The organism is Streptomyces sp. ISL-1 (assembly GCF_018614585.1).
Lineage (GTDB): Bacteria > Actinomycetota > Actinomycetes > Streptomycetales > Streptomycetaceae > Streptomyces > Streptomyces maoxianensis.
In genome coordinates this window covers 1-86,689 of sequence record NZ_JAGGOI010000037.1, presented here as the reverse complement: position 1 = coordinate 86,689, position 86,689 = coordinate 1, and the positions used below count along the sequence as shown (strand labels likewise).

Sequence of the window (86,689 nt, the reverse complement as noted above, 5' to 3'; positions counted from 1 at the left end):
ACCCCGGCGTCCTCGGGTGCGGCCGCCGGCCGCGGTGCCGGACTGGGCGCCGCCGCGGCCACCCTGCGCGGGGACCTGCGCTCGGCGGCGCTGCGGGCGCTGCTGGACGACCGGCACCGGCACCTCGATCGTGACCGCGACCCCCGACGGCTCGCGCGCCCCGGTGAGACGGCTGAGCTCGTCGTCGCTCGACTTGACCCTCGCCGTGCGCGGCTCGATGCCCGCGTCCACCATCAGCCGGGTCATCTCACGCCGCTGCTCGGGAAGCACCAGCGTCACTACGCTGCCGGACTCGCCCGCCCGCGCGGTACGCCCACCGCGGTGCAGATAGTCCTTGTGGTCGACCGGCGGATCCACGTTCACGACCAGGTCGAGATCGTCGACATGGATGCCACGGGCCGCCACATTCGTCGCGACCAGCGCGGTGACCTGCCCGTTCTTGAACTGGTCGAGCGTGCGGTTGCGCTGCGGCTGCGAGCGGCCGCCGTGCAGGGCCGCCGCCCGTACGCCACTGGCGAGCAGCCGCTTGGTGAACCGGTCGGCCCCGCGCTTGGTGTCCACGAAGAGGAGCACCCGGCCGTCGCGGGCCGCGATACGCGTCGCCACGGCCTTCTTGTCCGTCTCGTCCGCCACGTGCAGCACATGGTGTTCCATCGTGGTGACCGCGCCCGCGGACGGGTCGACGGAGTGCACCACGGGATCGGTGAGAAACATCCGTACGAGCCGGTCGATGTTCTTGTCCAGCGTCGCCGAGAACAGCATCCGCTGACCGTCGGCCTCGACCTGCTTGAGCAGCGCCGTGACCTGCGGCATGAAGCCCATGTCGGCCATCTGGTCGGCCTCGTCGAGGACGGTGATCGCCACCTGGTCGAGCACGCAGTCGCCCCGCTCGATCAGGTCCTTGAGCCGCCCGGGCGTGGCCACGAGCACCTCGGCGCCGCGCCGCAGCGCGCCCGACTGCTTGCTGATCGACAGCCCGCCGACAACCGTCGTCAGCCGCAGCTGCACGGAAGTCGCGTACGGCGAGAGGGCGTCGGTGACCTGCTGTGCGAGCTCACGCGTCGGTACGAGGACGAGCGCGAGCGGCGCCCGCGGCTCGGCGCGCCGGCCCGCGATGCGGGCGAGCAGCGCGAGCCCGAAGGCGAGGGTCTTGCCGGATCCGGTGCGCCCTCGGCCGAGAATGTCGCGGCCGGCGAGGGAGTTCGGCAGGGTCGCGCCCTGGATGGGGAACGGCTCGGTCACGCCCTGCGCCACGAGGGTCTTCAGCAGGGCGGCCGGCATGTCCAGCTCGGCGAACGCCTCGACGGCGGGCAGCGCGGGTGTGATGGTTTCCGGCAGCGTGAATTCCTGCGGGGGCGCCGCCTTGCGGGCGGGAGCCTTACCGGAACCCTTCACAGGGCCCTTGGCGCGGGAATTGACCGGGCGCTTTCGGGTCGGGCGGGCCGGGCGTTCGGAGCGAGTCATGCGGATATTGCCCTCCTGGGCATCTGAGACAGCACAAGCCGGGGCCCGCACCTTCACGGTGCGGGCCCCGGCTGCGAGGTTCGCGTCCGGCTGTTAGGCCGGGACGATGTTCTCCGCCTGCGGGCCCTTCTGGCCCTGCGTGACGTCGAAGGAAACCTTCTGGCCCTCCTGGAGCTCGCGGAAGCCCGAGGTGGCGATGTTCGAGTAGTGGGCAAAGACGTCGGCGCCGCCGCCGTCCTGCTCAATGAAGCCGAAGCCCTTTTCCGAGTTGAACCACTTCACGGTTCCAGTAGCCATGTCATTCTCCTAAAACAGGGGCAAGCCGGAAACTCACACTTCGTGAGTTCCCCGTCGCGATATTGAGCCCCATCCGGAGAATCCGGAAACAGTAATGTGCGCCTGAGGAAGCGTTCTCGTCAGGCGCACACAAAGTTCATGGGTACCAAAACTGCAACGCCCTCACCGTAGCACGGCCGCGCCGAAAAGGCTCGTGTTCACAGTCGTTCGATGATCGTGACGTTGGCCTGACCTCCCCCTTCACACATCGTTTGCAATCCGTACCGGCCTCCCGTCCGCTCCAGTTCATGCAGCAGCGTCGTCATCAGCTTCACGCCCGTGGCGCCCAGGGGATGGCCCAGCGCGATCGCGCCGCCGTTCACATTGACCCTGTCCGGGTCCGCGCCGGTCTCCTTCAGCCAGGCGAGCACCACGGGCGCGAAGGCCTCGTTGATCTCGACCAGGTCGATGTCGTCGATCGACATGCCGGTCTTGTTCAGCGCGTACGCCGTCGCCGGGATCGGGGCCGACAGCATCCGGATCGGGTCCTCGCCCCGTACCGAGAGATGGTGGATCCGGGCCCGCGGGGTGAGGCCGTGCTCGGTCACGGCCCGCTCGCTCGCGATCAGCATCGCCGCCGCGCCGTCCGAGACCTGCGAGGAACAGGCGGCCGTAATGGTGCCGCCCTCCAGGACCGGCTTCAGGGCCGCCATCTTCTCCAGTGTCGTGTCGCGCCGCGGACCCTCGTCGGCCGTGACGGCGCCGTACGCCACGGTCTCCCGCTCGAAGCGGCCCTCGTCGATCGCGCGGACCGCACGCCGGTGGGAGGTGAGTGCGAAGGCCTCCATGTCGCGCCGCGAGATCCCCCACTTCTCCGCGATCAGCTGCGCGCCGTGGAACTGGTTGACCGGCTGGTCGCCGTACCTGGCCCGCCAGCCCTCGCTGCCCGCGAACGGGCCTTCGGCCAGCCCGAGCGGCTCGGCGGCCTGCCGGGAGGCGAACGCGATCGGGATCTGCGTCATGTTCTGGGTGCCGCCCGCGACGACCAGTCCCTGGGTGCCCGACAGCACGCCCTGCGCCGCGAAGTGCACGGCCTGCTGCGAAGACCCGCACTGGCGGTCGATCGTCACGCCCGGGACCTCTTCGGGCAGTCCCGCCGCCAGCCATGCCGTACGGGCGATGTCGCCGGCCTGCGGACCCACCGTGTCCAGGCAGCCGAAGACGACGTCCTCGACGGCGGACGGATCGACACCGGAGCGTGCGACCAAGGCTTTCAGTACATGCGCGCCCAGGTCCGCCGGGTGGACCGCGGACAGTCCGCCCTTGCGCCTGCCCACCGGGGTGCGTACCGCTTCGACTATGTAGGCCTCGGCCATGACGACTCCTCGATCGGTTATGTACGTACGGCGATCCCGTCCAGCACCATCGACAGGTACTGCCGGGCGATCTCCTCGGGGCTGTGCTGCCCGCCCGGCCGGTACCAGGAGGCGGCCACCCACACGGTGTCGCGCACGAACCGGTAGGTGAGCCGGATGTCCAGGTCGGCGCGGAAGACCCGTTCCGCGACGCCGCGCTCAAGCGTCCCGAGCCACGCCTTCTCGAACTTCTGCTGCGAGTCGGTCAGGTAGTGGAAGCGGGGCTGCGCGGCCAGCTGCCTGGACTCCTTCTGGTAGATCGCGACGGCCGCGCGGTGCCGGTCGATCTCCCGGAAGGACTCGGTGACCAGGGCCTCGATGGTCTCCCTCGGGCCGAGCCCGGCGGCGAGTACGGCGTCGTACCCCTGCCAGAGCTCGTCGAGGAAGGTGGAGAGGATCTCGTCGAGCATCGATTCCTTGGAATCGAAGTGGTAGTAGAGGCTGCCGGCGAGCATCCCCGCCTCGTCCGCGATCTTGCGGACGGTGGTGGCGTTGTACCCCTGGGCTGCGAACACCTCGGCGGCGATGTCGAGGAGCTCGCGGCGGCGCTCGGGCGAGGCGGTCACCTGGGTCTTCTTCTTGCTTTTGGTCGGCACCCGACCATTCTCGTCCTACGCATGCTGGCTGCTGACGGAGACGACCTCGCCGGTCAGGTACGAGGAGTAGCCGCCGGCGAGGAAGACGATGACATTCGCGATCTCCCACGGTTCGGCGTACCGCCCGAAGGCTTCCTTGGCGGTCAGCTCCTGAAGCAGTTCGGCCGATGTGACCTTCACCAGGTGCGGGTGCATGGCGAGGCTGGGGGCAACGGCATTGACGCGGACGCCGTACTCCGCGCCCTCGATCGCCGCGCAGCGGGTGAGGGCCATGACTCCGGCCTTGGCGGCGGCGTAGTGGGCCTGGCCGGCCTGGGCGCGCCAGCCGACGACGGAGGAGTTGTTGACGATCACCCCGCCGCGGCCGGTGGCCCGGAAGGAGCGCAGGGCGGCCCTGGTGCAGCGGAAGGTGCCATTCAGGGTGACGTCGAGGACCTTGTCCCACTGCTCGTCACTCATGTCGACGAGTGCTGCGGTACCGCCGAGACCCGCGTTGTTGACCACGATGTCGAGGCCGCCGTGGTCCCGTACGGCCTTCTCGAACAGCGCCTGGACCTGGGCCTCGTCGGTGACGTCGCAGGGCAGTGAGGCCACGGCGGCCGGGCCGAACTCCTCGGTGAGCGCGGCCTCGGTCTCCTTGAGGCGGCGTGCGTGGGCGTCGCCGATGAGGATGCGCGCGCCTTCCTCGAGGAATCTCCGGGCGGTCGCGCCGCCGATCCCGGCGCCGGCCGCCGCGGTGATCACGGCGGTGCGGCCTTTCAGGAGGTCGTGACCCGGTACGTACTGCGCCCTGTTGTCCGTCACGGCCGCAGGTTAACCTACCAAACACTTGTTAGGGAAGGATGCGCGAATGGACCTCCACCACTCCGCCGACGAGGAGGCCTTCCGGGCCGAGGCCCGCGCCTGGCTCGCCGCGCATGTGCCCGCTGAGCCCCTTCCGTCGCTGGAGACTCGGGAGGGCTTCGCGGCGCACCGCGCGTGGGAGGCCCGGCTCCACGCGGACCGCTGGTCGGTCGTCTCCTGGCCGCGGGAGTACGGCGGCCGGGGCGTCGACATCTTCCAGTGGCTGATCTTCGAGGAGGAGTACTACGCGGCGGGCGCCCCGGGGCGGGTCTCGCAGAACGGCATCAGTCTCCTCGCCCCCACGCTCTTCGACCACGCCACGCGGGAGCAGCGGGCGCGCGTGCTGCCCGCGATGGCGAGCGGCGAGGTGATCTGGGCGCAGGCATGGTCGGAGCCCGAGGCGGGCTCCGACCTCGCGTCGCTGAGGTCCCGCGCGGTGCGGACGGACGGGGGCTGGCTGCTGAGCGGGCAGAAGACCTGGTCCTCACGGGCGGCCTTCGCGGACCGGGCGTTCGGCATCTTCCGCACCGACCCCGATGCGCCGATGCCGCATCACGGCCTCACCTACCTGATGTTCGACCTGTCGGCGCCGGGAGTGACGGTCCGTCCCATCAGCCGTCTGGACGGCAAGCCGGCCTTCGCCGAGATCTTCCTCGACGAGGTCTTCGTTCCCGACGAGGACGTGATCGGCGAGCCCGGTCGGGGCTGGCGGATCGCGATGTCCACGACGGGCAGCGAGCGGGGGCTGACGCTTCGCTCCCCCGGCCGTTTCCTCGCCGCGGCGGCCCGTCTCGTAGAGCAGTGGCGGGCGGGCGGCGATCCGGCCGACACGGCGCTGCGCGACCGGGTCGCGGACGCGGTGATCGGCGCGCGTGCGTATCAGCTGTTCACCTACGCGAATGCCTCGCGCTTCGCCGCGGGGGCGAGTATCGGCGCGGAGTCCAGCCTGAACAAGGTCTTCTGGTCGCAGTACGACATCGCCCTGCACGAGACCGCGCTCGATCTGCTGGGCGCTGAAGGGGAGTTGGCGGAAGGCGAGTGGGTTCAGGGGTACGTCTTCTCGCTCGCCGGTCCCATCTACGCCGGTACGAACGAGATCCAGCGCGACATCATCGCCGAGCGTCTGCTCGGACTTCCGAAGGGCCGTCGCTAATGCGCTTTCTGCTTGACGACGAACAGGCTGCGTTCGCGCGCTCGCTGGACGCGCTGCTCACGGCGTCGGACACACCGTCGACCGCCCGTGCCTGGTCCACCGGGAACCACGCCCCGGGCCTGGCGCTGTGGTCACGCCTGGCCGAGGCGGGGGTCTTCGGCCTCGCGATCCCGGAGCCGTACGAGGGAGTGGGCCCGCTCCCGGTCGAACTTATGGTGGCCTTCGTGGAGTTGGGCCGCCATGCGGTCCCGGGCCCGCTGGTGGAGACGGTGGCCGCGGCGGCGCTGCTGACACGTCTGGCCGAACAGGGCGACGCGTCCCCGGCGAAGCGCATGCTGCCGCCCCTGGCATCGGGCGACGCGGTGGCGACAATGGCGGCGGGCGCGGGGGGCCTGCTCGCGCTGGACGCGGACGCGGCGACGGTGATGCTGGTGGTGGAGGGGGCCGGCGCGGACGCTCCCTCGACCCGCGACGCGGGCGCGCGCGAGGTGGAAGCGGACGCAACGTACGCCCCCGTCGGAGATATCGGGACCGGCACGGACGGGCACACCGCGCAGGGAGACGTCACGCCCGGCACGAACGTCGGCACCAGGACCGGCGCGGACGCTCCCTCGACCCGCGACGCGGGCGCGCGCGAGGTGGAAGCGGACGCAACGTACGCCCCTGTCGGAGATATCGGGACCGGCACGGACGGGCGCACCGCGCACGGGGGCGTCACGCCCGGCGGGGGGAGACGCGTGGGCGCGCGCGCCGGTAGCGCCGGCGCGAGCCCGAACGCTCCCCGCGCGGTCCTTCGCCTCGCTCCCGGGCACGGGCCCGTGCGTTCGTCCCTCGATCCCGTCCGGCGGTTGGCCGAGCCCGCAGGCGGGGGTGAGGTCCTCGCCGAAGGCGCGCACGTCGCCGACGCCTTTGCGTACGCCGCGGACGTCGCCGCCCTCGTCACGGCCGCCCAAGCCCTCGGAGTCGGGCTCGCTCTCCTCGACCGGACCGTTGCGTACGTCAAACAGCGCACCCAGTTCGGGACCGCCATCGGGTCCTTCCCGGCGGTCAAGCACCGGCTGGCGGACACCCTCATCGGGCTCGAGTTCGCCCGGCCGCTGCTCTACGGAGCCGCCCTGTCGATGGCCCCCGCCGATATCGCGGCGGCCAAGGTGACCGCGGGCGAGGCCGCGTACGCCGCGGCCCGCACCGCACTCCAGCTCCATGGAGCGGTCGGCTACACCGACGAGCTCGACCTCTCGCTCTGGCTGCGCAAGGCGCGGCCGCTGCGGGATGCCTGGGGCACCCCCGCCCAGTGCCGGGCGCGGGTATTGGGCGCTTGAGCACCCGGACCAGGCCCTTACGACCGGTTCCGCGCCCTCGACGTACGTCCGCATCACCTCGACCAGCTCCACCCGGCCACCCGGCCACTCGGCCACCCGGAAGCGATGGAACGGAACCGGCGGCTTGAACTCCGCCGTGGTACCCGCGCCGTAGACCCGCTCACTCGCTCGACAGTGTGACCACCACCGCGAACCCCTGCGTCCGGAGCACACCCGGCGACTCGCCCGTCGCCAACACCGCGTCGTAGCGGTCAAGTTCGATGCCCGTCCCATCGAGCACAGCGCCGTCCTCGAGCGCTACGGCCAGGACCGCCCCGCCCTCGGGCACCATGAGCCGGACGGTGCCGCGCACGACTGCGGTCTCCGCTTCCGTACGCCCCCTGCGGTACATCACGTTGAAGTTCACGACGGGCCCCTCGAGGAGACGGCCATCCGTCTCCAAGTCCCCGGGGAAGTCGTGCGGCCAGTACTGCTCGTCGACGATGTGGTGCTCGCCGCCCACCATGAGGTCCATCCCGGCGCCCTCGACCACGGTCAGCGTCCGGTCGATCCCCGAGAACGCGGAGAAGGGTCCGTCCGCGCCGACATCCGCGAGGCTGATCCGCCAGTCGAAGGCGTCCGTCCCGGCGCCCTTTGGCGAGACGGCGATCTCGCGGGTGACGCCGCCGCCGTTCTTCCACGGCACGGCCGTCCGGTCGGCTGCCCTCAGCACCCGTACCGTCATCGCACGATGCCCTGCGTACGCGCGGCGGCCAGCCAGCTCGGGAACTCGGCGACCAGCCGGTCGTACAGCTCGGCGTCCGGGACCTGCCGCGGATCGAGTCCGGCGTGGAAGAAGCCCGCGTTGTCGACGGCGCGCTTGGCGGGGACGGCGAGTTCGTCGAGCTTGTGCAGGAAGTCGAACTGCGAGCTGCGCTTGTTGCCGAAGCCGATGAACTGCCAGAAAAGCGGCAGCTTCGCCGCCTTGCACAGATAGCGTTCCGCGGCGTGCTTGCTGATCGGGCCGCCGTCCGTCTGGAAGACGACGAGTGCGGGCGCGGTCGAGCCGCTGTCGATGTAGTGGTCGATGACCGCGTCCATGGCCAGGTGGTAGCTGGTTTTGCCCATGTGCCCGAGGCCCGCCACGATCTCGTCGACCCGGCCGCGGTGGTTCTCCAGGGCGATGTCGGTGACCGCGTCGATGTCGGTGGAGAAGAAGACGACGGGCACGGATCCGTCGTCGTCGAGGTGGGCCGACAGACCGAGCACCCGGTCGGCGAGGGCCTGGACGCTGCCGTCCTTGTAGTAGTCCTTCATCGAGCCGGAGTAGTCGAGCACCAGATAGACCGCCGCCCGCTCCCCGCTCAGCCGGTTCTTCTCCAGACAGACGCCGGCGCTCTTGTAGAGGCTGACCAGCGCGGGCGCGGTCTCCTCGATCTTGCGGAGACTGATGGCCGCCATGCGGGCTCCGTTCGTTCCATATGACGGGAGACACGTGAGAGACGAGACTACGTCCGGCGGGATTGGGTCCGGAACGCACCGCGGCGCCTGCCCTTTGTCCGGTCGGGGACAGAGCAGGCGCCGCGTTACGAGATCCGGGGGTGTCCCCCGGTTTCAACCAGCCCGTACACCGTTGTACGGGACGTCCAGTGGAGGTGGAACTCAGACCGTCAGCGCACGGTCCGTCGGGCGGATCGGAGCCGGCAGCTGGCTCGCCCCCGTCAGGTAGCGGTCCACACCGCGCGCCGCGGAGCGGCCCTCGGCGATCGCCCACACGATCAGCGACTGCCCACGGCCCGCGTCACCCGCGACGTACACGCCCTTCACGTTCGTCGCGAAGTCCGCGTCCCGGGCGATGTTGCCGCGCTCGTCCAACTCCAGGCCGAACTGCCGGACCAGGCCGTTCTCCCGGTCCGTGCCGGTGAAGCCCATGGCCAGCGTGACCAGCTGCGCGGGGAGCTTGCGCTCCGTGCCCGGCTTCTGGGTGAGCTTGCCGTCGACGAACTCCACCTCGATGAGATGCAGGGACTGAACGTTCCCCTCGTCGTCGCCCTCGAAGTGCGTCGTCGAGACGGAGTAGACCCGCTCGCCGCCCTCCTCGTGCGCCGAGCTGACCTTGTACAGCATGGGGAACGTCGGCCACGGCTGGCCCGACGGCCGCTCCTCGCCGGGACGCGGCATGATCTCCAGCTGCGTGACGGAGGCCGCGCCCTGCCGGTGCGCCGTGCCGACGCAGTCCGCGCCGGTGTCGCCGCCGCCGATGACGACCACGTGCTTGCCCTCCGCCGTGATCGGCGGAGCCACGAAGTCGCCCTCCTGGACCTTGTTGGAGAGCGGCAGGTAGTCCATGGCGAAGTGGATGCCGTTCAGCTCACGGCCCGCGACGGGCAGGTCGCGCGATACGGTCGCGCCGGCCGCGACGACCACCGCGTCGTACCGCTTGCGCAGCTTCGCCGCGTCGATGTCGCGGCCGATCTCGATCTCCGTGCGGAACTTGGTGCCCTCCGCGCGCATCTGCTCGATGCGGCGGTTGATGTGCACCTTCTCCATCTTGAACTCGGGGATGCCGTACCGCAGCAGCCCGCCGATGCGGTCGGCCCGCTCGTACACCGCGACCGTGTGACCGGCCCGGGTCAGCTGCTGCGCCGCGGCCAGACCAGCCGGACCCGAGCCGATGACCGCGACCGTCTTGCCCGAGAGCCGCTCCGGCGGCTGGGGGGTGACGTCGCCGCTGTCCCACGCCTTGTCGATGATCGACACTTCGACGTTCTTGATGGTGACGGCCGGCTGGTTGATGGCAAGGACACACGCCGACTCGCAGGGAGCCGGGCACAGACGGCCGGTGAACTCCGGGAAGTTGTTGGTCGCGTGCAGCCGCTCGCTCGCGGCCGCCCAGTCCTCGCGGTAGGCGTAGTCGTTCCACTCGGGGATGAGGTTCCCCAGCGGACAGCCGTTGTGGCAGAACGGAATACCGCAGTCCATGCAGCGCCCGGCCTGCTTGCTGATGATCGGCAGCAGCGAGCCGGGAACGTAGACCTCGTTCCAGTCCTTCACGCGCTCCGCGACGGGGCGGGTCGTTGCGACCTCGCGCCCGGTGGTCAGGAAGCCCTTGGGATCAGCCATTGGTCGCCGCCTCCATCATCTTCTCGGTGGTCTCCTGCTCGGAGAGACCGGCGAGCTCAGCGGCGTCCTTGGCGGCGAGCACTGCCTTGTACGTGGTCGGGATGATCTTGCTGAACCGGTCCACCGCGAGGGACCACTCGGCCAGCAGCTTCGACGCGACGGTCGAGCCGGTCTCCTCCTCGTGGCGGCGCACGACATCGTGCAGCCACTGCTTGTCGGAGTCCGAGAGGGCCTCGATGGCACCGACATTGCCGACGTTGACGTTGTCGGGGTCGAGGTCGATGACGTACGCGACACCGCCGGACATGCCGGCCGCGAAGTTACGTCCGGTCTCACCGAGCACCACCGCGTGGCCGCCGGTCATGTACTCGCAGCCGTGGTCGCCCACGCCCTCCGAGACGACCGTGGCGCCGGAGTTGCGGACGCAGAACCGCTCGCCGGTGCGGCCTCGCAGGAACAGCTCGCCGCCGGTCGCGCCGTAGGCGATGGTGTTGCCCGCGATGGTGGAGTACTCGGCGAGGTGGTCGGCGCCCCGGTCCGGGCGGACGATGATGCGGCCGCCGGAGAGACCCTTGCCGACGTAGTCGTTGGCGTCGCCCTCCAGGCGCAGCGTGATGCCCCGCGGGACGAACGCGCCGAAGGACTGGCCGGCCGAGCCGGTGAAGGTGATGTCGATGGTGTCGTCGGGCAGACCCGCGCCGCCGAACTTCTTCGTCACCTCGTAACCGAGCATCGTGCCGACGGTCCGGTTGATGTTGCGGATCGCGACCTGCGCGCGGACCGGCTGGGCCTCCTCGGCCGTGGCGGCGTTCAGCGCTTCGGCGGCGAGCTGGATCAGCTCCTTGTCGAGCGCCTTCTCCAGGCCGTGGTCCTGCTCGATCAGCGCATGGCGCACCGCGCCGTCCGGCAGCTCAGGAACATAGAAGAGCGGAGCCAGGTCGAGGCCCTGCGCCTTCCAGTGGTTCACGGCTCGCTCGGTCTGGAGCAGTTCCGCGTGGCCGACGGCCTCTTCGAGCGAACGGAAGCCCAGCTCGGCGAGGAGCTCACGGACCTCCTCGGCGATGAACTCGAAGAAGTTGACGACATATTCGGCCTTGCCGGCGAACCGCTCGCGCAGCACCGGGTTCTGTGTGGCGATGCCGACCGGGCAGGTGTCCAGGTGGCAGACGCGCATCATGATGCAGCCGGAGACGACGAGCGGCGCGGTCGCGAAACCGAACTCCTCGGCGCCGAGCAACGCGGCGATGACGACGTCACGGCCGGTCTTGAGCTGGCCGTCGGTCTGGACGACGATGCGGTCGCGCAGGCCGTTGAGCAGCAAGGTCTGCTGGGTCTCGGCGAGACCGAGCTCCCAGGGGCCGCCCGCGTGCTTCAGCGAAGTGAGCGGAGAGGCGCCGGTGCCGCCGTCGTGGCCGGAGATCAGCACGACGTCCGCGTGCGCCTTGGAGACACCCGCGGCGACCGTGCCGACGCCGACCTCGGAGACCAGCTTCACATGGATGCGGGCGGCCGGGTTGGCGTTCTTGAGGTCATGGATCAGCTGAGCCAGGTCCTCGATGGAGTAGATGTCGTGGTGCGGCGGCGGGGAGATCAGACCGACGCCCGGGGTCGAGTGCCGGGTCTTGGCGACCCAGGGGTAGACCTTGTGGCCGGGCAGCTGGCCGCCCTCGCCGGGCTTCGCGCCCTGCGCCATCTTGATCTGGATGTCGTCCGCGTTGACCAGGTACTCAGAGGTCACACCGAAGCGGCCGGAAGCGACCTGCTTGATGGACGAGCGGCGCTCCGGGTCGTACAGACGGTCCGCGTCCTCGCCGCCCTCGCCGGTGTTGGACTTGCCGCCCAGCCGGTTCATGGCAATGGCGAGGGTCTCGTGCGCCTCGCGGGAGATCGAGCCGTACGACATGGCGCCGGTGGAGAAGCGCTTGACGATCTCGGAGGCCGGCTCGACCTCTTCGAGCGGGATGGGCCCGCGGTCGCTCTTGAAGTCGAACAGGCCACGGAGCGTCATCAGCCGCTCGGACTGCTCGTTCACCCGGTCGGTGTACTTCTTGAAGATGTCGTAGCTGCGCGAGCGCGTGGCGTGCTGCAGCCGGAAGACCGTCTCCGGGTCGAAGAGGTGCGGCTCGCCCTCACGCCGCCACTGGTACTCGCCGCCGATCTCCAGCGCACGGTGCGAGGCCGCGATGCCGGAAGCCGGGTAGGCCTTGGCGTGCCGGGCTGCGACCTCCTTGGCGACGACGTCGAGTCCGGCTCCGCCGATCTTCGTGGCGGTGCCGTTGAAGTACTTCTCCACGAAGGTCTCGTCGAGGCCGACGGCCTCGAAGACCTGCGCGCCGCGGTAGGAGGCCACGGTCGAGATGCCCATCTTGGACATGACCTTCAGGACGCCCTTGCCCAGCGCGTAGATCAGGTTGCGGATGGCCTTCTCGGGCTCCAGGCCCTCGATGAAGGTGCCGGCGCGGACCAGGTCCTCGACCGTCTCCATCGCCAGGTACGGGTTGACCGCGGCCGCGCCGTAGCCGATGAGAAGCGCGACATGGTGCACCTCGCGTACATCGCCGGCCTCGACGAGCAGACCCACCTGGGCGCGCTGCTTGGTGCGGATGAGGTGGTGGTGCACGGCGGAGGTGAGCAGCAGTGACGGGATCGGCGCGTGCTCGGCGTCCGAGTGCCGGTCCGAGAGGACGATCAGGCGGGCGCCGTCCTCTATGGCGGCGTCGGCCTCGGCGCAGATCTCCTCGATACGGGCCGCGAGGGCGTCGCTGCCCCCGCTCACGCGGTAGAGACCGGAGAGGGTCGCGGCGGTCATGCCCGGCATGTCGCCGTCGGCGTTGATGTGGATGAGCTTGGCCAGCTCGTCGTTGTCGATCACCGGGAAGGGCAGCGTGACGGACCGGCAGGAGGCCGCGGTCGGCTCCAGCAGGTTGCCCTGCGGGCCGAGCGAGGAGTACAGCGAGGTGACGAGCTCCTCGCGGATGGCGTCCAGCGGCGGGTTGGTGACCTGCGCGAACAGCTGGGTGAAGTAGTCGAAGAGCAGCCGGGGCCGCTCGGACAGGGCCGCGATCGGGGAGTCCGTGCCCATGGAGCCGAGCGGCTCACCGCTGGTCCTGGCCATGGGCGCGAGGATGATGCGCAGCTCCTCCTCGGTGTACCCGAAGGTCTGCTGGCGGCGGGTGACCGAGGCGTGAGTGTGGACGATGTGCTCACGCTCGGGCAGGTCCTCGAGCTCGATCTCGCCGGCCTCGAGCCACTCCTGGTACGGAAGCTCGGCGGCGAGCGCGGACTTGATCTCGTCGTCCTCGATGATGCGGCCCTCGGCGGTGTCGACGAGGAACATCCTGCCGGGCTGGAGGCGGCCCTTGCGGACGACCTTGGCCGGGTCGATGTCGAGGACGCCGACCTCGGAGGAGAGGACGACGAGTCCGTCGTCGGTGACCCAGTAACGTCCGGGGCGCAGACCGTTACGGTCGAGGACCGCGCCGACCTGGGTGCCGTCGGTGAAGGTGACGCAGGCCGGGCCGTCCCAGGGCTCCATCATCGTGGAGTGGTACTGGTAGAAGGCGCGCCGGGCCGGGTCCATGGAGTCGTGGTTCTCCCACGCCTCGGGGACCATCATCAGCACGGAGTGCGGCAGCGAGCGGCCGCCGAGGTGCAGGAGCTCAAGGACCTCGTCGAAGGACGCGGAGTCGGAGGCGTCCGGCGTACACACCGGGAAGATCCGCTCCAGCTTGTCCGCGCCGAAGAGCTCGGAGGCGAGCTGCGACTCACGGGCACGCATCCAGTTGCGGTTGCCCTTGACCGTGTTGATCTCGCCGTTGTGCGCGACGAAGCGGTACGGGTGGGCGAGCGGCCAGCTCGGGAAGGTGTTGGTCGAGAACCGCGAGTGCACGAGCGCGACGGCGGTCGCCAGGCGGCGGTCGGAGAGGTCCGGGAAGAAGGGCTCCAGCTGGCCGGTGGTCAGCATGCCCTTGTAAACGATGGTGCGGGCGGAGAGCGAGGGGAAGTAGACGCCGGCCTCGCGCTCGGCGCGCTTGCGCAGCACGAACGCCTTGCGGTCCAGCGCGATGCCCTTGCTGCCGTCGGGTCCGTCCGACACGAAGAGCTGGGAGAAGGCCGGCATGGTGGCGCGCGCGCCGTTGCCGAGCAGATCCGGGGAGGCCGGGACCTCGCGCCAGCCGAGGACCGTCAGGCCCTCTTCGGCGGCGATCGTCTCGATACGTGAGACGGCGCCGGCGGTCTCGTCGGCCGGCAGGAAGGCGATGCCGACGGCGTACGAACCGGCCTCGGGAAGCTCGAAGCCGGTGACCTCACGCAAAAATGCGTCCGGGACCTGAAGCAGGATGCCGGCGCCGTCACCAGAGTCGGGCTCGGAGCCGGTGGCACCGCGGTGCTCGAGATTACGCAGTACGGTCAGCGCCTGCTCGACCAGCTCATGGCTGGCAACACCGGTAAGGGTGGCCACGAACCCGACGCCGCAGGCGTCGTGCTCGTTACGGGGGTCGTACATCCCCTGGGGGGTGGGGCGACCGTCCATGGGCGACCAGGCGTCGGAACGCATCGGCACTCCCGTCGTCGTCGTGGCATATGCAACTACCGAGGGACGACGTTGGCCCTCCGCGAAATTTCGTGCAGGTTACATGATGGAGTGCTTCTCGGAAAGCGGATAGGTCATTCCAACATGCGGACACCGCGCGGTAGCGGTGAAGGGGGACACAGTCGGACAGATCGATGTCCCTGGGTCCGTCTCAGAGCAGGCTTCATTGCCGGCAGCGCCTACGGCTCATGCCCGGTGGTTAAGGGGTCGAAACCGCGGAGTAACGGCTGCATATGTAGCGCCATCCACAGTGTCTCACCTGATGGGGGTATTCGGAGGGGGGAGGTACGTCACAAACCTTCGGGGCGGCGGCCGGGGCGCACACGGAGGCACCGGCCCCTGGTGGGAGCCGGCGGGCTGCTCAGTGGTTTCGCCGGGCCCGGGGGCGCGGATCAGACGGCCACGGGTCAGGGGGCGCGGACGCCGGGACCCGGGGTGCGCGGGCCGCTTCCGGGGGGCGCGGGTCAGTGAGCCACGGGTGCGCGGGTGCGCACGGCGCGGCTGCGCGCAGGGCGCGGATCAGAGGGCCACGGGGCCGCGTGTGCGCGCGCCGCGGGTCAGAGAGCCAGGCCGAGCAGCGCCCCGAGCCCGTAGGTGACGGCCGCCGCCGCGCCGCCGAGGACCAGCTGGCGCAGTCCGCTGTACCACCAGCTGCGCGCGGTCACCCGGGCGACGAGTGCGCCGCAGGCGAAGAGCCCCACCAGCGCGAGCAGCACCGCGGGCCACAGGGAGCTCGCGCCGAGGAGATACGGCAGCACGGGCAGCAGCGCGCCCAGCGCGAACGAGCCGAAGGACGAGACGGCGGCGACGGTCGGCGACGGCAGGTCGTCCGGGTCGATGCCGAGCTCCTCGCGGGCGTGGATCTCCAGCGCCTGCTCGGGGTCCCTGGAGAGCTGCATCGCCACTTCGCGGGCAAGCGCGGGCTCCACGCCGCGAGCCACGTACAGCGCGGCGAGCTCTTCCATCTCGTCGACCGGGTGCTTGCGCAACTCCCGCCGCTCCACGTCCAGTTCGGCCTGGACGAGCTCCCGCTGGGAGGCCACCGAGGTGTATTCGCCGGCCGCCATCGAGAAGGCGCCCGCGGCGAGTCCGGCGAGCCCTGTGATGACGATGGTCTGCTGGGACACGGCGCCGCCCGCGACACCGGTCATCAGGGCGAGGTTGGAGACCAGTCCGTCCATCGCGCCGAAAACCGCGGGGCGCAACCAGCCGCCGCTGACATCACGGTGGGTGTGGTTGTCGCGGTGCGCTGCGTGGAGCGTCGCCCCGGTTTCGATGATGGACACAGTTCTCCCCTTCTCCGGCAGCGGGCCCGATGGTCCGCTCCCCCCTCAACACCCTCGAAAATACGCACGATGTAAGGGCCGCGCCAGCAAGGCAGGCCGTACTTACCTGTAGTCAGGCGGGTGACAGACACGTTTCTCAGACTCGTCGCGTATCGCGTGTGGCACAGATGCAGGAACAGGCTCGGTGCGCGCGAAAGGGGCCCGCCCCATGGAGTTGATTGCATGCAATCCCGCTGATCCCGCCGACCGCGCCCCCACCGCCCCTGTGACGACCGCCGCCGTACTCCGCGACCGGGCCTGCGGCGCACTGCTCGGCCTCGCGGTGGGCGATGCGCTCGGCGCTCCCGCCGAGAACATGCGGCCGTCCGAGATCCGCCGCCGGTGGGGCCGTATCGAAGGCTTCGTGAGCGAGGACCCGGCGGGTACCGACGACACGGAGTACGCGATCTTCTCCGGCCTGTTGCTGGCTCGGCACGGCTCGGCGCTGACCGTCGCGCATGTCGAGACGGCGTGGCACCTGTGGATCGCGGATCTGGACGAAGGCCCGTTCCGCGGGGCGGGGTTCAGCGAACGCGGCACCCTGGAGAATCTGCGGCGCGGGCTCGCCGCCCCCATCTCGGCCCAGCACCGGCACGCGTGGAGCGACGGGCTGGCGATGCGCGCGGCGCCCTTCGGCGTCTTCGCGGCGGGACACCCGGCGGAGGCGGCGCGGCTGGTCGCGATCGACGGCACCGTCAGCCACGACGGGGAGGGCATCTACGGCGGGCAGGCCGTGGCGGCGGGCGTCGCCGCGGCGATGACGGGCGCGGGCCCGGCCGGGGTGATCGGCGCGGCGCTCTCGGTGGTCCCGATGGACTCCTGGACGGCCCGCTCCCTGCGCCGCGCGGTGGTCGCGGCGCAGCGTACACATGCGCACACCCTGGCGATGGAACGGGCGGTCCGCTCGGCGGTGGTGATCGGCGGCTACCCATGGACGGACCTGGCCCCGGAGGCGGTCGGCCTGGCGTTCGGCGCGTTCGCGGCGGCTCGCGGAGACTTCCGTACGTCGGTCCTGACCGCGGTCAACATGGGCCGCGACGCGGACACCACGGCGGCGGTCGCGGGCGCGCTGGCCGGGGCGATGTCCGGGGCCGGGGCGATCCCCCCGGAATGGTCCTCGGCCATCGGCCCGGTCCGCGGCAGCTGCCTCCCCTCGATGACGGGCTACCACGTCCTGGACATCGCGGAACTGCTCACTCCGGACGACGACCCGCAGGCGGCGTGATGACAAGCGAGAACGCGGGACTCGACGGCCCAGCCCCGGCGAGCTCGCCGAGCCCCGAGGCGGACGGGCCGCCGCGCCCGGGCGCGGGCGGGGGCCGCGGCAGCACCGCGGAGAGGCGGCCCGCGACACGCGAAGCGACGAGCACCGCGGCTGGCCGGGCACCGGCTCCGGGCGGGCCGCTGGGCGTGGGCGCGGCGTCCGGTCGCACGCAGGCGTCGGGATCCCACCCTCGCGGGGCACGCGAGTCGCGCGAGGCGCCTAGCGCTTCCGGGGGGACCGGCCCTTATTCCGTGGGCCTCGGTCGCACCCCGTCCCGGCCCATCGAAGGGCTGCTCCTCGGGCTCGCCGCGGGGGACGCCGCCGGATGGCCCGCCGCGCGGCATCGGGCCGCGCGGATGCCCGAGTGGACCCGGCGGCTCACCCGTGAGCTCGACAACTTCGCCGAGCAGAACGCGACCACCACGCTCCCCGTCCCCATCGCCCTCAACCAGCCCCCCGAACCCCTCCGCCTCGGCCCCTCCGACGACGCCGAGTGGGCCGCCTTCGCTGCCGAGACCGTGCTCACGGCCGCCGGTGACCTGTTCGCCGGGCTCGCCCCCGGCCGCCGGATGCGCGCCGCCGTCGACCTCGCCTGGAACTCCCTCGCCAGCGAGGTCGCCGCCGCCGCCGACCGGGCCCCCGAGGTCGAGTCCGCCGTACTCCCCCTCCGCGCCCGGATCTCCGTACGCGCCGGGCTCGGCAATCTGGCCACCGGCCTGCGCCCGCCCGCCACCGGCCACGACAACCCGCACTTCTTCGATGACGCCGCCTGCGTACGCGCCGTCGTCCTGGCCGTCGTCCACCCCGGCGACCCGGCCGCCGCCGCCGCGCTCGCCGAGTTCGACGCGCGTTACAGCCAGGACGGCGACGGGGTGCACGGCGCCCGCGCCATGGCCGCCGCCGTGGCCGCGGCGCTCGGCGGGGCGAGTGTCGACGACGCCGTCGACGCCGCCCTCGCCCAACTCCCCGACGCCACCGAAATCGGCCGCAACGCCCAGCACGCCGTCAAGCTCGCCCGCGACGCCCACGGCGCCTTCGAACTCGTACCGCTCCTGGAGCACCAGATCGTCGACCATGTCTACAGCTACGGCATCGCCGCCGCCGAGACCGTCCCCGTCGCCCTCGCCCTCGCCACCGCCGCCCGCGGCCGGGTTGCCGAAGCCGTGCCCGCGGCCGCCTGCCTGTCCCGTGTCGCCGACTCCGCGCCCGCCCTCGCCGGCGCCCTGACCGGCGCGCTCGGCGGCGGCGATGCCGTGCCGGTCACCTGGCGCGACGCCTGCCGCACCCTGGCCGGCTGCGCGCTCCCCCGGCTCGCCGGCACGGATCTCGTAGAACTCGCCGGGCTGCTCGCGCACACGGAACTGACCGCCCCGGGTGGACAATTCCGGCATGACGACGACACTCGCGACGCTCACACTCGATGACCGGATCACCGGCAGCCTGATCGGCGCGGCGGTCGGTGACGCGCTCGGCGGCCCGGTCGAGGGCTACACCCCGGAGCAGATCGTGGAGCGGCACGGCGGCCGTGTCCACGGCATCGTCGGCCCGTGGCACGGCGACGACTGGCGCACCGCCCGCCCCATCGCCCCGTACCACAAGGGCGACGGGCACGTCACAGACGACACCCTGATGACGCACGCGCTGATCCGCGTGTACACCACCGTCCGCGACCACCTCGACGCATACGCCGTCGCCGACCATCTGGTTCCGGACCTGATGTCGAACCCCCGCTGGATTCCGGAGCTCGAGACGGAGGCGCTCCCCTTGCAGCGCGTCTTCCTCGCCGAGAAGTGGATGGTGGCCCGCCTGCACTACGGGCACAACGACCCGCGCGAGGCGGGCGTCGGCAACATCGTCAACTGCGGCGCGGCGATGTACATGGCCCCGGTGGGCCTGGTGAACGCGGCGCATCCGGCGGCCGCCTACGCCGAGGCCATCGACATCGCGGGCGCGCACCAGTCCTCGTACGGACGTGAGGCGGCGGGCGTCTTCGCTGCGGCGGTCGCCGCGGCGTTCCTGCCCGGCGCGACGCCCACGACGGTCGTGGACGCGGCACTCTCGCTGGCCAAGGACGGCACGGGCGCGGCGATCGAGGCGGTGGCCGAAGTCGCCCCGCACCACGCGGACTTCGAGTCGGCACTGGCCCCGCTGCGAGCGGCCGTCGCCCCCTTCGACACGGTCGGCCCGGACTACCGCGCCCCGTCGCTGGCCGCCCGCCGGCCCTCCCGGCTGCACGCCATCGAGGAACTCCCGATCGCCCTGGGCATGCTTCTGGTGGGCGGCGGCGACTACCGCCGTACGGTCCTCGGGTCCGTCAACTACGGCCGTGACTGCGACTCGATCGCCACGATGGCAGGGGCGATCGCGGGCGCGCTCCACGGCGAGGCCGCGGTGCCGAGTGACTGGGCGAAGTCGGTCGCCGAGGCCAGCCGCCTCGACCTGCACGCCCCGGCGACGGCGCTGACCGCGGTCAGCCGCGAGATCTTCGACCGCGACACGACCCGCCGCCGCGCCCATGAATCGGCGTTCGCCCATCTGACGGATCCGCGATGACCGGCCTGCGGCTCACCTGGGTCCAGCCCGAGGACCTGGTGGTCCACGAACTGCGCCAGGCGGACGAGGACGGCCGCGACGCGCGGGAGATCCGCGCCCGCTGGGCACGCGCGGGTGGCTCCCCGGCCCCGCCGCGGGACGGAGCGTCCGCGTCACCAGCGCCCCCGGAGCTCCGGGTGCTGGCGCACGAGCTGCTGGACGAACTGGCCCTGCTGCCGTCCCCGTTGGCGGAGCGGGAGCCGACGCCTCTCGCACTGATCAAGGCAGCCTGCCCGGCCTGGCCCGCCACGCCGCCCCCGGCTGACGCCCGCGGGCGGCAACCTGTTTCCTTCCGCGAGCAGCGGCCCGCAGGCGACGCCCAGTCCGTGGACCGACCGCCGGAAGCATCTTGGCCCGGGGCGTCGGGCTCCCGCGCAGCGCAGAGCACCACCCCTTTCTCACGCGCGGCGCCGAGGAGCCTGGGGGCCGGGGGCCTGCCCCCAGGTTCGGGATGGGGATACTCCCCCGGGCTGCGGCGGGGGCACCCCCACCCGGGCGAAGCTCCGGGGGAGGGCCGGTCAGGGGAAAGGCGGCCCCGCCCCGACGCCCTGCACGCCTCCTGGCTCGGCCGCGCCATCGGCTGCCTCCTGGGCAAGCCCGTCGAAAAGCTCCCCCTCCACGCCATCCGCGGCATCGCCCGCGCCACCGGCAACTGGCCCCTCCACACATGGTTCACGGCCAAGGGCCTCCCCCCGGACCTCGCCGCCGCACACCCGTGGAATCGCCGGTCCGCCGATACCTCACTGGCCGAGAACATCGACGGGATGCCCGAGGACGACGATCTCAACTACCCCCTCCTGAACCTGCTTCTCCTCCAGCGCCACGGAAAGGCGTTCACCACCGCTCAGCTCGGCCGGCTCTGGCTCGACGAGCTTCCGGCGGGCCGTACCTTCACCGCCGAACGCGTCGCCTACCGCAATCTCCTCTCCGGCGTCGAACCCCCGCTCACCGCCGCCCACCGCAACCCCTTCAGGGAGTGGATCGGCGCCGCCATCCGCGCCGACATGCACGGCTGGACGCACCCCGGCGACCCCGCGGCGGCCGCCACGCAGGCCCATCGCGACGCGTCGCTCACCCACACCGCGAACGGCATCTACGGCGCGATGTTCATCGCGGCCACCATCGCCGCCGGGGCCGGCGGCCGGAGCGACGTCCACCAGTGTCTGCGGACCGGCCTCACCGTCATCCCCCCGCGCTCCCGGCTCGCCAAGGCCATCCGCCTCGGCATCGACGCCGCCCGCGCCGAACCCGGCTTCGACATCGTCGTGGACCGCCTCCACACCGCCCTCGGCCACCACCACTGGGTCCACGTCATCCCCAACGCCGCCCTCCTCGCCGCCGCCCTCACCCACGCCGACGGCGACTTCACCGGCTCCATCTGCCGTGCCGTCTCCGGGGGCTGGGACACCGACTCCAACGGCGCGACCGCCGGCTCCATCGCGGGTCTGCTCGCCGGCCACCCCGCCGCGATTCCCGACCGCTGGACCATCCCCCTCAAGAATCGTCTCGCCACCTCCGTCGCCGGATTCGACGGCGTCGGCTTCGACACCCTCGCCCACCTCACTCGCCAGGAGGCAGTCCGCCCATGACCGGCATCGTGGTGCTAGGCAGCACCAACATGGACCTCGTCGCGTACGTCCCGCACGCGCCGAAACGCGGAGAGACCGTCACCGGAAGGGAGTTCCGCACGATCCCCGGCGGCAAGGGCGCCAACCAGGCCGTCGCCGCCGCCCGCGCCGGCGGCGACGTCGCGATGATCGGCGCGGTCGGCTCGGACGAATTCGGCGAGCTGCTGAGGCACACACTCGAAGCGTCCGGCGTCGACACCGACCTGCTGCGCACCGCGGAAGGCCCCTCCGGCACCGCGCACATCGTCGTCGACGACGAAGGCGGCAACTCGATCGTCGTGATTCCCGGAGCGAACGGCGCCGTCACCGCCCTCGGCCCCGGCGACGAGGCCCTCATCGCCACCTCCGACGCACTGCTCCTCCAGCTCGAACTGCCCCTCAGCGCCGTGCTCGACGGCGCCGAAGCCGCGCGCCGGCACGGAGTACGGACCATCCTCACCCCTGCACCCGCCCAGCCCCTTCCTCCCGAACTCCTCGCCGTCACCGACCTGTTGGTGCCCAATGAGCACGAGGCGGCCACCCTGGCCGGGGTTGCCGACCCGCACATGGCCGCCGAGGCGCTGCTGCGTCAGGTCCCCGAGGTCGTGATCACGCTCGGGTCGGCGGGCAGCTTGTACGCGGCCCGGGGCTCGGCTCCCGTCACCGTGCCCGCGCCTCGTGTACGGGCCGTCGACACGACCGGCGCCGGTGACACCTTCGTCGGCGCACTCGCCGTCGCGCTCGTCGAGGGCAGGCCCGTACAGCAGGCCCTCAGCTGGGCCTCGGCCGCCGCCGCCCTGTGCGTCCAGCGCCCCGGCGCCTCCACTTCCATGCCGTACCGCTCAGAGATCGACGACGCCTCATGACCCACACTCCCCCGCCGCCCGCTCCCCTCACCGGCCTGCGCGTCCTCGACCTGGCCACGCTCTTCGCGGGGCCGCTGGCCGCCACCATGCTCGGCGACTTCGGCGCGGAGGTCATCAAGGTCGAGCACCCCACCCGGCCCGATCCCTCCCGGGGCCACGGCCCCGACAAGGACGGCGTGGGCCTGTGGTGGAAGCTGCTCGGCCGCAACAAGCGCACCGTCACCCTCGACCTGTCCACCTCCGGCGGGCGCGAGACCCTCCTGCGTCTCGCGACGACCGCCGACGTGATCATCGAGAACTTCCGCCCCGGCACCCTCGAAAAATGGCAGCTCGGCTGGGAGGAGCTGAGCACGGCCAACCCCCGCCTCGTCCTGACCCGGGTCACCGGCTTCGGGCAGTTCGGCCCGTACTCCCACCGCCCCGGCTTCGGCACCCTCGCCGAGGCGATGAGCGGCTTCGCCTCCATCACCGGCGAGCCCGAAGGTCCGCCCACCCTCCCTCCGTTCGGCCTCGCCGACTCGATCGCGGCGCTCGCCACCTCGTACGCCGTCATGACCGCGCTCACTGCCCGCACCGCCACCGGCCGCGGCCAGGTCATCGACATGGCGATCATCGAGCCGATCCTGACCGTGCTCGGCCCGCAGCCCCTCTGGTACGACCAGACCGGGTACGTACAGACACGGACCGGCAATCGCTCCCGCAACAACGCCCCGCGCAACACCTACCGCACCGCCGACGGCTCCTGGCTGGCCGTCTCCACCTCTGCCCAGTCCATCGCCGAACGCGTCATGCATCTGGTCGGCCGCCCGGAGCTGATCGACGAGCCGTGGTTCAGCACCGGAAGCGGCCGCGCCGAGCACGCCGATGTACTCGACGCGGCGGTCGGCGGCTGGATCGCCTGCCGCACCCGAGCCGAGGCCATGGCCGCCTTCGAGAAGGCCGAAGCGGCGATCGCACCGATCTACGACATCCGTGACGTCATGGAAGACCCCCAATACCAGGCGCTGGGCACCATCACCGAAGTCCCCGACCCCGAACTCGGCCCCCTTCGGATGCAGAACGTCATCTTCCGACTCTCCGAGACCCCCGGTGCCATCCGCTGGGCCGGCCGCCCGCACGGCGCCGACACGGAGGAGGTCCTCACCGAACTCGGCCTGTCCCGGGCCGACATCACCGCTCTGCGCACCCAGGGCGCCCTATGACCACCCCCCTCACCTGGCTGTACGCCCCCGGGGACCGGCCCGAGGTCGTGCACAAGGCCCTCGCGTCCAGCGCCGACGTCGTGATCGTCGATCTGGAGGACGCCGTGTCCCCCGACCGCAAGAAGTACGCGCTGGCCGCCACAGCCGAACTTCTCGCATCCCCCCAGACGCTTCCGGTCCATGTCCGCATCAACACCCCCCATGACGTCGAGGCCCTGACCACTCTCCCCGGCCTCCGTGCTCTGCGTATCCCCAAGGTCGCACACGCCACTGACATCCGGCGGATCGCCGCCCGCGCCCCCGGCGTCCCCCTCTACGCGCTCCTCGAATCCGCTCTCGCCATCGAACACGCGTACTCCATCGCCACCGCACACCCCGCCGTCCACGGAATCGCCATCGGCGAGGCCGACCTCCGCGCCGACCTCGGCATACGGGACGGCACCGGCCTCGACTGGCCGCGCACCCGCATCGTGGTCGCCGCCCGCGCGGCCGGTCTGGCGCCACCGGTCCAGTCGGTCTTCCCCGACATCCGCGACCTGGACGCCCTCTACGCCTCCTGCACCCACGGCCGCGCTCTCGGCTTCCTGGGCAGGGCGGCCATCCACCCCCGCCAGCTCCCGGTCATCGAGCGCGCGTTCCGCCCCACGCCCGAGGAGATCGAGGCCGCGGAGGAGGTCGTCAAGGCTGCCGCAACGGACGAGGGCGCGCTGGCCCTGCCGGACGGCCGCTTCGTGGACGCCGCGATCGTGGCCGCCGCGCAGCGGACCCTCTCCCTTGCGCGACGCGAGGGCGGATAGGCGCGGCGGAGCCCAGGAACGAAGGAACGAAGGGCGCAGGATCAGACGAGAAACGCACGAGGCCGCCGGGACCCTTTCGGTCCTGGCGGCCTCGTCGCGCAAGTCACGCAGTTCGAGTCGCAGATGTCCGCGGTCAGCCCTTCTTGGCCGACTCCGCGTCCGCGCCGGCGCCCGAGTCCTCCGCGGCAGCACCGTCCCTGTCCACCGGGTGGTCCACAGGGTGGTCCGCAGGGTCACCCACGGCGTCGTCACCGTCCGGCTTCGCAGCCGCCGCGTTCGCCGACTTGTCAGGCCTCTCCGGCTCGACGATCTCCTCGCGCCCGGGCCGCACCCGCGCCGAGATCACCATGTACGTCACCGCCAGCACGAAGACGACGATCGAGGTCCACACATTGAGGCGCAGCCCCAGCACGTGGTGCGCCTCGTCGACGCGCATGTACTCGATCCAGGCCCGGCCCACGCAGTACGAAGCGACGTAGAGGGCGAACGCCCGGCCGTGTCCCAGCTTGAAGCGCCGGTCGGCCCAGATGACCAGAAGCGCGACGCCGATGCACCACAGGGACTCGTACAGGAATGTCGGGTGGTAGAGGCCCGCCTCGCGGTTCGTACCCTCGGTGATCTTGAGGGCCCACGGCAGATCCGTCGGCTTGCCGTACAGCTCCTGGTTGAACCAGTTGCCCCAGCGGCCGATCGCCTGCGCTATGGCGATGGCGGGCGCGAGGGCGTCCGCCCAGGCCGGCAACGGGATCCCGCGGCGGCGGCAGCCGATCCAGGCACCGACCGCGCCGAGCGCGATCGCGCCCCAGATGCCGAGGCCGCCCTCCCAGATCTTGAAGGCGTCGACCCAGTTCTCACCCTCGCTGAAATACAGCTGGTAGTCGGTGATCACGTGGTACAGCCGACCGCCGACGAGACCGAAGGGCACCGCCCAGACGGCGATGTCGGCCACGGTGCCGGCCTTGCCGCCGCGAGCGATCCATCGCTTGTTGCCGTACCAGACGGCCGCGAAGACACCGATGATGATGCAGAAGGCATAGCCGCGCAGCGGGAGCGGTCCGAGGTGGATCACTCCGGTCGACGGGCTGGGAATGTAGGCAATTTCCATGGCAGGACCGACGCTACCCTGCCGGGCGGGACCCACGGCAACCCACCCGGCAACGTATGGATAACGAGCCGCGCCCCGGACGTACACCGATGTGTGTCGCTATGTACACCGATGTACGCCGGGAGGCTGCGGCAGAGGCCGTCAGCGGGAGGCCGTCAGCGGGAGGCCGTCAGCGGGAGGCCGTCAGGAGGAGGCAGAACCACCCGGACTCGGGCTGGGCCGCTGGGTGCCCGGCTTCTTGCCCTTGTTCGCCTCTGCCACCCACTTCTTGAAGTTGGGGACGGTGATCCGCTCGGAGCCCTTCTGCGGGAAGACGGACTCCCCGTTGAGCAGCACGGTCGGGGTACCGCGGAAGCCACCGCTCCTGAAGGCGGCGTTCGACTTGGCCACCCAGGCGTTGTGTTTGCCCTCCTCCACACAGCTGCGGAATTCGGGGGTGACCAGGCCGTCGACCTTGCCGGCGAGCTCGATCAGCCTGCTGTTGTTGGCGAAGGCGTCGTCCGTCTCCGGCGGCTGGTTCTGGTACAGAACATCGTGGTACGGGACGAATTTCCCTACGTCCTGCGCGCACGCCGCGGCGTTCGCCGCGTGCAGCGAGCCGCTGCCGCCCATGTTCCCGTCGATGATGGTGGCGAGGTGGTACTCGATCTTGAGCTGGCCCGTCCGCTCGAGCTCATGGATGGTGTCCCGGAAGGCGTTCTCGAAACTGGCGCAGGCCGGGCAGCGGAAGTCCTCCCACACCGTGAGGGTGGACGGCGCGTCGTTCGCGCCCACCGGGATCGCGAGCTGGTCCTTGCCCTGCACGCCCGCCGGCGCGAGGAGCGGACCGGTGTCGGAACCGCTGTCTTTCTTCCCGGCCTTTCCGGCGTTCGCGGCGATCACGCCGACGACGGCGGCCAGGCCGAGGACGCCCACCACCGCGGCGGAGACGATCAGCACCCGCCGTCTTTTCTCGCGCGCCTTGTCCGACTCACGCTGCTGCTGGAGCCGCTCGCGCGCGGCACGCTTCCGTTCCTGGTTCTTCTCGCTCACATCCCACAAACGAACCGGGGAGGCATGTGCATGCCTCCCCGGTCCCAGATCCACCCTTATGAGCTACGCGTTCCGGCGCACACCCTCGGCGAGCTCGGCCGCCAGTTCCCGCACCGCCGCCAGGCCGGCGGCCTGGTCCGGTGCGTCGAGGAGCCGCTTCACGAACGCGGACCCGACGATCACGCCGTCCGCGAAGGAAGCGACCTCGGCGGCCTGCTCGGGGTTGGAGACGCCGAGGCCCACGCAGACCGGCAGTTCGGTGGTGGCGCGGGTGCGCCGCACCAGATCCTGGGCCTGCGCGCCCACCGACGCACGGGTGCCGGTGACACCCATCAGCGAAGCTGCGTACACAAAGCCGGAACCGGCCGCCGTGATCTTCGCCAGCCGGGCGTCCTTGCTGCTCGGCGCCACGACGAAGACCGTGGCGAGGCCGTGCTTCTCGGCGTGCTCGCGCCATACGCCGGCCTCCTGGACCGGCAGGTCGGGCAGGATGCAGCCTGCCCCGCCCGCGTCGGCGAGCTCGGCGGTGAAGCGCTCGATGCCGTAGCGGTCGATCGGATTCCAGTACGTCATCACGAGGACCGGCTTGCCGGTGGCCTCGTGCGCCTCGCGGACCGTACGCATCACATCGGCGATCTTGACGCCGCCGCGCAGCGCGATGTCGTCGGCGGTCTGGATGACGGGGCCGTCGAGTACGGGGTCGCTGTGCGGCAGCCCGACCTCGACCACGTCGGCGCCGCCGTCCAGGGCGGCCTTGACCGCCTCGATGCCGCCGTCGACGGTCGGGAAGCCGGCCGGGAGATACGCGATGAGGGCGGCCCGGTTCTCGTCCCTGGCCTGCGCCAGGGTGTCGCTCAACAGCTGGATGTTGCCGCTCACTTCGCGTCCCTCCTGATCTCCGCGTAGCCGTTCTCCGCGGAGGCGTCGGCGGCGACCTTGGCGCCCCCTTCGCCGTCGTACAGCCCGAAGTAACGGGCGGCGGTGTCCATGTCCTTGTCACCGCGGCCGGACAGATTGACGACGATCAGCCCGTCCTTCCCCAGCTCCTTGCCGACCTCCAGCGCTCCCGCCAGCGCGTGCGCGGACTCGATGGCCGGAATGATGCCCTCCGTACGGGACAGCAGCCGCAGCGACTGCATCGCCTCGTCGTCGGTCACCGCGCGGTACTCCCCGCGGCCGCTGTCCTTGAGGTACGAGTGCTCGGGGCCGATGCCGGGGTAGTCGAGTCCGGCGGAGATCGAGTACGGCTCGGTGATCTGGCCCTCCTCGTCCTGCAGGACGTAGGACCGCGATCCGTGCAGGATGCCGGGCTCGCCGGCGGTCAGAGTGGCCGCGTGCTCGCCGGACTCGATGCCGTGGCCCGCCGGCTCGCAGCCGATGAGCCGTACGGAAGCGTCCGGGATGAAGGCGTGGAACAGCCCGATCGCGTTGGACCCGCCGCCGACGCAGGCGACGGCCGCGTCCGGCAGCCGGCCGGCCCGCTCGAGGATCTGGCGACGGGCCTCGACGCCGATGACGCGGTGGAAGTCGCGGACCATGGCGGGGAAGGGGTGCGGTCCGGCGACCGTGCCGAAGAGATAGTGCGTACGGTCCACGTTGGCGACCCAGTCGCGGAACGCCTCGTTGATGGCGTCCTTCAGGGTCCGGCTTCCGGAGGCCACCGGGATGACCTCGGCGCCGAGCATCCTCATCCGGGCCACGTTCAGAGCCTGGCGCTGGGTGTCGATCTCGCCCATGTAGATCGTGCACTCGAGGCCGAAGAGGGCGCAGGCGGTCGCGGTCGCGACGCCGTGCTGGCCGGCGCCGGTCTCGGCGATCACCCGGGTCTTGCCCATGCGCTTGGTGAGCAGCGCCTGGCCCAGCACGTTGTTGATCTTGTGCGAGCCGGTGTGGTTGAGGTCCTCCCGCTTCAGGAAGACGCGCGCCCCGCCGGCGTGCTCGGCGAACCGGGGCACCTCGGTGAGGGCACTGGGGCGGCCGGTGTAGTTGGCCATCAGGTCATTGAGCTCGGCCACGAAGGCGGGGTCGGCCTTGGCCTTGTCGTACTCGACGGCGACCTCGTCGACCGCGGCGACGAGCGCCTCGGGGATGAACTTGCCGCCGAATGCGCCGAAGTAGCCCTCGGCGCTGGGGATTTGACCCTCCGGGTCCGGGATGAAGAAGTCGCTCGACATGCGACGTGCTCCTTGTCGGGGCGTTATGCCCCAGAAGTTCTGGTCTGCAGAGGACACGGTATGCGTGCGCGACCGGCGGGTCTTTCCCCCGCCCCATCCCGTAACTGGGGGCAAGCCCCCAGACCCGCCCCCTACGCCCCTGCGGGCGTGGGGGGACCCCCACCTACGCCCAGCGGGCGCGGGGCCCCACCTACGCCCAGCGGGCACGGGGCCCCACCTACGCCCAGCGGGCACGGGGCCCCACCTACGCCCAGCGGGCGCGGGGCCCCACCTACGCCCTGCGGGCGCGGGGCCCCACCTACGCCCTGCGGGCGTGTCCTCAATCTCCCCCAGACTTCGTCCGGGGGGACCCCCAACGGGCTTGAATTTCCGCCTGTCCGGCGGAAATTCAAGCCTCGCCGGCGTTTGAGGCGCGGGGTAGGGGCGGAGCCCCGGTTTGGGGGAGGGGGGAGGGGCAGCGAGGGAAACCCCCGCCGCAGCGGCCTAGCGGTCTTCGCGCGCGCGGACCGCACGCCATCGCATGCCGTTGACCTGGCCCGGCTCGGAGCCGATGACGTACCTCACCCGGCGGCCGTGCACCCGGCGGGCCGGGGCCCGGCAGCCCCGGGGCTTGCAGCCTCGGGCCAGCCGCGCGTACGGGTCGCGTGCGGCGGCGAGCGCCGCGCCGCGGGGAGTCGTGAGCTGCCGGCACACGTCGCCCGCCGCCGGACGCGACGGCGTCCGGCACTGCGGGGCGACACGGCCGACGACGGTCATGGGGGCGGTCAGCCTCGCCCGTGACGCAGGGCCGGGTGCGCGCCCGCGGCGACCAGGTCGGCGACCGCCGACTTCGGGTCGCGGCCGGTGACCAGGGACTCGCCGACCAGCACCGCGTCGGCGCCCGCGTTCGCGTAGGCGATCAGGTCGTGCGGGCCGCGCACTCCGGACTCGGCGATCTTGACGATGTGCGCCGGGATCTCGGGGGCGACCCGGTCGAACGTCGAGCGGTCGACCTGCAGCGTCTTCAGATCGCGGGCGTTCACGCCGATGATCTTCGCTCCGGCCTCCACCGCGCGCTCGGCCTCGTCCTCGTCGTGCACCTCGACCAGCGGGGTGAGCCCGATCGACTCTGCGCGCTCGATCAGCGAGACCAGGGCCTCCTGCTCCAGCGCGGCGACGATCAGCAGGACGAGGTCGGCGCCGTACGCCCTGGCCTCCCACAGCTGGTACGCGGTGACGATGAAGTCCTTGCGCAGCACCGGGATGTCGACCTTGGCGCGGACGGCCTCGAGGTCGGCGAGCGAGCCGCCGAAGCGGCGCTGCTCGGTCAGTACGGAGATGACGGCCGCGCCGCCCGCCTCGTAGTCCGCGGCGAGCGCGGCCGGGTCGGCGATCGCGGCCAGCGCGCCCTTCGACGGGCTGGAGCGCTTGACCTCACAGATCACATGGACGCCCTCGCCACGCAGCGCGGCAACGCCGTCCTTGGCCGCAGGAGCCTTGGCGGCCCGCTCCTTGAGCTCGTCGAGGCTCACACGCGCCTGCCGCTCTGCGAGGTCGGCGCGCACGCCTTCGATGATCTCGTCGAGCACACTCACGCGAGCGGCCCCCTTCCGGGACGGTTCAGATGGATCAGGATCAGCCATGTCGATGGTATCCGCAGGAGGGCTCGAGGCTCGCATCCGGTTGACGCCCGTCCCACTACCTGGGACTTCGCGGGACCGGGGTCGTCCGCCGGACGAGAACGGTCACGGCGCGAGCGCAGAGCCGAACGGCAGGTTCCGGATCACGCTGAAAACCAGAAGAACACCGCCCAGCGACCACCACCACACCGGGGCGACGGCGACCCGCAGGGGCACGCCCCGTACGGCGTGAATCAGCCACACCATCCACACTACGGCGAAGACTCCGTAGCCCGCGACGGCCATGGCATTGGCCCCGAGCGCGATGGTCAGATCGCCGTGGATGAAGGCGTGGGCGCTGCGCAGCCCGCCGCAGCCCGGGCAGTAGATCCCGGTGAGACGGAGCAGCGGGCAGACCGGGTAGTGGCCCGGTTCGTTGGGATCGACCGTGCCGACGTACGCGAAGGCCGCGGCCACTCCGGCGAGGGTGACCAGAGGCGTCGCCAGTCGCCGTGCGAGCGGGGCGGGGCCGGGCTCACGCGGGGCTGCGGCGGAGGAAGGCATGGCGTCCACCCCGTGATTCTCGCCGTTGATACGGAAAGGCGCATACGGAAAAGGCGCATGCACAGAGGCGCAGCCCGGGCACGCCCGGCTGCGCCTCGCAGCGTAGAGCCGTACGGCAGCGTCAGGAGGACGCCTGCGCGGTGGCGGGCTGGGCCGCGGCGGTCTGCGCGGTGGCCGGCTGGGCCGTGGCGGTCTGCGCCTGGCTCGCCCGCGACCTCGCCAGCACGTGGGCCTCGGACTCCTTCGGCATGCCGAGCCCGGCGGCCTTCATGGCTCCGCCGACGACACCGCCGAGCAGGATCACGGCCACTCCGGCCCAGAAACCGAGCGGATTGGCCGCCACCATGAAGATGCCGGCGATACAGAAGCCGAAGACGGCGATGGTGACACCGGTCCAGGCGGCCGGGGTGTGTCCGTGGCTGGTGCCCGACATTAATGTGCTCCTCGTCGATGTTGCTGGGGTGCGCTGTTGTTCGGTGGTGAGCGCGAAGCTCACCTCTCATTCTCCCGTACGCCGTGGCGCGTCATGGCGTGGGGTGCGTCACGCCTCGCGCGTAGGGTCCTCGCCGCGGTCCAGAGCCTTCCACAGGTCCTCGGGCCGGTCCGAGTCCACCACGGGGGCCTTGCGGGGCCGTGGGGTGCCGTCGCGCTCGTAGCGGCCCGACATGGCGGGCCACTGCTTGCCGTAGCGCAGCGCGAGCAGGCCCGCGAGCAGGATCAGCAGGCTCCCGGCCACGGTCACATAGGGCCAGGCGGTGTGGGTGAGCGCCTCGACCGTGGCGGCCGCGTCGCCGGTGGTCCTCGCCGCCTTCTCGTCGAGGGCTGCGCTGTCGGCGGCCGCGAGTGCCGCGGCGAGCGCCGCGCCCGCGCCGCTCAGGGCGAGCAGTGCGGAGACGAGCAGCCGGCCCGCGCTGCGGACCGCGAAGACGGCGACGAGGGCGGCCAGGCCGACGATGGCGAGCGCCGTCGGAACGCCGGTGATATCGCCGCCCTCGGCGTCGAGGGGCAGCGTGCCGCCGCCGACGGCTGCCGTGCCCTTCGCCCAGACCTGGCCGGCGGCGAGCAGTACGACGGTCGCGCCGGCGGCGCCGAGGAACAGGGCCGCGGCAAGGCTGCGGCGGCTGCCGGTGGCGGCGGATGCGGATCCGGCGCGGGGCTGGGGTACGGGTACAGCACTCACGTACCCCACTATCCCTTACCGCCCGGTCAGCTGTTGAGGCGGTTCGCGGTATGTACGGCGCGGAGCACCGCGGCCGCCTTGTTGCGGCACTCGGTGTCCTCGGCGACCGGGTCCGAGTCGGCAACGACACCTGCTCCGGCCTGCACGAACGCCGTTCCGTCGCGCAGCAGCGCGGTACGGATCGCGATCGCGGTGTCGGAGTCGCCGGCGAAGTCGAGATAGCCGACGCAGCCGCCGTACAGCCCGCGCCGTGAGGGCTCCAGCTCGTCGATGATCTGCATCGCCCGTGGCTTGGGGGCCCCGGAGAGGGTGCCGGCGGGGAAGCAGGCGGTGAGCACGTCGAAGGCGGTGCGGCCCTCGGCGACCTGGCCGGTGACGGTCGAGACGATGTGCATGACGTGGGAGTACCGCTCGATCGACATGAAGTCGACGACCTCGACGCTGCCGGGCTCGCAGACCCGGCCCAGGTCGTTGCGGCCGAGGTCGACCAGCATCAGGTGCTCGGCGCGCTCCTTGGGGTCGGCCATCAGCTCGTCGGCGAGCGCCTGGTCCTCCTGCGGGGTCGCGCCGCGCGGCCGGGTCCCGGCGATGGGGTGGACCATGGCGTGCCCGTCCTCGACCTTGACGAGCGCCTCGGGGCTGGAGCCGACGACATCGAATCCCTCGAAGCGGAAGAGGTACATATAGGGGCTGGGGTTGGTGGCCCGCAGCACGCGGTAGACGTCCAGCGCGCTTGCCGTGCAAGGGGTTTCGAACCGCTGGGAGGGCACGACCTGGAAGGCCTCACCGGACCGGATGCGCTCCTTGATGTCCCTGACGGCGTCCTGGTAGTCCTCGCCGCCCCACAGCGCGGAGAACTCCGGCAGCTCCGAGGGCGGCAGCACGGCGGGAGCGGAGGCCAGCGGTCGTGTGAGGTCGGCCTCCATGGCGTCCAGGCGCGCGACGGCGTCGGCGTATGCCTCGTCGACCCCGGTGTCGAGGTCGTTGTGGTTGATCGCGTTGGCGATCAGCATGACGGTGCCGTCCCAGTGGTCGAGCACGGCGAGGTCGGAGGTGAGCAGCATGGTCAGCTCGGGCAGCTTCAGGTCGTCGCGCTCGCCGGGGCCGATCTTCTCCAGCCTGCGGACGATGTCGTACCCGAGATAGCCGACCATGCCTCCGGTGAAGGGCGGCATTCCGGAGTCGCGCATGGCGATACCTCCCACGCCGCTGGGCGTAGGGGGAGTGTGCAGCGCCTCGACGGTGGCGCGCAGAGCCTGCAGCGGATCGCCGTCGAGGGGGACGCCGACCGGCGGGGTGCCGAGCCACGACACCTGACCGTCACGTTCGGTGAGGGTCGCGTCGGACCGTACGCCGATGAAGGAGTACCGGGACCACGACCGTCCGTTTTCGGCCGACTCGAGCAGGAAGGTGCCTTCGCGCTCGCCGGCGAGCTTGCGGTAGAGCCCGACCGGGGTGTCGCCGTCGGCGAGGAGCTTGCGGCTGACGGGGATGACACGGCGGTCGGCGGCGAGCTTGCGGAAGGTGTCGAGATCCATGGCGCCCGACCTTACTGGTCCAGGGGGAGTACGTCGGCGTCGAAGCAGGTGCGGTCCCCGGTGTGGCAGGCGGCGCCGACCTGGTCGACCTTGACGAGGATCGCGTCGGCGTCGCAGTCGAGAGCGACGGACTTGACGTGCTGGACATGGCCGGATGTGTCGCCCTTGACCCAGTACTCCTGGCGGCTGCGGGACCAGTAGGTGCAGCGGCCGGTGGTCAGGGTGCGGTGCAGGGCCTCGTCGTCCATCCACCCGAGCATCAGCACCTCACCGGTGTCGTACTGCTGGGCGATGGCCGGAACCAGGCCGTCGGCGCTGCGCCTGAGGCGCGCGGCGAGGGTGGGATCGAGGGAGCTGGCGGGGACACTGCTGGTCATACCGCCATTGTGCCGTGCTGGGCGGGGGCGGCGGGCGGTGCGTCCACTGGGCGGACCCGGTGCGCCCACCGTAGGCTGGCGGACATGTCGACCCATGCCAAGCGTGAACGGCTTCTGCTCGCCGACCTGTTGGAGATGGTGGGCCCCGAAGCCCAGACCCTGTGCGAGGGCTGGAAGACCCGCGATCTGGCCGCCCATGTGGTGGTGCGCGAGCGGCGGCTGGACGCGGCGGGCGGGATACTGCTCGGCGCGCTGAAGGACCGGCTGGAACGGGTCCAGGCCGAGTTCGCATCGAAGCCGTACGAGGAGCTGATCCAGCTGATCCGTACGGGGCCGCCGCGGATGTCGCCGTACGGCATCAAGCAGCTCGACGAGGCGGCCAACACCGTCGAGTTCTATGTGCACGGCGAGGATGTGCGCCGGGCGCAGCCGGACTGGACGCCGCGCGAACTGGACCGGGTCTTCGAGGATGCCCTGTGGTCGCGTCTGGAGAAGGCGGCCAGGCTGCTGGGCCGTAAGGCGCCGGTCGGGGTTGTGTTGCGGCGTACGGACGGGCAGACCGCGGTCGCCCGCCGCGGCGCACCCGTGGTGACAGCGACAGGGGAGCCGGGTGAGCTGACGATGTTCGCCTTCGGGCGGCAGGACGTGGCGCGGGTGGAGCTGGAGGGGGACAAGGACGCGATCGCGCGGCTGCATGAGGCCGAGGCGTTCGGGATGTAGGTCGTCGTTGTCCCGCCACGGCACGCCACGCCACGTACTCGAGGCCGGGGTGAGGTCAGCGGACGGGGTGTCCCGCCCTGCGCAGGGTGTCCTTGACCTGGGAGATCCGCAGATCGCCGAAGTGGAACACCGAGGCCGCCAGCACCGCGTCCGCGCCCGCCGCGACGGCCGGGGGGAAGTCCGCCGACTTGCCCGCGCCGCCGCTCGCAATGACCGGGACGGACACGTGCTCACGGACCGCCGCGATCATCTCGATGTCGTAGCCGTCCTTGGTGCCGTCGGCGTCCATCGAGTTGAGCAGGATCTCGCCCGCGCCCAACTCGGCGGCCCGGTGCGCCCATTCGACGGCGTCGATGCCGGTGCCCTTGCGCCCGCCGTGTGTGGTGACCTCGAAGGAGCCCTCGGGAGTACGCCGTGCGTCGACGGAGAGCACCAGCACCTGGCGGCCGAAGCGATCCGCGATCTCGCGGATCAGCTCGGGGCGGGCGATCGCCGCGGTGTTCACGCCCACCTTGTCCGCGCCCGCGCGCAGTAGCTTGTCCACATCGTCGACGCTGCGCACGCCGCCGCCCACGGTCAGCGGGATGAAGACCTGCTCGGCGGTGCGGCGCACCACGTCGTACGTGGTCTCACGGTTGCCGGACGAGGCCGAGATGTCGAGGAAGGTCAGCTCGTCGGCGCCCTCGGCGTCGTACAGCTTGGCCATCTCCACGGGGTCGCCCGCGTCGCGCAGATTCTGGAAGTTGACTCCCTTGACGACCCGGCCGTTCTCCACGTCCAGGCAAGGGATGACTCGGACCGCGAGAGTCATTGGGCACCTCCTCGGTAGGCCTCGACCTCGATCTCGACGACCAGGCTCGGGTCGACGAAGCCGGAGACGATGAGCATCGACGCGGCCGGACGGACGTCGTCGAACAGTTCCTTGTGGGCGCGGCCGACCTCGTCCACGTCCCGGGCGTGCGTGATGTACATCCGCGTACGCACCACGTCCTCCCGGCCCAGGCCCAGCTCCTTCAGCGTGTCGAGGGCGACGCCGAAGGCGGTCACCGCCTGCTCGTAGGGGCCGCCCGCGGCGATCTGGCCGCCCACGACCGAGGTGCAGCCGGAGACCAGGACCAGGCCGTTCGGAAGCTGGACGGCGCGGGAGTAGCCGAAGGCTTCCTCCCACGGTCCGTCGGAGCCGATGCGTCGTACGGAATCAGAGCCGGAGTCGGTCATGCCGACACCGCCGCGAGCGCCTCTTCGAGGGTGAACGCCTTCGCGTACAGCGCCTTGCCGACGATCGCGCCCTCGACGCCCTCGGGCACCAGCGAGGCGATCGCCCGCAGGTCGTCCAGCGAGGAGACGCCGCCGGAGGCGACGACCGGCTTGTCGGTGGCCGCGCAGACGTTCTTCAGCAGTTCCAGGTTGGGGCCCTGCAGGGTGCCGTCCTTGGCGATGTCGGTGACGACGTAGCGGGCGCAGCCCTCGGAGTCGAGCCGGGCGAGCGTCTCGTAGAGGTCGCCGCCGTCGCGGGTCCAGCCGCGCCCGCGCAGCGTCGTGCCACGTACGTCCAGGCCGACCGCGATCTTGTCGCCGTGCTCGGCGATGACCTTGGCGACCCACTCGGGGGTCTCCAGCGCGGCCGTCCCCAGGTTGACCCGGGTGCAGCCGGTGGCCAGCGCGGCCGCGAGCGAGGCGTCGTCGCGGATGCCGCCGGAGAGCTCGACCTTTATGTCCATCGCGCCGGCGACCTCGGCGATCAGCGCCCGGTTGTCGCCGGTACCGAAGGCCGCGTCCAGGTCGACCAGATGCAGCCACTCGGCGCCCGCGCGCTGCCAGGCCAGGGCGGCCTCCAGCGGAGAGCCGTACGACGTCTCCGTACCGGACTCACCGTGCACGAGGCGGACGGCCTGGCCGTCGCGGACATCGACGGCGGGGAGGAGTTCAAGCTTCGGCATTACAGCGTCTCGATCCAGTTGGTCAGCAGCTGGGCGCCGGCGTCGCCGGACTTCTCGGGGTGGAACTGGGTCGCCCACAGCGGGCCGTTCTCGACGGCGGCGACAAAGCGCTCGCCGTGCGTCGCCCAGGTGACCTGGGGCGCGCGGATGGCGGCGTTGGTCACTTCCAGGCTCCACTCGTGCACGGCGTAGGAGTGCACGAAGTAGAACCGGGCATCGGCGTCGACTCCGGCGAAGAGCGTGCTGCCGGTCGGCGACTCGACGGTGTTCCAGCCCATGTGGGGAACGATCGGCGCCTTCAGCGGGCCGACCGTGCCGGGCCATTCGTCGAGGCCCTCGCTCTCCACGCCGTGCTCGATGCCGCGTGCGAAGAGGATCTGCATGCCGACGCAGATGCCCATGACCGGGCGGCCGCCGGAGAGTCGGCGGCCGATGATCCACTCGCCTCGGGCCTTCTTGAGGCCTTCCATGCAGGCGGAGAAGGCGCCGACGCCGGGGACGAGGAGCCCGTCGGCGTTCATGGCCGTGTCGAAGTCACGGGTGATCTCGACGTCCGCGCCGACGCGGGCCAGCGCGCGCTCGGCGGAGCGGATATTGCCGAATCCGTAGTCGAAGACGACGACCTTCTTCGGAGTGCTCATGCCCAGACCCCCTGGATCCGCAGGACGCCGGCGACCAGGCACATCACGGAGGCGATGGTGAGGAGCACGATCAGGCCCTTGGGCATCTTCTGCTTGGAGAAGGAGTACACACCGCCGGCGAGGAAGAGCCCGACGACGATGAGAATGGTGGAGAGGCCGGTCATGGGGTTACCTTCTCGTTCGCTTCTCCGCCCACGCGGCGCAGAGGTGCCGCCTTCAAGGTCACGTGCGGCCCGGCGGCCGCGTGCGCGTCGCTCACTGCGACCTTTTCGTTCGCTTCTCCGCCCACGCGGCGCAGAGGTGCCGCCTTCGGGGCCACGTGCGGCCCGGCGGCCGCCTGTGCGTCGCTCACAGTGCGCCCTTCGTGGAGGGGAGGATGCCCACGGCGCGCGGGTCGCGCTCCGAGGCGTATCGCAGAGCCCGGGCCAGCGCCTTGAACTGGCACTCCACGATGTGGTGCGCGTTGCGCCCGTACGGGACGTGGATGTGCAGGGCGATCTGGGCCTGTGCGACGAAGGACTCGAAGATGTGCCGGGTCATGGTCGTGTCGTACGAGCCGATCATGGGCGCCATGTTCTCGGGCTCCCTGTGCACGAGATACGGGCGGCCCGAGAGGTCCACGGTGACCTGGGCGAGGGACTCGTCCAGTGGCACGGTGCAGTTGCCGAATCGATAAATCCCCACCTTGTCGCCGAGCGCCTGCTTGAAGGCGGCCCCGAGCGCGAGGGCGGTGTCCTCGATGGTGTGGTGCGAGTCGATGTGCAGATCGCCCTCGGTCTTCACAGTGAGGTCGAACAGGCCGTGGCGGCCGAGCTGGTCGAGCATGTGGTCGTAGAACCCGACCCCGGTCGACACGTCGACCTTTCCGTGGCCGTCGAGGTCGATCTCGACGACGACGGACGTCTCCTTGGTGGTGCGTTCGACACGGCCTACGCGGCTCATGCGTCGTACTCCTTCTTCAGCTCACGGACCGCGTCGAGAAACGCGTCGTTCTCATCAGGGGTGCCGGCGGTGACCCGCAGCCACCCGGGCACTTGGTTGTCACGGACCAGGACACCCCGGTCGAGGATCTTCTGCCAGGCCTCATGACTGTCGGCGAAGCGGCCGAACTGGACGAAGTTGGCATCCGATTCGGTGACCTCCCAGCCGATCGCCCGCAACTCGGTGACCAGCCGGTCCCGCTCCCGCTTCAGCTGCTCGACATACCCGAGCAGCGTATCGGTGTGCTCCAGCGCGGCCAGCGCGGTGGCCTGGGTGACGGCGGACAGGTGGTACGGCAGGCGCACCAGCTGGACGGCGTCGACCACCGCGGGGTGGGCGGCCAGATAGCCCAGGCGCAGACCGGCCGCGCCGAAGGCCTTGGACATGGTGCGGGAGACCACCAGGTTCGGCCGGCCCTCGATCAGCGGAAGCAGCGAGGGGCCATGGCTGAATTCGACGTACGCCTCGTCGACGACCACCAGGGACGGCTTGGCGGCCTGGGCCGCCTCGTACAGCGCGAGGACGGTTCCGGCCTGAACCGCGGTGCCCGTCGGGTTGTTGGGCGAGGTGATGAAGACGACGTCGGGGCGGTGCTCGGCGATGGCCGCGGCTGCCGCGTCGAGGTCGATCGTGAAGTCCTCGCGGCGCGGTCCGGAGATCCATTCGGTGCCCGTGCCGCGCGCGATGAGGCCGTGCATCGAGTACGAGGGCTCAAAGCCGATGGCGCTGCGGCCCGGGCCGCCGAAGGTCTGCAGCAGCTGCTGGATGACCTCGTTGGAACCGTTGGCGGCCCAGACGTTGGCGCGGCTCACCTCGTGCCCGGCCGTACGGGTGAGATAGCGGGCGAGTTCGGTGCGCAGTTCGACGGCGTCCCGGTCGGGGTAGCGGTTGAGCCCGCGCGCGGCCTCCGCGACCCGCTGGGCGATCCGCTCGACCAGCGGCTCGGGCAGCGGGTACGGGTTCTCGTTGGTGTTCAGCTGCACGGGGACGTCGAGCTGGGGCGCCCCGTACGGGGACTTGCCGCGAAGCTCGTCGCGGATGGGCAGATCATCGATTCCGGTCACTGCTCGGGCACCTTCCATCCGAAGCGTGCCTTGAGGGCGGCGCCGTGCGCGGGCAGGTCCTCGGCCTCGGCGAGCGTGACGACATGGTGCGTCACCTCGGCGAGTGCGTCGCGGGTGTAGTCGACGATGTGGATGCCGCGCAGGAAGGACTGCACGGACAGGCCCGAGGAGTGGCAGGCGCAGCCGCCGGTCGGCAGGACGTGGTTGGAACCGGCGCAGTAGTCGCCGAGCGAGACGGGCGACCACGGGCCGACGAAGATCGCGCCGGCGTTGCGGACCCGGGCGGCGACCGCGGCGGCGTCGGCGGTGTGGATCTCCAGGTGCTCGGCGCCGTACGCATTGACGACCCGCAGGCCCTCTTCGACGCCGTCGACCAGGACGATCGCGGACTGCTTGCCGCTCAGCGCCGGAACGATCCGGTCCTCGATGTGCTTGGTGGCCGCGACCTGCGGCTCGAGCTCCTTCTCGACCGCGTCGGCCAGCTCGACGGAGTCGGTGACCAGCACGGCGGCGGCCATCGGGTCGTGCTCGGCCTGGCTGATCAGGTCGGCGGCGACGTGCACCGGGTCGGCGGTGGAGTCGGCGAGGACCGCGATCTCGGTCGGGCCCGCCTCGGTGTCGATGCCGATCCGGCCGGTGAAGTACCGCTTGGCTGCGGCGACCCAGATATTGCCGGGGCCCGTCACCATGTTCGCGGGGGCGCAGCCGTCAGGTCCGGAGGTGCCGTACGCGAACATCGCGACGGCCTGGGCGCCGCCCGTGGCGTACACCTCGTCGACGCCGAGCAGTGCGCAGGCGGCCAGGATCGTGGGGTGCGGAAGCCCCCCGAACTCTTTCTGCGGCGGGGAGGCGAGCGCGATGGACTCGACCCCCGCCTCCTGCGCCGGCACCACGTTCATGATCACGGAGGAGGGGTAGACGGAGCGTCCGCCCGGTGTGTACAGACCGACGCGCTCGACCGGCACCCACTTCTCGGTGACGGTGCCGCCGGGGACGACCTGGGTGGTGTGCTCGTCGCGGCGCTGCGCGCGGTGCACGATCCTGGCGCGCCGGATCGACTCCTCCAGAGCGGCCCTGACCTGGGGGTCGAGCTGCTCCAGGGCGTCGGCGAGCGCCGCCGCGGGCACTCGCACCCGGTCCAGCTTCACACCGTCGAACTTCTCCGCGTACTCGATCAGCGCCGCCGTGCCGCGATGATGCACGTCCTCGCAGATGGGCCGCACCTTCTCCAGGGCGGCTTCCACGTCGAACTCGGCACGGGGCAGCAGGTCACGCAGAGCGGCACCCTCGGGGAGGGCGTCGCCACGCAGATCGATTCGATAGATCACAGAGCAATTCTCTCAGACCGGAATCAGCCGCTGGTCCTCCGTATCACTGGCTGATACCGCCCCGCCCTCCCCCGGCTACCGCTGGGAGATGCGCCCACCGACCACCGCTCCCCAACGAGACTCCCCCCGACTTCGTCCGGGGGACCCCCATGCGCCACCCCACTGGTTTCAAAGTTGTTCATGACCACTAGCGTTCAGTCCGTCACTCAACGGGAAGAACAGCTGTACGAGCCAACGAAGCGGAGGAGCGGCAGTGACCGAGCCGCTGGACGACGGGCCTCCGAATGGACTGAGCCCGACCGAGCTCCAGATGTGGAACGCATTCCGGAACGGAAGCACATACGACCTGAGCGACCCGAATCCCCTGCTGAACGATCCCTTCTCGCCACGCCCCTGGGGTCCCGAACGCAGCGTCCGCGCGTCCATGGTCGCCCGGCTGCTGCTCAGCGGTCCCAGCGCACGGCCCGGCCGGGTCGCCGCGCTGAAGCTCCGCGGGGTCCAGATCACCGGCACCCTCAAGCTCGCGGGCGGCAGCATCGCCCCGTACGTCGAGCTGAACGGCTGCCGCTTCGAGAGCGAATTACTCATGCCCGAGGCGCACTTCACCACGGTGCGTATGGTCGGCTGTGCGATCCCGCGGATCGAGGCGGCCCGGCTGCGCACCGAGGGCGATCTGCATCTGCCTCGGTGCCGCGTCGAGCACGGCATCCGGCTCACCGACGCGCAGATAGGCACCGATCTGCTGATCAACCAGATCCATGTCCGGCCCGACCGCCGGGGCCGCGCGATCACCGCCGACGGGATGTCGGTCGCCCAGGACTTACAGGCCGAACTGATAGAGACGTACGGCGAGTTGAGTCTGCGCGGCGCGAAGGTGGGGGTCTCACTGAGCCTGCGCGGCAGCCGGCTGCGCGCGGCCGGGGAACGGCGCGCGCTGAACGCACCGCAGCTGAGCGTCGAGCGCACGCTCTATATGACGGGCGCGTGGGTGAGCGAGTCCACGGGCAACCAGGGGTCCACTCCCCCCTTCGGCACCGGCGGTGCCACGACCACGGCGCGTGGCACCCGGCTGCAGCCGTTCCAGTGCCACGGCGGCGTGCGGCTGGACGACGGCCGGTTCGGCGACGCGGTCGATCTGCACCACGCACGGTTCGTGCTGAGCTCGCGCGAGGAGCTGTCGCTGCGCCGGATCGCCACTCCGGAGCTGCGCTTCAACGCTCAGCGCCCGGAAGAGGGCCGCGTCGTGCTGAACGGCGCGAAGATCGTCACGCTGATCGACCTGGCGGCGAGCTGGCCGGGGCCCGGCGGCCTCGCGATGGGAGGCTTCGTCTACGAGAACCTCGTTCCGTACGAGGAGTTCCCGCTCAGCCGCCGCCTGGAGTGGGTGGCATCGGCGACTCCGGAGTACTCCCCGGAGCCGTACGAACGACTGGCGACCGTGCTGCGCAACAGCGGTGAGGACGCGGACGCCCGCGAGGTGCTGCTCGCCAAGCAGCGCCGCCGCCGGGAGACGCTGCCGCTGGCCGCGAAGTTGTGGGGCTATCTGCAGGACTGGACGGTGGCGTACGGCTACCGCCCGGGCCGGGCGGCCCTGTGGATGGCGATCCTGTGGGCGGCGGGCGCGGTGGCCTTCGCCCAGATCGACCCGGCGCCGATCAAGGCAGATGAGCATCCGAGGTGGAATGCCGCGCTCTACGCCCTCGATCTGCTGCTGCCGGTGATCAATCTCGGCCAGGACGGGTACTGGCAGCTGAACGGCCGCTGGCAGTGGGCATCGGCCGCGCTGATCCTGCTCGGCTGGATCCTCGCGACGACGGTCGCGGCGGGCGCGTCCCGCCTTCTCCGGCGCAGCTGAAGCACTTTCTTTACGCTCTCTTGGCTTTTGCCAGGACAACCATTTGGCCGCTACGAACTCTTCACAGCCTCCCTCTGGCGCGCCCTCGACCTGCAGTTTTCAATGGTCCACACCATGTCATTGCTCCGCGCCCTGATCCGCACCGCGCGCATGATCCGTCATACGCCGCCGCTCGCCGACGGTCTGCCACCCGACGAGGCGGTACTGCTCGACGCCCCCGACGAGCGGCTGAGCCCGTCGCTGGTCGCGGCTGCCCTCGGGGAGTACGAACCGGCCGCCAAGCTGCTGGCCACCACTCGTGAATCGGCCGAGTGGGAGAACCGCGACCGGTACGTGATGCGCCTCGCCGCGTTCGCGTACAGCCGCGACGAGTGGCTCGCGACCTGGCTCGCCGCCGCGCCGCGCGACCCCGACGCGCTGGTCGTCAAGGCCCAGCTCGCGGTCCGCAGGGCCTGGGACTCGCCGGCCAGGGCCGAGCGGCTGCGCGAGATCGGTCCGCTGATCGACGCGGCGGCGGAGGGCGATCGGCACGATCCGGTGCCATGGCGGATCTCGCTGGACCACGCGCGCGGCACACACGCCACTCACACGGCGTTCGAGTCGTTGTGGGAGCAGGCCGTGCGCCGCTCCCCGCACCACTACGGCTGTCATGTCGCGGCCCTGCAGTACCTGTCCGCGCAGTGGTACGGCTCACACCGCGAGTGCTTCGACTTCGCCGAGCAGGCGGCGGCGGACGCGCTGCCCGGCTCGCTGGTGCAGGCCCTGCCGGTGCGGGCGGCGTTCGCGCAGTTGCTGAGCGGGGACACCACCTCCGTACAGGACGACCGGATCGACGCGGCGGCGGATCTCGCGATCACGCTCTCAGCGGAATATCAGGCCGGGGATCCGTGGCCCGCGGAGGTGCGCAACCTGCTTGCGTACGTACTGGTGGGGCGGGGGCGATGGACCGATGCGCTGGAGCAGTTCCGGCTGATCGGCCCGTATGTGACGTCGTTTCCGTGGAGTTATGCCTCCGACGATCCACTGGGTCAGTTCCTCGAGGCGAGGGACGGTGTACGCATCGAGGTCGCCTCGGCGGTGCCAGTGCGTGGACGGGGCGGACGAAGCAGGTCGTTCGGCCATTAGGCTTGGCCGCTGTGACCGCGAGCCTCCCCCTCTTCCCACTGAACTCGGTGCTGTTCCCGGGCCTCGTCCTGCCCTTGAACGTGTTCGAGGAGCGCTATCGCGCCATGATGCGGGAACTGCTGAAGACGGACGAGTCCGAGCCGCGCCGCTTCGCAGTGGTCGCCATCCGTGACGGCCGCGAGGTGGCGCCCACCGCGCCCGGCATGCCGGACCCGACCGCGGTTCCCGAGATCGGCCCGGCGGCGGGCTTCGGCGACGACCCGATCCAGGCTTTCCACCGGGTGGGCTGCATCGCGGACGCGGCGACGATCCGCGAGCGCGACGACGGCAGCTTCGAGGTGCTGGCGACGGGCACGACCCGGGTCAAGATCCTCTCGGTCGACGCGAGCGGCCCGTATCTGACGGCCGAACTGGAGGAAATCCCGGAGGAGTCGGGGGACGGCGCGGGAACGCTCGCCGAGGGCGTGCTCCGTGCCTTCCGCAGCTACCAGAAGCGGCTGGCGGGAGCGCGGGAGCGGTCACTGTCCACGGGAGCGGATCTGCCGGACGAGCCGTCGGTGGTGTCGTATCTGGTCGCCGCGGCGGCGGTGCTGGACACGCCCGCGAAGCAGCGGCTGTTGCAGGCCCCGGACACGGCGACCAGGCTGCGTGAGGAACTCACCTTGCTGCGCTCGGAGACCGCGGTGATCCGTCACCTGCCTTCGCTGCCCGCGGTCGATCTGACCCGGTCGCCGACGAGCCCCAACTGACGGGAGTTCGCCGCGGTGCCGAAGAAGTCCAGGAAGCCCGGCGGCACGCCCGCGACGGTCGCACTGACCGCAGCGGGCACGGCCTTCACGGTCCACGCGTACGACCACGATCCCGCGTCGCCCTCCTACGGCGAGGAGGCGGCACAGGCTCTCGGGGTCACCCCCGAGCGGGTCTTCAAGACCCTCGTCGCGGACGTCGACGGTGAACTGACGGTGGCGATCGTCCCGGTGGCGGGCCAGCTGGATCTCAAGGCGCTGGCCGCGGCTGTCGGCGCCAAACGCGCCACGATGGCGGACCCGGCGGCTGCGGAACGCACGACGGGCTACGTCCGCGGCGGTATCTCGCCGCTGGGCCAGCGCAAACCGCTCCGCACGGTCCTGGACGCGTCAGCCTCCGCGCACCCCACGATCTGCGTCTCGGCGGGCCGCCGCGGCCTGGAGGTCGAACTCTCCCCGTCGGACCTGGCCACGCTCACCTCCGCGGTACTGGCTCCGATCGGCCGCGCGTAGGGTCACGGCCGCGGCCTGCCTGTTCCCCGGGGCTCCGCCCCGAACCCCGCGCCTCAATCACCGGCGAGGCTGAAAGTTCGGCCCTGACCCGGGCCGCCCCAGACCCTCCCCCTACGCCCTGGCGGGCGTGGGGGACCCCACCCCTCAAACGCCGACGGGCTTGGAGTTCTGGCCGGACGGGCGGAAACTCAAGCCCGTTGGGGGTCCCACCGGACGAAGTCTGGGGGGAGATCGAGGACACGGCCGAAGGCCGTACCGGGGGTCCGCCCACACCCGCAGGGCGTGGAGGACGGGTCTGGGGGCTTGCCCCCAGCTACAGGATGTCGGTACCTCCCACGGCCGCCAGGCCGTAGGAGGAGGGCGGGCAGGGGAACAAGCCCGCCGCAGGCGTCAGGCCGACCCCGGCCCCGGCGGCGGCCCCGGCGCCCCGTAGCCCGGCGCCCCATACCCCTCATCCCACTCCGGCTCCGGATCCCGCGGGCCGAACAGCGCCGTCAGCCCCAGGTGGACCACCATCGCCGCCACCGGCCACGCCAGCACCGACCCCTTCGCCCGCAGCTCCAGGTAGGCGTCGAAGGTCACCCCCTCGCCGACCTCCCTCGCATGCGCGACCACATCATGCGTCGGGCCGAACCACACCCCGATCCCCCACGCCAGCAGCGATGCCAGCAGGCCGCCCAGTGCCAGAGCGACCACCAGCGCGATCCCCCCGCGCCTGCGGATCCAGAAGACCGCCGCCGCGCTCACCGCGCCGAAGGCGAGTGCCAGCAGCACGAACGTTCCGTCCGCGGCCACCGCCTCCTCGCCCTCCGTGTCCTTGAGGAAGACCGCCCTGTCATTCGAGATCAGCGGTACCCGCGGCGCCAGCCACAGCCACAGCAGCCCCAGCGCCACGCCCAGAATCGTCACGGCCACCAGCACCACGGCCGCGTCCCGCAGGTCCGTCCTCAGTTCCGGGCCCTCCTCCGTTTCCTTGGCGTGCAAGGGCCCGGGCCCGTTCGGCGGCGACTGCCACGGGTCGTTGTTCGGCGAAGGCTGGTGGGGCGGAGTCAGAGGTGCGGTCACCCCGCCATCGTGCCAGGCGTGTCCGGACGGTGCCTCACCGGACTGCCGCCCGCCGGTACGCCCACGTCGCGACCGTCAGGGAGACGACACCCACCAGAGCGCAGACGGCGAGGTACAGCCCGACGACCGTCCAGTCCGGACGCGCCTCGAAGGTCCGCGCGAGGGCCTCGACGCCGTACGTGGAGGGCAGCAGATCGCGGGCGTACGAGACCGGCCCGGGCAGCCTGTCAGCCGGCAGCACACCCAGCAGCAGCGCTGCGGACATACCCAACTGCCCCAGCAGCGTGGCCAGTTCCTGGCGCGGCGCGAGCAGCCCGAGCGCCGCGCCAAGACCGGCGAGGGCGGCGCCGGACAGCGGGATGACCGCGGCGAGCACCCATAGATGCGTCATCGGCAGCTGGAACAGGACGCTGCCCGCGACAGCGGTGACGACCGTGCCGGGCACGGTGAAGGAGGCGTACGCACCGGCCGCACCGAGCACCACCGCGGCCGGCGGCACCGGCAGCGTGGCGTAGTGGTCGAGGCCGCCGCTGGCCCGCAGCTGCCCGAAGTACTGCGCGAGGAGATTGAGCGCGACGAAGGCGACGACGAGGACGCTCGACCCGGCGACGACGGCTCGCGCCTCCGCACCCCCGTCGACGACCCCGCGCATCAGGACCATGATCCCGATCGACTGGAAGGTCGCCACGAAGAGCAGCGGCATCCGGGCGACCCGCGCCCGCGACAGCTGCGAGCGGTACACGGCGCCGAGCGCGGGCAGCAGCCGCGCCCGTGGCGCGAGCGGCGCGGCGACCTCGGCCGCGGCGCTCTGCTCCACCCCGATCCGCCCGGACACCGCTTCCGCGGGCACGATGCTCACGCCTTGACCAGCCCCTTCGTCGCGTTCCCGCCGAGCGCCAAGTACACGTCCTCCAGGCTCGGCGTGGCCAGCGTGAAGTCGTCGAGCGCCGCGAACGCCGCGCCGCCCGTCACCGCCGCGACCGCCGCCCGCGCCTCGTCGGGCGCGAGCCTGAGCACCCAACGGCGCCCGTGTTCCTGCGCGGACCCGCGCAGCGCGGTGACCTCGGGGACGTCCAGCGGCGCGCGCTCGCGCCACACCAGCTCGACCCGCACCTCGCCGGCGACCCGTTCCTTGAGCCCGGCCGGGGTGTCGCAGGCGATGACGCGGCCCCGTTCCAGCACGGCGACCCGGTCGAGGACGGTCTCGGCCTCGATGACGTTGTGGGTGACGAGGAGGACGGTCGCGCCGTTCTCCGCGCGCCGCCGGTCGACGGCGGCCCACACCGCGCGCCGCGCGACGGGGTCCATGCCGGTGGTCGGCTCGTCCAGTACCAGTACCGGCCGCTCGCCCACGAGCGTCGCCGCGAGGCAGGCCAGCCGCCGCTGTCCGCCGGAGAGTTTCTTCAGGGGGCGCGCGGCGAGCCCGGTCAGCCCGAGCTCCTCGAGTACGGCGTCCCGCTCGGCTCGCGCCTCCCGCACGGACAGGCCGCGCAGCCGTCCGGTCGTCTCGGCGGCGAGCGCTACGGTCAGCTCGTCGAGTGCGGTGGACTCCTGCCCGAGGTAGCCGATGAGCCGGGAGGCCCGCTCCGGGTGGCGTACGAGATCGTGGCCCAGCACCTCGACGCTGCCGGCGTCCGGGCGCATCAGACCGGTGAGTTGCCGTACGAGGGTGGACTTGCCGGCGCCGTTGGGCCCGAGCAGGCCGAAGATCTCGCCGCGCCGCACCACCAGGGAAATCCCGTCAGTGGCACGCACTTCGGGCGTACCGGGGGTGCCTCGGCGACCGCGCGCGGCGGGGTACGTCTTGACCAGCTCCCGCACCTCGCACACCGTACTCACAAGGGACGAGCCTAAGGGGTCGGCGGGACTACTCCCCCGCGGGGGCGTGTTCCGCGGCGGCCCGTACGTCGATCTCGCGCCAGAATCCGGCCCGGATCGCATAGCGGTCGTGCTCGTCGATCTGGTCGTCCTTGTGCGCGAGAAGCCCGAAGCGCGCGGCGTACCGCAGCAGTTCGCCGTCGATGCGGTGCGGGATCCGCGGGTACATGGTGGACAGCTTCTGCACATGACCCGTCTCCGGCAGCCGCGCCATCCAGCGCCGGGCAAAGACCTGGCCGACCTCGAAGGGGTCGCCGCCAACGGTGGTGATGTCCTCCTCGCGGTCGGCCCAGCGCTGCTCGGCGCTGGTGAGCTGGGCGAGCGTCGGCAGGGACGCGGTCTCGGGCGGCTCGCCGAGCGCTCCACCGCCGGCCCGCTCGACCCAGCCCCTGTCGGAGGACCAGCGCAGGGTGGCGCTGGTCGGATGCGGTGCGGCGTGCTGGCCGGGTGCGCGCAGACCCGCCAGGTCCTTGGGGGTGGGAACGCCCTTGGACGTGGCGGGGGCGGGGACCGGCGCGGCGCCGTTCTCGGCGGGGGCCGGCTGTGAGCCGTTGCGTACGGCTTCGGCGGCGCGCTCCTGCGAGGCGGCGAGCGCCGACTCGGGCAGCGGCGCGGAGAGGATCGCGGTGATCTCGGGGCCGGGCGCGGGCTGCGGGGCGCAGATGCCGGTGAGTTCCTTGGCCCGTACGGCACGGGTGATCCAGGCCCGGTCGAGCACCCGCCGCTCGTCGGCCTCCGCGACCAGGTCCTCGGACTGGTTGTAGTCGCCGTCGGCGGCCTGCACGGCCCAGAGGTGGACGGCGACGCCGTGCTCCTTGGCGGACATCAGACCGGGCAGCAGATCCCCGTCTCCGGTCACCAGCACCACGTCGGAGCAGGCGCGATTTCTGGCCAGCTCGGTGAGCTCGGCGTGCATGGCCGCGTCCACGCCCTTCTGCGCCCACCGGCCGTCGCTGCGGGTCAGTGCGCCGAGCCTGACCGTCACGCGCGGCATGACACGCAGCCGCCGGTGTTCGGGCTGCGGTACGCGGTCGGGGGCGCCGTCGAACCAGTAGATACGCAGCAGCGGGCGCTCGGTATCGGCCTCGGCGAGCTCGCGCAGGCCCTGGATGAGGGCGGCGTGGTCGACGGTGATGCGGGAACGCGCCGGTTCCCCGGCGAGAAGACTCGCGGCGGCGCCCAGCAGATATCCGGCGTCCACCAGGACAACGCAGCGGTCCACGCGTTCCACCCTCTTTCGGGAACTTCGGGATCGGGGAAGGGTCCGGATCGGGGATTGTTCCGGGTTTCCTTCGAGTCTGCCCGACCACGGGAGGGTTAACGTCCGGAACTCGATCATCGGCGTGGCGGAACCCTGACCCGAGGCGCAACAGCGCCCTTTACGCACCGCAATGATCCAAAATGCGGCGCCTCATCGCGTATGTGACTCTGACAGCGGCCCTGGCCCCGAGAATCCCCACAGGAGGCATCACCATGGCCAAGAACAAGAATCGCAAACAGAGTGGTCAACAGGACCGCTCGCCGGCCGCGGAGCGCGGCAGCGAGCAGGCCAAGTCGACGGCATATGAGTCCCACGCGCAGCCCCAGTCCCAGGCTCAGGGCAGCCCCGCGGACGTTGCCCGTAAGCACCAGCGGCGCTTCGGCCACAACTGATCCCACTGCGAGACGACGAACAAGAAGACAAAAGGGCGCGCCCGTGACGACGGGCGCGCCCCTTGCTGCGTATCCGGGTATTTGCGTATCTGGGTACTGGCGCTAGCCGGCCAGGCAGGACGGGCCGAGCAGCACCTTCAGATCGCCGAAGAGCGCCGGGTCCGGCTGCACGCGGTGCCGGTCGAGCCGGAGCACTGTGGTCTTGCGGGGGCCCTGCAGCTTGATCCGGACCTCGGTGTTGCCCCTGTGGTGGCTGAGGATCTCACCGAGCCTGCTGATCATCGGCGGTGTCACCTTCACCGTGGGGATGGTGACGACAACCGGGGCATTGGTGCCGGCCGACGAGATGTCGGGAACCTGCATTTCCATGGCGACGAGGCGCGGGATGTCCTCGCGCTTGTCGAGCCGTCCCTTGACGAAGACCACGGTGTCCTCGACGAGCTGCGTCGACACCAGCTGATAGGTCGCCGGGAAGAACATGCACTCGATGGAGCCCGCCAGGTCCTCGACCGTCGCGATCGCCCAGGCGTTGCCCTGCTTGGTCATCTTGCGCTGCAGACCGGAAATGATCCCGCCGATGGTGACGACCGCGCCGTCGGCGTGCTCACCGCCGGTGAGCTGGGAAATCGCGGCGTCCGTCTTGTCACTCAGGACATGCTCGATGCCGAAGAGCGGATGGTCGGAGACATAGAGGCCCAGCATCTCGCGCTCCTGCGCGAGCAGATACGACTTGTCCCACTCGATGTCGGAGAACTCGACGTCGAGCCCGAAGCCCGGCTCGTCGCTCTCCTCGTCGCCCATCCCGCCGAAGAGGTCGAACTGTCCCTCGGCCTCCTTGCGCTTGACCGCCACCACATTGTCGATCATCGGCTCGTGGTGGGCGACCAGGCCCTTGCGGGTGTGGCCCATCTCGTCGAAGGCGCCGGCCTTGATGAGCGATTCGACGGTCCGCTTGTTGCAGACGACCGCCTCGACCTTGTCGAGGAAGTCGGGGAAGGAGATGTACTTCCCCTTGGCCTTGCGGCTGCGGATGATCGAATCCACGACGTTCGTGCCGACGTTCCGCACCGCGGAGAGGCCGAAGAGGATCACATCGTCGCCCTGAGCGGCGAAGTTCGACTGCGACTCGTTCACATTGGGCGGCAGCACCTTGATGCCCATGCGGCGGCACTCGTTCAGATAGACCGCGGACTTGTCCTTGTCGTCCTTGACCGAGGTGAGCAGCGCGGCCATGTACTCGGCCGGGTAGTTGGCCTTGAGATAGGCGGTCCAGTAGGTGACCAGCCCGTACGCGGAGGAGTGCGCCTTGTTGAAGGCGTATCCGGCGAAGGGGACCAGTACGTCCCACAGGGCCTGGATGGCCTGGTCACTGAAGCCGTTCTTCTTGGCGCCGGCCTGGAAGAGGACGAAGTTCTTCGCCAGCTCGTCGGCCTTCTTCTTGCCCATCACCCGGCGGAGGATGTCGGCCTCACCGAGTGAGTACCCCGCGATGATCTGGGCGGCCTTCTGCACCTGCTCCTGATAGACGATCAGGCCGTAGGTGAGGCCGAGGACCTCCTTGAGAGGCTCCTCCAGCTCCGGGTGGATCGGCGTGATCTCCTGCTGCCCGTTCTTGCGCAGCGCGTAGTTCGTGTGGGAGTTCATGCCCATCGGGCCCGGACGGTACAGGGCCGAAACAGCGGAAATGTCCTCGAAGTTGTCGGGCTTCATCAGCCGCAGCAGCGAACGCATCGGGCCGCCGTCGAACTGGAAGACGCCGAGCGTGTCACCGCGGCAGAGCAGTTCGTACGTCGTGGGGTCGTCCAGCGGGAGAGCGAGCAGGTCGAGCTCGACGGCCTTGTTCGCCTTCACCATCTTGACGGCGTCGTCCATGATGGTCAGGTTTCGCAGACCCAGGAAGTCCATCTTCAGCAGGCCGAGCGACTCACAGCTCGGGTAGTCCCACTGCGTGATGGTCACGCCGTCGCTGTGCCTGACCCAGACCGGGACATGGTCGGTGATCGTCTCGCTGGACATGATCACGCCTGCCGCGTGCACACCCATCTGCCGGACCAGGCCCTCGACGCCCTTGGCGGTGTCGATGACCTTCTTCACGTCCGGCTCGTTCTCGTACATCCCCCGGATCTCGCCGGCCTCGCTGTAGCGGGGGTGCTTCTGGTCGGTGATGCCGTTGAGGTCGATGCCCTTGCCCAGGACGTCTGCGGGCATCGCCTTGGTGAGCCGGTCGCCCATCGCGTACGGGTAGCCGAGCACCCGCGCGGAGTCCTTGATGGCGTTCTTCGCCTTGATCTTGCCGTAGGTGCCGATCATGGCGACCTTGTCGGCGCCGTACTTCTCGGTGACGTACCTGATCACCTCACCGCGCCGGCGCTCGTCGAAGTCGATGTCGACATCGGGCATGGAGATGCGCTCGGGGTTGAGGAAGCGCTCGAAGATCAGTCCGTGCTCGATCGGGTCGAGGTCGGTGATGCCCATGGCGTACGCGACGATCGAACCGGCCGCGGAACCTCGGCCGGGGCCCACCGCGATCCCGTTGTTCTTGGCCCACATGATGAAGTCGGCCACCACGAGGAAGTACCCCGGGAAGCCCATGTCGATGATGATGCCCATCTCGTACTCGACCTGCTTGAGCCGGTCGTCCGGGATGCCGCCGGGATAGCGCCTGGCCATGCCGCGCATGGTCTCCTCGCGGAACCAGGTCACCTCGGTGTAGCCCTCGGGCACCTCGAACTTCGGCATCAGGTTCCGTTCCTGGAACCAGCCCTCGGTGTCGATCTGCTCGGCCACCAGAAGGGTGTTGGCGCAACCCTCCTGCCAGGCGTCCGAGGAGTCCACGGCGTACATCTCATCCGTGGACTTCAGGTAGTAGCCGGTGCCGTCGAAGCGGAAGCGGTCGGGGTCCGAGAGGTTCTTGCCGGTCTGGATGCACAGCAGCGCGTCGTGCGCGCCGGCCTCATCGGCGTAGGTGTAGTGCGAGTCATTGGTGACCAGCGGCGGGATGCCGAGCTTCTTGCCGATCTCCAGGAGGCCGTCGCGGACGCGGCGCTCGATCTCGATGCCGTGGTCCATCAGCTCCAGGAAGTACTTGTCCTTGCCGAAGATGTCCTGGTACTCGGAGGCGGCCTTGAGGGCCTCGTCGAACTGGCCCAGGCGCAGCCGGGTCTGGAGCTCGCCGGAGGGGCAGCCGGTGGAGGCGATCAGCCCCTCCGACCACTGGGCGATGGTCTCCTTGTCCATACGCGGCCACTTCTGCAGCCAGCCCTCGGCGTACGCGTCGGAGGAGAGCCGGAAGAGGTTGTGCAGACCGGTCCTGTTGGCCGCCCAGATCGTCTTGTGGGTGTAACCACCGGAACCGGAGACGTCGTCCCGCTTCTGGTGCGGCTGACCCCACTGGATCTTCCGCTTGTTCCGCCGGGACTCCGGAGCGACATACGCCTCGATGCCGATGATCGGTGTGACACCGGCCTTCTTGGCCTGATGGAAGAAGTCGTACGCGCCGTGGAGGTTGCCATGGTCGGTCATGGCGATGTGCGTCATGCCCATTTCGTTGCAGGCATCGAACATGTCCTTGAGCCGCGCGGCACCGTCCAACAGGGAGTACTGGGTGTGGACGTGAAGGTGCGTGAAAGGCGGCTTGGTCACGGCTTCAGGCCTCCGGAGAGCGGTAGATTCGGGACTTTCCGGGGGCACAACCCCCGGCCTCCCAGCGCTGCGAGCAGTCTGGGTGGACAGCCTGGAAGTCTACGTCTTGGCACTGACAGCCCGCGGGCACTCCCGAGTACCTTCGTGCGTTGCACCCTTGGATTGCGCTCTCGCTTCGCTCGACCGGCGAGACGGAATCACGAATCCCTCGTCCTATTGTCATGCACCAGGAGGCAACCAGCGATGTCGGTACCGCGATCCGCCGAGGCCACAGCTGAAGAGCGCGGCGAGGAAATTCTCGCCGTCTTCGACACCGCCTTCGGGCAGCTGCTGGCAGCCGACCCCGCCGCCTTCCAGGTCAAGTTCCGCAAAATGGCCGCATCCGCGTTCGCGTTCTACCGGGGCACCGCCTGCCTGTTCTACAACGACCTGGGGCGGGAGCGGCACGGCGGCCCGTTCCTCGACGAGCGCACCGGCCGGGTGTGGATCCACGGCGATCTGCACGCCGAGAACTTCGGCACGTACATGAACTCCAACGGGCGCCTGATCTTCAACGTCAACGACTTCGACGAGGCGTACGTCGGCCCCTTCACCTGGGACCTCAAGCGACTGGCCGCGTCCCTGGCGCTGGTCGGCTACACCAAGGCGCTCAGCGACGGGCAGATCACCGGGCTGGTGCGGATCTGCGCCGCCGCCTACCGCGAGCGCATCCACGCCCTGGCCGCCGGCGCGAAGCACGACGAGGTACCGCCCTTCACGCTGGACACCGCCGAGGGCCCGCTGCTGGACGCACTGCGCGACGCACGCTCGCTGACCCGCTTCTCGCTGCTCGACTCGATGACCGAGATCCGCGACTTCGAGCGCCGCTTCGCACCCGGTGGCGGCTCGATCGAGCTGGACGCGGCCACCCGCTACAAGGTGCTCGCGGCCTTCGACGGCTACCTGGAGACGCTGCCCGAGTCCAGCCTGACCCGGCCCGACTCGTACCGGGTCAAGGACGTCGTGGGCCGCCGCGGCATCGGCATCGGGTCCGCCGGCCTGCCCTCGTACAACATCCTGCTCGAAGGCAACAGCGACGCCCTCGAGAACGATGTCGTGATCTACATGAAGCAGGCGCAGACACCCGCGGTATCCCGGCACATCGACGACACCACCGTGCGGGAGTACTTCCAGCACGAGGGCCACCGCACGGTGATCTCGCAGCGCGCGCTCCAGGACCACGCCGACCCGTGGCTGGGCTGGACCGAGCTGGACGGCGCGGGTCAGCTGGTCGCCGAGGTGTCGCCGTACGCGGTGGATCTGGACTGGGGCGACATCGACGAGCCGGACGAGATCGCCGAGGTCGTCGCCGACCTGGGCAGGGCGACGGCCACGATGCACGGCGCGGCGGACTACGAGAGCGGCCACTCGCTGGTGCCGTTCTCGACGGAGCGGGCCATCGACGCGGCGATCGCGGCCGACGAGGACGGGTTCGGCGAGATGCTGGTGGAGTTCGCGCACAGGTACGGCGCGCGGGCGCGGGCCGACCACCAGATCTTCGTCGACCTGTTCCGTAACGGCCGGATCCCCGGCCTCTGAGTATCGATCACGCTGCTGCGGCGTGCGGGGCCGAATCCTTAGGGACCGCTTATCTCGCCCCATGGCAGACTCCCGGGTGATGGACATATCAGGAATGCAGCTCAGGGGAGTGCGGGCAGCGACCTTCACGGCACTGGTCGTGACGCTGTCCGCGGCCTCCCATGTGCTGCTCTCCCAGGTCCCGCTGCCGCTGACCACCCTCGCGGGTCTTTCGGCGGGCGTCTTCGCCGTCGCGTACGCCCTGTCCGGCAAGGAGCGCGGCTACTGGCGGATCGCGAGTCTGCTCGTCCCGCTCGAACTGGCCGCGGACACCGTCTTCACCACCGGCCAGGACGTCTGTTACGGCCCCGGCGGCGGCCCGGTCTCCGGTTCGCTGCGCGCGGTCGGCTTCGATGTGCTGTGCGGCGGAAGCGTCGGCGCCCAGCTGCCCGGCGTGAGCGCCGCCGACCGCGGCGCGGCCACCCTGCTGCACTCCGCCGACCCCTCCCTGCCGTGGCTGCTGCTCGCCGCGCATGTGTCGGTCGGGCTACTGGCCGCGGCCTGGCTGCGGCGCGGCGAGTCCGCGCTGTCCGGCCTGGTGCGGGCGGTCGGCGCGTTCACGTTCCGGCCGCTGCGCCTGGCGGTCGCCGCGGCGGGGACGGCGCACCGGGCCGTACACCGCGCCGCGCGCCCGGCGCCGCGCGGCGTAGGCGTCTCCCGCACGCGCCTGCTGGTGCACTCCGTCGGACGGCGGGGACCGCCGCGCTCGGCCGCAGTCCTCGCCTGAGCCCGCAGTCCCCTTTCCGGCAATCCCCCAGTCTTTTCCGTATCTCCCGATACGGCATCACACGGAGTGAATCAGCATGAGTGCACGCAACAGCCAGGCCAACAAGGCGGCGGCCCGCGAGCGGCTGCGCCAGGAGCGTGAGCGCCAGGCCAAGAAGGACAAAACCCGCCGTCAGCTCATCGTCATCGGCTCGACGATCGTGGTCCTCGCGATCGCGGGCGGCATCGGGTATGCCGTCATGCAGGCCAACAAGCCCAGCCACTGGGAGTCGGTGAAGGACGCGAAGAACGTCGCCGCACCGAAGAACACCCAGGGCGAGAACGGCACGACCGTCGTCATAGGCAAGCCGGCCGCGAAGAAGACGCTGGAGCTGTACGAGGACTCGCGCTGCCCGGTCTGCGCCACCTTCGAGCAGTCGGTCGGCGCGACGGTGAAGAAGGACGTCGACGCGGGCAAGTACAAGATCAAGTACGTGGGCGCGACCTTCATCGACAACGCCGGCCAGGGCCAGGGCTCGAAGAACGCGCTGTCCGCGCTGGGGGCGGCCCTCAATGTCAGCCCCGAGGCGTTCATGGAGTACAAGGCCGCCCTCTACTCGGCGAAGTACCACCCCGAGGAGAGCGACGACAAGTTCGCCAAGGACTCGTACCTGCTGGAGGCCGCCGACTCGGTGACGGCGCTCAAGAACAACGCCGAGTTCAAGAAGAACGTCGAGGACGGCACCTTCGACGCGTGGGCCATGAAGATGTCCGCGACATTCGACGACAGCGGGGTCACCGGCACGCCGACGCTCAAGATGGACGGCAAGAAGGTCACCGCGGACGGCACCGAGAACCCGCCCATGACGGTCGAGCAGTTCAACGCCGCGGTCGACAAGGCCATCAAGGGCTGATCCATTGAGAGTTGAGGCCAGCAAGCGCTGAGGTCGTTGGACCTGACGTCATCCAGTCCCGATTACACCCGATTACGCCTGATTGCGGCCGCGTTCCGGGACCGACCGGGAGGAAACGCGCTGGTTGACTGTGGCCGATGGGCGGGCGAACTTTCCCTGTTCGCTCGCCCATTCGGCTTACTGGTCAGTAGTCTGATCGGCCGTGACCAGTCGACACTCCTCAACTCCCAGCCGCCGCACGGTCGTCAAGGCCGCTGCCGCCACTGCTGTCGTCGCCGCGCCCGCCATCGCGGTCGCCTCCTCCGCCTCTGCCGCCTCCGTCCAGGAGGCCCCGGCCTTCCTGCACGGAATAGCCTCCGGCGACCCCCTGCCCGACGGTGTACTGCTGTGGACGCGTATCACCCCCACCCCCGATGCCGTCCCTGGCTCGGGCAAGGGCCCCGACACCACGGTGAGTTGGGAGGTCGCCGAGGACAAGGGCTTCACCCGGGTCGTCTCCCGCGGCACCACCACCTCCAAGGCCGCGTCCGACCACACCGTGAAGGTGGACGTAAGGGGCCTGCGCCAGGCGACCGCCTATTACTTCCGCTTCACCGTCGGCGCGAGCGTCTCGCCCGTCGGCCGCACCCGCACCACCCCGGCTACCGATGCCGCGACGCCCGGTGTCCGCTTCGGTGTGGTCTCCTGCGCCAACTGGGAGGCGGGTTACTTCTCCGCGTACCGGCATCTGGCCGCCCGCGCCGACCTGGACGCGATCCTCCATCTCGGCGACTACATCTACGAGTACGCGACCGGCGGCTACCCGGCCGAGCAGTACGTCATACGGCAGCACTCGCCGAAGCACGAGATCACCACGCTCGCCGACTACCGCACCCGCCACGCCACGTACAAGACGGACGCCGATCTGCAGGCGCTGCACGCCGCGCACCCGGTGATAGCGATCTGGGACGACCACGAGTTCGCGAACGACACCTGGTCGGGCGGCGCGGAGAATCACACGCCGGGCGCGGAGGGCGAGTGGGCCGCGCGCGCCGCGGCCGCGCGCCAGGCCTACTTCGAGTGGATGCCCGTACGCGCGTCGACCGAGGGCACCGTCTACCGCCGGCTGCGCTTCGGCAAGCTCGCCGATCTGCACCTGCTGGACCTTCGGTCCTTCCGCTCGCAGCAGTCGACGGTCGGCAACGGCGACGTGGACGACCCGGAGCGTACGATCACCGGCCGCGCGCAGTTGGACTGGCTGAAGGCCGGGCTCGCCGGTTCGGACGCCGCGTGGAAGCTGGTCGGCACCTCGGTGATGATCTCGCCGGTCGCGTTCGGCTCCGTGCCGGCCCATCTGCTGGAGCCGATCGCGGAGTTGCTGGGGCTGCCCAAGGAGGGCCTCGCGGTCAACGTCGACCAGTGGGACGGCTACACGGACGACCGCAAGGAGCTGCTGAAGCATCTGACGGACCGTGGGATCAAGAACACCGTCTTCCTCACCGGCGACATCCACATGGCCTGGGCGAACGACGTGCCGGTCAAGGCGGCGACGTATCCGCTGTCGCAGTCCGCCGCGACCGAGTTCGTGGTGACGTCGGTGACCTCCGACAACCTGGACGACCTCCTCCATGTCGCGCCGGGTACGGTCTCGCTGATCGCGTCCACGGCCGTCAAGGCGGCCAACCGCCATGTGAAGTGGCTGGACATGGACAACCATGGCTACGGCGTCCTCGACGTCACCGCCGAGCGCTCGCAGATGGACTACTACGTCCTTTCCGACAGGACGAAGCAGGACGCGACCACGAAGTGGGCCCGCTCCTACCGGACTCTCTCCGGCTCGCAGCGCGTCGAGCGGGTCAGCCGGCCGGTGCGCTGACACCGGGTCGGGACAACCCGTAAGACCCGCGGGCCTCGCGCGGGCGGACGCGCAAAACGCGTGCCGCGCGAGGCCTGTTGGCCCCGCGCGGCTCCGGCTACAGCGTTTCGAGGAAGCCCAGCGCCGTACGCCAGGTCTGCTCCGCCGCGGCCTCGTCGTAGTCGGGCAGTTCGGAGTCGGTGTACAGATGCCCGGCGCCCGGGTAGCGGTAGATCTCCACATCCGCGCCGGCCCGCTGCATCTGCAGATACCAGGCGTTCAGCCAGTCGTGCGACTCGAAGGGGTCCGGGTCCGCGACATGCAGTTGTACGGGCAGGTCGTCCGCGCTCGCACCCTCCGCGATGTCGGACGTACCGTGCAGGAGCAGCAGTCCGCGGGCCTTCTCGTCGCCCATCGCGAGGTTCTGCGCGATCGAGCCGCCGAGCGAGAAGCCCGCGTACACCAGGCCCTGCTCCGAGTACGGCGCGGCGGCGAGGACCGCCCGGCGCAGCAGCTCCTCCTTGCCGATCTTCTCCTTGAGCTCCATGCCCGCTTCTGCGGTCTCGGCGGTTTGCCCGTCGAAGAGGTCGGGCACGCGAACCTGGTGCCCGGCGGCGCGCAGCCGGTCGGCTGCCGCGTGCACTGCCGGTCGCAAACCGTAGACCGAATGAAAAAGCATGATGTTCATTCGGACATCCTGCCAGTCACCGTTAGCGTCGGAGCCTATGGAGAACGTACTGCGCCCGTTGATAGTGATCGGTGGCTCGGTCGTGCTCACGCTGCTGCTCGGCTGGGTCGTGGACCTGCTGCTGCGGCGGGTGGACGACCGTCACCCCGAGACCCCGCTGTGGGATCTGCTGCGGCGCTGCCGACTGCCGTTCCAGGTCGTCCTGCTCACCGCGCTGCTGAGAGGGACTTACCGCGAGACGCAGTGGCAGCCGCTCAAGACCCACGAGGCGACCATCGGACACGTGCTGTGGCTGGTGCTGATCAGCGCGGGTGCCTGGCTGGTGGTCCGGATCGTCTCGGCCGCGGTTGAGTCGTCGTACGCCCGTTACGCGTCCTCGACGCGCGATCCGGCCCGGGTACGGCGGGTGCGCACACAGGTCACGCTGATCGTGAGGATCGTCACAGCGGTGGTCGTGGTGGTCGCGGTGGCGGCGATGCTGCTGACCTTCCCGGGCATGGAGAAGGTCGGCACGTCGATGCTGGCCTCCGCGGGCATCATCGGCATCGTCGCGGGTGTCGCGGCGCAGTCCACGCTCGGGAATCTCTTCGCGGGCTTCCAGATCGCGTTCGGCGACATGGTGCGGATCGGCGACACGGTGGTGGTGGACGGCGAGTGGGGCACGGTCGAGGAGGTCACGCTGACGTTCCTCGCGGTGCGGACGTGGGACGAGCGGCGCATCACCATGCCTGTGTCGTACTTCACCAGCAAGCCCTTCGAGAACTGGTCGCGCGGCGGAGCGCAGATGACCGGGACGGTCTTCTTCCACCTGGACCACTCCGCGCCGGTGGGCCTGATGCGCGAGAAGCTCCAGGAAATCCTGCGGGACTGCGCGGCCTGGGACGGCCGCGACTGGAGCCTGGCGGTCACGGACACCACGCCGAACACGATGCAGGTGAGGGCGGTGGTGACGGCGAAGGACGCGGACGACATCTGGACGGCGCGGTGCGTTGTGCGGGAGCAGATGATCGCCTGGCTGTACGAGAAGCACCCGTACGCGCTGCCACGCGTGGCAACCTCTCCGGCCGCGCTGCCCCTGGACCACGCATGGCCGAGGGCCGCCGCACCGATTCCGGACGGGCAACGGCGGTCCCAGGACGGGGAGGACCACGAGGCCCAGCCGCGCACGGGCCGGGGCTGACAGTCGCCCTCGGCGGCGGGGGTGAGCCACCGCACCGGACACCCGACAGCGGGCGGCCCGTCCCCGCGCGACCGCCGGGACCGGTGCCGCCCCGGCGGTCGGGGTGCGTACTGCACCGGACACCGGGCGGCAGCCGTGCGCCCGCCCCCATTCCGGCACGGCAGTGGCCGACACCGTCCCTGGCGTGCGGGGGTGCGCCACCGCACCGGGCCCCGCGGCGGCCCGGGGTGCGTACTGCACCGGACACCCGGCAGCGGCCGCCCCCGTCCCCACACCGGCCCCGCACGGCAGGGGCGGTTGGCACGGCCCCGGCGTGCGGGGGTGCGCCACCGCACCGGGCCCCGCGGCGGCCGCGCCACGAACCGCAGGGCGACCGGGGGCCACCACCGCCAACGACCCTGCGGCAGCCCCGCCCGCCCCCGCATACAGCCCCGCACGGCAGGGACCGGTGCCGCCCCGGCGGTCGGCGGGCCGCCCGGGGGCGACGCGCTCTCCCACACCCCCTCACCGCAAGCTGCGTACATCCAAGTGCCGCAGCACCCTGTCCACCACCTCCGGGTCCGCACCCGGTTCGTTGCGGGCCGACAGGACCTCGTGGCGGGCCGCCGACAGCATCTCCCGCTGGATTCGCTGCATCGTCCGCAGCCGGTCCACCCGCTTCGCGAACCACTCCCGCCGCTCGTCGTCGACGATGTCCGGGCTGATCCTCGCCCCCAGGTCGTACGCCGCGCGCAGCAGCCGCTCGCTGATGTCCTCGGGCAGATCCTCCAGCGCCTCGATCTCCCTGAGCCGGCGTTTCGCCGCCTTCGACGCGCGGATCGCGAGGTTCCGTTCCAGCTCGCCCTCCGCGTCGGTGTCCGCCTGCACGCCGAGTCGCCGCACCAGCCACGGGAGGGTCAGACCCTGGAGCACAAGCGTCGCCAGGATGACCGCGAACGCGATGAAGATGATCTCGTCCCGGCCGGGAAAGGGCGCCCCGCTGTCCGTCTTCAGCGGAATGGCGAGCGCCAGCGCGACCGACACCACTCCTCGCATCCCCGACCACCACATGACGAGGGTCTCCCGCCAGCCCACGGGGATCTCCTCGTCGTAGTCCCGCAGCTTGTGCAGTCGCTTGGCGAGCCAGGTCGCGGGCAGCAGCCACAGCAGCCGTACGACCACAACGACCCCGATGATCGCGGCGCTCCAGCCCAGAATCTGCATCCCACGCGCGTCCGCCGTGCCGAACACGTTGTGCAGTTCGAGGCCGATGAGGCCGAACGCGACCCCGGTCACCAGCATGTCGACGATCTGCCAGAACGTGGTCCCGGCCAGCCGCCCCATCACATCGTCCGGGTCGGCGGCGTACTCGGCGAGGAACAGCGCGGTGGTCAGGACGGCGAGCACGCCCGAACCCCGCAGCTCCTCCGCCAGCACATAGCTGATGAACGGCACCATGAGCGACAGCCCGATCTGCAGCGTCGCATCGCCGAGCATGCCCATCAGCTTGTTGGTGAGCCAGCCGAGCGCGACTCCGACCGCGACGGCCACCACGGCCGACAGCACCAGATCCCAGACCGCGTCCGGCCACGAGAACGTTCCGCTCACCGCCGCCGCGATCGCCACGTGGTAGAGCACGATCGCCGTGACGTCGTTGAACAGCCCCTCCCCCTCCAGGATGGAGATCAGCCGCCGCGGCAGCCCGAGTGACCCCGCGACCGCGGTCGCCGCGACCGGATCGGGCGGCGCCACCAGCGCGCCGAGCGCGAATGCCGCGGCGATCGGCAGCCCGGGCACGACAGCGTGGGCGACGGCCGCCACCGCCGCCATCGTGACAAACACCAGCGCGACCGCGAGCAGCAGGATCGGCCGGATGTTGGCCGTGAACTGCCGCCAGGAGGTGCGCTGTACGGCCGCGTACAGCAGCGGCGGCAGCAATAGCGGCAGGATGAAATCCGGCGGCACTTCGACGTTCGGCACGAAGGGCATGAACGCCAGCACGATCCCGGCGACCGTCATCAGCACGGGCGCGGGCAGCCGGAGCCGCTCCCCCAGCGGCACTGTCACCACGGCCCCGAGCAACAGCAAGAACAGCAGCGCCAATTGGTCCACGGTGCGCCCTCCGGCGGCTCGAAACCTCAACGATCAAGGCTTTAAGCCTGTCACGCGAATAGCTCCAATCACCCCAGCATCCCCTGTGGCAAACGTCTGTGATTCATGATCCTGAACAGCGATCGGGATGTTCGTTGCGCACCGCGCGGCACGGCCGCCCGTTGCCGTGGCGCGAAGTGGCGCGGGGCCGCGCCAAGATCCAACTCCCGCGCTACGCGACGGCGTTGATCACGACGAAAGGCAGTCGGCCGGGCCCACCGCGAGACGTCCGGCGAGGGGCGAGTGGACAAGGTGGGGCCGCCTGCCGTCCTGAGGGGGCCGGCCGTGCGCGGCCCGCCGCGCCGCGAAGGGCAGCGCCGGGCGCGGAGGGGCGGGACTCGGGAGCCCGGGGCCTGCCGCGCAGCGCAGCTGCACCACGGTGCCGCCGCGCAGGGGCGGGCCGGGGAAATCCCCGTCCTCGCTAGAGCGCCCGCCGCATCGCTGTGTGCCCGATCCCCGCGTCCAGGAACTCCGCCCCGTACGCCACGTACCCCAGCCGCTCGTAGAACCCCAGCGCGTGGGTCTGCGCATGCAGGTCCACCGCGGCCAGCCCACGCTCCCGCGCGGCCTCCTCGATCGCCCGGACCATCGCCACGCCCACGCCGAGCCCCCGCGCGGTCTTGCTCACGGCCAGTCGGCCGAGGGAGCCCACCGCCGGGTCGCCGCCCGTCCTGTCCGCCGCGGCCTCGCCGTACAGCAGCCGACCCGTGCCCAGCGGCTGCCCGTCCGCGCCGACCGCCAGCACATGCACCGTGTCCGCGTGCTCCGCGTCGAACGCGTCGTATTCGATCTCCGCCGGAACCCGCTGCTCGACGACGAAGACTTCCTTCCGGACCGCGAAGCACGCCTCCCGGTCGGCCGGGCCGGCAGCGACCCTTACGACGTAAGAACTCACGCGCTCTCCGCCGCGATCCTGTCCAGCGCCGACTTCAGGTCCTCCGGGTACGCGCTCTCGAACTCCACCCACTGACCGTCCGACGGGTGCTCGAAGCCCAGCCGCATCGCGTGCAGCCACTGCCTCGTCAGCCCCAGCCGCTTCGCCATCGTCGGGTCCGCGCCGTACGTCAGGTCGCCCACGCACGGGTGTCGGTGCGCAGCCATGTGCACACGGATCTGGTGCGTACGCCCCGTCTCCAGCTTGATGTCCAGCAGCGACGCCGCGCGGAACGCCTCGATCAGGTCGTAGTGCGTGACCGACGCCTTGCCGTCCGCCGTCACCGCCCACTTGTAGTCGTGGTTCGGGTGCCGCCCGATGGGTGCGTCGATCGTGCCGCTCAGCGGATCGGGGTGTCCCTGGACCAGGGCGTGATACCGCTTGTCCACGACCCGGTCGCGGAACTGAGCTTTCAGCAGCGTGTACGCCCGCTCAGACTTGGCGACGACCATCAGCCCGGAGGTGCCGACGTCCAGCCGGTGCACGATCCCCTGCCGCTCCGCCGCTCCGGACGTCGAGATCCGGTACCCCGCGGCCGCGAGACCGCCGATCACGGTCGTGCCGCTCCAGCCGGGACTCGGGTGCGCGGCCACGCCGACCGGCTTGGCGATCACGACGATGTCGTCGTCGTCGTGCACGATCTCCATACCCTCGACCGGCTCGGCCACGATCTGCACCGGCGCGGGCGCCTGTGGCATCTCGACCTCGAGCCACGCCCCGCCGTGCACACGCTCGGACTTTCCGACGACCGAACCGTCGACCTGCACCTTCCCGGCGGCTGCCAGCTCGGCCGCCTTCGTACGGGAGAACCCGAACATCCGGGAGATGACGGCGTCTACGCGCTCGCCCTCAAGGCCATCGGGTACGGGCAGGGTGCGGAACTCGGGAACTGTACTCACCCGTCGAGTATGCCTTGTCAGTCCTTGTGGACGGTCCCGTCGGGGTCCAGCCCCTTGAACGACAGGATCACAATCAGGATCCCGCCGCAGACGATCGCGGAGTCGGCGAGATTGAAGACCGCGAAGTGCGCGGGTGCGATGAAGTCGACGACCGCGCCCTCGAAGACCCCGGGCGCCCGGAAGATCCGGTCGGTGAGGTTGCCGAGCGAACCGCCGAGCAGCAGACCGAGGGCGATCGCCCACGGCAGGCTGTAGAGCTTGCGCGCCAGCCGGGCAATGACGACGATCACCGCAGCCGCGATGCAGGTGAAGATCACCGTGAAGGCCTCGCCGATACCGAACGCGGCGCCCGCGTTCCGTACCGCCTCGAACTTCAGCAGATCTCCGATGATCTCGATCGGCTCGTGGTGCTCCAGCTTGGCCACCACGAGCATCTTGCTGCCCAGATCCGCCAGGTAGGCAACGAGCGCAACAGTGAACAGCACAGCGATCCGCCGCCTGCCCTTGGGCTGCTCGGCGGGCGCCGCAGCCTCGTCGGCGCCCACTGAATCCGACGTACCGATGGTGCGCTCCGCCTCTGCCACGTGAGTCCCTCAACCTAGGTGCCTGACTGAGCACGAGGGTACGGCACACACGTACGGAGTCAGCCTCGCCGTTCTTGCTTCTGCTTGTCCTCCACGCACAGTGTGGCGCGCGGGAAAGCCTGCATACGGGCCTTCCCGATCGGCTTGCCGCAGATCTCGCAGAGCCCGTACGTCCCGGCGTCCAGCCGCAGCAGAGCGCGCTCGGTCTGTTCCAGCATCTCGCGCGCATTGGCGGCGAGCGCCATCTCGTGCTCGCGCGTGATGTTCTTGGTCCCGGTGTCGGCGTCGTCGTCGCCCGCGCCGTCCCCGGAGTCCCGCATCAGACCGACCAGCGACTCCTCCGAGGAGCTGATCTCGATCGTCAGCCGGATCACCTCGCTCTCCAGCCCGGCACGCGCTTCGGTGACCTCCTCCGTTGTCCATGGGGCCTCGCCGGGCCGTACGGCGAGCTCCCCCGGCACTGTCGCGGCCGCTGTACCTGTCGTGGGCACCGCCACCGCGCTCTCGCCGGCTGCCGATGCCCCACCCGCGGTCTTCTTCGCTCCCACCGTCCTGGCTCCTGTCTTCTTCGCGGCCTGGGCCGCCCCCTTGGCCGCGGTTGCGGCCTTCTTCGCGGCCTTCTTGGCCGCGGCCTTCCTCGCAGGTGCCTTCTTCACCGGCGGCGCCTGGGCCGCCGGCACGGCGGTCTCGTCCGCGACCGTGGCGGTCTTGGCGGTCGCGTCCTTGGCGGTCGTCTTCCTCGAGGTCACGACCTCGGTGGTCGCGCCCTTGCCGGTCGCCTTCTTCTTCGCGGCCGTTTTCGTGGGGGTCGCCCTCTTGGTGGTCGCGGCCTTCGGAGTGGTCGCGTCCTTCGGGGTGGTCTTCTTCGCCGGCGCCTTCTTCGCGGCTTTCTTGGCCGTGGCCTTGGTGGCCACGGCCTTCCTCGCGGTCGTCTGCACGGACTTCGTCTCGGTCGCGGTCGTGTTCGTGGGGGTCGCCTTCTTCGTCGCAGTGGCCTTCTTCGGGGTGGCCTGCTTCGCAGCTGCTTTCCTGAGCGGTGCCTTCTTGGCGCCTGCCTTGGCGGGAGCCTTGTCGGCGGTGGCTTTCCTCGTCGCTGTCTTCCGGGGCGGTGCCTTCTTGGCCCCTGCCTGCCTGGCGGGTGCCTTGTCGGCGGTGGCTTTCCTCGTCGCTGTCTTCCGGGGCGGTGCCTTCTTGGCCCCTGCCTGCCTGGCGGGTGCCTTGTCGGCGGTCGCTTTCCTCGCCGTCGCCTTCCGGGGCGGTGCCTTCTCGGCGCCTGCCGGCCTGGCGGGGGCCTCGTCCGCGGGGGCTTTCCTCGTCGCTGACTTCCGGGGCGGTGCCCTCCTGGCTCCTGCCGTCCCGGCGGGGGCCTCGTCCATGGGGGCGTGCGCGGCCGAAATCTTCCTCACCGTCGCCGTCGCCGCCGACGACTTCTTCCCGGCCCTCTTCGCCGCCGCCTTCTTCACGATGGTGTCCTTCTTGCCGCTCGCATCCCTCGCCGCGGCGTCAACGGCCGTGGATCCTGCGGACGCCGTCTTCTCGGCGGTCTTCTTCGCCACCATGGCCGCGGCCCCTTCACATATTGTGATCTTGCTCGCGAGTCGGTGCTGGGACGATAAATCGACACCAGCCCCGGGGCAAACGGGGCACGCCGCCGTTTCGGCCCGCTCCGGCCTGCGACAAGGCGAACCTGCATCCGTTGTGCCCAGCTCCCCGCCCGGTAATCCGCCACTCGGGCGGAGCCGGACCTGGCCGGGGCCGTATGGCCATTCGGGGCAACCGCCCACTCCGCGAACCGGCCCGCGCCCGGTCCGGTGAAAACCGGTCGGCCGCCTCCCGTACGGGCCCGTACACTGGGCGATGCGAAAGGCGTGGATGGGGACGAGTAGCTTCGTACGCAGCCATGAGCGACCCGGGGACGGTGAGAGCCCGGGGGCGAGCACGAGGTGAAGCATCACCCCTGAGCCGTCGGAAGAAAGCCCGCAGCACGACCGTGGGCGACTAGACCCGGCATCGCGACCCCAATGAGGGGGCTCACCGGCACGGTCGGCGGGCCAAGGAGGGTGGTACCGCGGGAGCACGCGCTCTCGTCCCTCCGACGGAACAGACATTGTCCGTTGGAGGAGCTCGCCGATGACGCCACCCCAGTACAACCAGGTGCCCGCCCAGGTCGACCTGCCCGCGCTCGAGCACGCCGTGCTCGACTTCTGGCGCGAGAGCAAGATCTTCGCCAAGAGCCTCGAGCAGTCCGAGGGCCGTCCCGAGTGGGTGTTCTACGAGGGCCCGCCGACCGCCAACGGCATGCCCGGTGCGCACCACATCGAGGCCCGGGTCTTCAAGGACGTCTTCCCTCGCTTCCGCACCATGCGCGGCTATCACGTCGCCCGCAAGGCCGGCTGGGACTGCCACGGTCTGCCGGTCGAGCTCGCCGTCGAGAAGGAGCTCGGCTTCTCCGGCAAGAAGGACATCGAGGCGTACGGCATCGCGGAGTTCAACGCCAGGTGCCGTGAGTCGGTGACCCGGCATACGGACGCGTTCGCCGAGCTGACGACCCGCATGGGTTACTGGACCGATCTCGACGACGCGTACCGCACCATGGACCCGTCGTACATCGAGTCGGTCTGGTGGTCGCTGAAGGAGATCTTCAACAAGGGCCTGCTGGTCCAGGACCACCGCGTCGCCCCGTGGTGCCCGCGCTGCGGCACCGGCCTCTCGGACCATGAGCTGGCGCAGGGGTACGAGACGGTCGTCGACCCGTCCGTCTTCGTGCGCTTCCCGCTGACTTCCGGCCCGCTGGCCAGCGAAGCGGCCCTCCTCGTGTGGACGACGACTCCCTGGACCCTCGTCTCCAACACCGCCGTCGCCGCGCACCCCGAGGTCACGTACGTCGTCGCGACGGACGGCGAGGAGAAGCTCGTCGTCGCGCAGCCGCTGCTCGAGAAGGCGCTGGGCGAGGAATGGGTGACCACCGGACAGTCCTTCACGGGCGCCGAGATGGAGCGCTGGACGTACGACCGTCCCTTCGGCCTGGTCGAGTTCCCTTCACCGGCGCATTACGTCGTCAACGCCGAGTACGTGACGACCGAGGACGGTACGGGTCTGGTTCACCAGTCCCCCGCCTTCGGTGAGGACGACCTCAAGGTCTGCCGCGCGTACGGCCTGCCGGTGGTCAACCCGGTCCGCCCCGACGGCACCTTCGAGGAGGACGTCCCGCTGGTCGGCGGCGTCTTCTTCAAGAAGGCCGACGAGACCCTCGTGGACGACCTGCAGACCCGCGGGCTCCTCTTCAGGCACGTCCCGTACGAGCACAGCTACCCGCACTGCTGGCGCTGCCACACCGCGCTGCTCTACTACGCGCAGCCGTCCTGGTACATCCGCACCACGGCCATCAAGGACCGGCTGCTCGAGGAGAACGAGAACACCAACTGGATCCCGGACTCGGTCAAGCAGGGCCGGTACGGCGACTGGCTGAACAACAACATCGACTGGGCGCTGTCGCGGAACCGCTACTGGGGTACGCCGCTGCCGATCTGGCGCTGCGAGGAGAACCACCTCACGTGCGTCGGCTCGCGCGCCGAGCTGACCGAGCTGACCGGCACGGACCAGTCGGCGCTGGACCCGCACCGTCCGTTCATCGACGATGTCACGTTCCCGTGCCCGACCTGCCGGCAGACCGCGACGCGCGTCCCCGAGGTCATCGACGCCTGGTACGACTCGGGTTCCATGCCGTTCGCGCAGTGGGGCTATCCGTACAAGAACAAGGAGCTCTTCGAGAAGCGCTACCCGGCGCAGTTCATCTCGGAGGCCATCGACCAGACGCGTGGCTGGTTCTACACGCTGATGGCCGTGGGCACGCTGGTCTTCGACAAGTCCTCGTACGAGAACGTGGTGTGCCTGGGCCACATCCTCGCCGAGGACGGCCGCAAGATGTCCAAGCACCTGGGGAACATCCTTCAGCCGATCCCGCTGATGGACCAGCACGGCGCGGACGCTGTCCGCTGGTTCATGGCGGCCGGCGGCTCCCCGTGGGCCGCGCGCAGGGTGGGCCACGGCACGATCCAGGAGGTCGTGCGCAAGACCCTCCTGACGTACTGGAACACGGTGGCCTTCCAGGCCCTGTACGCCCGCACGTCCAACTGGGCGCCGTCCGCGGCGGACCCGGCCCCGGCGGAGCGCACGGTCCTGGACCGCTGGCTGCTGAGCGAGCTGGGCGCGCTCGTGGACCAGACGACCCAGGCGCTGGAGTCGTACGACACCCAGCGGGCCGGAAAGCTCCTGTCGGCCTTCGTCGACGACCTGTCCAACTGGTACGTACGCCGCTCGCGCCGCCGCTTCTGGCAGGGCGACGCCGCCGCGCTGCGTACGCTGCACGACGTCCTTGAGACTGTGACCCGCCTCATGGCCCCGCTCACGCCGTTCATCACGGAGCGGGTCTGGCAGGACATGGTCGTGCCGGTGACGCCGGACGCCCCGGAGTCGGTCCACCTGTCGAGCTGGCCGGCGGCCGACCTGGACGCCATCGACCCCACCCTGTCCTCCCAGATGGCGCTGGTCCGCCGCCTGGTGGAGCTGGGCCGTGCCACCCGCGCGGAGTCCGGGGTCAAGACGCGCCAGCCGCTGTCCCGGGCACTGGTCGCGGCGGCGGGCTTCGAGTCCCTCTCCCCCGAGCTGCACGCGCAGATCACCGAGGAGCTGAACGTCTCGTCCCTCGCCTCGCTCTCCGAGGTGGGCGGCTCGCTCGTCGACACCACGGCGAAGGCCAACTTCCGCGCGCTGGGCAAGCGCTTCGGCAAGGGCGTCCAGGCGGTCGCGAAGGCGGTCGCCGAGGCCGACGCCGCCGCGCTCTCGCTGGCCCTGCGCGAGGGCACGGCGACGGTCGAGGTCGACGCGGAGACAGTCACCCTCTCCCCGGAAGAGGTCATCATCACGGAGACCCCGCGCGAGGGCTGGTCGGTGGCCTCCGACTCGGGTGCGACGGTCGCGCTCGACCTGGAGATCACCTCGGAGCTGCGGCTCGCGGGCCTCGCGCGTGACGCGATCCGCCTGATCCAGGAGGCGCGCAAGAACAGCGGCCTGGACGTCGCGGACCGCATCGCGGTGAGCTGGTCCTCCACGGACCCGTCCACTGTCGAGGCGCTCACGGAGCACGCGGGATTGATCGCGGACGAGGTCCTGGCGACGGACTTCGCCACGGGAGCCGGTGACGAGACCTACGGATCCCCGTTCACGGACGAGGGCCTCGCCCTGGCGTTCCGCCTCCGCAAGGCGTAAGCCACCGGACGACGGGCCCGGCCACGCTGGTGGCCGGGCCCGTTTGTTTTCCCCGACCCGCCCTCCCCCTACGGCCTGGCGGCCGTGGGACGTACCCCCATCCCGAACCGGGGCTCCGCCCCAGAGCCTCCCCTTGCGCCCCGGCGGCGTGGGGGCCCCACGCCTCAATCGTCGGCGAGGCTGCTTCTGCAGCCCGTCCGGCGATTGAGGACACGGCCGAAGGCCGTACCGGGTCTGGAGGCTTGCCCCCCAGACCCGCGGGCGGGGCAGGGAAAGGTCCCGCGCAGCGCCCCGCGGACCTCATCGCCCCCGGACACGGCAAAGGGCCGGGCCCGGGACGTCATGTCCCGGGCCCGGCCCTTCAGCCTGCCGACGGCTACGCGCGATACGCGCGACCGGCCGTCAGTTGTCGTCCTCGTCGATCAGGAACCCGCGCATCGGCGAAGGCGCCTGCTGCATCGGCTGCGGAGCCTGCGGCCGCACCGGTGCCATCGGCTGGGTCATCGCCGGGGACATCTGCTGCTGGCCGCCGTACGACGGAGCGCCGCCCATGGACTGGTTGCCGCCCATCGGCTGCCCCATCGACTGGTTGCCGCCCATGGTGTGCCCCATCGCACCCGCACCGGCCGGAGCCATCGACGGGGCCGACGGCAGCGACGGAGCGGACGGACCGCGCGGCGGAGCCAGCGAGTCGTCCGCCTGGGTCTCCAGCTGACGCAGCTGGCTCTCCAGGTACGACTTCAGCCGCGTGCGGTACTCGCGCTCGAAGCCTCGCAGGTCCTCGACCTTGCGCTCCAGCGTGGCACGCGCGGACTCCAGGGAGCCCATCGCGACGCGGTGCTTCTCCTGGGCGTCCCGCTCAAGAGCGTCCGCCTTGGCGCGGGCGTCGCGCTCCAGGCCCTCGGCGCGGCTGCGCGCCTCGCCGACGATCTTGTTGGCCTCGGAACGGGCCTCCGCGATCGCCTGGTCGGCGGTCTGCTGCGCCAGCGAGAGCACCCGAGCGGCACTGTCGCCGCCGGGGCCCTGCTGCGGCATCTGCGGACCGTGACCGCCCATGTGGCCGCCCATTTGGCCGCCCATCGGGCCACCCATGGGACCGCCCTGCATCGGGCCGGGGCCGTGCTGGCCCTGCGGACCGCCGTGGCTGGGACCGGCGGGCAGCTGCGGAGCACCACCGGGCAGCTGGGGGGGACCCATCTGCGGGGGCTGCTGCTGGACCGGCGGTCCGGATATGGCGGCGGGCACCGGTGCACCCGGTCCTCGGCCGTCCTGCTGCTCCGGCGGCTTGCGCATGCCCTGCTGCTGCTGGTTCTGCGCGGCCGCACGAGTCGCCGCCGCCAGCTTGGCGCGCAGGTCCTCGTTCTCGCGGAGCAGGCGGGTCAGCTCGGACTCGACCTCGTCGAGGAAGGCATCGACCTCGTCCTCGTCATAGCCTTCTCGAAGGCGGACGGTCGTGAACTGCTTGTTCCGCACGTCCTCGGGAGTCAGCGGCATCTCTTCTTCACCTCTACGTAGTCGTCGGCAGTCGGCAAGACCGTATCGTTCACATCAATTCCCCAAGCTGCTCACGATGGAGATCAGGATGTAGACGATGATCATCAGAACGAAGAAGGACAGGTCGAGTGCCACGCCCCCGAGACGCAGCGGCGGAATGAACCGCCGCAAAAGCTTGAGCGGTGGATCGGTGACAGTGTAGGTGGCCTCCAGAACGACCACCATCGCCTTGCCGGGTTGCCATGAGCGGGCGAACTGGAAGACGTAGTCCATGACCAGCCGGAAAATGAGCACGATGAGGAAGCACATCAGCGCGATGTAAACCACCTGTAGTGCGACGCCCATCCCGTGCTTCCCTCTCCCCTGGCTCTCGTAAGTCCGGCCTTGCGGCCGGGTCGTTCCGGTGTCGTGCCTCTCAGCTCTGGTTGAAGAACCCGCCCTCTGCGATGCGGGCCTTGTCCTCCGCCGTGACATCGACGTTAGCAGGCGACAACAGGAACACCTTCTGCGTCACCCGCTCAATGCTGCCATGCAAACCGAAGACGAGTCCCGCGGCAAAGTCGACAAGTCGCTTCGCATCGGTGTCGTCCATCTCCGTGAGGTTCATGATCACCGGGGTGCCCTCGCGGAAGTGTTCCCCGATGGTACGGGCCTCGTTGTAGGTCCGCGGGTGCAGCGTGGTGATGCGGTAAGGCTCCCGCTCGGAGACAACTTTGGGCATGATCACCGGTGCGTTCTTCTCCAGGTTCGGACGTTCAGGTGTGATGGATGCCACGGGGGCGATTCGCGCCGGACGTCCACTTTCAGCGGGAAGCGGAAGCGGCTCGCGCTGCGCGGGCGGGTGCATCACCCGCACCGGCTCCTCCCGCTCCACCTGGTGCGGGGGCTGGTGCCGTCGGTGATCCCGCTCCGGCTCCGGCTCGGGTTCGAAATCGTCATCGGGATCGAAACCCCGGCCGTCGTATCCATCGTCCTCCACGAGGCCGAGGTAGACCGCCATCTTGCGCATCGCGCCGGCCATTCTCTGAGTCCTCCGCTCTGTGGTGGATCGGCATTCGTCACCAAGTGCCCGCGATCCACTCGGCCTGCCCGCTTTGGGCGGGAATGACCATATTTTCTGCTGTGGTCCGACTTTCTTCGCGACGTTACCCGAGCCGGGGTCGGACTCCGAGTACCGCAGTGCCGACGCGTACATGTGTCGCTCCGGCCGCCACTGCTTGTTCGAGGTCCGCACTCATCCCTGCTGACACCATGTTCGCAGCCGGATGCCCGGCGCGCAGGCTGGATGACAATTCCATCAGCCGCTCGAACGCCGCCTGTTGCTGTTCCGCATACGGCCCGGCCAGCGGCGCGACAGTCATCAGACCGTCCAGCCGCAGTCCCGGTGCACCGTCGATCGCGGCGGCCAACTCGTCGATGCCGTCCGGCGCGACGCCGCCGCGGTCCCCCCGCTCACCCGACTCCGCGTCCAACGCCACCTGGATCAGGCAGCCGAGCTCGCGCTCCGCGCGAACCGCGGCGGCGGACAGGGAGGTGACGAGTTTGAGTCGGTCGATAGATTGCACCACATCGGCATAACTCGCCACGGAACGGACCTTATTGGTCTGCAACTGCCCGACGAAGTGCCAGTGGAGGTCCAGATCCGAGCAGGCCGCGGCCTTCGGTGCTGCGTCCTGGTCACGGTTCTCGGCCACATGACGCACGCCGAGTTCATGGAGCAGTCGCACATCACTCGCCGGATAGGTCTTTGTGACCACGATGAGGGTCACCTCTTCCCGCTTGCGACCGGCGGCCGCGCAGGCGGAGACGATACGTTCCTCCACTGCCACGAGACCGTCGGCGAGTTCGGTTCTGCGGTCCTTCATGAGCCTTCCAGCCAGACATATCCGGCGAGCCGCCCCGTGGTGCGGTCGCGGCGGTACGAGTAGTGGTCCCGCGATTCCAGTGTGCACACCGGCGAGCGCTGCCGGTCCCGTACCCCGAGCGCTTCGAGCTGGGAGTGGACTGCGGCGGTGACGTCGACGGCCGGGGTGCCCCAGCTGGTCTCGGACCAGGCCGCCGGTTCGATCGCGGCCACCTCTGCCCGCATCTGCCCGGGAACCTCGTAGCAGCGTCCGCAGACGGCTGGTCCGGTGCGGGCGATGATCCGGTCCGGCTCCGCGCCCAGCGACTTCATCGCTTCGACGGCCGCGGGCACGATGCCCGCGATCATCCCGGGACGGCCCGCGTGCGCGGCGGCCACCACGCCCGCGACCGGATCGGCCAGCAGTACGGGAGTGCAGTCCGCGGTCAGTACGGCGAGGGTGAGCCCGCGCCGAGCGGTGACCAGACCGTCCACCGGCGGAGTCGGGCCTTCGCCCCACGGCCCGAAAACCTCGGCCACGTCCTTGCCGTGGACCTGGTTCATCCAGACGACCTCGTCCGGGTCGAGCCCCAGTTCCTTCGCGGCGATCGCCCGGTTGGTCATAACGGCCGCGGGGTCGTCGCCGACCGCTCCGCCGAGGTTGAGCTCCTCGTACGGAACGGCGCTCACCCCGCCCCACCTGTCGGTGAAGGCGAAGTGCGCGCCGTTCTCGTGTATCGCGTCGTGCCGCACTGTCACTTCAAGAAGTCCGGGACATCCAGCTCTTCGGCCTGACTGTCCTGGTACGGACGGGCCGGCGGGACAGCGTGGCTGGAGGCCGGGGAGTTCAGGTCGTTCGCGACCGGAGCGGACTCGGCCGGGGCCGAGGTCTCCTCCCGGGTCGGCACGGTGCCGAGGCCGGACGAACGCGAGGTATCCATGGAGCGGGACGACCCAGCGGCCGGCGGGTCCTCGCGCTTGCCCGCGCTGGAGCCCAGAACCGTCTCCCGTCGGGTCGGCGGCTGTCCGCCGTCGAAGCCGGCCGCGATGACCGTGACCCGTACCTCGTCGCCCAGGGCGTCGTCGATGACCGCGCCGAAGATGATGTTGGCCTCGGGGTGGGCGGCCTCGCTCACCAGCTGGGCCGCCTCGTTGATCTCGAAGAGACCGAGGTCCGAGCCGCCGGAGATGGAGAGCAGCACCCCGCGGGCGCCGTCGATGGATGCCTCGAGCAGCGGCGAGGAGATCGCCATCTCGGCTGCGGCCACCGCGCGGTCGTCGCCGCGGGCCGAGCCGATGCCCATGAGCGCCGATCCCGCCTCGGACATCACGGACTTGACGTCGGCGAAGTCGAGGTTGATCAGGCCGGGGGTGGTGATCAGGTCGGTGATGCCCTGGACACCCGAAAGCAGTACCTGGTCCGCGGACTTGAAGGCGTCCAGCACGCTCACCTGGCGGTCCGAGATGGACAGCAGGCGGTCGTTCGGGATCACGATGAGGGTGTCGACCTCTTCACGGAGTTCAGCGATGCCGTCCTCCGCCTGGTTGGCGCGGCGGCGGCCCTCGAAGGTGAACGGGCGGGTGACCACGCCGATCGTGAGGGCTCCCAGTGTGCGCGCGATGTTGGCGACGACGGGTGCGCCGCCCGTTCCGGTGCCGCCGCCTTCGCCGGCGGTGACGAAGACCATGTCGGCCCCCTTGAGGACCTCCTCGATCTCCTCACGGTGGTCCTCTGCCGCCTTGCGACCGACTGCGGGGTTGGCTCCGGCCCCCAGGCCGCGGGTGAGTTCACGACCGACGTCGAGCTTGACGTCGGCGTCGCTCATCAACAGGGCTTGCGCATCAGTGTTGATCGCGATGAACTCGACGCCCTTGAGACCGACCTCGATCATTCGGTTGATGGCATTGACACCACCGCCGCCGACACCGATGACCTTGATGACTGCGAGGTAGTTCTGCGGTGCTGCCACGTCGAAGGCCTCTCGCCTCGAGTTACGTGTCGTCGCTTCGCGTTGGTTGCCGCGCCGCGACGACGGATGCCGATGGGACGGTCCGAAACGCCGACCCAAACCCTAACGTTGAAGTTTAGGGTTACCAGTGTGTGTGTTCGCTGGACTCTTCCGAACAGGACACTAAGTCGACAAGTGGCGCCCGTTCAACGAACACGCCGAACCTCCCGTTTTTCTTTTCACCCTATGTGATCAGCCGTTGCGCTGACCAACCAGGGTGCTGGCCAGCAAATTTGGTCGTCAACTCCTTGATGCGGCAGGGGCGGTGGGCGCGCTGACGTCGAAGTGCCGGGCTTTTGGCGCGGCTTTCATCAGTGCGGTGAGCGCGCGCGCCTTCGCGTCGCCGTCCTCCGCGCTGCCCCAGACAACCGTACGGTCCCGGCTCAACTCCACGGTGATGTAGTCATACGAGCGGACTGTGACGGCTCTCGTCTCCGCGACGACTTCACCGGGGAGTTCACCCCGGACGCGTACCGCCTCGGCAAGCAGTCGGTCCGCGCCGAAACGACGCAGACTCGGGGACTGCTCCACCGTCAATTCGAGCAGTGGAACAGCCTTGGGGGCCTTGTCCACCGTGGCGAACCGGACGCCCTTCGCGTCCACTTCGATGAACTTTGCGCCCTTTTCGATAAGCAACACGGGCTTTCGCTCGGTCACTTTCAGACCGATCCCGTCCGGCCATGACCGAACGACATCCACCGAGTCGATACGGCGCAGCTTATGCCTGAGTCGGGCCTCAATGGCGTCCGTATCGACGGAAATCAGCGGCGAACCGATCGGGACAGCGGCCGCGGCCCTCACCTCTTCAGGTGTCAGAACCTCGGTGCCAGAGGTCGTGACGCGCTCCAGACGCAGCCACTGGGAGCCGTAAAGCACCCAGATTCCGCCCGCAATGAGCAAAATCGCGGCGGCGGAGATCAGCAGCGCGCGGCGACCGGGCAGGCGCAGCCGACGGGTCGGGGCGCCCTGGCGGGGCGGGCGGGCCGACCCCGCGCCCCCGCCAGGGGACTTGCTCGCCCCGCGTTCGGCGGTGGTCGGTCCGGCCACGCTCCCCTGCCCTTCTTACGCCTGGCGGCGTGCAGCGATCGCCTCGTACACCATGCCGACGAGCAGGTCGTCGGCGTCCCTGCGGCCGAACTCGGCGGCGGCACGGGACATCTCGTACAGCCGGTGCGGATCGGCGAGCACCGGAAGGACGTTGCCCTGGACCCACGCGGGGGTCAGTTCGGCGTCGTCGACCAGCAGTCCCCCGCCGGCCTTCACCACCGGCTGGGCGTTCAGCCGCTGTTCGCCGTTGCCGATCGGCAGCGGTACGTACGCGGCGGGGAGCCCGACGGCCGAGAGTTCGGCGACGGTCATCGCACCCGCGCGGCAGAGCATCATGTCGGCCGCGGCGTACGCGAGGTCCATCCGGTCCACGTACGGTACCGGGACGTAGGGCGGCATCCCCGGCATGTTGTCCACGCGCGGCAGTTCGTTCTTCGGGCCGACCGCGTGCAGGATCTGGATGCCGGAGCGCTGAAGCACCGGCGCGATCTGCTGGATCACCTCGTTGAGGCGGCGGGCGCCCTGCGAGCCGCCGGAGACCAGCAGCGTGGGCAGGTTGGGGTCCAGGCCGAAGGCGGCACGGGCCTCGGGGCGCATACGGGCGCGGTCGAGGGTGGCGATGGTGTGACGCAGCGGGATGCCGATGTAACGGGAGTTACGCAGCTTGCTGTCCGGCGTCGCGACGGCCACACCCGCGGCGTACCGCGAGCCGATCTTGTTGGCCAGGCCGGGGCGCGCGTTGGCCTCGTGGACCACGATCGGCACACCGAGCCGCTTGGCGGCCAGATAGCCGGGCAGCGCGACATAGCCGCCGAAGCCGACCACGCAGTCCGCCTTCGTACGCTCCAGGATCTGCTCGGCGGCCTTGATGGTGCCGCGCAGCCGTCCTGGGACGGTGATCAGCTCAGGGGTGGGCCTGCGTGGCAGCGGAACGGCGGGAATGAGCGCCAGCTCGTAGCCGCGCTCGGGCACGAGCCTGGTCTCGAGTCCCTTCTCCGTGCCCAGCGCCGTGATTCCTACGGCCGGGTCCCGCCTGCGCAGGGCGTCCGCGAGGGCGAGCGCGGGCTCGATGTGGCCGGCGGTCCCCCCACCGGCGAGTACGACATGCACCGAAATTCACCGCTCTCCGGACGGACGCTTCTTGACGCGCCGCCTCATCGTCTTCCATCTCACCCCGGGCCTCCGCATGGCCAGGGCCGCCTTCGCGGCGGGTTCCTCCCGCGCGAAGGCGATCAACAGCCCGACCGCGAACATGGTCGGCAGCAGGGCCGATCCTCCGTAGGAGAACAGCGGGAGCGGGACACCGGCGATCGGCAGCAGGCCGAGCACCGCACCAATATTGACCACGGCCTGCGCCGTGATCCAGGTGGTCACGCCTCCCGCGGCATACCTCACGAAGGGGTCCTCCGTGCGTCCGGCCACGCGGATACCCGCATAGCCTAGAGCCGCGAAGAGGGCGAGCACCGACAGCGTCCCCGCCAGACCCAGTTCCTCCCCCGCGATGGCGAAGATGAAATCGGTGTGGGGTTCGGGGAGTTGACCCCATTTTTCCACACTTGCACCGAGGCCTGAACCGAACCATCCGCCGGAGGCAAGAGCATAGATGCCGTGGACGGCCTGCCAGCACTCGCCCTGAGGGCCGAGGTCGATCGCGCCGACGCAAAAGAGCCGGGACATCCGGTTCTCGTTGGTCTTGATGAGCATGACACCCACGAGAGAGGCGATGGCCAGCACCCCCGCGAAGAGCCGGGTGGGCGCTCCGGCCAGCCACAACAGTCCGAAGAGGATCGCGGTGAGGATGATCGCCGTACCCATGTCGCCGCCGAGCATGATCAGGCCGAGCAGCAGAAAGGCGACCGGGACCAGCGGCACGAGCATGTGCTTCCACTGGGTCAGCAGCCGCCTGTCCTGTTTACGGGCGAGCAGGTCGGCGCCCCACAGGATCAGCGCCAGCTTGCCGAACTCACTGGGCTGGAGCTGGAACGGCCCGCCGAGGTAGATCCAGTTCTGGTTGCCGTTGACCGCATGCCCTATCCCGGGGATCTGGACCAGCACCATCAGAAAGACGGTGCCCATCAGGAGCGGGTAGGCCAGCGCCCGGTGGAGCTTGACCGGCATCCGGGACGCGAGCAGCAGCAGTCCGGTGCCGAGGACGGCGGCGACGAACTGCTTGCGGAAGAAGTACGAGGCCGGGAGCGAGAGCTCGAGCGCCTTGATCATCGACGCGGAGTAGACCATCACCAGACCGAGCGCGGTGATCAGCAGGCTGCTGCCGAGGATCAGGTAGTAGCCGGTCAGCGGGCGGTCCCAGGTACGGCGTGCCTGCTCGTACAGCCGTCGTACGCCGCTGCTCCGGGGCGTACGCGGATCGCTGGGCCCTCGGGCCGCTCCACCGGCTGCGGACGCCCGTCGCACGGCTCCCCCGGCCCGGCTGCGCAGCGCGAGCCCGGCGATGACGGGGGCCGGGCCGACCTTGGCTCCTTCCCCTACGCCCCAAGGGGCATGGGGGGACCCCCATGCGAAGCCCCCGGCCACGGGGGCGGTGTCGTCGGCCGGCATGGTCGCTGTCCCCTCCAGTCGTGCCTGGCGCGGCCGCCGGATTCCCGGGCGGCCCCGGGATGCTCGGCAGGGCGCGGGGGCCGGGCGGCGCCGGTCAGGCGGGCTCGGCGGCGAGTGCGCGGACGGCGTCCGCGAACGCCTCGCCTCGCTTGTTGTAGTTGGTGAACATGTCCATCGAGGCGCAGGCCGGGGCCAGCAGAACCGTGTCCCCCGGCCGGGCGAGCCGCGCTGCTTCCAGGACCGCCGCCGACATCGCCCCAGTGTCTGTCCGGTCGAGCTCGACGACCGGGACCTCCGGGGCGTGTCGCGCCAGGGCTTCGCGGATCAGCGCGCGATCCGCGCCGATCAGTACGGCGCCGCGAAGGCGCTTGGCCGACCGCTCGACGAGTTCGTCGAAGGCCGCGCCCTTGGCCAGGCCGCCGGCGATCCACACGATCGGGTCGTAGGCCGCCAGGGACGCCTGGGCGGCATGGGTGTTGGTGGCCTTGGAGTCGTCGATGTACGCGACACCGGCGACGTCGGCGACCTTCTCGATGCGGTGCGGGTCGGGGCGGAAGGCGCGCAGTCCGTCTCGTACGGCGGCGGGCGCGACGCCGTACGCACGGGCCAGCGCCGCGGCCGCCAGCGCGTTGGCGATGTTGTGCGGAGCCGGCGGATTGACGTCCGCGACCTCGGCGAGCTCCTGGGCCTGCTGCTGCCGGTTCTCGACAAAGGCGCGGTCGACCAGGATTCCGTCGACGACTCCGAGCTGCGAGGGCCCCGGCGCGGCGAGGGTGAAGCCGATCGCCCGGCAGCCCTCCTCGACGTCCGCCTCGCGCACCAGGTCCTCCGTCGCCTTGTCGGCGGCGTTGTAGACGCAGGCGACGGTGTTGCCCTCGTAGATCCGGCCCTTGTCGGCGGCGTACGCCTCCATGGAGCCGTGCCAGTCGAGGTGGTCCGGCGCGATGTTGAGCACGGCGGCGGAGTGGGCGCGCAGCGAAGGCGCCCAGTGCAGCTGGTAACTGGAGAGCTCGACGGCGAGTACGTCGTACGTCTCGTCGCCGAGGACCGCGTCGAGCAGCGAGACGCCGATGTTGCCGACGGCCGCTGTGCGCAGGCCCGCGGCCTCGAGGATCGAGGCGAGCATCCGTACGGTCGTGGTCTTGCCGTTGGTGCCGGTCACCGCGAGCCAGGGCGCCGCTTTTCTGCCGTCCCGCCCCCGCAGCCGCCAGGCCAGTTCGACGTCGCCCCATACCGGGACGCCCGCCTCGGCGGCGGCCGCGAAGAGCGGCTTGTCCGGCTTCCAGCCGGGCGTGGTGACGATGAGTTCGGTCCCGGCGGGCAGGGTCGCACCGTCGCCGAGGCGGACGGTGATGCCCTCCGCCTCCAGTTCGGCCGCCTGCGCACGGGAGCGCTCGTCGTCCCCGTCGTTGACGACCGTGACGACGGCGCCGAGGCCGTGCAGCACCCGGGCGGCGGGGATGCCGCTCACGCCCAGCCCCGCGACGGTGACCTTCTTGCCCTGCCAGGTGCTCACTTGTCGGCTGCCCATCCCGCGTAGAAGAGGCCCAGACCCACGATCACGCACATGCCCTGGATGATCCAGAACCGGACCACCACAAGGACTTCCGACCACCCCTTGAGTTCGAAGTGGTGCTGGAGCGGCGCCATCCTGAAGACCCGCTTACCGGTCATCTTGAAGGAGCCGACCTGGATGACCACGGACATGGTGATCAGGACGAACAGTCCGCCGAGGAGGGCCAGCAGGAGCTCCGTACGGGAGCAGATCGCCAGACCCGCGAGTGCTCCGCCGAGTGCGAGCGACCCGGTGTCCCCCATGAAGATCTTGGCGGGAGAGGTGTTCCACCACAGGAAGCCGAAGCAGGAGCCCATCAGGGCGGAGGCGACGACCGCGAGGTCGAGGGGATCGCGTACCTCGAAGCAGGCATTGGGGTTGGTCAGCGTCACCGCGTTGGCGCAGGACTCCTGGAACTGCCAGAGCCCGATGAAGGTGTACGCGCCGAAGACCATCACCGAAGCGCCGGTGGCAAGGCCGTCCAGACCGTCAGTCAGGTTCACGCCGTTCGACATCGCGAGAATCATGAACAGCGCCCAGACGACGAACAGCACCGGTCCGATCGACCAGCCGAAGTCCGTGATGAACGACAGCTTGGTGGAGGCGGGTGTCTGGTCGCGGCTGTCGGCGAACTGCAGCGCGAGCACGGCGAAGGCGATGCCGACGATCAGCTGTCCGGTCATCTTCGCCTTGGCCCGCAGCCCGAGCGAGCGCTGCTTGACGATCTTGATGTAGTCGTCCAGGAAGCCGACCAGGCCCATGCCCGTCATCAGGAAGAGCACCAGCACACCCGAGAACGTCGGGTCCTCGCCGGTGATCACCTTGGACAGGGCGTACGCGATCAGCGTGGCCAGGATGAAGGAGATGCCGCCCATGGTGGGCGTGCCCTTCTTGCTGCCGTGGCTGCGCGGGCCGTCGTCCCGGATGAACTGCCCGTATCCCTTGCGGGCCAGGAGTTTGATCAGCAGCGGGGTACCGACCAGGGTCAGGAAGAGCCCGATGGCTCCCGCGAAGAGGATCTGCCTCATCGGACGGCACCCTCACCCTCGAGAAGCGCCTGTGCGACCCTCTCCAGACCGACTGATCTGGAAGCCTTCACCAGCACGACGTCTCCCGGACGCAGTTCACTGCGCAACAGGTCGACCGCCGCCTGCGCGTCGGACACGTGCACCGACTCCTCACCCCACGAACCCTCGTTATAAGCGCCCAGTTGCAACCAGGACGCTTCCCTGCCCCCGACTGCTACGAGCTTGCTGACGTTGAGTCGGACGGCGAGCCGTCCGACCGCGTCGTGCTCGGCGAGCGCTTCGTCGCCGAGTTCGGCCATCTGGCCGAGCACCGCCCACGTACGGCGCCCTTTGCCCATGGCCGCGAGCGCGCGAAGAGCGGCTCGCATGGACTCGGGGTTCGCGTTGTAGGCGTCGTTGACGATCGTCACGCCGTCCGGACGCTCGGTGACCTCCATGCGCCAGCGGGAGAGGGTGTCCGCCTCGGAGAGCGCGAGGGCGATCTCGTCGACGGACATGCCCAGCTCATGGGCGACGGCGGCCGCGGCGAGCGCGTTCGACACGTGGTGCTCACCGTACAGCCGCATGGTCACGTCACTGCACCCGGTGGGGGTTTGGAGCGTGAAGGCAGGCTGTCCTAGTTGGGTGAGCCGGACATTCTCGGCGCGTACGTCGGCGTCCGCGGCCTCTCCGAAGAGGACGACCCGGGCCTTGGTGCGGGACGCCATGGCGCGTACGAGAGGGTCGTCGGCGTTGAGGACGGCCACGCCGTCCTTCGGCAGACACTCCACGATCTCGCCCTTGGCCTCGGCGATCTGCTCGCGGCCGCCGAACTCGCCGATGTGGGCGGTGCCGACGTTCAGTACGAGGCCGACCTTCGGCGGGACGAGGCCGGTGAGGTAGCGGATGTCGCCGATGTAACGGGCGCCCATTTCGAGGACGAGATGCTCGGTGTCCTCGGCGGCCCGCAGCGCGGTCAGCGGCAGACCGATCTCGTTGTTCAGGTTGCCAGCCGGGTAGACCGTGGGGCCCTTGCGTTGGAGGACCTGGGCGAGGAGGTCCTTGGTGCTGGTCTTCCCGGACGAGCCGGTGAGCGCGATCGCGGTGGTGCCGAGGCGCTCGACGACAAAGCGCGCGAGGGCGCCGAGGGCGGCGGTGACGTCGGGGACGACGATCGCGGGTACGCCGACGGGGCGGGTGGCCAGCACTGCTGCCGCACCCGCCGCGACAGCGCGCTCGGCGTAGTCGTGTCCGTCGACGCGCTCGCCGGCGAAGGCTGCGAAGAGGCTGCCGGGCCGCACCGCGCGGGAGTCGATGACGACGGGGCCGGTGACGCGCGCGGCCGGATCCGGTATGTCGCACGGCTGCCCGCCGACGATTGCGGCGATCTCGGCGAGGGAGAGGGCGATCACTACTTCATCCCACTGTCTTTATGGATTTCAGCGTTCTCGATGGCGGCGCGGAGGACCTGGCGGTCGTCGAAGGCGCGGACCACGCCGGCGATGTCCTGGCCCTGCTCATGGCCCTTGCCGGCGATCAGCACCGTGTCGCCGGGCTGCGCGCGGGCGACGGCCGCCGCGATGGCCGCGGCCCGGTCCGCCTCGACCAGGACGTCGCCGCGCTCGTGGATCGGCACCTCGGCGGCGCCGGCGAGCATCGCGGCGAGGATCGCGAGAGGATCCTCGCCACGGGGGTTGTCGGAGGTCAGTACGGCGGTGTCGGCGAGACGTGCGGCGGCGGCGCCCATCGGGCCGCGCTTGGTGACATCCCGGTCGCCGCCGCAGCCGAGGACGATGTGCACCTTGCCCTCGGTGACCTTGCGCAGGGAGCGCAGGACCGACTCGACGGCGTCCGTCTTGTGGGCATAGTCGACGACGGCGAGATACGGCTGGCCCACGTCGACGCGCTCCAGGCGGCCCGGTACGCCGGGGACGGCGGCAATGCCGTCGGCGGCGGTCTGCGGGTCGATCCCGGCGACGGCGAGGGTGACGACGGCGGCCAGGGTGTTGGCGACGTTGAACGGGCCGGGCAGCGGGGCCGCGGCGCGGATCCGCTCGCCGTCCGGGCCGACCGCGGTGAACGTGGAGCCAACCACGCTGATCTCAACGTTCTCGGCCCGCCAGTCGGCGTCCGGGTGGCCCTCCGCGGAGAAGGTGGTGACCGGGACGGACGCCTCCTTGACCAGTCTGCGGCCGTACTCGTCGTCGAAGTTGACGACGCCGAGCTTGCTCCGCTTCGGCGTGAACAGCTGCGCCTTCGCCTGGAAGTAGTCCTCCATGCCGGAGTGGAATTCCATGTGCTCGGGGCTGAGGTTGTTGAAGACGGCGACATCGAAGACGCAGCCGTCGACCCGGCCCAGCACAAGGGCGTGGCTGGAGACCTCCATGGCGACCGCCTCGACGCCGCGCTCGCGCATGACCGCGAACAGAGCCTGGAGGTCGGTGGCTTCGGGAGTGGTGCGCTCGGACTTGATGCGCTCGTCGCCGATCCGCATCTCGACCGTGCCGATCAGGCCGGTGCTGCGGCCCGCCGCTTTCAGCCCGCCTTCGACGAGATACGCCGACGTGGTCTTGCCGGAGGTGCCGGTGATGCCGATCTGGAGCAGGGCATCGCCGGGCTGTCCGTAGATCTCGGCTGCCAGCTCGCCCATGCGGCCGCGCGGGTTCTCGGTGACCAGAACCGGCAGGCCGGTCGCCGCGGCGCGCTCGGCGCCCGTCGGGTCGGTGAGGATCGCGGCCGCCCCGAGGTCCGCGGCCTGCGCGACGAAGTCGGCGCCGTGGAGGCGGGCGCCGGGCAGGGCGGCGTACACGTCACCGGGGCGTACCGCCCGCGAGTCGTGGGTGATGCCGGTGACCTCACCAGTGACCTCGTCGGGACTGGGAGCCTTCGCACCCAGCCGGGCGGCCAGCTCCCCGAGCGATGTCGGGCGGGGCCGGTCCGGACGGGGCGCTCCCGACTGTTTCGCGGGGGCGTCCTGCTGGGCGGTTCGGTACTGATCAGCATGTGACACGGCGGTGAGCGTACCGGGCGCACCCGGCCCGGGGCGAAGTGAGGGGCCCTGTCCGGTGCGGTGAACCGGCTGGTTCCCGGAATCGGAGGTGATCGTTGTCACTGGTGGTTCCTCCGGGTCACTGGCCGGGTTTGAAGCTGACAGGCAGCCTGGCGGGGTCGGCGCCGGTCGGGGCGGCCTTGAGGGTCTTGAGTGCGAATTGCATGACCTTCTGGTAGATCGGGCCGCAGATCTGGCCGCCGAAGTAGCTGCCCTTGGTCGGGTTCTGGATGGCGCAGTAGACGGTGATCTGTGGCTTGTCGGCCGGCGCGAAGCCGGCGAAGGAGGCGGTGTAGCCCCTGTAGCGGCCCGTTTTCGGGTCGACGCGGTTGGCCGTGCCGGTCTTGCCCGCGACGCGGTAGCCGGGGATACGGGCCTTGGTGCCGGTGCCCTCCCGGTCGTCGACGACCGACTCCAGCATGGTGGCGAGCGTCCTGGCGGTCCGCTTGCTGACGACGCGCGTCTTCTCGGGGGCGGGCGCGGGGGTGAAGCGGCCGTCGGGACCCTTGGTGCCGCGGATCAGCGTGGGCTCGATGCGTACGCCGTCGTTGGCGATCGTCGAGTAGACCGAGGCCGCCTGCATGGCGTTGAGGGAGAGTCCCTGGCCGAAGGGGATCGTGTACTGCTGCGAGGTGGACCAGTCCCGCGGATTGGCGAGGATGCCGGGCGTCTCGCCCGGATAACCGATACCGGTCGGGCTGCCGATGCCGAACTTGCGCAGATACGAGTGGAGCACCGCGTTGGCCGCGGCCTGCGTCCTGCCGAGCTGGCCGGTGGCCAGGATGGTGCCGATGTTGCTGGACTTGGCCAGTACGCCGTTGAGCGTGAGGTACCAGGTCGGGTGGTTGATGTCGTCCTTGAAGAGCCGGTCGCCGCGGTGCAGCCGGTTGGGGACGACGACGTGCGTGCTGGGCGTGGCGGCCTTCTCCTCCAGCACGGCGGCCATCGACATGACCTTCGCGGTGGAGCCCGGTTCGTACGCGTCCTGGAGTGCGGCGTTGCCCATGGCGGCCGAGTTGGCCTGGGTGAGGTCGTTGGGGTCGAAGCCCGGCGCGTTGGCCATGGCGAGAACCTCGCCGGTCTGGGTGTTCTGCACTATCACGTAGCCGCGGTCGGCCTTGGACTTCCTCACCTGATCGGTGATGGCCTCCTGGGCCGCCCACTGGATGTCCCGGTCGATGGTCAGCTCGATGTCGGAACCGGGGACGGCGGGGACCTCACGGGAGCCCGCGGTGGGCACCCGGCGGCCGCCGGCCTGGGCGTAGGTGAGCTGCCCGTCCTGGCCGGCGAGGGACTTGTCGAGCATGGACTCCACGCCGCCGCCTCCGCGGCCGTCGGCGTTGACGAAGCCCAGTATCCCGGCGGCGAGATCGCCGTTGGGGTAGACGCGTTTGCTGCTGGGCTCCTGGAAGACGCCGAGCAGCACATTGGCGCCGGGGCCCCCCTTGCGCTGGTCGGCCAAGGCCTTCTCGGCGAAGACGCCCTTCAGGTCCTTGATCTGGTTCCAGACCTGCGGGGTCTGGCGGCGGGCCAGCACGGTGTAGCGGGACCCCGGGGTATTGAGCTTCTTGGCGAGTTCGGCGGCGTCCTTGCCGAGGATCGGGGCGAGCAGCGCGGCCGCTTGTTCCGGCGCGTCGGGAGCCTTGCTCTCCTTCGGCGTGAAGAGCTCGGGGTCGGCGGTGATGTCATAGGCGTCGACGCTGGTCGCCAGGGCGATGCCGGCCCGGTCGGTGATCTCGCCCCGCTCCGCGGTGAGCTTGTGGCTGAGGTAGCGATTCTTCTCCGCCTTGGCGGCGTACGCGCTCGCGTCGAAGGCCTGCACCTGGAGGAGGCGTACGACGAACGCCAGCATCACCAGGGTCAGTCCGAGGCTGACCAGGCGCAGCCGGGGGCGGGGGCTGCCGAGCCTGATGGTGCGCGCGCCGGGGCGCGGGCGGCGGGGCGCGGGGCGCGCGGCCGGCCGTCGGGCAGGTCCTGGCACCCGGCGGCGTGGAGGTTCCTTGTGGGGCACTGCGTCACCTGCCGGGGGTCGTAGGGGTCGGATTCGCGGGCGGGCTCGACGGCCCCCCGGTGGGCGCGGGGGGCGCGGGGGGCGCGGGCTTGCTGCCGGGCGCGGGCACGGACTGCTGTGACTGCGGCGCGACAGGGGGCGGGGTGGCCTGGGGCGTGGTGACCGGGGGCGTGCCGGCCGGAGGCGCGGCGGTTGTGGTGCCGGACGGGGCCGGGGTCGCGGTGC

Annotated in this window: 75 protein-coding genes and 1 pseudogene; 21 read left to right on the top strand and 55 right to left on the bottom strand. The window is 70.5% G+C overall.

The window, feature by feature from the left end:
- From J7E87_RS26470 to J7E87_RS26450, 5 genes are all read right to left on the bottom strand, one after another.
- A partial coding sequence (locus J7E87_RS26470) for a DEAD/DEAH box helicase (protein WP_215097053.1) occupies positions 1-1,464 on the bottom strand: 1,464 nt, incomplete at its 3' end.
- Between the two features lie 93 nt (positions 1,465-1,557).
- Positions 1,558-1,761 carry a cold-shock protein gene (locus J7E87_RS26465; RefSeq protein WP_003969786.1) on the bottom strand — a complete coding sequence of 68 codons (204 nt, stop codon included), beginning with the start codon at positions 1,759-1,761 and terminating at the stop codon, positions 1,558-1,560.
- A 197-nt stretch (positions 1,762-1,958) separates the two neighbouring features.
- Positions 1,959-3,116 (bottom strand): acetyl-CoA C-acetyltransferase, encoded by a 1,158-nt coding sequence (locus J7E87_RS26460; RefSeq protein ID WP_215097052.1) that lies wholly within the window; start codon positions 3,114-3,116, stop codon positions 1,959-1,961.
- 17 nt (positions 3,117-3,133) lie between these two features.
- Positions 3,134-3,751: a TetR/AcrR family transcriptional regulator gene (locus J7E87_RS26455; protein WP_215097051.1), complete on the bottom strand. Its 618-nt coding sequence runs from the start codon at positions 3,749-3,751 to the stop codon at positions 3,134-3,136.
- Positions 3,752-3,766: 15 nt separating this feature from the next.
- Positions 3,767-4,555 carry an SDR family oxidoreductase gene (locus tag J7E87_RS26450; protein WP_215097050.1) on the bottom strand — a complete coding sequence of 263 codons (789 nt, stop codon included), beginning with the start codon at positions 4,553-4,555 and terminating at the stop codon, positions 3,767-3,769.
- Positions 4,556-4,601: 46 nt separating this feature from the next.
- On the opposite strand from J7E87_RS26450, the gene J7E87_RS26445 reads away from it, so the two are divergent.
- Positions 4,602-5,747, top strand: a complete 1,146-nt coding sequence (locus J7E87_RS26445) for an acyl-CoA dehydrogenase family protein (RefSeq protein WP_215097049.1) — start codon at positions 4,602-4,604, stop codon at positions 5,745-5,747.
- Positions 5,747-7,069 (top strand): acyl-CoA dehydrogenase family protein, encoded by a 1,323-nt coding sequence (locus J7E87_RS26440; RefSeq protein WP_215097048.1) that lies wholly within the window; start codon positions 5,747-5,749, stop codon positions 7,067-7,069. The genes J7E87_RS26445 and J7E87_RS26440 overlap by 1 nt, the downstream gene beginning before the upstream one ends.
- Positions 7,070-7,229: 160 nt before the next feature.
- Here J7E87_RS26440 and J7E87_RS26435 read toward each other — a convergent pair whose 3' ends face one another.
- The 5 genes from J7E87_RS26435 to J7E87_RS26415 form a co-directional block, all read right to left on the bottom strand.
- Positions 7,230-7,793, bottom strand: a complete 564-nt coding sequence (locus tag J7E87_RS26435; RefSeq protein WP_215097047.1) for a HutD family protein — start codon at positions 7,791-7,793, stop codon at positions 7,230-7,232.
- A complete protein-coding gene (locus J7E87_RS26430) occupies positions 7,790-8,509 on the bottom strand; it encodes a VWA domain-containing protein (protein WP_215097046.1) in 720 nt (239 codons plus the stop codon). Before J7E87_RS26430 ends, J7E87_RS26435 begins: the two co-directional genes overlap by 4 nt.
- 201 nt (positions 8,510-8,710) lie before the next feature.
- Entirely contained in the window at positions 8,711-10,171 is a 1,461-nt protein-coding gene (locus J7E87_RS26425; RefSeq protein ID WP_215097045.1) for a glutamate synthase subunit beta, read from the bottom strand.
- Positions 10,164-14,729, bottom strand: coding sequence for a glutamate synthase large subunit (gltB, locus tag J7E87_RS26420; RefSeq protein WP_215097044.1), 4,566 nt, complete (start codon positions 14,727-14,729; stop codon positions 10,164-10,166). Before gltB ends, J7E87_RS26425 begins: the two co-directional genes overlap by 8 nt.
- 593 nt (positions 14,730-15,322) lie before the next feature.
- Positions 15,323-16,051, bottom strand: coding sequence for a VIT1/CCC1 transporter family protein (locus J7E87_RS26415; protein WP_215097043.1), 729 nt, complete (start codon positions 16,049-16,051; stop codon positions 15,323-15,325).
- Between the two features lie 208 nt (positions 16,052-16,259).
- Here J7E87_RS26415 and J7E87_RS26410 point away from each other — a divergent pair, with 208 nt between their 5' ends.
- From J7E87_RS26410 to J7E87_RS26380, 7 genes are read left to right on the top strand one after another with little or no spacing between them, the layout of a single operon-like run.
- Complete coding sequence (locus tag J7E87_RS26410) at positions 16,260-17,315, top strand: ADP-ribosylglycohydrolase family protein (RefSeq protein WP_215097042.1); 1,056 nt, start codon at positions 16,260-16,262, stop codon at positions 17,313-17,315.
- Positions 17,315-18,778, top strand: coding sequence for an ADP-ribosylglycohydrolase family protein (locus tag J7E87_RS26405; protein ID WP_374195228.1), 1,464 nt, complete (start codon positions 17,315-17,317; stop codon positions 18,776-18,778). The genes J7E87_RS26410 and J7E87_RS26405 overlap by 1 nt, the downstream gene beginning before the upstream one ends.
- Positions 18,744-19,907 carry an ADP-ribosylglycohydrolase family protein gene (locus J7E87_RS26400; RefSeq protein ID WP_215097041.1) on the top strand — a complete coding sequence of 388 codons (1,164 nt, stop codon included), beginning with the start codon at positions 18,744-18,746 and terminating at the stop codon, positions 19,905-19,907. Before J7E87_RS26405 ends, J7E87_RS26400 begins: the two co-directional genes overlap by 35 nt.
- Positions 19,904-21,535 (top strand): ADP-ribosylglycohydrolase family protein, encoded by a 1,632-nt coding sequence (locus J7E87_RS26395; RefSeq protein WP_215097040.1) that lies wholly within the window; start codon positions 19,904-19,906, stop codon positions 21,533-21,535. The genes J7E87_RS26400 and J7E87_RS26395 overlap by 4 nt, the downstream gene beginning before the upstream one ends.
- The gene (rbsK, locus tag J7E87_RS26390; RefSeq protein WP_215097039.1) at positions 21,532-22,419 is read left to right on the top strand and encodes a ribokinase; all 888 of its coding nucleotides are present in this window, start codon (positions 21,532-21,534) and stop codon (positions 22,417-22,419) included. Before J7E87_RS26395 ends, rbsK begins: the two co-directional genes overlap by 4 nt.
- On the top strand, positions 22,416-23,621 hold the full coding sequence (locus tag J7E87_RS26385; protein ID WP_215097038.1) for a CaiB/BaiF CoA-transferase family protein: 1,206 nt from the start codon (positions 22,416-22,418) through the stop codon (positions 23,619-23,621). Before rbsK ends, J7E87_RS26385 begins: the two co-directional genes overlap by 4 nt.
- Positions 23,618-24,418 (top strand): CoA ester lyase, encoded by an 801-nt coding sequence (locus tag J7E87_RS26380; protein ID WP_215097037.1) that lies wholly within the window; start codon positions 23,618-23,620, stop codon positions 24,416-24,418. The genes J7E87_RS26385 and J7E87_RS26380 overlap by 4 nt, the downstream gene beginning before the upstream one ends.
- Positions 24,419-24,551: 133 nt before the next feature.
- On the opposite strand, the gene lgt is transcribed toward J7E87_RS26380, so the two are convergent.
- From lgt to hisI, 11 genes are all read right to left on the bottom strand, one after another.
- Positions 24,552-25,523 carry a prolipoprotein diacylglyceryl transferase gene (gene lgt / locus J7E87_RS26375; protein ID WP_215097036.1) on the bottom strand — a complete coding sequence of 324 codons (972 nt, stop codon included), beginning with the start codon at positions 25,521-25,523 and terminating at the stop codon, positions 24,552-24,554.
- 183 nt (positions 25,524-25,706) lie between these two features.
- Entirely contained in the window at positions 25,707-26,555 is an 849-nt protein-coding gene (locus tag J7E87_RS26370; RefSeq protein ID WP_215097035.1) for a thioredoxin domain-containing protein, read from the bottom strand.
- Positions 26,556-26,618: 63 nt separating this feature from the next.
- Complete coding sequence (trpA, locus tag J7E87_RS26365; protein WP_215097034.1) at positions 26,619-27,434, bottom strand: tryptophan synthase subunit alpha; 816 nt, start codon at positions 27,432-27,434, stop codon at positions 26,619-26,621.
- On the bottom strand, positions 27,431-28,729 hold the full coding sequence (gene trpB, locus J7E87_RS26360; RefSeq protein ID WP_215097033.1) for a tryptophan synthase subunit beta: 1,299 nt from the start codon (positions 28,727-28,729) through the stop codon (positions 27,431-27,433). The genes trpA and trpB overlap by 4 nt, the downstream gene beginning before the upstream one ends.
- A gap of 483 nt (positions 28,730-29,212) precedes the next feature.
- Entirely contained in the window at positions 29,213-29,485 is a 273-nt protein-coding gene (gene trpM / locus J7E87_RS26355; RefSeq protein ID WP_251018029.1) for a tryptophan biosynthesis modulator TrpM, read from the bottom strand.
- 8 nt (positions 29,486-29,493) lie between these two features.
- Positions 29,494-30,303, bottom strand: coding sequence for an indole-3-glycerol phosphate synthase TrpC (gene trpC, locus J7E87_RS26350; protein ID WP_215097032.1), 810 nt, complete (start codon positions 30,301-30,303; stop codon positions 29,494-29,496).
- 150 nt (positions 30,304-30,453) lie between these two features.
- Positions 30,454-30,891 (bottom strand): DUF2752 domain-containing protein, encoded by a 438-nt coding sequence (locus tag J7E87_RS26345; RefSeq protein ID WP_215097056.1) that lies wholly within the window; start codon positions 30,889-30,891, stop codon positions 30,454-30,456.
- Positions 30,892-31,012: 121 nt separating this feature from the next.
- Positions 31,013-31,324, bottom strand: coding sequence for an HGxxPAAW family protein (locus J7E87_RS26340; protein ID WP_215097031.1), 312 nt, complete (start codon positions 31,322-31,324; stop codon positions 31,013-31,015).
- A gap of 108 nt (positions 31,325-31,432) precedes the next feature.
- On the bottom strand, positions 31,433-32,080 hold the full coding sequence (locus J7E87_RS26335; RefSeq protein ID WP_215097030.1) for a TIGR02234 family membrane protein: 648 nt from the start codon (positions 32,078-32,080) through the stop codon (positions 31,433-31,435).
- A gap of 17 nt (positions 32,081-32,097) precedes the next feature.
- Positions 32,098-33,609 (bottom strand): anthranilate synthase component I, encoded by a 1,512-nt coding sequence (locus tag J7E87_RS26330; protein WP_215097029.1) that lies wholly within the window; start codon positions 33,607-33,609, stop codon positions 32,098-32,100.
- Positions 33,610-33,620: 11 nt separating this feature from the next.
- Entirely contained in the window at positions 33,621-33,986 is a 366-nt protein-coding gene (hisI, locus tag J7E87_RS26325) for a phosphoribosyl-AMP cyclohydrolase (protein ID WP_215097028.1), read from the bottom strand.
- A gap of 84 nt (positions 33,987-34,070) precedes the next feature.
- On the opposite strand from hisI, the gene J7E87_RS26320 reads away from it, so the two are divergent.
- Positions 34,071-34,706: a TIGR03085 family metal-binding protein gene (locus tag J7E87_RS26320; protein WP_215097027.1), complete on the top strand. Its 636-nt coding sequence runs from the start codon at positions 34,071-34,073 to the stop codon at positions 34,704-34,706.
- Between the two features lie 55 nt (positions 34,707-34,761).
- Here the strand turns inward: J7E87_RS26320 and hisF are convergent, their stop codons facing one another.
- The 8 genes from hisF to hisD all read right to left on the bottom strand — a co-directional run bounded on the left by hisF (position 34,762) and on the right by hisD (position 40,660).
- Positions 34,762-35,517: an imidazole glycerol phosphate synthase subunit HisF gene (hisF, locus tag J7E87_RS26315; protein ID WP_215097026.1), complete on the bottom strand. Its 756-nt coding sequence runs from the start codon at positions 35,515-35,517 to the stop codon at positions 34,762-34,764.
- Positions 35,514-35,924 (bottom strand): RidA family protein, encoded by a 411-nt coding sequence (locus tag J7E87_RS26310; RefSeq protein ID WP_215097025.1) that lies wholly within the window; start codon positions 35,922-35,924, stop codon positions 35,514-35,516. Before J7E87_RS26310 ends, hisF begins: the two co-directional genes overlap by 4 nt.
- Complete coding sequence (priA, locus tag J7E87_RS26305) at positions 35,921-36,646, bottom strand: bifunctional 1-(5-phosphoribosyl)-5-((5-phosphoribosylamino)methylideneamino)imidazole-4-carboxamide isomerase/phosphoribosylanthranilate isomerase PriA (protein WP_215097024.1); 726 nt, start codon at positions 36,644-36,646, stop codon at positions 35,921-35,923. The genes J7E87_RS26310 and priA overlap by 4 nt, the downstream gene beginning before the upstream one ends.
- Positions 36,646-37,287, bottom strand: coding sequence for an imidazole glycerol phosphate synthase subunit HisH (gene hisH, locus J7E87_RS26300; RefSeq protein WP_215097023.1), 642 nt, complete (start codon positions 37,285-37,287; stop codon positions 36,646-36,648). Before hisH ends, priA begins: the two co-directional genes overlap by 1 nt.
- Positions 37,284-37,451 (bottom strand): hypothetical protein, encoded by a 168-nt coding sequence (locus J7E87_RS26295; RefSeq protein ID WP_215097022.1) that lies wholly within the window; start codon positions 37,449-37,451, stop codon positions 37,284-37,286. Before J7E87_RS26295 ends, hisH begins: the two co-directional genes overlap by 4 nt.
- 184 nt (positions 37,452-37,635) lie before the next feature.
- The gene (hisB, locus tag J7E87_RS26290; RefSeq protein WP_215097021.1) at positions 37,636-38,229 is read right to left on the bottom strand and encodes an imidazoleglycerol-phosphate dehydratase HisB; all 594 of its coding nucleotides are present in this window, start codon (positions 38,227-38,229) and stop codon (positions 37,636-37,638) included.
- Positions 38,226-39,350: a histidinol-phosphate transaminase gene (locus J7E87_RS26285; protein ID WP_215097020.1), complete on the bottom strand. Its 1,125-nt coding sequence runs from the start codon at positions 39,348-39,350 to the stop codon at positions 38,226-38,228. The genes hisB and J7E87_RS26285 overlap by 4 nt, the downstream gene beginning before the upstream one ends.
- Complete coding sequence (gene hisD, locus J7E87_RS26280; protein WP_215097019.1) at positions 39,329-40,660, bottom strand: histidinol dehydrogenase; 1,332 nt, start codon at positions 40,658-40,660, stop codon at positions 39,329-39,331. Before hisD ends, J7E87_RS26285 begins: the two co-directional genes overlap by 22 nt.
- Before the next feature lie 253 nt (positions 40,661-40,913).
- Between hisD and J7E87_RS26275 the strand changes: the two genes are divergently transcribed.
- The 4 genes from J7E87_RS26275 to ybaK all read left to right on the top strand — a co-directional run bounded on the left by J7E87_RS26275 (position 40,914) and on the right by ybaK (position 44,899).
- Complete coding sequence (locus tag J7E87_RS26275) at positions 40,914-42,515, top strand: oxidoreductase (RefSeq protein WP_215097018.1); 1,602 nt, start codon at positions 40,914-40,916, stop codon at positions 42,513-42,515.
- A 102-nt stretch (positions 42,516-42,617) separates the two neighbouring features.
- A complete protein-coding gene (locus tag J7E87_RS26270) occupies positions 42,618-43,640 on the top strand; it encodes a hypothetical protein (protein ID WP_215097017.1) in 1,023 nt (340 codons plus the stop codon).
- An 11-nt stretch (positions 43,641-43,651) separates the two neighbouring features.
- Positions 43,652-44,389, top strand: a complete 738-nt coding sequence (locus J7E87_RS26265; RefSeq protein ID WP_374195227.1) for an LON peptidase substrate-binding domain-containing protein — start codon at positions 43,652-43,654, stop codon at positions 44,387-44,389.
- A gap of 15 nt (positions 44,390-44,404) precedes the next feature.
- Positions 44,405-44,899, top strand: a complete 495-nt coding sequence (ybaK, locus tag J7E87_RS26260; RefSeq protein ID WP_215097015.1) for a Cys-tRNA(Pro) deacylase — start codon at positions 44,405-44,407, stop codon at positions 44,897-44,899.
- A gap of 390 nt (positions 44,900-45,289) precedes the next feature.
- On the opposite strand, the gene J7E87_RS35435 is transcribed toward ybaK, so the two are convergent.
- From J7E87_RS35435 to J7E87_RS26240, 4 genes are read right to left on the bottom strand one after another with little or no spacing between them, the layout of a single operon-like run.
- Entirely contained in the window at positions 45,290-45,964 is a 675-nt protein-coding gene (locus tag J7E87_RS35435; protein WP_308313087.1) for an ABC transporter permease, read from the bottom strand.
- A 34-nt stretch (positions 45,965-45,998) separates the two neighbouring features.
- Positions 45,999-46,823, bottom strand: a complete 825-nt coding sequence (locus tag J7E87_RS26250; protein WP_215097014.1) for an ABC transporter permease — start codon at positions 46,821-46,823, stop codon at positions 45,999-46,001.
- Positions 46,820-47,794, bottom strand: coding sequence for an ABC transporter ATP-binding protein (locus tag J7E87_RS26245; RefSeq protein ID WP_215097055.1), 975 nt, complete (start codon positions 47,792-47,794; stop codon positions 46,820-46,822). The genes J7E87_RS26250 and J7E87_RS26245 overlap by 4 nt, the downstream gene beginning before the upstream one ends.
- Before the next feature lie 37 nt (positions 47,795-47,831).
- A complete protein-coding gene (locus J7E87_RS26240) occupies positions 47,832-49,073 on the bottom strand; it encodes an NYN domain-containing protein (protein WP_215097013.1) in 1,242 nt (413 codons plus the stop codon).
- Positions 49,074-49,315: 242 nt separating this feature from the next.
- Between J7E87_RS26240 and J7E87_RS26235 the strand changes: the two genes are divergently transcribed.
- Positions 49,316-49,495, top strand: coding sequence for a hypothetical protein (locus J7E87_RS26235; protein WP_215097012.1), 180 nt, complete (start codon positions 49,316-49,318; stop codon positions 49,493-49,495).
- Between the two features lie 102 nt (positions 49,496-49,597).
- Here J7E87_RS26235 and dnaE read toward each other — a convergent pair whose 3' ends face one another.
- The gene (dnaE, locus tag J7E87_RS26230) at positions 49,598-53,137 is read right to left on the bottom strand and encodes a DNA polymerase III subunit alpha (RefSeq protein ID WP_215097011.1); all 3,540 of its coding nucleotides are present in this window, start codon (positions 53,135-53,137) and stop codon (positions 49,598-49,600) included.
- A 243-nt stretch (positions 53,138-53,380) separates the two neighbouring features.
- Here dnaE and J7E87_RS26225 point away from each other — a divergent pair, with 243 nt between their 5' ends.
- The 4 genes from J7E87_RS26225 to J7E87_RS26210 all read left to right on the top strand — a co-directional run bounded on the left by J7E87_RS26225 (position 53,381) and on the right by J7E87_RS26210 (position 58,228).
- Entirely contained in the window at positions 53,381-54,715 is a 1,335-nt protein-coding gene (locus tag J7E87_RS26225; protein WP_215097010.1) for a DUF2252 domain-containing protein, read from the top strand.
- A 79-nt stretch (positions 54,716-54,794) separates the two neighbouring features.
- Complete coding sequence (locus J7E87_RS26220) at positions 54,795-55,481, top strand: hypothetical protein (RefSeq protein WP_215097054.1); 687 nt, start codon at positions 54,795-54,797, stop codon at positions 55,479-55,481.
- Positions 55,482-55,557: 76 nt separating this feature from the next.
- Complete coding sequence (locus J7E87_RS26215) at positions 55,558-56,373, top strand: DsbA family protein (protein WP_215097009.1); 816 nt, start codon at positions 55,558-55,560, stop codon at positions 56,371-56,373.
- Between the two features lie 202 nt (positions 56,374-56,575).
- Positions 56,576-58,228 (top strand): alkaline phosphatase, encoded by a 1,653-nt coding sequence (locus tag J7E87_RS26210; RefSeq protein WP_215097008.1) that lies wholly within the window; start codon positions 56,576-56,578, stop codon positions 58,226-58,228.
- Between the two features lie 97 nt (positions 58,229-58,325).
- Here J7E87_RS26210 and J7E87_RS26205 read toward each other — a convergent pair whose 3' ends face one another.
- Complete coding sequence (locus tag J7E87_RS26205; RefSeq protein ID WP_215097007.1) at positions 58,326-58,895, bottom strand: dienelactone hydrolase family protein; 570 nt, start codon at positions 58,893-58,895, stop codon at positions 58,326-58,328.
- Positions 58,896-58,932: 37 nt separating this feature from the next.
- Between J7E87_RS26205 and J7E87_RS26200 the strand changes: the two genes are divergently transcribed.
- Positions 58,933-60,075, top strand: a complete 1,143-nt coding sequence (locus J7E87_RS26200) for a mechanosensitive ion channel family protein (RefSeq protein WP_215097006.1) — start codon at positions 58,933-58,935, stop codon at positions 60,073-60,075.
- 504 nt (positions 60,076-60,579) lie between these two features.
- On the opposite strand, the gene J7E87_RS26195 is transcribed toward J7E87_RS26200, so the two are convergent.
- The 5 genes from J7E87_RS26195 to J7E87_RS35975 form a co-directional block, all read right to left on the bottom strand.
- Positions 60,580-62,166: a Na+/H+ antiporter gene (locus J7E87_RS26195; RefSeq protein ID WP_215097005.1), complete on the bottom strand. Its 1,587-nt coding sequence runs from the start codon at positions 62,164-62,166 to the stop codon at positions 60,580-60,582.
- 460 nt (positions 62,167-62,626) lie between these two features.
- Entirely contained in the window at positions 62,627-63,100 is a 474-nt protein-coding gene (locus J7E87_RS26190; protein ID WP_215097004.1) for a GNAT family N-acetyltransferase, read from the bottom strand.
- On the bottom strand, positions 63,097-64,038 hold the full coding sequence (locus J7E87_RS26185) for an RluA family pseudouridine synthase (protein ID WP_215097003.1): 942 nt from the start codon (positions 64,036-64,038) through the stop codon (positions 63,097-63,099). Before J7E87_RS26185 ends, J7E87_RS26190 begins: the two co-directional genes overlap by 4 nt.
- A gap of 17 nt (positions 64,039-64,055) precedes the next feature.
- Complete coding sequence (lspA, locus tag J7E87_RS26180) at positions 64,056-64,622, bottom strand: signal peptidase II (protein ID WP_215097002.1); 567 nt, start codon at positions 64,620-64,622, stop codon at positions 64,056-64,058.
- A gap of 59 nt (positions 64,623-64,681) precedes the next feature.
- Positions 64,682-66,181: a TraR/DksA C4-type zinc finger protein gene (locus tag J7E87_RS35975; protein WP_215097001.1), complete on the bottom strand. Its 1,500-nt coding sequence runs from the start codon at positions 66,179-66,181 to the stop codon at positions 64,682-64,684.
- A gap of 571 nt (positions 66,182-66,752) precedes the next feature.
- Here J7E87_RS35975 and ileS point away from each other — a divergent pair.
- Positions 66,753-69,890, top strand: coding sequence for an isoleucine--tRNA ligase (gene ileS, locus J7E87_RS26170; RefSeq protein WP_215097000.1), 3,138 nt, complete (start codon positions 66,753-66,755; stop codon positions 69,888-69,890).
- 402 nt (positions 69,891-70,292) lie between these two features.
- Here ileS and J7E87_RS26165 read toward each other — a convergent pair whose 3' ends face one another.
- The 15 genes and pseudogenes from J7E87_RS26165 to J7E87_RS36230 form a co-directional block, all read right to left on the bottom strand.
- Positions 70,293-71,384, bottom strand: a complete 1,092-nt coding sequence (locus tag J7E87_RS26165) for a DivIVA domain-containing protein (RefSeq protein ID WP_215096999.1) — start codon at positions 71,382-71,384, stop codon at positions 70,293-70,295.
- 54 nt (positions 71,385-71,438) lie between these two features.
- On the bottom strand, positions 71,439-71,729 hold the full coding sequence (locus J7E87_RS26160; RefSeq protein WP_215096998.1) for a YggT family protein: 291 nt from the start codon (positions 71,727-71,729) through the stop codon (positions 71,439-71,441).
- Positions 71,730-71,799: 70 nt separating this feature from the next.
- Positions 71,800-72,405: a cell division protein SepF gene (locus J7E87_RS26155; protein ID WP_215096997.1), complete on the bottom strand. Its 606-nt coding sequence runs from the start codon at positions 72,403-72,405 to the stop codon at positions 71,800-71,802.
- Positions 72,406-72,529: 124 nt separating this feature from the next.
- Positions 72,530-73,249, bottom strand: a complete 720-nt coding sequence (locus J7E87_RS26150; protein WP_215096996.1) for a YggS family pyridoxal phosphate-dependent enzyme — start codon at positions 73,247-73,249, stop codon at positions 72,530-72,532.
- On the bottom strand, positions 73,246-73,986 hold the full coding sequence (pgeF, locus tag J7E87_RS26145; RefSeq protein ID WP_215096995.1) for a peptidoglycan editing factor PgeF: 741 nt from the start codon (positions 73,984-73,986) through the stop codon (positions 73,246-73,248). The genes J7E87_RS26150 and pgeF overlap by 4 nt, the downstream gene beginning before the upstream one ends.
- Complete coding sequence (gene ftsZ, locus J7E87_RS26140; protein WP_215096994.1) at positions 73,983-75,197, bottom strand: cell division protein FtsZ; 1,215 nt, start codon at positions 75,195-75,197, stop codon at positions 73,983-73,985. Before ftsZ ends, pgeF begins: the two co-directional genes overlap by 4 nt.
- A gap of 279 nt (positions 75,198-75,476) precedes the next feature.
- Entirely contained in the window at positions 75,477-76,283 is an 807-nt protein-coding gene (locus tag J7E87_RS26135) for an FtsQ-type POTRA domain-containing protein (RefSeq protein ID WP_215096993.1), read from the bottom strand.
- Positions 76,284-76,298: 15 nt separating this feature from the next.
- Complete coding sequence (murG, locus tag J7E87_RS26130) at positions 76,299-77,393, bottom strand: undecaprenyldiphospho-muramoylpentapeptide beta-N-acetylglucosaminyltransferase (protein ID WP_215096992.1); 1,095 nt, start codon at positions 77,391-77,393, stop codon at positions 76,299-76,301.
- Between the two features lie 6 nt (positions 77,394-77,399).
- A complete protein-coding gene (gene ftsW, locus J7E87_RS26125) occupies positions 77,400-78,842 on the bottom strand; it encodes a putative lipid II flippase FtsW (RefSeq protein WP_215096991.1) in 1,443 nt (480 codons plus the stop codon).
- A gap of 94 nt (positions 78,843-78,936) precedes the next feature.
- Positions 78,937-80,373, bottom strand: a complete 1,437-nt coding sequence (gene murD / locus J7E87_RS26120; RefSeq protein ID WP_215096990.1) for a UDP-N-acetylmuramoyl-L-alanine--D-glutamate ligase — start codon at positions 80,371-80,373, stop codon at positions 78,937-78,939.
- On the bottom strand, positions 80,355-81,425 hold the full coding sequence (gene mraY / locus J7E87_RS26115; protein ID WP_215096989.1) for a phospho-N-acetylmuramoyl-pentapeptide-transferase: 1,071 nt from the start codon (positions 81,423-81,425) through the stop codon (positions 80,355-80,357). Before mraY ends, murD begins: the two co-directional genes overlap by 19 nt.
- Positions 81,422-82,816 (bottom strand): UDP-N-acetylmuramoyl-tripeptide--D-alanyl-D-alanine ligase, encoded by a 1,395-nt coding sequence (gene murF / locus J7E87_RS26110; RefSeq protein WP_215096988.1) that lies wholly within the window; start codon positions 82,814-82,816, stop codon positions 81,422-81,424. The genes mraY and murF overlap by 4 nt, the downstream gene beginning before the upstream one ends.
- Positions 82,816-84,516 (bottom strand): UDP-N-acetylmuramoyl-L-alanyl-D-glutamate--2,6-diaminopimelate ligase, encoded by a 1,701-nt coding sequence (locus J7E87_RS26105; RefSeq protein ID WP_215096987.1) that lies wholly within the window; start codon positions 84,514-84,516, stop codon positions 82,816-82,818. The genes murF and J7E87_RS26105 overlap by 1 nt, the downstream gene beginning before the upstream one ends.
- Positions 84,517-84,532: 16 nt before the next feature.
- The gene (locus J7E87_RS26100; protein WP_215096986.1) at positions 84,533-86,464 is read right to left on the bottom strand and encodes a penicillin-binding protein 2; all 1,932 of its coding nucleotides are present in this window, start codon (positions 86,462-86,464) and stop codon (positions 84,533-84,535) included.
- A gap of 4 nt (positions 86,465-86,468) precedes the next feature.
- A pseudogene (locus J7E87_RS36230) lies at positions 86,469-86,689 on the bottom strand (hypothetical protein); the annotation flags it as partial.

Coding starts and splice junctions, on each gene's coding strand:
- J7E87_RS26465 (WP_003969786.1), bottom strand. CDS start 1,761: ATGGCTACTGGAACCGTGAAGTGGTTCAACTCGGAAAAGGGCTTCGGC.
- murD (WP_215096990.1), bottom strand. CDS start 80,373: ATGGGCAGCCGACAAGTGAGCACCTGGCAGGGCAAGAAGGTCACCGTC.
- J7E87_RS26160 (WP_215096998.1), bottom strand. CDS start 71,729: ATGGGCGTCGCACTACAGGTGGTTTACATCGCGCTGATGTGCTTCCTC.
- J7E87_RS26430 (WP_215097046.1), bottom strand. CDS start 8,509: ATGGCGGCCATCAGTCTCCGCAAGATCGAGGAGACCGCGCCCGCGCTG.
- J7E87_RS26445 (WP_215097049.1), top strand. CDS start 4,602: ATGGACCTCCACCACTCCGCCGACGAGGAGGCCTTCCGGGCCGAGGCC.
- hisI (WP_215097028.1), bottom strand. CDS start 33,986: ATGACCAGCAGTGTCCCCGCCAGCTCCCTCGATCCCACCCTCGCCGCG.
- rbsK (WP_215097039.1), top strand. CDS start 21,532: ATGACCGGCATCGTGGTGCTAGGCAGCACCAACATGGACCTCGTCGCG.
- J7E87_RS26270 (WP_215097017.1), top strand. CDS start 42,618: ATGGTCCACACCATGTCATTGCTCCGCGCCCTGATCCGCACCGCGCGC.
- gltB (WP_215097044.1), bottom strand. CDS start 14,729: ATGCGTTCCGACGCCTGGTCGCCCATGGACGGTCGCCCCACCCCCCAG.
- J7E87_RS26400 (WP_215097041.1), top strand. CDS start 18,744: ATGACGACGACACTCGCGACGCTCACACTCGATGACCGGATCACCGGC.
- J7E87_RS26235 (WP_215097012.1), top strand. CDS start 49,316: ATGGCCAAGAACAAGAATCGCAAACAGAGTGGTCAACAGGACCGCTCG.
- J7E87_RS26200 (WP_215097006.1), top strand. CDS start 58,933: ATGGAGAACGTACTGCGCCCGTTGATAGTGATCGGTGGCTCGGTCGTG.
- J7E87_RS26460 (WP_215097052.1), bottom strand. CDS start 3,116: ATGGCCGAGGCCTACATAGTCGAAGCGGTACGCACCCCGGTGGGCAGG.
- J7E87_RS26330 (WP_215097029.1), bottom strand. CDS start 33,609: ATGGATCTCGACACCTTCCGCAAGCTCGCCGCCGACCGCCGTGTCATC.
- J7E87_RS26380 (WP_215097037.1), top strand. CDS start 23,618: ATGACCACCCCCCTCACCTGGCTGTACGCCCCCGGGGACCGGCCCGAG.
- hisF (WP_215097026.1), bottom strand. CDS start 35,517: ATGACTCTCGCGGTCCGAGTCATCCCTTGCCTGGACGTGGAGAACGGC.
- ftsW (WP_215096991.1), bottom strand. CDS start 78,842: ATGCCGGCCGACGACACCGCCCCCGTGGCCGGGGGCTTCGCATGGGGG.
- J7E87_RS26285 (WP_215097020.1), bottom strand. CDS start 39,350: ATGGAAGGTGCCCGAGCAGTGACCGGAATCGATGATCTGCCCATCCGC.
- J7E87_RS26435 (WP_215097047.1), bottom strand. CDS start 7,793: ATGACGGTACGGGTGCTGAGGGCAGCCGACCGGACGGCCGTGCCGTGG.
- mraY (WP_215096989.1), bottom strand. CDS start 81,425: ATGAGGCAGATCCTCTTCGCGGGAGCCATCGGGCTCTTCCTGACCCTG.
- J7E87_RS26205 (WP_215097007.1), bottom strand. CDS start 58,895: ATGAACATCATGCTTTTTCATTCGGTCTACGGTTTGCGACCGGCAGTG.
- J7E87_RS26410 (WP_215097042.1), top strand. CDS start 16,260: ATGGAGTTGATTGCATGCAATCCCGCTGATCCCGCCGACCGCGCCCCC.
- J7E87_RS26405 (WP_374195228.1), top strand. CDS start 17,315: ATGACAAGCGAGAACGCGGGACTCGACGGCCCAGCCCCGGCGAGCTCG.
- J7E87_RS26440 (WP_215097048.1), top strand. CDS start 5,747: ATGCGCTTTCTGCTTGACGACGAACAGGCTGCGTTCGCGCGCTCGCTG.
- trpM (WP_251018029.1), bottom strand. CDS start 29,485: ATGACCGTCGTCGGCCGTGTCGCCCCGCAGTGCCGGACGCCGTCGCGT.
- J7E87_RS26310 (WP_215097025.1), bottom strand. CDS start 35,924: ATGACCGACTCCGGCTCTGATTCCGTACGACGCATCGGCTCCGACGGA.
- J7E87_RS26385 (WP_215097038.1), top strand. CDS start 22,416: ATGACCCACACTCCCCCGCCGCCCGCTCCCCTCACCGGCCTGCGCGTC.
- J7E87_RS26345 (WP_215097056.1), bottom strand. CDS start 30,891: ATGCCTTCCTCCGCCGCAGCCCCGCGTGAGCCCGGCCCCGCCCCGCTC.
- trpB (WP_215097033.1), bottom strand. CDS start 28,729: ATGTCGAGCGACTTCTTCATCCCGGACCCGGAGGGTCAAATCCCCAGC.
- J7E87_RS26150 (WP_215096996.1), bottom strand. CDS start 73,249: ATGAAGGACCGCAGAACCGAACTCGCCGACGGTCTCGTGGCAGTGGAG.
- J7E87_RS26225 (WP_215097010.1), top strand. CDS start 53,381: ATGTCGGTACCGCGATCCGCCGAGGCCACAGCTGAAGAGCGCGGCGAG.
- J7E87_RS26295 (WP_215097022.1), bottom strand. CDS start 37,451: ATGACCGGCCTCTCCACCATTCTCATCGTCGTCGGGCTCTTCCTCGCC.
- J7E87_RS26395 (WP_215097040.1), top strand. CDS start 19,904: ATGACCGGCCTGCGGCTCACCTGGGTCCAGCCCGAGGACCTGGTGGTC.
- ileS (WP_215097000.1), top strand. CDS start 66,753: ATGACGCCACCCCAGTACAACCAGGTGCCCGCCCAGGTCGACCTGCCC.
- J7E87_RS26155 (WP_215096997.1), bottom strand. CDS start 72,405: ATGGCCGGCGCGATGCGCAAGATGGCGGTCTACCTCGGCCTCGTGGAG.
- J7E87_RS26165 (WP_215096999.1), bottom strand. CDS start 71,384: ATGCCGCTGACTCCCGAGGACGTGCGGAACAAGCAGTTCACGACCGTC.
- J7E87_RS26220 (WP_215097054.1), top strand. CDS start 54,795: ATGGACATATCAGGAATGCAGCTCAGGGGAGTGCGGGCAGCGACCTTC.
- J7E87_RS26215 (WP_215097009.1), top strand. CDS start 55,558: ATGAGTGCACGCAACAGCCAGGCCAACAAGGCGGCGGCCCGCGAGCGG.
- lgt (WP_215097036.1), bottom strand. CDS start 25,523: ATGGAAATTGCCTACATTCCCAGCCCGTCGACCGGAGTGATCCACCTC.
- hisH (WP_215097023.1), bottom strand. CDS start 37,287: ATGAGCACTCCGAAGAAGGTCGTCGTCTTCGACTACGGATTCGGCAAT.
- priA (WP_215097024.1), bottom strand. CDS start 36,646: ATGCCGAAGCTTGAACTCCTCCCCGCCGTCGATGTCCGCGACGGCCAG.
- J7E87_RS26320 (WP_215097027.1), top strand. CDS start 34,071: ATGTCGACCCATGCCAAGCGTGAACGGCTTCTGCTCGCCGACCTGTTG.
- J7E87_RS26340 (WP_215097031.1), bottom strand. CDS start 31,324: ATGTCGGGCACCAGCCACGGACACACCCCGGCCGCCTGGACCGGTGTC.
- hisB (WP_215097021.1), bottom strand. CDS start 38,229: ATGAGCCGCGTAGGCCGTGTCGAACGCACCACCAAGGAGACGTCCGTC.
- J7E87_RS26425 (WP_215097045.1), bottom strand. CDS start 10,171: ATGGCTGATCCCAAGGGCTTCCTGACCACCGGGCGCGAGGTCGCAACG.
- J7E87_RS35975 (WP_215097001.1), bottom strand. CDS start 66,181: ATGGTGGCGAAGAAGACCGCCGAGAAGACGGCGTCCGCAGGATCCACG.